Annotated in this window: 102 protein-coding genes, 3 tRNA genes, 1 other RNA gene and 1 pseudogene (2 of these 107 running past the window's edge); 50 read left to right on the top strand and 57 right to left on the bottom strand. The window is 61.9% G+C overall.

All coding sequences use genetic code 11. The annotated features are described in order from the left end of the window. Together BM382_RS12775 and BM382_RS12770 are read right to left on the bottom strand one after the other, a co-directional pair. A protein-coding gene (locus BM382_RS12775; RefSeq protein WP_011059240.1) for a response regulator transcription factor crosses the window boundary here: on the bottom strand, positions 1-138 show its start. It extends 423 nt beyond the left edge of the window; the window shows 138 of its 561 coding nt (coding positions 1-138); its start codon is at positions 136-138; its stop codon lies off the left edge, out of view. Next, the gene (locus tag BM382_RS12770) at positions 131-1,393 is read right to left on the bottom strand and encodes an ATP-binding protein (RefSeq protein WP_011059239.1); all 1,263 of its coding nucleotides are present in this window, start codon (positions 1,391-1,393) and stop codon (positions 131-133) included. Before BM382_RS12770 ends, BM382_RS12775 begins: the two co-directional genes overlap by 8 nt. A 229-nt stretch (positions 1,394-1,622) precedes the next feature. Between BM382_RS12770 and BM382_RS12765 the strand changes: the two genes are divergently transcribed. From BM382_RS12765 to BM382_RS12715, 11 genes are all read left to right on the top strand, one after another. Further along, on the top strand, positions 1,623-2,339 hold the full coding sequence (locus tag BM382_RS12765; protein WP_072443012.1) for an SIMPL domain-containing protein: 717 nt from the start codon (positions 1,623-1,625) through the stop codon (positions 2,337-2,339). A gap of 195 nt (positions 2,340-2,534) precedes the next feature. After that, a complete protein-coding gene (locus BM382_RS12760; RefSeq protein WP_015634148.1) occupies positions 2,535-3,098 on the top strand; it encodes a helix-turn-helix domain-containing protein in 564 nt (187 codons plus the stop codon). 265 nt (positions 3,099-3,363) lie between these two features. Continuing rightward, on the top strand, positions 3,364-3,771 hold the full coding sequence (locus BM382_RS12755; protein ID WP_019096050.1) for a hypothetical protein: 408 nt from the start codon (positions 3,364-3,366) through the stop codon (positions 3,769-3,771). 113 nt (positions 3,772-3,884) lie between these two features. Next, on the top strand, positions 3,885-5,510 hold the full coding sequence (locus BM382_RS12750) for an ABC transporter substrate-binding protein (RefSeq protein WP_011059237.1): 1,626 nt from the start codon (positions 3,885-3,887) through the stop codon (positions 5,508-5,510). 309 nt (positions 5,511-5,819) lie between these two features. Continuing rightward, a complete protein-coding gene (locus tag BM382_RS12745; protein WP_072443010.1) occupies positions 5,820-7,421 on the top strand; it encodes an ABC transporter substrate-binding protein in 1,602 nt (533 codons plus the stop codon). Between the two features lie 166 nt (positions 7,422-7,587). Then, positions 7,588-8,994, top strand: a complete 1,407-nt coding sequence (locus BM382_RS12740) for an OprD family porin (RefSeq protein WP_011059235.1) — start codon at positions 7,588-7,590, stop codon at positions 8,992-8,994. A gap of 78 nt (positions 8,995-9,072) precedes the next feature. Next, entirely contained in the window at positions 9,073-10,668 is a 1,596-nt protein-coding gene (locus tag BM382_RS12735) for an ABC transporter substrate-binding protein (protein ID WP_011059234.1), read from the top strand. A gap of 73 nt (positions 10,669-10,741) precedes the next feature. Further along, positions 10,742-11,752 carry an ABC transporter permease subunit gene (locus BM382_RS12730; RefSeq protein WP_011059233.1) on the top strand — a complete coding sequence of 337 codons (1,011 nt, stop codon included), beginning with the start codon at positions 10,742-10,744 and terminating at the stop codon, positions 11,750-11,752. 11 nt (positions 11,753-11,763) lie between these two features. After that, complete coding sequence (locus BM382_RS12725) at positions 11,764-12,675, top strand: ABC transporter permease subunit (RefSeq protein WP_011059232.1); 912 nt, start codon at positions 11,764-11,766, stop codon at positions 12,673-12,675. Positions 12,676-12,685: 10 nt separating this feature from the next. After that, complete coding sequence (locus BM382_RS12720; RefSeq protein ID WP_011059231.1) at positions 12,686-13,654, top strand: ABC transporter ATP-binding protein; 969 nt, start codon at positions 12,686-12,688, stop codon at positions 13,652-13,654. After that, complete coding sequence (locus BM382_RS12715) at positions 13,654-14,625, top strand: peptide ABC transporter ATP-binding protein (protein WP_011059230.1); 972 nt, start codon at positions 13,654-13,656, stop codon at positions 14,623-14,625. The genes BM382_RS12720 and BM382_RS12715 overlap by 1 nt, the downstream gene beginning before the upstream one ends. 104 nt (positions 14,626-14,729) lie before the next feature. Here BM382_RS12715 and BM382_RS12710 read toward each other — a convergent pair whose 3' ends face one another. Then, positions 14,730-14,972 carry a hypothetical protein gene (locus BM382_RS12710; RefSeq protein ID WP_015634142.1) on the bottom strand — a complete coding sequence of 81 codons (243 nt, stop codon included), beginning with the start codon at positions 14,970-14,972 and terminating at the stop codon, positions 14,730-14,732. Between the two features lie 339 nt (positions 14,973-15,311). Continuing rightward, positions 15,312-16,895, bottom strand: a complete 1,584-nt coding sequence (locus BM382_RS12705) for a peptide chain release factor 3 (RefSeq protein ID WP_011059228.1) — start codon at positions 16,893-16,895, stop codon at positions 15,312-15,314. A 350-nt stretch (positions 16,896-17,245) separates the two neighbouring features. Here BM382_RS12705 and BM382_RS12700 point away from each other — a divergent pair, with 350 nt between their 5' ends. The 5 genes from BM382_RS12700 (at position 17,246) to BM382_RS12680 (ending at position 22,542) form a co-directional block, all read left to right on the top strand. After that, positions 17,246-17,962: an ABC transporter permease gene (locus tag BM382_RS12700; RefSeq protein WP_011059227.1), complete on the top strand. Its 717-nt coding sequence runs from the start codon at positions 17,246-17,248 to the stop codon at positions 17,960-17,962. A gap of 24 nt (positions 17,963-17,986) precedes the next feature. Continuing rightward, the gene (locus BM382_RS12695) at positions 17,987-18,880 is read left to right on the top strand and encodes a glycine betaine ABC transporter substrate-binding protein (RefSeq protein WP_072443008.1); all 894 of its coding nucleotides are present in this window, start codon (positions 17,987-17,989) and stop codon (positions 18,878-18,880) included. A 12-nt stretch (positions 18,881-18,892) separates the two neighbouring features. Then, positions 18,893-19,546, top strand: a complete 654-nt coding sequence (locus BM382_RS12690; protein WP_011059225.1) for an ABC transporter permease — start codon at positions 18,893-18,895, stop codon at positions 19,544-19,546. Next, positions 19,543-20,700: an osmoprotectant ABC transporter ATP-binding protein OsmV gene (locus tag BM382_RS12685; RefSeq protein ID WP_015634138.1), complete on the top strand. Its 1,158-nt coding sequence runs from the start codon at positions 19,543-19,545 to the stop codon at positions 20,698-20,700. The genes BM382_RS12690 and BM382_RS12685 overlap by 4 nt, the downstream gene beginning before the upstream one ends. A gap of 678 nt (positions 20,701-21,378) precedes the next feature. Next, entirely contained in the window at positions 21,379-22,542 is a 1,164-nt protein-coding gene (locus tag BM382_RS12680) for a type III PLP-dependent enzyme (RefSeq protein WP_015634137.1), read from the top strand. A 70-nt stretch (positions 22,543-22,612) separates the two neighbouring features. On the opposite strand, the gene BM382_RS12675 is transcribed toward BM382_RS12680, so the two are convergent. Genes BM382_RS12675 through BM382_RS12660 form a run of 4 tightly spaced genes read right to left on the bottom strand, consistent with a single transcriptional unit; the run spans position 22,613 to position 24,676 of the window. Next, on the bottom strand, positions 22,613-22,891 hold the full coding sequence (locus BM382_RS12675; RefSeq protein ID WP_072443006.1) for a type II toxin-antitoxin system RelE/ParE family toxin: 279 nt from the start codon (positions 22,889-22,891) through the stop codon (positions 22,613-22,615). Then, on the bottom strand, positions 22,888-23,151 hold the full coding sequence (locus tag BM382_RS12670; RefSeq protein WP_047283908.1) for a CopG family ribbon-helix-helix protein: 264 nt from the start codon (positions 23,149-23,151) through the stop codon (positions 22,888-22,890). The genes BM382_RS12675 and BM382_RS12670 overlap by 4 nt, the downstream gene beginning before the upstream one ends. A 55-nt stretch (positions 23,152-23,206) precedes the next feature. Then, positions 23,207-23,992: a tetratricopeptide repeat protein gene (locus tag BM382_RS12665; RefSeq protein ID WP_065364618.1), complete on the bottom strand. Its 786-nt coding sequence runs from the start codon at positions 23,990-23,992 to the stop codon at positions 23,207-23,209. A gap of 3 nt (positions 23,993-23,995) precedes the next feature. Then, the gene (locus BM382_RS12660) at positions 23,996-24,676 is read right to left on the bottom strand and encodes a Fe2+-dependent dioxygenase (protein ID WP_072443003.1); all 681 of its coding nucleotides are present in this window, start codon (positions 24,674-24,676) and stop codon (positions 23,996-23,998) included. A 208-nt stretch (positions 24,677-24,884) separates the two neighbouring features. Between BM382_RS12660 and BM382_RS12655 the strand changes: the two genes are divergently transcribed. Next, positions 24,885-27,191 carry a TonB-dependent receptor gene (locus BM382_RS12655; protein ID WP_072443001.1) on the top strand — a complete coding sequence of 769 codons (2,307 nt, stop codon included), beginning with the start codon at positions 24,885-24,887 and terminating at the stop codon, positions 27,189-27,191. A gap of 155 nt (positions 27,192-27,346) precedes the next feature. Further along, positions 27,347-29,878, top strand: a complete 2,532-nt coding sequence (locus tag BM382_RS12650; RefSeq protein ID WP_072442999.1) for a PepSY domain-containing protein — start codon at positions 27,347-27,349, stop codon at positions 29,876-29,878. 162 nt (positions 29,879-30,040) lie between these two features. On the opposite strand, the gene BM382_RS12645 is transcribed toward BM382_RS12650, so the two are convergent. From BM382_RS12645 to ptsP, 4 genes are all read right to left on the bottom strand, one after another. Further along, the gene (locus tag BM382_RS12645) at positions 30,041-31,582 is read right to left on the bottom strand and encodes an alkaline phosphatase D family protein (protein WP_072442997.1); all 1,542 of its coding nucleotides are present in this window, start codon (positions 31,580-31,582) and stop codon (positions 30,041-30,043) included. A gap of 332 nt (positions 31,583-31,914) precedes the next feature. After that, positions 31,915-33,660 (bottom strand): PTS fructose-like transporter subunit IIB, encoded by a 1,746-nt coding sequence (locus BM382_RS12640; RefSeq protein ID WP_083541076.1) that lies wholly within the window; start codon positions 33,658-33,660, stop codon positions 31,915-31,917. 11 nt (positions 33,661-33,671) lie between these two features. Next, on the bottom strand, positions 33,672-34,613 hold the full coding sequence (pfkB, locus tag BM382_RS12635) for a 1-phosphofructokinase (protein WP_011059216.1): 942 nt from the start codon (positions 34,611-34,613) through the stop codon (positions 33,672-33,674). Next, entirely contained in the window at positions 34,613-37,474 is a 2,862-nt protein-coding gene (gene ptsP, locus BM382_RS12630) for a phosphoenolpyruvate--protein phosphotransferase (protein ID WP_072442995.1), read from the bottom strand. The genes pfkB and ptsP overlap by 1 nt, the downstream gene beginning before the upstream one ends. A gap of 301 nt (positions 37,475-37,775) precedes the next feature. Between ptsP and cra the strand changes: the two genes are divergently transcribed. Beyond that, positions 37,776-38,771 (top strand): catabolite repressor/activator, encoded by a 996-nt coding sequence (gene cra / locus BM382_RS12625; RefSeq protein WP_011059214.1) that lies wholly within the window; start codon positions 37,776-37,778, stop codon positions 38,769-38,771. Positions 38,772-38,774: 3 nt separating this feature from the next. Further along, positions 38,775-39,566 (top strand): TatD family hydrolase, encoded by a 792-nt coding sequence (locus tag BM382_RS12620; protein WP_011059213.1) that lies wholly within the window; start codon positions 38,775-38,777, stop codon positions 39,564-39,566. Here BM382_RS12620 and BM382_RS12615 read toward each other — a convergent pair. The 5 genes from BM382_RS12615 to BM382_RS12595 all read right to left on the bottom strand — a co-directional run bounded on the left by BM382_RS12615 (position 39,552) and on the right by BM382_RS12595 (position 46,097). Further along, positions 39,552-39,923, bottom strand: coding sequence for a hypothetical protein (locus tag BM382_RS12615; protein WP_019095647.1), 372 nt, complete (start codon positions 39,921-39,923; stop codon positions 39,552-39,554). The two genes, BM382_RS12620 and BM382_RS12615, sit on opposite strands and share 15 nt — an antisense overlap. A gap of 196 nt (positions 39,924-40,119) precedes the next feature. Continuing rightward, complete coding sequence (locus tag BM382_RS12610) at positions 40,120-42,150, bottom strand: methyl-accepting chemotaxis protein (RefSeq protein WP_011059212.1); 2,031 nt, start codon at positions 42,148-42,150, stop codon at positions 40,120-40,122. A 261-nt stretch (positions 42,151-42,411) separates the two neighbouring features. Continuing rightward, positions 42,412-43,248, bottom strand: coding sequence for a regulatory signaling modulator protein AmpE (gene ampE, locus BM382_RS12605; protein WP_072442993.1), 837 nt, complete (start codon positions 43,246-43,248; stop codon positions 42,412-42,414). Next, positions 43,245-43,805 (bottom strand): 1,6-anhydro-N-acetylmuramyl-L-alanine amidase AmpD, encoded by a 561-nt coding sequence (gene ampD / locus BM382_RS12600; protein ID WP_011059210.1) that lies wholly within the window; start codon positions 43,803-43,805, stop codon positions 43,245-43,247. The genes ampE and ampD overlap by 4 nt, the downstream gene beginning before the upstream one ends. Before the next feature lie 63 nt (positions 43,806-43,868). Continuing rightward, the gene (locus BM382_RS12595; protein ID WP_011059209.1) at positions 43,869-46,097 is read right to left on the bottom strand and encodes a DUF1631 domain-containing protein; all 2,229 of its coding nucleotides are present in this window, start codon (positions 46,095-46,097) and stop codon (positions 43,869-43,871) included. Positions 46,098-46,460: 363 nt separating this feature from the next. Here BM382_RS12595 and nadC point away from each other — a divergent pair, with 363 nt between their 5' ends. Beyond that, positions 46,461-47,309 (top strand): carboxylating nicotinate-nucleotide diphosphorylase, encoded by an 849-nt coding sequence (gene nadC / locus BM382_RS12590; RefSeq protein ID WP_015634124.1) that lies wholly within the window; start codon positions 46,461-46,463, stop codon positions 47,307-47,309. Between the two features lie 40 nt (positions 47,310-47,349). Here the strand turns inward: nadC and BM382_RS12585 are convergent, their stop codons facing one another. From BM382_RS12585 to rlmE, 18 genes are all read right to left on the bottom strand, one after another. Further along, positions 47,350-47,646: a DUF6388 family protein gene (locus BM382_RS12585; protein WP_015634123.1), complete on the bottom strand. Its 297-nt coding sequence runs from the start codon at positions 47,644-47,646 to the stop codon at positions 47,350-47,352. A 321-nt stretch (positions 47,647-47,967) separates the two neighbouring features. Further along, positions 47,968-48,498 (bottom strand): hypothetical protein, encoded by a 531-nt coding sequence (locus BM382_RS12580; RefSeq protein ID WP_041751950.1) that lies wholly within the window; start codon positions 48,496-48,498, stop codon positions 47,968-47,970. 424 nt (positions 48,499-48,922) lie between these two features. Then, positions 48,923-48,998: transfer RNA gene (locus BM382_RS12575), tRNA-Thr, on the bottom strand. Positions 48,999-49,117: 119 nt separating this feature from the next. Beyond that, positions 49,118-51,223 carry a polyribonucleotide nucleotidyltransferase gene (gene pnp / locus BM382_RS12570; RefSeq protein WP_015634122.1) on the bottom strand — a complete coding sequence of 702 codons (2,106 nt, stop codon included), beginning with the start codon at positions 51,221-51,223 and terminating at the stop codon, positions 49,118-49,120. A gap of 197 nt (positions 51,224-51,420) precedes the next feature. Beyond that, positions 51,421-51,690, bottom strand: coding sequence for a 30S ribosomal protein S15 (gene rpsO / locus BM382_RS12565; RefSeq protein WP_011059205.1), 270 nt, complete (start codon positions 51,688-51,690; stop codon positions 51,421-51,423). Between the two features lie 115 nt (positions 51,691-51,805). Continuing rightward, positions 51,806-52,723, bottom strand: coding sequence for a tRNA pseudouridine(55) synthase TruB (gene truB / locus BM382_RS12560; protein ID WP_011059204.1), 918 nt, complete (start codon positions 52,721-52,723; stop codon positions 51,806-51,808). Between the two features lie 3 nt (positions 52,724-52,726). Beyond that, entirely contained in the window at positions 52,727-53,128 is a 402-nt protein-coding gene (gene rbfA / locus BM382_RS12555) for a 30S ribosome-binding factor RbfA (RefSeq protein ID WP_011059203.1), read from the bottom strand. A 159-nt stretch (positions 53,129-53,287) separates the two neighbouring features. Then, the gene (infB, locus tag BM382_RS12550) at positions 53,288-55,804 is read right to left on the bottom strand and encodes a translation initiation factor IF-2 (RefSeq protein ID WP_011059202.1); all 2,517 of its coding nucleotides are present in this window, start codon (positions 55,802-55,804) and stop codon (positions 53,288-53,290) included. 27 nt (positions 55,805-55,831) lie between these two features. Continuing rightward, positions 55,832-57,313, bottom strand: a complete 1,482-nt coding sequence (gene nusA / locus BM382_RS12545; RefSeq protein ID WP_011059201.1) for a transcription termination factor NusA — start codon at positions 57,311-57,313, stop codon at positions 55,832-55,834. Between the two features lie 47 nt (positions 57,314-57,360). Further along, the gene (gene rimP / locus BM382_RS12540; protein ID WP_041120545.1) at positions 57,361-57,819 is read right to left on the bottom strand and encodes a ribosome maturation factor RimP; all 459 of its coding nucleotides are present in this window, start codon (positions 57,817-57,819) and stop codon (positions 57,361-57,363) included. A 130-nt stretch (positions 57,820-57,949) separates the two neighbouring features. Then, positions 57,950-58,026 (bottom strand) — tRNA-Met (locus BM382_RS12535). A gap of 96 nt (positions 58,027-58,122) precedes the next feature. Continuing rightward, positions 58,123-58,208, bottom strand: a tRNA-Leu gene (locus tag BM382_RS12530). 29 nt (positions 58,209-58,237) lie between these two features. Next, the gene (gene secG / locus BM382_RS12525; protein ID WP_015634120.1) at positions 58,238-58,621 is read right to left on the bottom strand and encodes a preprotein translocase subunit SecG; all 384 of its coding nucleotides are present in this window, start codon (positions 58,619-58,621) and stop codon (positions 58,238-58,240) included. Positions 58,622-58,625: 4 nt separating this feature from the next. Further along, positions 58,626-59,381, bottom strand: coding sequence for a triose-phosphate isomerase (tpiA, locus tag BM382_RS12520; protein WP_015634119.1), 756 nt, complete (start codon positions 59,379-59,381; stop codon positions 58,626-58,628). A 66-nt stretch (positions 59,382-59,447) separates the two neighbouring features. Continuing rightward, positions 59,448-60,785: a phosphoglucosamine mutase gene (gene glmM, locus BM382_RS12515; protein ID WP_019095644.1), complete on the bottom strand. Its 1,338-nt coding sequence runs from the start codon at positions 60,783-60,785 to the stop codon at positions 59,448-59,450. A gap of 16 nt (positions 60,786-60,801) precedes the next feature. Then, positions 60,802-61,653, bottom strand: coding sequence for a dihydropteroate synthase (gene folP / locus BM382_RS12510; protein WP_011059198.1), 852 nt, complete (start codon positions 61,651-61,653; stop codon positions 60,802-60,804). A gap of 8 nt (positions 61,654-61,661) precedes the next feature. Continuing rightward, complete coding sequence (gene ftsH, locus BM382_RS12505; protein ID WP_011059197.1) at positions 61,662-63,566, bottom strand: ATP-dependent zinc metalloprotease FtsH; 1,905 nt, start codon at positions 63,564-63,566, stop codon at positions 61,662-61,664. 201 nt (positions 63,567-63,767) lie between these two features. Then, positions 63,768-64,397 (bottom strand): 23S rRNA (uridine(2552)-2'-O)-methyltransferase RlmE, encoded by a 630-nt coding sequence (gene rlmE, locus BM382_RS12500; protein WP_011059196.1) that lies wholly within the window; start codon positions 64,395-64,397, stop codon positions 63,768-63,770. 104 nt (positions 64,398-64,501) lie between these two features. On the opposite strand from rlmE, the gene BM382_RS12495 reads away from it, so the two are divergent. Further along, on the top strand, positions 64,502-64,810 hold the full coding sequence (locus BM382_RS12495) for a YhbY family RNA-binding protein (protein ID WP_015634115.1): 309 nt from the start codon (positions 64,502-64,504) through the stop codon (positions 64,808-64,810). A gap of 12 nt (positions 64,811-64,822) precedes the next feature. Here BM382_RS12495 and BM382_RS12490 read toward each other — a convergent pair whose 3' ends face one another. The 8 genes from BM382_RS12490 to grpE all read right to left on the bottom strand — a co-directional run bounded on the left by BM382_RS12490 (position 64,823) and on the right by grpE (position 75,324). Next, the gene (locus BM382_RS12490) at positions 64,823-65,227 is read right to left on the bottom strand and encodes an MFS transporter (protein ID WP_072442991.1); all 405 of its coding nucleotides are present in this window, start codon (positions 65,225-65,227) and stop codon (positions 64,823-64,825) included. Positions 65,228-65,255: 28 nt separating this feature from the next. Beyond that, positions 65,256-65,732, bottom strand: a complete 477-nt coding sequence (gene greA, locus BM382_RS12485; RefSeq protein WP_011059193.1) for a transcription elongation factor GreA — start codon at positions 65,730-65,732, stop codon at positions 65,256-65,258. Further along, positions 65,729-68,950: a carbamoyl-phosphate synthase large subunit gene (gene carB, locus BM382_RS12480; RefSeq protein ID WP_011059192.1), complete on the bottom strand. Its 3,222-nt coding sequence runs from the start codon at positions 68,948-68,950 to the stop codon at positions 65,729-65,731. The genes greA and carB overlap by 4 nt, the downstream gene beginning before the upstream one ends. Before the next feature lie 129 nt (positions 68,951-69,079). Next, positions 69,080-70,216 (bottom strand): glutamine-hydrolyzing carbamoyl-phosphate synthase small subunit, encoded by a 1,137-nt coding sequence (gene carA / locus BM382_RS12475; protein ID WP_019095643.1) that lies wholly within the window; start codon positions 70,214-70,216, stop codon positions 69,080-69,082. Positions 70,217-70,474: 258 nt separating this feature from the next. Next, positions 70,475-71,281, bottom strand: coding sequence for a 4-hydroxy-tetrahydrodipicolinate reductase (gene dapB, locus BM382_RS12470; protein WP_011059190.1), 807 nt, complete (start codon positions 71,279-71,281; stop codon positions 70,475-70,477). A 10-nt stretch (positions 71,282-71,291) separates the two neighbouring features. Further along, on the bottom strand, positions 71,292-72,416 hold the full coding sequence (gene dnaJ, locus BM382_RS12465) for a molecular chaperone DnaJ (RefSeq protein ID WP_015634112.1): 1,125 nt from the start codon (positions 72,414-72,416) through the stop codon (positions 71,292-71,294). A 322-nt stretch (positions 72,417-72,738) separates the two neighbouring features. Further along, a complete protein-coding gene (gene dnaK, locus BM382_RS12460; protein WP_011059188.1) occupies positions 72,739-74,655 on the bottom strand; it encodes a molecular chaperone DnaK in 1,917 nt (638 codons plus the stop codon). Positions 74,656-74,757: 102 nt separating this feature from the next. Further along, complete coding sequence (gene grpE / locus BM382_RS12455) at positions 74,758-75,324, bottom strand: nucleotide exchange factor GrpE (RefSeq protein WP_011059187.1); 567 nt, start codon at positions 75,322-75,324, stop codon at positions 74,758-74,760. Between the two features lie 250 nt (positions 75,325-75,574). Here grpE and recN point away from each other — a divergent pair, with 250 nt between their 5' ends. After that, positions 75,575-77,248: a DNA repair protein RecN gene (gene recN / locus BM382_RS12450; RefSeq protein ID WP_011059186.1), complete on the top strand. Its 1,674-nt coding sequence runs from the start codon at positions 75,575-75,577 to the stop codon at positions 77,246-77,248. A 94-nt stretch (positions 77,249-77,342) separates the two neighbouring features. Here the strand turns inward: recN and fur are convergent, their stop codons facing one another. Continuing rightward, the gene (gene fur / locus BM382_RS12445) at positions 77,343-77,747 is read right to left on the bottom strand and encodes a ferric iron uptake transcriptional regulator (protein ID WP_011059185.1); all 405 of its coding nucleotides are present in this window, start codon (positions 77,745-77,747) and stop codon (positions 77,343-77,345) included. Between the two features lie 98 nt (positions 77,748-77,845). Here fur and BM382_RS12440 point away from each other — a divergent pair, with 98 nt between their 5' ends. Further along, positions 77,846-78,373 (top strand): outer membrane protein assembly factor BamE, encoded by a 528-nt coding sequence (locus tag BM382_RS12440; RefSeq protein WP_011059184.1) that lies wholly within the window; start codon positions 77,846-77,848, stop codon positions 78,371-78,373. Between the two features lie 60 nt (positions 78,374-78,433). Here BM382_RS12440 and BM382_RS12435 read toward each other — a convergent pair whose 3' ends face one another. The 3 genes from BM382_RS12435 to BM382_RS12425 are packed head-to-tail and all read right to left on the bottom strand — an operon-like array spanning position 78,434 to position 80,586. After that, a complete protein-coding gene (locus tag BM382_RS12435) occupies positions 78,434-78,748 on the bottom strand; it encodes an RnfH family protein (protein WP_019096044.1) in 315 nt (104 codons plus the stop codon). Then, on the bottom strand, positions 78,741-79,175 hold the full coding sequence (locus BM382_RS12430; RefSeq protein ID WP_011059182.1) for a type II toxin-antitoxin system RatA family toxin: 435 nt from the start codon (positions 79,173-79,175) through the stop codon (positions 78,741-78,743). The genes BM382_RS12435 and BM382_RS12430 overlap by 8 nt, the downstream gene beginning before the upstream one ends. Positions 79,176-79,182: 7 nt before the next feature. Then, entirely contained in the window at positions 79,183-80,586 is a 1,404-nt protein-coding gene (locus BM382_RS12425; protein ID WP_011059181.1) for a sodium-dependent transporter, read from the bottom strand. Between the two features lie 117 nt (positions 80,587-80,703). On the opposite strand from BM382_RS12425, the gene smpB reads away from it, so the two are divergent. Then, positions 80,704-81,186: an SsrA-binding protein SmpB gene (smpB, locus tag BM382_RS12420; protein WP_011059180.1), complete on the top strand. Its 483-nt coding sequence runs from the start codon at positions 80,704-80,706 to the stop codon at positions 81,184-81,186. A gap of 81 nt (positions 81,187-81,267) precedes the next feature. Here the strand turns inward: smpB and BM382_RS12415 are convergent, their stop codons facing one another. Then, positions 81,268-82,035 (bottom strand): FCD domain-containing protein, encoded by a 768-nt coding sequence (locus tag BM382_RS12415; protein ID WP_011059179.1) that lies wholly within the window; start codon positions 82,033-82,035, stop codon positions 81,268-81,270. Positions 82,036-82,296: 261 nt separating this feature from the next. On the opposite strand from BM382_RS12415, the gene BM382_RS12410 reads away from it, so the two are divergent. The 7 genes from BM382_RS12410 to ssrA all read left to right on the top strand — a co-directional run bounded on the left by BM382_RS12410 (position 82,297) and on the right by ssrA (position 90,874). Continuing rightward, positions 82,297-83,991 carry a lactate permease LctP family transporter gene (locus BM382_RS12410; RefSeq protein WP_072442989.1) on the top strand — a complete coding sequence of 565 codons (1,695 nt, stop codon included), beginning with the start codon at positions 82,297-82,299 and terminating at the stop codon, positions 83,989-83,991. Between the two features lie 151 nt (positions 83,992-84,142). Next, a complete protein-coding gene (locus BM382_RS12405) occupies positions 84,143-84,967 on the top strand; it encodes a (Fe-S)-binding protein (protein WP_015634106.1) in 825 nt (274 codons plus the stop codon). After that, positions 84,964-86,418 carry a LutB/LldF family L-lactate oxidation iron-sulfur protein gene (locus tag BM382_RS12400; RefSeq protein WP_072442987.1) on the top strand — a complete coding sequence of 485 codons (1,455 nt, stop codon included), beginning with the start codon at positions 84,964-84,966 and terminating at the stop codon, positions 86,416-86,418. The genes BM382_RS12405 and BM382_RS12400 overlap by 4 nt, the downstream gene beginning before the upstream one ends. Further along, entirely contained in the window at positions 86,418-87,089 is a 672-nt protein-coding gene (locus BM382_RS12395; RefSeq protein WP_072442985.1) for a LutC/YkgG family protein, read from the top strand. The genes BM382_RS12400 and BM382_RS12395 overlap by 1 nt, the downstream gene beginning before the upstream one ends. Continuing rightward, positions 87,086-89,896 carry an FAD-binding and (Fe-S)-binding domain-containing protein gene (locus tag BM382_RS12390; RefSeq protein ID WP_072442983.1) on the top strand — a complete coding sequence of 937 codons (2,811 nt, stop codon included), beginning with the start codon at positions 87,086-87,088 and terminating at the stop codon, positions 89,894-89,896. The genes BM382_RS12395 and BM382_RS12390 overlap by 4 nt, the downstream gene beginning before the upstream one ends. A 208-nt stretch (positions 89,897-90,104) precedes the next feature. After that, a complete protein-coding gene (locus tag BM382_RS12385; protein ID WP_072442981.1) occupies positions 90,105-90,392 on the top strand; it encodes a hypothetical protein in 288 nt (95 codons plus the stop codon). 88 nt (positions 90,393-90,480) lie between these two features. Next, positions 90,481-90,874, top strand: a transfer-messenger RNA (tmRNA) gene (gene ssrA, locus BM382_RS12380). Between the two features lie 152 nt (positions 90,875-91,026). Here ssrA and BM382_RS12375 read toward each other — a convergent pair. After that, positions 91,027-91,908, bottom strand: a complete 882-nt coding sequence (locus BM382_RS12375) for a LysR family transcriptional regulator (RefSeq protein ID WP_015634101.1) — start codon at positions 91,906-91,908, stop codon at positions 91,027-91,029. Between the two features lie 116 nt (positions 91,909-92,024). On the opposite strand from BM382_RS12375, the gene BM382_RS12370 reads away from it, so the two are divergent. The 4 genes from BM382_RS12370 to BM382_RS12355 all read left to right on the top strand — a co-directional run bounded on the left by BM382_RS12370 (position 92,025) and on the right by BM382_RS12355 (position 94,689). Then, on the top strand, positions 92,025-92,444 hold the full coding sequence (locus tag BM382_RS12370; RefSeq protein ID WP_041751943.1) for an ester cyclase: 420 nt from the start codon (positions 92,025-92,027) through the stop codon (positions 92,442-92,444). A gap of 3 nt (positions 92,445-92,447) precedes the next feature. Continuing rightward, positions 92,448-93,485, top strand: coding sequence for an SDR family oxidoreductase (locus tag BM382_RS12365; RefSeq protein WP_072442979.1), 1,038 nt, complete (start codon positions 92,448-92,450; stop codon positions 93,483-93,485). 17 nt (positions 93,486-93,502) lie between these two features. Beyond that, positions 93,503-94,045, top strand: a complete 543-nt coding sequence (locus BM382_RS12360; RefSeq protein WP_083541077.1) for a histidine phosphatase family protein — start codon at positions 93,503-93,505, stop codon at positions 94,043-94,045. 257 nt (positions 94,046-94,302) lie between these two features. After that, positions 94,303-94,689: a DUF6124 family protein gene (locus BM382_RS12355; protein WP_072442975.1), complete on the top strand. Its 387-nt coding sequence runs from the start codon at positions 94,303-94,305 to the stop codon at positions 94,687-94,689. A 66-nt stretch (positions 94,690-94,755) separates the two neighbouring features. Here BM382_RS12355 and BM382_RS12350 read toward each other — a convergent pair. After that, positions 94,756-95,278 (bottom strand): annotated as a pseudogene (locus BM382_RS12350) (XRE family transcriptional regulator). Between the two features lie 100 nt (positions 95,279-95,378). After that, entirely contained in the window at positions 95,379-96,233 is an 855-nt protein-coding gene (locus tag BM382_RS12345) for a helix-turn-helix domain-containing protein (protein WP_041774062.1), read from the bottom strand. Positions 96,234-96,389: 156 nt separating this feature from the next. Between BM382_RS12345 and BM382_RS12340 the strand changes: the two genes are divergently transcribed. Continuing rightward, complete coding sequence (locus tag BM382_RS12340) at positions 96,390-96,938, top strand: GNAT family N-acetyltransferase (RefSeq protein ID WP_011059171.1); 549 nt, start codon at positions 96,390-96,392, stop codon at positions 96,936-96,938. Positions 96,939-97,231: 293 nt separating this feature from the next. Beyond that, positions 97,232-97,669 (top strand): GNAT family N-acetyltransferase, encoded by a 438-nt coding sequence (locus BM382_RS12335; RefSeq protein ID WP_041774060.1) that lies wholly within the window; start codon positions 97,232-97,234, stop codon positions 97,667-97,669. Between the two features lie 169 nt (positions 97,670-97,838). On the opposite strand, the gene BM382_RS12330 is transcribed toward BM382_RS12335, so the two are convergent. Then, positions 97,839-98,468: a helix-turn-helix domain-containing protein gene (locus BM382_RS12330; protein ID WP_011059170.1), complete on the bottom strand. Its 630-nt coding sequence runs from the start codon at positions 98,466-98,468 to the stop codon at positions 97,839-97,841. A gap of 165 nt (positions 98,469-98,633) precedes the next feature. On the opposite strand from BM382_RS12330, the gene BM382_RS12325 reads away from it, so the two are divergent. From BM382_RS12325 to BM382_RS12315, 3 genes are all read left to right on the top strand, one after another. Further along, entirely contained in the window at positions 98,634-99,770 is a 1,137-nt protein-coding gene (locus BM382_RS12325) for an NAD(P)/FAD-dependent oxidoreductase (protein ID WP_072442973.1), read from the top strand. A gap of 26 nt (positions 99,771-99,796) precedes the next feature. Further along, the gene (locus BM382_RS12320; protein ID WP_015634090.1) at positions 99,797-100,174 is read left to right on the top strand and encodes a RidA family protein; all 378 of its coding nucleotides are present in this window, start codon (positions 99,797-99,799) and stop codon (positions 100,172-100,174) included. Positions 100,175-100,276: 102 nt separating this feature from the next. Beyond that, entirely contained in the window at positions 100,277-101,332 is a 1,056-nt protein-coding gene (locus BM382_RS12315; RefSeq protein WP_011059167.1) for a YkvI family membrane protein, read from the top strand. Positions 101,333-101,410: 78 nt separating this feature from the next. On the opposite strand, the gene BM382_RS12310 is transcribed toward BM382_RS12315, so the two are convergent. Then, a complete protein-coding gene (locus BM382_RS12310) occupies positions 101,411-102,286 on the bottom strand; it encodes a LysR family transcriptional regulator (RefSeq protein WP_011059166.1) in 876 nt (291 codons plus the stop codon). A gap of 151 nt (positions 102,287-102,437) precedes the next feature. On the opposite strand from BM382_RS12310, the gene BM382_RS12305 reads away from it, so the two are divergent. From BM382_RS12305 to BM382_RS12280, 6 genes are all read left to right on the top strand, one after another. Beyond that, entirely contained in the window at positions 102,438-103,889 is a 1,452-nt protein-coding gene (locus BM382_RS12305; RefSeq protein ID WP_072442971.1) for an aldehyde dehydrogenase family protein, read from the top strand. Then, complete coding sequence (locus tag BM382_RS12300; protein ID WP_011059164.1) at positions 103,886-104,935, top strand: membrane dipeptidase; 1,050 nt, start codon at positions 103,886-103,888, stop codon at positions 104,933-104,935. Before BM382_RS12305 ends, BM382_RS12300 begins: the two co-directional genes overlap by 4 nt. Positions 104,936-105,057: 122 nt before the next feature. Next, positions 105,058-106,617, top strand: a complete 1,560-nt coding sequence (locus tag BM382_RS12295; RefSeq protein WP_072442969.1) for a BCCT family transporter — start codon at positions 105,058-105,060, stop codon at positions 106,615-106,617. Further along, positions 106,618-108,312: a hypothetical protein gene (locus BM382_RS12290; protein WP_019092819.1), complete on the top strand. Its 1,695-nt coding sequence runs from the start codon at positions 106,618-106,620 to the stop codon at positions 108,310-108,312. After that, the gene (locus BM382_RS12285) at positions 108,293-108,946 is read left to right on the top strand and encodes a DUF3726 domain-containing protein (RefSeq protein WP_011059161.1); all 654 of its coding nucleotides are present in this window, start codon (positions 108,293-108,295) and stop codon (positions 108,944-108,946) included. The genes BM382_RS12290 and BM382_RS12285 overlap by 20 nt, the downstream gene beginning before the upstream one ends. Before the next feature lie 43 nt (positions 108,947-108,989). Continuing rightward, positions 108,990-109,349, top strand: coding sequence for a RidA family protein (locus BM382_RS12280; protein WP_175456899.1), 360 nt, complete (start codon positions 108,990-108,992; stop codon positions 109,347-109,349). 1 nt (position 109,350) lies between these two features. On the opposite strand, the gene BM382_RS12275 is transcribed toward BM382_RS12280, so the two are convergent. The 3 genes from BM382_RS12275 to BM382_RS12265 all read right to left on the bottom strand — a co-directional run bounded on the left by BM382_RS12275 (position 109,351) and on the right by BM382_RS12265 (position 112,694). Further along, on the bottom strand, positions 109,351-109,830 hold the full coding sequence (locus tag BM382_RS12275; protein ID WP_053148985.1) for a GNAT family N-acetyltransferase: 480 nt from the start codon (positions 109,828-109,830) through the stop codon (positions 109,351-109,353). 69 nt (positions 109,831-109,899) lie between these two features. Beyond that, positions 109,900-111,540 carry an ArnT family glycosyltransferase gene (locus BM382_RS12270; protein WP_072442967.1) on the bottom strand — a complete coding sequence of 547 codons (1,641 nt, stop codon included), beginning with the start codon at positions 111,538-111,540 and terminating at the stop codon, positions 109,900-109,902. Between the two features lie 269 nt (positions 111,541-111,809). Next, positions 111,810-112,694, bottom strand: a complete 885-nt coding sequence (locus BM382_RS12265) for an EamA family transporter (protein WP_072442965.1) — start codon at positions 112,692-112,694, stop codon at positions 111,810-111,812. A 115-nt stretch (positions 112,695-112,809) separates the two neighbouring features. Between BM382_RS12265 and BM382_RS12260 the strand changes: the two genes are divergently transcribed. Further along, complete coding sequence (locus BM382_RS12260; RefSeq protein WP_011059156.1) at positions 112,810-113,592, top strand: AraC family transcriptional regulator; 783 nt, start codon at positions 112,810-112,812, stop codon at positions 113,590-113,592. Positions 113,593-113,642: 50 nt separating this feature from the next. Here BM382_RS12260 and BM382_RS12255 read toward each other — a convergent pair whose 3' ends face one another. After that, complete coding sequence (locus BM382_RS12255; RefSeq protein ID WP_011059155.1) at positions 113,643-113,960, bottom strand: hypothetical protein; 318 nt, start codon at positions 113,958-113,960, stop codon at positions 113,643-113,645. A 356-nt stretch (positions 113,961-114,316) separates the two neighbouring features. Here BM382_RS12255 and BM382_RS12250 point away from each other — a divergent pair, with 356 nt between their 5' ends. Beyond that, positions 114,317-114,796: a hypothetical protein gene (locus BM382_RS12250; RefSeq protein ID WP_019092813.1), complete on the top strand. Its 480-nt coding sequence runs from the start codon at positions 114,317-114,319 to the stop codon at positions 114,794-114,796. An 88-nt stretch (positions 114,797-114,884) separates the two neighbouring features. Then, positions 114,885-115,343, top strand: partial view of a hypothetical protein gene (locus BM382_RS12245; protein WP_036995595.1) — the 5' portion only. 60 nt of this gene lie beyond the right edge of the window; the window shows 459 of its 519 coding nt (coding positions 1-459); its start codon is at positions 114,885-114,887; its stop codon lies off the right edge, out of view.

Below are 115,343 nucleotides of genomic sequence, written 5' to 3'. Positions count from 1 at the left end.
CTCGGCGGAACCGGCGGTGCTCACGCGAAAACCGCGGCGGCTCATGGCACGGGCCATCACGCGGGTAAAGGTGGCGTCATCATCCACCAGCAACAGGTGCGGCAGTTCCTCGCCTTCGACTTGGATCTCTTCACTCATGGTCGTCTCCTCGGGCGGCACGGGGCAGGCGCAGCTCGGTGAGCGTTCCGCCTTCCTCATGACTGTAGAGTTTCACTGAGCCTCCAGCGCGGGTCACGCTGGCCTTGCTCAAAAACAGGCCCAGGCCGAAGCCTTTGCCCTTGGTGGTAAAAAACGGTTTGCCGATCTGTTCGGCGATGGCCAAGGGTACTCCGGCACCGTGGTCACGAATACTGATGGTGAGGTTTTCCGCGTCCCAGTCCAGGCGTACTTCCAGGCCTTCGGGGCAGGCATCGGCGGCATTGTTCAGCAGGTTGAGCAGGGCCTGGGTCAGGTCCGGCGGCGGCGCCAGGCGCGGCACCGGCCCCTCGCCCAACAGATGGAAACGGTAGCTGGCTTCCGGGCGCATCAGGTGCCAACGGTTCAAGGCTTCGTCCAGCCACTGGGTGACTTCCTGCATGTCCACCGCCAGGCGGCGATTGGCCTCGGCCGCGCGCACCAGTTGCTGCAGGGTTTCCTTGCACAGCTTGACCTGGTCCTGGAGCACGCCGAGGTCATCCTGCAGCAGCGGGTCGGGATGGTCCTGGCGCATTTCCTTGAGCAGCACGCTCATGGTCGCCAGGGGCGTGCCCAATTCGTGGGCGGCGCCGGCGGCCTGGGTCGCCACTGCCAGCAATTGCTGGTCGCGCAGCCCCTCTTCGCGCCGGATCGCCCGCAGTTCTTCCTGGCGGCGCAGCTCTTCTGCCATGCGTGCAGCGAAGAAGGTGATCACCGCCGCAGCCAGGGCAAAGCTCAGCCACATGCCGTAGACCTGGAGGTTCTCCCGGGCGATGGGGAAGGTCTGCAACGGGTAGAAACGCGCCAGCAACAGGGTATAGAGCGTCAGGGCGATACCCGACAGGACCACCGAGTAGCGCCACGGCAAGGTCACCGCGGCAATGGTCAGGGGCACCAGGTAATAGGAGACGAAGGGGTTGGTGGAACCACCGGAGAAGTACAGCAGGACACTGTGGATAAACAGGTCACAGGCCAGTTGCAGGGCGTATTCCAGCTCCGTCACCGGCCACGAGGTGCGCAGGCGGATCGCGGTGAAAGCGCACAACACCATGGAAAACATCAGGGTCACGCCCAGTTGCAACCAGGGCAGCGGCAGCAGGTCCAGCCAGTAGGCGAGCCCCACCGAACCGGCCTGAGCGGCCAGCACCAGGGTACGGATAAAGGTCAGGCGCCAGAGGTTCTGACGGGTTGCGGACAGCAATTTTACGGGGGCGAGCATGAGCTCTCCTGATGAGCGCTCCAGGGCAATCGCCGGGAGTATAACCAAGCAGCCCCCGGCACAGGCAAAACTGCGGCAAAGCGCCACACTGGCTTGAGCGGCCGCGGACGATCCATGGCGATCATGTGTATCAAAGTTGTAATTGGCCGCAACGAGGAATAAAAACCACAGTCTGAAGGTTTCACCCAGGCTCTGACCTTATCCTGCGGACCGCACTCAAGGAGTTTTCATGCAGCATTTCAGTCGCAGCGTCGCCCTTCTCGCACTCAGCGCCGGCACCCTCACCAGCCTGCCCGCCCTGGCCGCCGATGAACTGCACTACAACCAGATTTCCCTGCGCGCCGAAGTCAGCCAGGAAGTGGCTCGGGATCTGATGATCGTGACCCTCTACAGCGAATCGCAGAACACCGACCCGGCCAAGCTCGCCGCAGAAATCACCACCACCATGAACAAGGCCCTGGACCAGGCGCGCCAGGTCAAGGACGTGACCCTGCGCCAGGGCAGCCGCAACAGCTACCCGATCTACGACGGCAAGGGCCAGAAGATCACAGGCTGGCGTGAGCGCGCCGAACTGCGCCTGGAAAGCTCCGACTTTGCCGCGCTGTCCAAGCTCACCGGTGAACTGCTGGGCGACCTGAAGATGGGTGGCATGGACTTCGTCATCGCCGACCCGACCCGCAAGGCCAGCGAAGACGCGTTGCTCAAGGATGCGGTCAAGGCCTTCAAGGCCCGTGCCCAACTGGCCACCGAGGCCCTGGGCGGCAAGGGCTACAAGATCGTCAACCTGAACCTCAACAGCAATGGCTATCCACAGCCTTACATGCGTGCGCCGATGATGATGAAGGCCGCCAGCATGGATTCGGCCCCAGTGACACCAGAAGTCGAGGCCGGCACCAGCCAGGTCAGCATGACCGCCGACGGCGCCATCGAAGTGCTGATGCCCTGACCTTATCCCTGCGTCTTCCAACGGCGATAACCTTCGGCATCAAGGTTATCGCCGTTTTTCGTTACCGGCTATTTCAACCCGGACCCGGGGGAACCCGGCTCTGTGGTGTTAGAGTTATGCCCCGCGGTACGCAGCGGCTCAGATGTTGCTGACGTCCGCCGGGTATACTGCTTCTTTCCTATAAGAGTCTCTTCAATGACCGCAGATCGCATCGGCGAACGCCTGCGTCGCTATCGCCGCGCCGCCAAGAAAACCCTGCGCCAGATCGCCAGCGAATCCGGTCTGACCGCCAGCTTCCTCTCCCAGGCAGAGCGTAATCTCACGGGTGTATCGATCTCTTCCCTGGTCAATATCGCCAAGTCTCTGAACGTTCCGCTGAACGCCCTGTTCGACCAGCCGATCCAGGCGCAACCCGACTCCCACGACGGCAAGCGGGTGCGCTACACCATCGAAGGCCAGCCACTGGCCTACGAGCGCCTGTCCAGCTCCTTTCCCGGAAACCTGATCAACGCGGTCAAGATGAACATACCGGTGGGCTACCAGTCCGAGCTGATTTCCCATGACGGCTCGGAGTTCTCCTACGTGCTTTCAGGACAGATCGTCTACACCATCGAGGGCAGTCAATATCCCCTGAGTGCCGGTGACTCGGTGCACTTCGACGCCACCAAGACTCATTGCCTGGCCAACGTCGGCAATGGCCCGGCAGAAGTCCTGACCGTCACCACCATGGGCCTGTTCGACGACCATTCCGCGGCCTGAGCCCAGCGCACGGCCGTCAGTCGAACCCCTGGGACAAACCTGTGCACAAGGAGAAATGTTAGTCACGCTTAATTTTCGTTGACCACGATTTCAGCATGACTTAATTTCGGCATCGGCGAATCGACTATCAACAACACAACAAAGCGATCGCCGTCGCCGCACAGGGTCCATGGGGCTGCATCCACTCCCCATAAGAAGGCGAGTTTCCATGGCCCACAAGGCCAATCCTCAGATATGCCCTAGAAAAAGAAAAAATGAGGTTTGCATGGATAAGACCTTTCCGCTCCAGGTTTGGCAGACAACTGGTCTGATCCGCGGCACTACGCCGTCACAAACCCGCAGCGACCTCCACAGTGACAACCTCACTGCGAGCCCCGAATTCAGCACCTGCGACGATGTGCCGAGCACGCGCCATCGCCAGCAAAATTGCGGGCATCCGTTCTCCACGGCCTCCCTCACCCAGCCGCCCATCTCCATCCGGTCAGACAAGGCCGGGCGCCTGGGCCAAGCATCACCCGGCACACCAGCCAGCACCGCACCAAGAGTGGGCGCGATGGGCTTCGATTGCCCCGTGAAAAGGCAGCGCATGCACCACAAAACACCGGCGCAAACGATCAAATGCGTCAAGATTTATACAAATGCGTCATTCCTGTACGTTCGTTCCACTCTTTGAGACTTGTGGCAGCCCTGCATCTTGCATTGGGTATGAGGGCTGCATAAGTATCGGCGGGTCGACTCACAAGGTCGCCCTCTACACCAAAAATGACAACAAATCATGAGGCCACCATGTTCAAGAAAGCAGTCCTTCCGTTATTAGTCAGCGCCGGCTTGCTCGCCAGCGCACCCTTCGCCCAAGCGGCGACTAACCTGGTGTTCTGCTCTGAAGGGAGCCCGGCCGGTTTCGACCCTGGCCAGTACACCACCGGAACCGACTTCGACGCCTCAGCCGAAACCCTCTACAACCGCCTCAGCCAGTTCGAACGCGGCGGCACCGCGGTCATTCCGGGCCTGGCCACCAGTTGGGACATCTCGGACGACGGTCTGACCTACACCTTCCACCTGCGCGAAGGCGTCAAGTTCCACACCACGCCGTACTTCACCCCGACCCGTACTTTCAACGCCGACGACGTGCTGTTCACCTTCAACCGCATGATCGACAAGGACATGCCGTTCCGTAAGGCCTACCCCACCGAATTCCCGTATTTCACCGACATGGGGATGGACACCAACATCACCAAGGTCGAGAAAGTCGACGACAAGACCGTCAAGTTCACCCTCAAGACCGTGGACGCAGCCTTCATCCAGAACCTGGCCATGAGCTTCGCCTCGATCCAGTCCGCCGAATACGCCGACAAGCTGCTCAAGGAAGGCAAGGCCAGCGACATCAACCAGAAGCCGATCGGCACTGGCCCCTTCGTGTTCAAGAGCTACCAGAAAGACTCGAACATCCGCTACACCGGCAACAAGGACTACTGGAAGCCTGAAGACGTGAAGATCGACAACCTGATCTTTGCCATCACCACCGACCCCTCGGTGCGTATCCAGAAGCTGAAGAAGAACGAATGCCAGGTCACCCTCTTCCCGCGTCCGGCCGACCTCAAGGCCCTCAAGGAAGACAAGACCCTGAAGATGCCTGAGCAGGCAGGCTTCAACCTCGGCTACATCGCCTACAACGTGATGCCGGTCCTCAAGGGCCGTACCGATGCCAACCCGCTGGCCGACCTCAAGGTGCGCCAGGCGCTGGACATGGCGGTGAACAAGCCGCAGATCATCGATTCGGTGTACCAGGGCGCCGGCCAGCTGGCGGTCAACGCCATGCCTCCAACCCAGTGGTCCTATGACACCACCATCAAGGACGCCAAGTACGACCCCGAGAAAGCCAAGGAGCTGCTCAAGGAAGCCGGCATCAAGGAAGGCACCCAGATCACCCTGTGGGCCATGCCGGTACAGCGTCCCTACAACCCCAACGCCAAGCTGATGGCCGAAATGCTGCAGTCGGACTGGGCGAAGATCGGCCTGAAAGTGAACATCGTCAGCTACGAGTGGGGCGAGTACATCAAGCGCTCCAAGGGCGGCGAGAACCAGGCGATGATCATCGGCTGGAGCGGCGACAATGGTGACCCCGACAACTGGCTCGGCACCCTGTTCGGTTGCGATGCAATGAACGGCAACAACTTCTCGAAATGGTGCGACAAGCCTTACGACGCCCTGATCAAGCAAGCCAAGGCTACCTCTGATGTAGCCAAGCGCACCGAGCTGTACAAGCAGGCGCAACACATCCTCAAAGATGCAGTACCGATGACACCTATCGCTCACTCGACGGTGTTCCAACCCATGCGCGCCAACGTGCAGGATTTCAAAATCAGCCCCTTTGGCTTGAACTCCTTCTACGGCGTCAGCATCGGCAAATAAGGTTCTGCAACGGCGACGTCCATGATGTCGCCGTTGCTTTACCAGCCCGGCCCGCTGGAGCTCGGTCTCTACTGCGCAACGACCCGCCACTGGCGCACTGTCTTGCGAATTCAGAGCCGATTCCTACAGGCATTTCAGGTTCGACGCAGTTACCGCCCGGCCCTCGACCCTCAAGGTCGGTGCAAGGCGAAGCTGCGTCTGCCAACGGGCACCTGCCGCACGTAGTGGTTTGGCATCAATGGCCTGTACAGGCTCCAGGAAGGAGTCATGGCCCATTGTTCATCACAACAAAAATGGAGAAGTACGGTCATGCGTCATTCCTGGATTTTCCCGGCCCTGCTGGGCAGCGGCCTGTTGGCCGCCAGTTCGTTCGGCACCGCTGCCGAACGCAGCCTGGTGTTCTGTTCCGAAGGCAGCCCGGCGGGCTTTGACACCGCCCAATACACCACTGCTACCGACAACGATGCCGCCGAGCCGCTGTACAACCGCCTGGTGGAGTTCGAAAGAGGCGCCACCAACGTGCTGCCAGCGCTGGCCAAGAGCTGGGACATTTCCGAGGACGGTCTCACCTACAGCTTTCACCTGCGCGAAGGGGTGAAGTTCCATAGCACGCCCTATTTCAAGCCGAGCCGAGACCTCAACGCCGACGACGTACTGTTCACCTTCAACCGCATGCTCGACGCCGAACATCCGTTCCGCAAGGCTTACCCGACGGAGTTTCCCTACTTCAACGGCATGAGCCTGAACAAGAACATCGCCCGGGTCGAAAAGACCGACCCGCTGACCGTAGTCATGACCCTCAATACCGTGGACGCGGCCTTCATCCAGAACCTGGCCATGAGCTTCGCCGCGATCCTTTCCGCCGAATACGCCGAGCAACTGCTCCAGGCCGGCACCCCGAGCCAGATCAACCAGAAACCCATCGGCACCGGGCCCTTCGTGTTCCAGCGTTACCAGAAAGACTCACAGATCCGCTACAGCGCCAACCCGCACTACTGGGACCCAAGCCGGGTCAAGCTCGACCGGCTGATCTTCGCCATCAACACCGACGCCTCGGTACGGGTACAAAAGCTGCGGGCCGGCGAATGCCAGGTGACCCTGCACCCGCGCCCCGCCGATATCGACACGCTGAAAAACGACCCGAAACTGCAAGTCATCGAAAAGCCCGGGTTCAATCTGGGCTACATCGCCTACAACGTGCAGCACAAACCCTTCGACCAGCTCGAAGTGCGCCAGGCGCTGGACATGGCGGTGAACAAGCCAAGCATCCTCAACGCCGTGTACCAGGGTGCCGGGCAGCTGGCAGTCAACGCCATGCCACCGACCCAGTGGTCCTACGACGAAACCATCAAGGACGCCGCCTACAACCCGGAAAAAGCCCGGGAGCTGCTCAAGGCCGCCGGGGTCAAGGAAGGCACGCAAATCACCCTCTGGGCCATGCCGGTACAACGCCCCTACAACCCCAACGCCAAGCTGATGGCCGAGATGCTGCAGTCCGACTGGGCGAAGATCGGCCTCAAGGTGAAGATCGTCAGCTACGAGTGGGGCGAGTACATCAAGCGCACCAAGAACGGCGAACACGACATCAGCCTGATCGGCTGGACCGGCGACAACGGTGACCCGGACAACTGGCTGGGCACGCTGTACAGCTGCGACGCCATTGGCGGCAACAACTACTCCATGTGGTGCAACCCGCAGTACGACAAGCTGATCAAGCAGGCCAAGGTCGTCACCAACCGTGAACAGCGCAGCCTGCTGTACAAACAGGCCCAGCAACTGCTCAAGCAACAGGTCCCTATCACACCGGTGGCCCACTCGACGATCAACCAGCCGCTGAGCGCGAAAGTCGAAGGTTTCAAGGTCAGTCCTTTCGGCCGCAACTCCTTTTCGGGTGTCAGCCTAGCCCCATAACCGATGAGCCAAAACCCTGGGGGCGATTTTCGCCCTCACGCAGACGCTTTGCCTGAATTCGGCGATCAAGCCACATGCAAACGTTTGCGATGCCTTGAATGAGTTCCAAAAACCAGCCGGCCCAAAAAAACCGGCATTTAAAAAAGAAAACAAAGGAGCTTCACCCATGAAACTGAGCAGCAGCGCATTGTTAGCCTTGGCTATCAGTAGCATCACCGCCTCGGCCTATGCGGAGAACGTCAGCCAGGACTTCGTCCCGACTGAACTGAACGCCACCAGTGCCCAGGCTGAGACCAAGGGTTTTATCGAAGGGCAGAGCCTGTCGGGTACCACGCGCAACTGGTACGCCAACGAGCTGAAACGTCGTAACGACCGTTTTTCGTACAACCACAATGGTGTAGAGACCTCGACCCCGCGCCGTATCAACTGGGTCCAGGGCACCATCCTCAACTACACCTCGGGTTTCACTGAAGGCACCGTTGGCGTCAGCACGGAAGTCGCCGCCTACAACGCTATTGCTCTGGATCGTGACCGCAAGGACATCGCCGGCAAGAACAACCGCACCCTGACCCACTCCGACGGTGACGCCGTGGGCCAGTGGAGCAAGCTGGGCCTGGCCAACGTCAAGTTCCGCGTGTCCAACACCACCCTGACCGCCGGCCGGCAGAACTTCAGCACGCCGATCGTCGACGTCATCGGCAACCGTCCGCTGCCTTCGAGCTTTGAAGGGGTGAGTATCCACAGCGAAGAGTTCAACAACCTGTCGTTCGACGCCGGCAGCTTCGACCGGGTATCGCCACGGACCGAACAGAGCCTGTCCAAGTTCAGCTCCGAGTACAACAGCAACGGTGCCGAGACCGATCGCGTAAGCCTGGTCGGCGCCAACTACCAGCCGCTGAAAAGCCTGAAGACCAGCCTCTACGCCTCCAAGGTGGAAGACTTCTGGAACCAGTACTACTTCGGCGCCACCCACGAGCTGGGCGACAGCTCGGTGCTGAGCCTGACCACCGGCCTGAACTATTACAAGACCGTCGATACCGGCAAGAAGAAGATGGGCGAAATCGACAACGACACCTACTCGCTGTCGCTCGGCCTGACCCACCAGGCCCACAGCCTGACCTTCTCGTACCAGGAAATTAACGGTAACGAGTACTTCGACTACCTGCACGAAACCAACGGCATCTACCTGGCCAACTCCCTGCTCTCGGACTTCAACGGCCCGAACGAGAAATCCTTCCAGATCGCCTACGGCCTGAACATGGCCGAGTACGGCGTGCCCGGCCTCAAGTTCAACATCTACCAGGCCCGTGGCTGGGGCATCGACGGTACCCACTACAACGGCACCGCCTACAGCGGCGTCAAGGCAGACGGTACGGTCTATGGCGTACGCACCATGGACGGCGAGCACCACTACGAATACGGCATCGGTGCTTCCTACGCCGTACAGAGCGGCCCGCTGAAAGCCACCGCGATCCGTGCCACCTACACCACGCACCGCGCCAGCGAGAACCAGGCCGACGGCAACATCAATGAATTCCGACTGGTTACCACCATCCCATTCAATATTCTCTAACCCACCAGTTGAAGGGCGGATTCATGACGAATCCGCCATTCAAGCTAATCTGGTTCAATCGATTGCAGAGGGTTCCTGATGAAAATGCTTCCCCTGAAAGCGGCCGTTGGCGCCGCCCTGCTGAGCGTCGCCCTGGGCGCCACAGCCAAACCCTTGGTGGTCTGTACCGAAGCCAGCCCGGAAGGCTTCGATATGGTCCAGTACACGACTGCAGTCACGGCCGACGCAGTGGCGGAAACCATCTTCAACCGCCTGGTGGACTTCAAGCCCGGCACCACTGACATCGAGCCGGCCCTGGCCGAATCCTGGGACATCAGCCCCGACGGCCTGCAATACACCTTTCATCTGCGCAAGGGCGTCAAATTCCACAGCACCGACTACTTCACCCCGACGCGCGAGATGAACGCCGACGACGTGCTCTGGAGCTTCCAGCGCCAGCTTGACCCGAAGCACCCCTGGCATGACAAGTCCAGCGTGGGCTTCCCCTATTTCGAAAGCATGGGCTTCAAGGAACTGCTGAAAAGCGTCGAGAAGATCGACGACCACACCGTGGTCTTCACCCTGACCCGCCGCGAAGCCCCTTTCCTCGCCGACGTGGCCATGGCCTTCTCGTCGATCTTCCCGGCCGAATACGCCGACAAGCTGCTCAAGGAAGGCAAGACCTCTGAGCTCAACAGCAAGCCCATCGGCACCGGCCCGTTCATCTTCACCCGCTATGCCAAGGACGCCCAGGTACGCTTCAAGGCCAACCCGGACTACTTCCGCGGCAAGCCGCCGGCCGACCCGCTGGTGCTGGCGATCACCACCGATAACAACGTGCGCCTGCAGAAACTCAAGGCCAACGAATGCCAGATCGCCCTCTACCCCAAGCCCGATGACATCCCCAGCATCAAGGCCGACGCCAATCTCAAGGTCGACGAGCTAGCCGCGATGACCACCGGCTACATCGCCATGAACACCACGCGCAAGTACATGAGCGACGTGCGAGTGCGCAAGGCCATCGACATCGCCTTCGACAAGGAAGCCTACGTCAACAGCCTGTACGGCAAGGGCAACGCCCTGGTGGCCACCGGCCCGTATCCGCCGACCCTGCTGGGCTTCAACAACAGCCTGAAGAACCCGCCCCGGGATCTGGACAAGGCCCGCGCGCTGCTCAAGGAAGCCGGCGTACCGGAGGGTACGGTTATCACCCTGTTCACCCGCAACGGCGGCGGCCCGACCAACCCCAACCCGATGCTCGGCGCACAGATGATGCAGGCCGACCTGGCCAAGGTGGGCCTCAAGCTCGACATCCGCGTGATGGAGTGGGGCGAGATGCTCAAGCGTGCGAAAAACGGCGAACACGATATGGTGTCGGCGGGCTGGGCCGGGGACAACGGCGATCCGGACAACTTCCTGACCCCGAACCTGAGTTGTGACGCGGCGAAAAACGGCGAAAACTACGCCCGCTGGTGCAACAAGACGTTCCAGGATCTGATCGACGAAGCACGCTCCGACGCTGAACCCGCCAAACGCGCCGAGCTCTATGAAAAGGCCATGCTGGTTTTCGAACAGGATCAACCGTGGATCCCCATGGCCTATCCGAAAATGTTCACCGCCATGCGCAAGAACGTCGAGGGTTATCACATTAGCCCCCTGACCACTAACAACTTCGCTACCACCCAAGTGAAGTAATAAGAAACGCCCGCCGTCCTTGACCCCAAGGATGGCGGGAACGCCTAACCGGCTGATTGAGGTACTTCAGAAGATGTTTAGTTTTATTGCCCGCCGTGTGGGGTTGCTGATACCCACATTCTTCGGCATCACCTTGCTGACCTTCGCCTTGATACGCATGATTCCCGGCGACCCCGTGGAAGTCATGATGGGCGAGCGTCGGGTCGACCCTGAGATGCATGCCCAGGCAATGGAACGCCTTGGATTGAACAAGCCGCTGTACGCCCAGTACCTGGACTACATCGGCAAGCTGGCCCACGGCGACCTGGGCGAGTCCCTGCGCACCCGCACCAGCGTCTGGAGCGAATTCACCTCGCTGTTCCCCGCGACCCTGGAACTGTCCATGGCCGCCCTGCTGTTCGCCGGCGTGCTCGGCCTGCTGGCCGGGGTGATCGCCGCCTTGAAGCGAGGGTCGCTGTTCGACCATGGGGTAATGGGGATCTCGCTGGCGGGGTATTCGATGCCGATCTTCTGGTGGGGCCTGATCCTGATCATGTTCTTCTCGGTAAGCCTGGGCTGGACCCCGGTTTCCGGGCGTATCGACCTGCTCTACGACATCGAGCCGAAAACCGGCTTCATGCTCATCGACACCCTGCTGGCCAAAGACACCGACGCCTTCTTCGACGCCCTGCAGCACCTGATCCTGCCCGCCATCGTGCTGGGCACCATTCCGCTGGCGGTGATCGCGCGGATGACCCGCTCCTCGATGCTCGAAGTGCTGCGTGAGGACTACATCCGTACCGCCAAGGCCAAGGGCCTGTCGCCGGCTCGGGTGGTGTTCGTCCACGGCCTGCGCAACGCGTTGATTCCGGTGCTGACCGTGGTCGGCCTGCAAGTCGGCACCCTGCTGGCCGGTGCGGTCCTGACCGAAACCATCTTTTCCTGGCCGGGCATCGGCAAGTGGCTGATCGAAGCCATCGGCGCCCGGGACTATCCCGTGGTGCAGAACGGCATCCTGCTGATCGCCTGCCTGGTGATCATGGTCAACTTCGTGGTGGACATCCTCTACGGCTTTGCCAACCCACGCATCCGTCATCAGCGCTGAGATCAAGACTAATGAGCACTCCAACTTCCTCAGTAGCAGTCGATCAAAGCCTGCTCTATCCGTCCGTCTACAAAGAATTCTGGCAGCACTTCTCCCGCAACAAGGGCGCGGTGGCCGGCCTGCTGTTCATGCTGCTGATCGTGTTCTGCGCACTGTTCGCGCCCTGGGTGGCGCCGCACAACCCCAGCGAGCAGTACCGCGACTTCCTGCTGACCCCTCCGGCCTGGCTCGAAGGCGGCCAGATGCAGTTCCTGCTGGGCACCGATGAACTGGGCCGCGACCTGCTCTCGCGCCTGATCCAGGGTTCGCGCCTGTCGCTGCTGATCGGCCTGTCGTCGGTGGTGATGTCGCTGATCCCGGGGATCCTCCTCGGGCTGTTCGCCGGCTTCTTCCCGCGTTTGCTGGGCCCGACCATCATGCGCCTGATGGACATCATGCTGGCCCTGCCCTCGCTGCTGCTGGCCGTGGCCATCGTCGCCATCCTCGGCCCAGGCCTGATCAATACCGTGATCGCCATTGCCGTGGTGTCCCTGCCGTCCTATGTACGCCTGACCCGCGCCGCAGTGATGGGCGAACTCAACCGCGACTACGTGACCGCCGCGCGCCTGGCCGGTGCCGGCCTGCCACGCCTGATGTTCATCACCGTGCTGCCCAACTGCATGGCACCGCTGATCGTCCAGGCCACCCTGAGCTTCTCCTCGGCGATCCTCGACGCCGCCGCCCTGGGCTTCCTCGGCCTGGGCGTGCAACCGCCGACTCCGGAGTGGGGCACCATGCTGGCCTCGGCCCGGGACTACATCGAACGCGCCTGGTGGGTCGTGAGCCTGCCGGGCCTGACCATTTTGCTCAGCGTGCTGGCAATCAACCTGATGGGCGACGGCCTGCGCGATGCGCTGGATCCGAAACTCAAGAACGCCGCCTGAGGAGATTCCCATGTCACTGCTAGAAATCAAGAATCTCAATGTCCGTTTCGGCGACGCCACTGCGGTGCCGGTGGTCGATGGCCTCGACCTCAAGGTCGACAAGGGCGAAGTGCTGGCCATCGTCGGCGAGTCCGGCTCCGGCAAATCGGTGACCATGATGGCCCTGATGGGCCTGATCGAGCACCCGGGCATCGTCACCGCCGATGCCCTAAGCTTCGACGGCCGCGACATGCTCAAGCTCAGCGCGCGCCAGCGCCGGCAGATCGTCGGCAAGGACCTGGCCATGGTCTTCCAGGACCCGATGACCGCGTTGAACCCCAGCTACACCGTGGGCTTCCAGATCGAGGAAGTGCTGCGCCTGCACCTGAAGATGTCCAGCAAGGCCGCACGCAAGCGCGCCATCGAACTGCTGGAAAAGGTCGAGATCCCCGGCGCCGCCAGCCGCATGGACGCCTACCCGCACCAACTGTCCGGCGGCATGAGCCAGCGGGTGGCAATCGCCATGGCGATCGCCGGCGAGCCCAAGCTGCTGATCGCCGACGAACCCACCACCGCCCTGGACGTGACCATCCAGGCGCAGATCATGGACCTGCTGCTGAACCTGCAGAAAGAGCAGAACATGGGCCTGGTGCTGATCACCCACGACCTCGCCGTGGTCGCCGAAACCGCCCAGCGGGTGTGCGTGATGTACGCCGGCCAGGCGGTTGAGGTGGGCCAGGTACCGGAGCTGTTCGACATTCCCGCGCACCCCTACAGCGAAGCGCTGCTGGCGGCGATTCCCGAGCACAGCCTCGGCGCCACTCGCTTGTCGACCCTGCCGGGCATCGTCCCCGGGCGCTACGACCGGCCTCAAGGCTGCCTGCTGTCGCCGCGCTGCCCCTACGTGCAAGACAACTGCCGCGCCCAGCGCCCCAGCCTCGACCCGAAAGCCGCCAGCCTGGTGCGCTGCTTCTACCCGCTGAATCAGGAGGTGGCGTAATGGCCGTCGTTCTTACCGCCCGCGACCTCACCCGTCACTACGAAGTGTCCCGTGGCCTGTTCAAGGGCCACGCCACCGTGCGCGCACTCAACGGCGTGTCCTTCGAGCTGGAAGCCGGCAAGACCCTGGCAGTGGTGGGTGAATCCGGCTGTGGCAAATCCACCCTGGCGCGGGCCCTGACCCTGATCGAGGAACCGTCTTCCGGCTCGCTGAAGATCGCCGGCCAGGAAGTCGCCGGTGCCGACAAGGCCCAGCGCAAGCAACTGCGCAAAGACGTGCAGATGGTGTTCCAGAGCCCTTATGCCTCGCTCAACCCGCGGCAGAAGATCGGTGACCAGCTGGCCGAGCCGCTGCTGATCAACACCAAGCTGTCGGCCGCCGAACGCCGGGAAAAAGTCCAGGCGATGATGAAGCAGGTAGGCCTGCGCCCCGAACATTACCAGCGCTACCCGCACATGTTCTCCGGGGGGCAGCGCCAGCGTATCGCCCTGGCCCGGGCAATGATGCTGCAGCCCAAGGTGCTGGTGGCGGACGAACCGACCTCGGCCCTGGACGTATCGATCCAGGCCCAGGTATTGAACCTGTTCATGGACCTGCAGCAGGAATTCAACACCGCCTACGTGTTCATTTCCCACAACCTGGCAGTGGTGCGCCACGTGGCCGACCAGGTGCTGGTGATGTACCTCGGCCGGCCGGTGGAAATGGGCCCCAAGGAGGACATCTACACCCGCCCCCTGCACCCCTACACCCAGGCCCTGCTGTCGGCGACACCAACCATCCACCCGGACCCGGACAAGCCGAAGATCAAGATCGTCGGCGAGCTGCCCAACCCGCTGAACCCACCACCGGGCTGCGCCTTCCACAAGCGCTGCCCTTATGCCACCGAGCGCTGCAGCACTGAAGAGCCGGCCCTGCGCCAGCTCGACAGCCGCCAGGTGGCCTGCCACTACGCCGAGCAATTCGTGCTGTAGCGGCCATGAAAAAGGCGCTCCCGGATGCCTCCGGGAGCGCCTGAACCTTGTTCGACCCGCCCCCGGCGACGGATTGCGCATCAGTCCGTCGTCGGGGGTTTCTTTTAGCCCTGGCTGTCGCCGTCATCCTCGTCGGTGGTCTGGTCGTCATCGCCGGAACTGCCACCCTGGCCCTCATCGCCCGGCTCCGATTCGGACTTGGCAAGCATCTGCACCGGTGCGCTCTGGCTCGAGGAGTAACCCGGCTCGCTCACCTGCATCAGGTTGTGGGCCCAGGCCGCCGAGGTTCCGAGCGACAGCATCACCAGCACTTTGATCAACAGCACAACGCGTTGGAAAATTCTCATAGCCGATTCCATCCTTTCATAGGTGAATCATCGATGGCTGCGCGCCAGCCTTGCGGCGGCCACAGCACTGTCTGAAACCTAGTCGTGATATCCCGGCTTTTCCAGATAGCTCCCTATCGATTCCCGAGCCGCCAAAGCCCTTCCGACTAACGGCGCTCCCTTGAAAACACCACACCCCGCAGGAGCCGGCTTGCCGGCGAAGAAACCCGCAAGCCAGGCACAACAGCGTCCGCCGCCTTCGCTGGCAAGCCGGCGCCTACGGGGCGGCGGCAGGCCAATCCTGCGCGCAAAAAAAAGCCCCGCTGTCTGCACAGCGGGGCTCGGGGGTGACCGGCGAACTTAGTGGTGTTCGCGGGTGGCGCGGAATTTCACGTCCGGCCAGCGCTCTTCCATCAGCGCCAGGTTGACCCGGGTCGGCGCCAGGTAGGTCAGGTGGCCGCCGCCGTCCAGGGCCAGGTTTTCCACCGCCTTGTTGGAAAACTCTTCGAGCTTCTTCTTGTCGCTGCATTCGATCCAGCGGGCTGACCACACGGTGATCGGCTCGTAGGAGCACTCAACCTTGTATTCCTCCTTCAGGCGGCTGGCCACCACGTCGAACTGCAGCACACCCACGGCGCCGAGGATGATGTCGTTGCTGCGCTCGGGGAAGAACACCTGGGTCGCGCCTTCTTCGGCCAGCTGTTGCAGGCCCTGGCGCAGTTGCTTGGACTTGAGCGGGTCCTTCAGACGCACACGGCGGAACAGCTCCGGGGCGAAGTGCGGGATACCGGTGAAGCCCAGCGCCTCGCCTTCGGTGAAGGTGTCGCCGATCTGGATGGTGCCGTGGTTGTGCAGGCCGATGATGTCGCCGGCATAGGCCTCTTCCAGTTGCTCACGCTCGGAGGAGAAGAAGGTCAGGGCGTCGCCGATGCGCACGTCCTTGCCAGTGCGCACGTGGCGCATCTTCATGCCTTTCTCGTACTTGCCCGAGCAGATGCGCATGAAGGCGATGCGGTCGCGGTGCTTGGGGTCCATGTTCGCCTGGATCTTGAAGATGAAGCCCGAGAACTTCTCTTCCTGGGGGGCCACGCTGCGCTCGTTGGCAACGCGGGCCAGCGGCAGCGGCGCCCAGTCCACCACGGCGTCGAGCACGTGGTCGACACCGAAGTTGCCCAGCGCGGTCCCGAAGAACACCGGCGTCAGCTGGCCGTCGAGGAACTCCTGCTGGTTGAACTCGTGGCAGGCGCCCTGCACCAGTTCCAGCTGCTCGATGAAGCGCTCGTACTCGTCACCCAGGTGGGCCCTGGCTTCGGCGGAGTCGAGCTTTTCGATGATCTTGGTTTCGGTGCGCTCGTGGCCGTGGCCCGGGGTGTAGACGATGATGTAGTCGCCCGCCAGGTGGTACACACCCTTGAAGTCGCGGTAGCAACCGATCGGCCAGGTGATAGGCGCGGCCTTAATCTTCAGGACCGCTTCGATTTCGTCCAGCAGTTCGATCGGGTCGCGAATGTCGCGGTCGAGTTTGTTGATGAAACTGACGATGGGCGTGTCGCGCAGGCGGCAGACGTCCATCAGGGCGATGGTCCGTGGCTCTACGCCCTTACCGCCGTCGAGCACCATCAGCGCCGAGTCCACGGCAGTCAGGGTGCGGTAGGTGTCTTCCGAGAAGTCTTCGTGGCCGGGGGTGTCCAGCAGGTTGATCATGTGTTCGCGATAGGGGAACTGCATGACCGACGTGGTAATGGAAATACCCCGCTGCTTCTCCATCTCCATCCAGTCGGAAGTGGCGTGGCGGTCGGACTTGCGCGATTTGACGGTACCCGCCACCGCAATGGCCTTGCCCATCAGCAACAGCTTCTCGGTGATGGTGGTCTTACCCGCATCCGGGTGGGAAATAATGGCGAAAGTGCGGCGTTTCGCGACTTCGGCGGCCTGTTGGGTCATGGGAAATCGCCTGGCGGTGATCAAAAAAGGGCGCAGATTATAGCCCAGACATAGCCTTGCGGGCCACAGCTCACCCCGTCGCCCGGGCGACCGGACGGCAGATTAGCGGTGGCTAAATGCTGCCAATTATGGAACCTTTTAAAACGTGGAGACGTCCACTCCCCTGTCACGCACTGTCGTCAGGGGCTGAAATATCAGCAAGTTAGCTTGACGAAGCTGCGCTCATGGCCCGTTCACCCGCCGCTCTGCCGGCGCTCGACGAGCTGCTTTTCGCGCGTATTTTCCCGGCAGCCAGGAATGGCCCTGCCACACGGGAAAGTGCCCGCCGACCGACAAAAAGGAGTCCGCCTGTGGCTATTCGCTATGGCAAAGGGCTGATAGGAGGCGCTGCGGTAATCGCCCTCCTGGCCCTGCTGGTCCACTGGATCGGCATCACTACGATCGAACACTACCGCGACGATCTGTTGTTCTACCTGCAAGCCCATCTGTTCCTGGTCCTGGCTTCAATGCTAGCCGCGCTGGTGGTGGGGATCCCCGCCGGCATCGTCCTCAGCCGCCCGAGCATGGTCGGACGCGCCGAACGCTTCATGCAAGTGTTCAACATCGGTAACACCGTCCCTCCCCTGGCCGTCCTGGCCATCGCCCTGGGGATCCTCGGCATCGGCAGTGGCCCGGCCATTTTCGCGCTGTTCCTCGCCTCCCTGCTGCCCATCGTGCGCAACACCTATGAAGGCCTGAAGAACGTCCAGGGCTCCCTCAAGGAGGCCGCGGTCGGCATCGGCATGACGCCACGCCAGGTGCTGTGGAAAGTCGAATTGCCCAATGCCGTGCCGATCATCATCGGCGGCGTGCGGGTGGCCCTGGCGATCAATGTCGGCACCGCGCCCCTGGCCTTCCTGATCGGCGCCAACAGCCTGGGCAGCCTGATTTTCCCCGGCATCGCCCTGAACAATCAGCCGCAACTGCTGCTCGGCGCCGCCTGCACCGCGCTGCTGGCCTTGCTCCTCGATGGCCTGGTGACCCTGGCCAGCCGACTTTGGCTGGAACGTGGTCTGCGCCCGTCTTAAGCCCGTCAGAGCCAAGGAACCGACATGAAGAAATTAAGCCTGATACTCGGCTGCGCCCTGCTTTTCAGCACATTGGCCCACGCCGTGGAAAAACCGCTGATCCGCATCGGCGCCCGGGTCTTCACCGAACAGACCCTGCTGGCGGAGATCACCTCCCAGTACTTGCGCAGCAAGGGCTACGACACCCGCGTCACCGGGGGCCTGGGCAGCAACCTGGCCCGCAGTGCCCAGGAAAGTGGCCAGTTGGACCTGATCTGGGAATACACCGGAGTCTCGCTGGTGGCCTACAACCACATCGACGAGAAACTCGACAGCGAACAGTCCTACGCCCGGGTGAAAGAACTCGATGCGAAAAAAGGCCTGGTCTGGCTGTCACCGTCCAAGTTCAGCAATACCTATGCCCTGGCGCTGCCAGAGAACGTGGCCAAGGAACATCCGCAGATCAATAGCATCAGCGACCTGACCCTGGCCCTGGCCGAAAACACCAAGGAAAACCGCCTGGTGGCCCTGGACACCGAGTTCGCCAACCGCTCCGACGGCATGGCCGGGATGGTCAAGCTCTATGACATGGCCCTGACCCGCAAGAACACCCGGCAGATGGACGCCGGCCTGGTCTACACCGCCCTGCGCAATGGCCAGGTGTTTGCCGGTCTGGTGTACACCACCGACGGGCGCCTCAACGCCTTCAAGCTCAAACTGCTGGAAGACGACAAGCACTACTTCCCGGACTACACCGCAGCGCCCGTGGTGCGCCAGGTCTATCTCGACGCCCACCCGCAACTGGCCACCGACCTCAAGCCACTGGCAGCCCTGTTCGACGACGAAACCATGCGCCAGTTGAATGCGCGGGTCGATGTCGACCATGAAAGCCCATCCGCCGTGGCCGCAGATTTCCTGCGCCAGCACCCGATCAATTAAAGAGGAGAAGACATGGAATTCCTGAACGCCTTTTCCCATCTCGATTGGGCCCAGGTCCTGCACCTGACCTGGCAGCACATCACCCTGGTGGGCATCGCCGTCACCCTGGCCATCGTCTTCGGTGTGCCCCTGGGCGTGCTGATGACCCGCTTCCCGACCCTTGCCGGCCCACTGCAGGCCAGCGCCACCGTGCTGCTGACCATTCCGTCCATCGCCCTGTTCGGCCTGCTGCTGCCGTTCTACTCCAAGTTCGGCCAGGGCCTGGGCCCGCTGCCGGCTATCACCGCGGTGTTCCTCTATTCTCTGCTGCCGATCATGCGCAACACCTACCTGGCGCTGACCGGCGTCGAACCGGGCATTCGTGAAGCCGCCCGCGGCATCGGCATGACCTTCGGCCAGCGCCTGCGCATGGTCGAGTTGCCGATCGCGGTGCCGGTGATCCTCGCCGGGGTACGCACCGCCGTGGTGATGAACATCGGCGTCATGACCATCGCCGCCACCATCGGCGCGGGCGGCCTGGGCGTACTCATTCTTGCTTCCATCAGCCGCAGCGACATGTCGATGCTGATCGTCGGCGCCGTGCTGGTCAGTCTCCTGGCCATCTTCGCCGACCTGCTTCTGCAATGGCTGCAACGCTCGCTGACTCCAAAAGGACTCCTGAAATGATCGAACTTCAAAACCTGACCAAGACCTTTCGCAGCAACGGCAAGGATGTCAAAGCCGTCGACTCGGTAAGCCTGACCGTCAATGAAGGCGAGATCTGCGTGTTCCTCGGGCCCTCCGGCTGCGGCAAGAGCACCACGCTGAAAATGATCAACCGCCTGATCATGCCCACCTCGGGCAAGGTGCTGATCAATGGCGAGGACACCACCGATCTCGACGAAGTGACCCTGCGCCGCAACATCGGCTACGTGATCCAGCAGATCGGCCTGTTCCCCAACATGACCATCGAGGAAAACATCGTGGTAGTGCCACGCCTGCTGGGCTGGGACAAGCAGAAATGCCACGACCGGGCCCGCGAGCTGATGAGCATGATCAAGCTCGAACCCAAGCAGTACCTGCATCGCTACCCACGGGAACTGTCCGGTGGCCAGCAACAGCGCATCGGGGTGATCCGCGCCCTGGCGGCGGACGCCCCGCTGCTGCTGATGGACGAACCCTTCGGCGCGGTGGACCCGATCAACCGCGAGATGATCCAGAACGAATTCTTCGAGATGCAGCGGGCGCTGAACAAGACCGTGATCATGGTCAGCCATGACATCGACGAAGCCATCAAGCTGGGGGACAAGATCGCCATCTTCCGTGCCGGCAAGTTGCTGCAGATCGATCACCCCGACACCCTGCTGGCGCACCCGGCGGACGACTTCGTCAGCAACTTCGTCGGCCAGGACAGCACCTTGAAACGCCTGTTGCTGGTCAAGGCCGAAGACGCCGCGGACAACGCCCCGTCGGTCAGCCCGGAAACCCCGGTAGCCGACGCCCTGGAACTGATGGACGAACACGACCGGCGCTATGTGGTGGTGACCTGTGCCGAGAACAAGGCTCTGGGTTATGTACGTCGTCGCGACCTGCACCGTCAGACCGGCACCTGCGCCCAGTTCCTGCGAGAGTTCAACGCTACAGCCGCCTACGACGAACACCTGCGGATTCTTCTGTCGCGCATGTACGAGTTCAACCGCTCGTGGCTGCCGGTGATGGATGCCGAGCGGGTGTTCCTGGGCGAGGTGACTCAGGAATCCATCGCCGCCTACCTGAGCTCCGGGCGTTCGCGGGGGATGAAGACCAATATCGTCTCGCCGGCTGAAACAGTGGTCGCCTGATCAATAAATAGCCAATAACCAACCTGTGGCGAGGGCGCTTGCTCCCGCGGGACCGTGAAGCGGCCCCTCTTTGCAAAAAGAATGGGGCTGCTGCGCATCCGGCGCGAGCAAGCGCCCTCGCCACCAGGTGTTTTTGGCCCACCCACACGCCGGAAAAAAATATCAACAGCCGCCCCGGTCAGAGCTGTCCGGCGCCCTCCTCCGAAACAGCCAAAATCCCCCTCAAACCGCCCTCTCGCCGCTAACGTCGCCGATGTTGACGCTTTCATACTTCCCAGCTACTTGGCACGCAAAAGCGTCGAACGTGCAGGTATTTTTAACACTCGAGAATTCTTCGGGAACATCTGTCCGTCATCTGTGTCGGCTACAAAGAGAGGTGTCGATAACGCACGTCAGACAAGTGCAAAAACGCGACATTTTTTGTTGATCTCAGCCCCCTCACCGCCTAAAGTTCGCGCCGAACGTCCATGCTGGAAACGATCCATCCGGCTCAAGTACTGACGACGAGACAGCAAGGCCAAGGGCAGATTTCCCATGGCCTTTTTGCTTTCGGCGACATGCCTTGGGAAGTAGGCGAACCAAAGTGGGGATACGGAGGACGTTCACAAGGCACTGTCATCAATGACATGTCCTTAAACCCATTGATTACCAACGTTTGCCAGTAGGAGTTCCCAACGCATGTCGATTAACGTCGAAGACTATTTCGCGCGCGAAACCTTTCAGAAAATGAAGTCTTTCGCCGACCAGCAAGAAACCCCGTTCGTGGTCATCGACACCCAGATGATCTCCCAGGCCTACGACGACCTGCGCGCCGGTTTCGAATTCGCCAAGGTCTACTACGCGGTCAAGGCCAACCCGGCCGTCGAGATCATCGACCTGCTGCACGAAAAAGGCTCCAGCTTCGACATCGCTTCGATCTACGAGCTGGACAAGGTGCTGGGCCGCGGCGTCAACCCGGCCAACATCAGCTACGGCAACACCATCAAGAAGTCCAAGGACATCCGCTACTTCTATGACAAGGGCGTGCGCTTGTACGCCACCGACTCCGAGGCCGACCTGCGCAACATCGCCAAGGCCGCACCGGGTTCGAAAGTCTACGTGCGCATTCTCACCGAAGGCTCCACCACCGCCGACTGGCCGCTGTCGCGCAAGTTCGGCTGCCAGACCGACATGGCCATGGACCTGCTGATCCTCGCTCGCGACCTGGGCCTGGTGCCTTACGGTGTGTCGTTCCACGTGGGTTCGCAACAGCGCGACATCAGCGTCTGGGACGCCGCCATTGCCAAGGTCAAGGTGATCTTCGAGCGCCTCAAGGAAGAAGACGGTATCGAGCTGAAGCTGATCAACATGGGTGGCGGCTTCCCGGCCAACTACATCACCCGCACCAACAGCCTGGAAACCTATGCCGAGGAAATCATCCGCTTCCTCAAGGAAGACTTCGGCGACGACCTGCCGGAAATCATCCTCGAGCCAGGCCGTTCGCTGATCGCCAACGCCGGCATCCTGGTCAGCGAAGTAGTACTGGTGGCGCGCAAATCCCGCACCGCCGTCGAGCGCTGGGTGTACACCGACGTGGGCAAGTTCTCCGGCCTGATCGAAACCATGGACGAGTCCATCAAGTTCCCGATCTGGACCGAGAAGAAAGGTGAAGTGGAAGAAGTGGTGATCGCCGGCCCGACCTGCGACAGCGCCGACATCATGTACGAGAACTACAAGTACGGCCTGCCACTGAACCTGGCCATCGGCGACCGCCTGTACTGGCTGTCCACCGGCGCCTACACCACCAGCTACAGCGCGGTGGAATTCAACGGCTTCCCGCCGCTGAAGGCCTTCTACGTTTAAAGACGGCAGCTAGCTGCAAGAAAAAGCCCATGACTTGTCATGGGCTTTTTTGTGCGCGCGGTTCAGTGATTCAACGATCTTCCCGGACATGCCAAATACGCAGGATGGACAAGGCCATGCCTTGAATCTCATAACGCATCTCGTAATGCCCCACCAGCAATCGTCGAACATCCCTCGGCTTGAATTCCTCCAACTGCTCTCCCAATCGAGGGTTAGATAGAAGAGCATCTGGAGCCTGCACCAGCGATTGCACGGTCCGAGCAGCAGTAGAACGATTGGCCTGGGCGAGAAACTCAAAAAGCCGAGCCAGATCGGATAGGGCCTTGCTCGTCCATTTCAGCTGTCTCATTTTGGTAAGGGCAGAGGGTTGTCGCCAGACAGACTCTGCGCCCAAGCCAACACTGACTGATGATCGACAACCCTTCCAGCATCGACATCTGCCAAGGCCTCAAGCGTCAGTCGACGGCGCTCTTCTTCCTGGTCAACCCAGGCCACCAACGCCTGCTTCACGACCCAGGCCCGGGAGCGTTCCAGGCGAGAAGCAAGTTGATCGACCTTGTCAGCCAGGTCCAAGGGAATGTGAGCGGTCAGTACTTTTGTCGCGGGCATGAGGCAAGACCTGCATCAGAATGATTAAAAGCGATTAGCTTTGAATCATAGTGATTTAAGACAACACAGCAAGCCGCTCTCCATCCCGTTCGTCACCCAATTGCGCTGCGCGCCGCTGATAGGCCTGGGCCAGGTCGCGAATCTCGGGGTGCGTGGCCTTGAGCAGCGCGGCGCATGCCACCCGGAGGAAATTCAGGTTGCCACCGGCCAGAGCCCGTTGCAGCCACGCCACGGCTTCGTCGATACGCCCGGCATCGGCCAGCACTGCCGCATGGCTGAACTGCCCGCGAAAATCCCCGCCTTCGGCCGAGCGCCGGTACCAGTCCCGCGCCGCTTCAAGGTCGGCCTGGCACACCAGCCCCTCCTCCAGGTAGCGCCCCAGCAGGTTCATCGATTTGGCATGGCCAAGGTCCGCCGCACGACGGTAACAGGCCAGGGCCAAGGCATGGTTCTGCACCACGCCGCGACCGGTGGCCAACAGGTTGGCGTAGTTGTACAGCCCCCAGTCCAGCCCCGCTTCGGCAGCCAGGCGATAGTGCCCGGCCGCGCTGGCGGCATCCGCCGGGCAACCCCAGCCGTGCTCATGGCAGCGCCCGAGCATGTTGCGCGCCATCAGGTGCCCACGTTGTGCGGCGATCTCGAACCAGCGCACCGCCAGGGGTTGATCCTGCTGGATGCCGCGACCGTCGAGGAGGATCTGCCCCAGCAGCGCCTGGGCGTCCAGCAGCCCCTCGGAAGCAGCGGCCAGCACCGCCTGGGCGGCGCGGGCCGGGCTCTCCTCAAGCATGGCGCTCAGTTGCGCGCCGTCGAGGAGCTCCTCGCGACGAAGTTGAAAAGTCACGGCTTACACCTCGACCCAGCGACGCAAAAGGTTGTGGTAGGTGCCGGTCAGGCGGACCAGCGAAGGATGCTCGGGCACATCCCGGGTCAGCTCCTGGATCGCGCCGTCCATCTCGAACAGCAAGGCGCGCTGGCTATCTTCGCGCACCAGGCTCTGGGTCCAGAAGAATGAGGCGTAGCGAGCGCCCCGGGTCACCGGGTTGACCTTGTGCAGGCTGGTGCCTGGATACAGCACCATGTCCCCCGCCGGCAGCTTGACCCGCTGCAGGCCGAAGGTGTCCTGGATCTCCAGCTCGCCGCCTTCGTAATCCTCGGGGTCGCTGAAGAACAGGGTCGACGACAGGTCCGTACGCACCCGCTCCGGACTGCCCTTGGGCTGGCGCACCGCGTTGTCGATATGAAAATCGAAACTGCCGCCGGCGGTGTAGCAGTTGATCAGCGGCGGAAACACCTTGTGCGGCAAGGCGGCGGACATGAACAGCGGGTTCTGCCACAGGCGATCGAGCATCGCCGCGCCGATCTCCTGGGCCAGCGGGTGGCCTTCCGGCAATTGCAGGTTGTGCTTGGCCTTGGCCGACTGGTAACCGGCGGTGATCTTGCCGTCCGCCCAGTCCGCCTGTTCCAGGGCTTCACGGATGCGCCCGACCTCGTCACGGGTGAACACGCCAGGGATGTGCAGCAACATGGCCAGGTACCTGCAGAGCGAAAGGCCGTCAATGATATTGATTCTTATTGACTGTGTAAAACCCGACAGACGAATGAGAACGCAAAAACCGTAAGGATAAATTGTAAAGAATGTAAATTCAGTGCGAATAGTAATGTTTCGCAATTGATAACAATTGTTTCTTTCCCCTATATTCCGCGGCCTCAAATCCTTGGGGAGGGGAATCACCATGTCACGCCAACAACCACCATCCGCTGTCAGTTCACCACGCCTGCTGGCGTCTGCGATTGGCGTGGCGATTACCGCCGGCTCCGCGGGCCATATGGTCCAGGCCGCGCAAGACACCAACCAGAAGACCTCGGGCAAAGCCATTGCCCTGGATGCCACCAGCATTACCGGTGAGGCCCAGGACAACACCTCTTATCAAGTGGAAAAAGCTTCCTCGCAGAAATACACCGCGCCACTGGTGGATACACCGCGCTCGGTCACTGTGGTTCCCCAGCAAGTCCTCAAGGACACCGCTGCTACCTCCCTGCAAGATGCACTGCGCACGGTACCGGGCATCACCTTCGGCGCCGGCGAAGGTGGCAACCCTCAAGGTGACCGTCCGTTCATTCGTGGTTTCGACGCCCAGGGCGACACCTATCTCGACGGTGTGCGTGACACCGGTGGCCAGAGCCGCGAGATCTTCGACATCGAAACCATTGAAGTGAGCAAAGGTCCGAACTCGGCCTTTGGTGGACGTGGTTCCGCGGGCGGCAGCCTGAACCTGACCAGCAAGATGCCCAAGCAGCAAGACTTCCTCAACGGTGGATTCACCTACGGTTCCGACCAGACCCGGCGCTACACCCTGGACGTCAACCGGCAGTTCCTCGAGGGTGCCGCGTTCCGTCTGAACCTGATGAGCCACGAACAGAATGTGGCTGGCCGCGACGCCGTCAATTACGACCGCTGGGGCGTGGCACCATCGCTGACCTTCGGCCTGGGCACCCCGACCCGGGTCAACCTCAGCTACTACCACATGGAAAGCGACGACCTGCCGGATTCGGGCATTCCCTACGGCTACAGCTCGGCGAGCGCCACGGCCCATGGTCACGACAAGCCCACCGACGGCGGTGACAGCAACAACTTCTACGGCCTGAAGGACCGTGACTTCCGCAAGACCCGCGCGGACATCAGCACCTTCTCCATCGAGCATGACTTGAGCGACACCATGACGCTCAAGAACACTCTGCGTCACGGCAGCACCGGGCAGGACTATGTCCTCACCCAGCCGGACGACAGCAAGTTCAACGTCAACCGCTACGGCACCGTATGGCGTCGCGCCAACAGCCGCGTCTCGACCACGGAAACCACCACCAACCAGACCGATCTGTTTGGCGAATTCCACGCACTGGGCTTCAAGCACAATTACTCCACCGGACTTGAGTTCACGGGCGAAGAAACCCGTGTCAGCAGCTATACCGTCAGCCCCAACAGCAACCCGACCTGTACCGCGAACAAAGTGGGCAACAGCGGCGGCAGTTGCACCTCGCTGGGCAATCCGAACCCGGACGACGCCTGGACCGGCAGCGTTGCACGCAACTACAACGGCACCAACACCAAGGCCACCAGCCGTGCCGCCTACGTCTTCGACACCATCGAGCTGGACCCGCAATGGCTGCTGAACGTCGGCTTGCGCTACGACACCTTCGACACCGTTGCCAACACCAACGCGGTCCCCACTGCCACGGTCAAGGCCAGAAGCAAGCTCAAAGACGACAGCCAGTTCTGGAACTGGCAGGCCGGCCTGGTCTGGAAACCGACCGACAACGGCAGTGTCTACGCCTCCTACGCCACCTCGGCCACCCCGGCCGGCGCCCTGGTGGGTGAAGGTGCCGAGGGCAACCCCCTGGCTGCCGGCGCCAGTACCAGCGACCTGCAACCTGAAGAGACGGTCAACTATGAACTGGGGACCAAGTGGAACGTGCTCAACGACCGCCTGTCCCTCACCGCTGCGGTATTTCGCACCGAGAAGAAAAACACCCGAGTCCTCGTGGACGCACTGACCTACCAGAACGCCGGTGAATCCCGTGTCGACGGCCTGGAACTGGGCGCCAGCGGCAAGATCACCGACAAATGGCAAGTCTTCGCTGGCTACAGCTACCTCAAGAGCGAGCTGGTTGATCCAGGCTTGACCGGTCGTAACGGCGTGATCACCGCAGGTGCGGCCTCGGCCAAAGGCAATGAAATGCCCAACACGCCGAAGAACAGCTTCAGCCTGTGGAGCACCTACGCCATCACCTCGAAACTCACCGTCGGTGGCGGTGCGTTCTACGTCGACGATGTCTACGGCGACACCGGCAACACCGTGTACGTACCGTCCTACACCCGCTACGACGCCATGGCCAGCTACAAGCTGACCAAGAACGTCGACCTGCAGTTGAACGTACAGAACCTGACCGACAAGACCTACTACGACAAGGCTTACGCGTCGCACTTCGCCAACCAGGCGGCCGGCCGTACCGCCCTGATGAGTGCCAACTTCCACTTCTGATCCAACGCAGCCCCTCCTGTGGCCCCGGCCACAGGCAGCCAAGCCCCGCGCATTTCAATGCCTGGGGCTTTTGCGTGTAAGAAAGAATGCTTCTCGACAACCCACGGCATAATGCGCGCCGTGTTTCACCTCTCTGGACGTACAAGGCGGTCGATGTGTTGAAGAAAACCCTGTTTCAGCTGCACTGGTTCTTCGGCATCAGCGCGGGGCTGATCCTGGCCCTGATGGGCATCACCGGGGCGACGGTGTCGTTCCAGGACGAGATCCTGCGCGCCCTCAACCCATCGGTGCTGCAAGTCGACAAGCTCCCCGCCGGGGTGCTGCCGCCCGCCGAACTGGTGGAAAAAATCCAGGCCGCCGAAGGCAAGACGGTGTCCATGCTCTGGGTCGAGACCGACAGCAGCAACGCCGCGCGGGTGTTCTTTACCCCGCCGCCGGGGGAACGCCGTGGCCAGATGCGCTACTTCGACCCCTATACCGGCGAGTTCATGGGCGACGCCGTCGGCCAGGACTTCTTCGGCTTCATGCTGCAACTGCACCGCTTCCTGGCCATCGGCGACACCGGCCGCCAGATCACCGGCGCCTGCACCCTGATCCTGATCTTCTTCTGCCTGTCCGGCCTGTACCTGCGCTGGCCGCGCCAGGTCGGCAACTGGCGCGTGTGGCTGACCCTGGACTGGGCCAAGAAAGGCCGCGGCTTCAACTGGGACCTGCACGCGGTGTTCGGCACCTGGTGCCTGCTGTTCTATCTGCTGTTCGCCCTCACCGGCCTGTACTGGTCCTACGATTGGTACAGAGAGGGCCTGACCAAACTGCTCTCCGACGCGCCACACAGTGAACGCCAGCGAGGTGGTCGCGGCGCCCCGCCGCCCAAGGGCCCCGCCCCCGTGGCGGACTACAATGCCATGTGGAGCAGTATCTACAGCGCTGCCGGCAAGGACCTCAGCGGCTACAACATCCGCATGCCCGCCGTGGCCGGCCAGCCGGCGACGGTGTTCTACCTGCTGAAGGATTCGCCCCACGATCGAGCGCTGAACCAACTGACCCTGGACCCCGCCACCGGGGTCATCAGCCGTCATGATCGCTACGCCGACAAGAGCTTCAAGTCGCAGTTGCTCACTAGCGTCTACGCACTGCACGTGGGCAGCTACTTCGGCCTGGTGGGGCGCATCCTGCTGACCCTGGCCTCCTTGACCATGCCGCTGTTCTTCGTCACCGGCTGGCTGCTGTACCTGGACCGGCGCCGCAAAAAGCGCCAGATCAAGAACGCTCGCCAAGGCCTGGAAAGCGCCGCCGACGATGGCTCGGCGTGGCTGATCGGTTTCGCCAGCCAAAGCGGCTTTGCCGAACAATTGGCCTGGCAGACTGCCGGGCAATTGCAAGCTGCCGGGGTCAGCGCCAGGGTCCAGTCGCTGGCCAGCCTCAGCGAGCAGGATCTGCGCAGCGCCCAACGCGCGCTGTTCGTAGTCAGCACCTTCGGCGACGGTGAAGCCCCGGACAGCGCGCGGGGCTTCGAACGCAAACTGCTGGGCCGCGAGCTGCCGCTCGCAGGTTTGCAGTACGCCGTGCTCGGCCTCGGCGACCGCCAGTATCAGCACTTCTGCGGCTTTGCCCGGCGCCTGCATGACTGGTTGTCGAGCCAGGGCGGCAACACCCTGTTCGCCCCCATCGAAGTGGACAGCGGCGACACCTACGCCCTGCGCCACTGGCAACAGCAACTGGGCCAACTGACCGGACAGGCTCCCGTGGACCTGTGGCAAGCCCCGGCCTTCGACAACTGGACCTTGAACACCCGCACCCTGCTCAACCCTGAAAGCAGCGGTTCAGGGGTCTACCTGCTGCAGTTGCTGGCCCCCAGCACCAGTAGCTGGCTGGCCGGGGATCTGGTGGAAGTCATGCCGCGCAACAGCCCATGGATGGTCGACTACTTCCTCAACGGCCTGGGCCTTTGCGGCGAGAGCAAGGTGCAGCTCGACGGCCTGGAAGAAAGCCTCGAACAGGCCCTGGGCAGCCGCCAGCTACCAGAAAACCGCACCCACCTGGTGGGCCTGCACGCCCAGGCCCTGGTGGATGCCCTGGTGCCCCTGAGCATGCGCGAATACTCCATTGCCTCGATTGCCGCCGACGGTTGCCTGGAGCTGCTGGTACGCCAGGAGCGCCACGCCGACGGCAGCCTGGGGATCGGTTCCGGCTGGCTCACCGAGCATGCTGCGGTGGGTTCGAGCATCAGCCTGCGGGTACGGCGCAACAGCGGCTTCCACCTGCCGGCCGAACCTTGCCCGCTGATTCTGCTGGGCAACGGCACCGGGCTGGCGGGCTTGCGCAGCCTGCTCAAGGCGCGGATCGCCGAGGGCCAGCAACGCAACTGGCTGATCTTTGGCGAGCGCAATGCCGAGCATGATTTCTACTTCAAGGATGAACTGCAGGAATGGCGCACCCGGGGCGACCTGAGCCGCCTGGACCTGGCGTTCTCCCGGGACCAGGCCGAGAAGATCTACGTCCAGGACCGCCTGCGCCAGGCGGCGGACGAACTGAAAAAATGGCTGGACGATGGCGCCGCGCTCTACATCTGCGGCAGCTTGCAGGGCATGGCGTCGGGGGTGGATCAGGTGCTCATCGAGGTACTGGGCGCAGACCACGTCGAACGCCTGATTGAGCAGGGTTGCTACCGCCGCGACGTTTACTGAGGCGTCAGACGCTTCGCCGGCAAGCCGGCTCCTACATCAATCGTGCTGCACCTTCCGTAGGAGCTGGCTTGCCAGCGAAGGCGCCCGCCAGGACAGCGCAAGGCTCAAGGGCCTCTTCGCCGGCAAGCCGGCTCCTACGGGACGGGGCGTTGGCGGGGATGGTTACGCCGGTTGCAGGTTGTGCTCGTACACCGCCACGCCATCCAGGTCCCGCAGGATCACCTTCAGCTCCGCCGTTTGCCCATCGATCTGCACTTCGCCAAAGAACTGGAAGCCGGCAAAGGGTGAAGTGTTCTGCGCTGGCGGCGCCTTCTGGAACACCACTTCCGGGCCGAAGGTCTTGTCCAGCACATTGGGCCCGAAACTCCCCGCGTTCAGGGGGCCGGCGACAAACTCCCAGAACGGCTCGAAATCCTGGAACGCCGCCCGATCCGGGTGGTAGTGGTGGGCCGCGCAGTAGTGCACGTCCGCCGTCAGCCACACATGGTTGCGCACCTGATGCTTGCGCAAATACGCCAGCAGCTCGGCAATCTCCAGCTCGCGGCCCTGGGCCGGGCCCGGGTCGCCGTTGGCGATCGCCTCCCAGCGCGCCACCCCGGGGCTGACTTCGCCATCGGGCACGCCCAGGCCAATGGGCATGTCCGCCGCCACCACTTTCCACTGAGCCGAGGAGTCCTTGAGCTCACGCTTCAGCCAATCCAGTTGCTCGCGGCCGAGGAAAGGTTTCTCGCCGCCGAGGTTGTCATCGTTGGGGCCGCGATAGCTGCGCATGTCCAGCACGAACACATCCAGCAACGGCCCATAGCTGAGCTTGCGATAGATGCGCCCGCCGCCATCGGCGCTCTGCCGGCGCATGGGCGAATACTCCAGCCAGGCCTGGCGCGCGCGGCCCACCAGGGTCTGGATGTCCTTGACCACGTAACGTTCGTCCAGCTGCTTGCTCGGCGACCAGTTATTGACCACCTCGTGGTCGTCCCACTGCCAGATCTGCGGCACCTCGGCGTTGAAGCGGCGCAGGCTTTCGTCCATCAGGTTGTAGCGGTAGTTGCCCCGGTATTCGTCGAGGGTCTCGGCCACTTTGCTCTTGGCCTCGGTGGTGAGGTTGCGCCAGATGCGCCCGTCTTCCACGGTCAACTGCGCCGGCACCGGGCCGTCGGCGTAGATGGTGTCGCCGCTGTGGATAAAGAAGTCCGGCAGGCGCAGGCGCATTGCCTCGTAGATGCGCATGCCGCCGATATCCGGGTTGATGCCGAAGCCCTGCCCTACCGTGTCGCCGCTCCAGACAAAACGGATGTCCCGGCGTTGCGAAGGCGCACTGCGCAAGTGGCCGAACCAGGGTTCGCTGGCCACGCCGGACTGGGCATCCTCGAAGGTCACCCGATAGAAGATCGCCTGGTTGGCCGGCAGCCCGGTCAACTCCACCCGCGCCGTGAAGTCGGTCCGCGCATCGGCCAGGGGCGAGATGAAACGCCGAGGGTTGCTGAACATGCTTCGCGTGTCCCACTCCACCACCATCCGCGCCGGACGATCGCTGCGGCTCCAGATCATCGCCTTATCCCCCAGCAGATCCCCGGACTGCACCCCGTCGGTGAGCTGCGGCCGATCCTTGACCGAAGCGATCACCGCCGGCGCCAGGCTCGGCAGCAACAGCCCCGCCCCGGCGATTTGCATGATCCGACGACGGCCGAGGTTGAACTCGCTCATGGTGACTCCCTGACAATGGTCAAAAAGCACACCTTAGACAGTGGGGATGAAGGGGGTGTGACAAGGAGCTGAAGGCCGTAATGCAGATAGGTCGTTCTCAACCTGCGGCAGCGGCTACACGAAGCTAGGTAATCCCTGTAGCCGCTGCTGAGCCTGCGAAGCTGCGAAAAGGACCGAAGGGCCTTGCTTGGCGATTTCCCGACGAACCTCGGGCAGGTTTGGAATCGCTGCGTCTCCTGCGACGGAGTGCCGCCCAGAGCGTTCGCAGCCTGCGGCAGCGGCTACAACGGGTGCCGTTGCGGGATTGCGCCGCAACGGATGTGCCGTGGAGGTCAGGCCGCCTTGGCCGGTTCCAGGGCCAGTTCGACGGTCTCTGGTCGTTTCACCAGCGCATAGACCACCGCCGTCAGCAGGCTGCCCGCGACAATCGCCAGCAGGTACAGCAGGGCGTGGTTGATGGCATTCGGGATCAGCATGACGAACAGGCCGCCGTGGGGCGCCATCAGTTTGCAGCCGAAGTACATCGACAAAGCCCCGGTCAGGGCGCCGCCGGCGATGCTCGCCGGGATCACTCGCAACGGGTCCTTGGCGGCAAACGGAATCGCGCCTTCGGAGATAAAGCACAGGCCCAATACCAGGGCGGCCTTGCCGGCTTCGCGTTCGGTCTGGGCAAATTTGCGTCGGGCAATGAAGGTAGCAATGCCCAGGCCAATGGGCGGTACCATGCCCGCCGCCATGGTCGCGGCCATCGGTGCATAGCTCTGGGACGCCAGCAGCCCTACCGAGAACGCATAGGCCGCCTTGTTGATCGGCCCGCCCAGGTCGACGCACATCATCCCGCCCAGCAGTACTCCCAGCAGAATCGCGTTGGTGGTACCCATGCTGTCGAGGAAGTGGGTCAGGGCTTCGAGCATGCCCGCTACGGGTTTGCCCACCACGTAGATCATCACCAGCCCGGTGAAGAGGCTGGCCAGCAGCGGGATGATCAGGATAGGTTTCAGCGCCTCCAGGCTTTGCGGCAAGCGCGCATATTTATTGATCGCCTTGGCCGCATAACCGGCGAGGAAGCCGGCGACGATGCCGCCGATAAAACCCGCACCCAGGGTGCTGGCGAGCATGCCACCGATCATTCCCGGCGCCAGGCCTGGGCGGTCGGCGATGGAGTAGGCGATGTAACCCGCCAGCAGCGGCACCATCAGCTTGAAGGCGGTCTCGCCGCCGATCTGCATCAAGGCCGCGGCCAGGGTGCCCTCCTCCTTGAAGGCGGTGATGCCGAAGACGAAGGACAGGGCAATCATCAAACCGCCCGCCACCACCATCGGCAGCATGAACGACACCCCGGTCAGCAGGTGTTTGTAGACCCCGGTCTTTTCCTGTTTGGCCGGTGCCTGGGCGCCTCCTGCGGAGGACTCCAGCCGGCCCTCGGCCAGGGCCTTGTTCAGGGTCGCCTCGGACTGTTTCAGGGCCACGCCGGTGCCGCAGCGATAAATGCGCTTGCCGGCAAAACGCTCGGTGGGCACTTCGATGTCCGCCGCCAGCAGCACCACGTCGGCCTCGGCAATCGCTTGGGCGCTCAGCGGATTGCGCGCGCCCACCGAGCCCTGGGTTTCCACTTGCAGGTCGTAGCCCAGGCGCTTGGCGGTTTGCTGCAGGGCCTCGGCGGCCATGAAGGTGTGAGCCACGCCAGTCGGGCAGGCAGTGATCGCTACCAGCCGCGGGGCGCGTTTGCCTGTTTCGAGCACCGGCTCGGCACTGGCCTCGGTGGCGACATGGACCTGGGCCTCTTCAGCGCCGCGACGCAGCACTGCATCGACATCCTGCAGGGCCTGGGACGGGCTGCTGCGGTACACCCGCTTGCCGACAAAACGCGACATATCCACAGGCCCGGTGCTGACCACCAGCACCCACTCGGCGGCCTCAATGGTGGCCGCCGAGAGTTGGCGTTCCGGGTGCGTTTCATCGTGCACTTCGACGCTGGTGCTCCAGCCCTGGCGCTGCGCCGCGGCGTCCAGCAGGCGGGCGCAGAGCACGCTGGTGACCATGCCGTTGGGGCAGGCGGTAACTATGGCTAACTTCATGGGCAACCCTCTTATTGTTCTAGGAGGGGATGCACGCGCACCCCCTGCTCCAGCCGGGCCAGTTGCACCCTGTCGCTGATGCCGAAACCGATCTGGGTCACGGCCATGGCGGCAATCGCCGTTGCGGTGCGCAGGGTCTGTTCAAACGGCTGGGCGCTGAGCAGGCCGTGGAGCATGCCCGCCAGCAGCGAGTCGCCGGCGCCTACGGTGCTGACCACGCGGACCTTGGGCGGCAAGGCCTGCAAGGACGGTGCAGCACTGAACCAGTTGACCCCCTCGGCGCCGTGGGAAATCACCACATGCTCGACGCCCTGGGCGTGCAACTGGCGCGCAGCCTCGGCCTGCCCGGCCACTGAAACCACCGGGCTGCCCAGGGCGTCCGCCAGCTCTTCGGTGTTGGGCTTGACCAGCCAGGGGCCTGCCGCCAGGCCGGCGCGCAAGGCGGCGCCGCTGGTGTCGAGGGCGACTTTAAGACCGAGGTTTTTCAAACGCAGCAGCAGGGCCTGGAACCATTCGGGGCTGACCCCACGCGGCAGGCTGCCGGCCACCACCACCGCGTCATGCCCGGGAGCGATCTGTTCCAGGCGTTCAAGCAGGGCCTGTTGCGCAGCTTCGCTAACCTCGGGCCCAGGGCCGTTGATGTCGGTAATGCGCCCGTCGCTTTCGGCCAGCTTGATGTTGCTGCGGGTGTCCCCGGGCACACGGATAAAGGCGTCGACAAACCCGCGCTGGGCAAACAACGCGTCAAACGCCTGTGGATTGTTTTCCCCGAGAAAGCCGCTGACGGTCAGTTGATGGCCGAGGTCAGCCAGCACCTGGGCCACATTCACGCCCTTGCCGGCGGCGTGGGTGTACATGGCGTCGCTGCGGTTGACCTGCCCTGTGTCCAGGCGCGCCAGCTGCACCGTCAGGTCCAGCGCCGGGTTGAGGGTCAGGGTAAGAATCTTCGCCATTACATGGCCTCCACTAGGGCGCGCACTTCGTTGGCGCTGCCGACGGCCAGGGCCTGTTGAGCAAGGGTTTGTGCCTGGGCCAGGCGCAGTTCGCGGATCCGCGCCTTGACCTCGGCGATGCTGCGTCCGGAGACGCTGAGTTCATCCACCCCCAGGCCCACCAGCACCGGCACCGCCAGCGGGTCGGCCGCCAGCTCGCCGCAGACCCCGACCCACTTGCCGTGGGCGTGGGCGGCACGCACGGTGATGTCGATCAGTTGCAGCACCGCCGGGTGCAGGCCGTCGGCCTGGGCGGAAAGGGTCGGGTGGCCACGATCGATGGCCAGGGTGTATTGGGTCAGGTCGTTGGTGCCGATGCTGAAGAAGTCCACTTCCTTGGCCAGCACCGGCGCCAGCAGGGCGGCGGACGGCACTTCGATCATGATCCCCAGTTGCAGGTCGGCGACAGGGATTTCCCGGCGCAGGCGCTCGGTCATGTCCCGGGCCTGGCGCCACTCTTCGACGCTGCCGACCATGGGGAACATGATCCGCAGCGGGCGGTTGTCCGCCGAGCGCAGCAAGGCGCGCAATTGCGCTTCCATGATCAGTGGCCGCTGCAGGGTCAGGCGGATGCCGCGCACGCCGAGGAAGGGGTTTTCTTCTTTGGCGATGGGCCAGTAAGGCAGCGGTTTGTCGCCGCCCACATCCAGGGTGCGCACCACCAGCGGACGCCCGGCGAGGCCGTCGAGTACACGGCGGTATTCGGCTTCCTGGGTGGCTTCGTCCGGGGCCTGGGGATGGGCCATGAAGATCAGTTCGGTGCGCAGCAGGCCGATGCCCTCGGCGCCGTTTTCCACGGCGGCGGCGACACCGGCGCTTTCACCGATATTGGCGAACACCTCGACCGCGTGACCATCGGCGGTATGGGCCAGTTGATGGCGTTGTTCGGCGGCCGCCTTGAGCCGTTGCTCGCGGTTGTCGCGCTCCTCGGCGGCCCGCTGCAGGGTGTGGCTATCGGCGTCGACATGCAGGCGCCCGCGTTGGCCGTCCAGCAACAAGGGCGTACCGGACTTGATCAGCAGCACGCTGGCCCCCGCGCCCACCAGGGCCGGAATCCCCAGGGCCCGGGCGACGATGGCGCTGTGGGCGGTGGCGCCGCCGCGGGCGGTGAGAATGCCGGCGACCCGGGTCGGATCGAGGCGCGCGACGTCCGAAGGGCCGACTTCGTCCATCACCAGGATGTAGGGCTGGTCCGGCTCGGCCGGGGTTTCAATGCCGCACAGTTGCGCCAGCACCCGGCGGCCGATGTCCCGCAGGTCGGCGGCGCGCTCGGCGAGCAGGGCATCCTGCAGGGCTTCCTGCTGTTTGGCGGCGCTTTCGATCACGGTCATCCACGCCGCTTCGGCGCTTTCGCCCTGCTTGAGGCGGGTGTCCACTTCATCGCTCAGTTCGGGGTCGTCGAGCATTTCCTGGTGGGTGATGAAGATTTCGCGGATGGCCTTGGCCTGGCTGCGCTGGATCAGCCTCTGGATGTCCTCGCGGACCTCGGCCAGGGCCTGCTGCAAGCGCTGGCGCTCGATGGCGGTGGACTCGCCCCGCAGTGGGTAATCGATACTTTGCTGGACCTGGATATGGGCCGGGCCGATGGCGATGCCGGGCGCAGCGGCGATGGCCTGGATCAGGCTGCCGGAGGCCGGGGCGCTGAGCGGCTCGACGACCTCTTGTGGCTCTTGCCGAGGCGTGCTGACAGCCGGCAATGGCTCGACCTCTTCGCCCAGGCCCTCTTCGATGGCTGCCAGTAACGCGGGCAAGGCATCGGCGGCAATGCTGGGTTCAGCGATCAGTTCCAGTACCTGGCCACGCCGGGCCCCGAGGCTCAGCAGCTTGCTCAGGCTTTTGACCGAGACCGCAGAATCCTTGCCATCGACGATGCGGATGCGGATCTCGCCTTCAAAGTTTTTTGCCAGTTGCGCCAGCACCTTGGCCGGGCGCGCATGCAGGCCGTGGGCGTTGGCCAGGGCGATACGGGCGCTGGGCCAGTCCGCCGGCAACTCACCGCCGAGCACTTCCAGCACCGCGCGGCTGCTGGTGGCGCGGCCCAATTCCTGGCCACGGCCTTCGATCAGCAGCGCACACAGGCGCTCCAGCAGGGCCTGGTGGGCTTCCCCCAGGCTGGCCAGGCAGAACAGGCCACTGAGGGGCTGGCCCAGGTAGCGGATGGGCTTGTCCGGGGTGACGAACGCCAGCCCCGGGCGCAGCACGGTCTGCTCGCTGTGCAGCCACCACAGGCCGTCACCCAGGGGCAGCGCCTCCACCTGTTGCAGCACCGCGGCAAAGCCGTTGCTCACGCACTCGGCCTGGCGCAGCAGGCGAGCGCCGCGCCAGACCAGCTCTTCGAAATCTTCCGCCGCCACACCGAGGCCGATCATCTGTGCGTCCAGCGCCAGTTCCTGGGGTGCGCCCTGCAACAGCTTGAGCAGGGCCTGGGGGGAGCTGGCGCGACGCAGGGCCTGACCCAGGTCGGTTTCACCCAGGGCGCGGGTCAGGAGTTGCAGGAGTCGCAAGTGCTCGTCGGATTTGGCCGCGATGCCGATGGCCAGGTAGACGATCTGCCCGTCGCCCCAATCCACGCCGTCGGGAAACTGCAGCAGGCGCACGCCGGTGGCAAAGACCTGGTCGCGGGTTTCCGGGGTGCCGTGGGGAATGGCGATGCCTTGGCCAAGAAAGGTCGAGCCCTGGGTTTCGCGGGCCTGGAGGCCAGCCAGGTAACCCTCGGCCACCAGGCCGTCCGCCACCAGTTTGTCGGCCAGCAAGTGCAGCGCCGCGGACTTATCCACAGCCGACTGGCCCATGGATATCTGCTCTACAGTGAGCTCGAGCATGGCTTCTCCTATTTAGCGCGGCAGGGGGCGGCGCTAGGTATTGTTTTAAGTAAGCAGCGTAGGCGTCTTTACTGCCACAAACGGGACTCGGTGCCTGGCAGGGGCGTTTTCCGTTCGGGCTTGGGCCTAGAAAATACGCTTGCTGAAACGTTTAATCTAGCAAGTTTGGTACGTTACTCCATAATCTCGAGCGCTTGAAGTCCTTCTGGTCGATTGCCGGTTCCGACGTTGGTCGCCTGCCCAGATCAGGTAGGATTGGCGAAAATATCGGGGCAAGCACCAAAAACAAGGAAATCCCGGGTTGAAACTCAGTGATATCGCTCGCCTGGCCGGTGTGTCTGTGACCACCGCCAGTTACGTCATCAACGGCAAGGCCGAACAACAACGCATCAGCAACGCCACCGTGGAACGGGTGCGGGCGGTGGTGGAAGAACACGGCTTTACGCCCAACCCCCAGGCGGCCGGCTTGCGCAGCCGGCACACCCGTACCTTGGGTTTCATTCTCCCGGACCTGGAGAACCCCAGCTACGCACGCATCGCCAAGCTGCTGGAGCAAGGCGCCCGGGCCCGAGGGTATCAGCTGCTGATCGCCAGTTCCGACGACGCTCCGGACAGCGAGCGGCAATTGCTCCAGCTGTTCCGCGCCCGGCGTTGCGACGCGCTGTTCGTCGCCAGCTGCCTGCCGCCGGAAGACGACAGCTACCAGCAGTTGCAGGCCCAGGGCCTGCCGATCATCGCCATCGACCGGGTGATGCCGCCCGAGCTGTTCTGCTCGGTGATCAGCGATGACCTGCAAGCCAGCCTGCACCTGACCCAGAGCCTGCTTGAGCCTGAGCCCAAGCAGATCGTGCTGATCGGTGCGCGCCCGGAACTGAGCATCAGCCAGGAGCGCGCCGCCGGTTTCCGCCAGGCCCTCGAGGGTTTCGGCGGCGAGGTGCTGATCGAGCACGGCGAAGCCTTCAGTCGTGATTGCGGCCGCCAGCTGATGGAGGAATTGCTGCAGCGCCTGGGCCATCTGCCAGACGCCTTGGTGACCACCTCCTATGTCCTGCTGCAAGGGGTATTCGATGCCTTGCACGACTTCCCGCTGAAATCCCGGCCGCTGCGCCTGGGCACCTTTGGCGATACCCAGTTGCTGGATTTCCTGCCGCTGCCGGTCAATGCCATGGCCCAGCAGCATCAACTGATCGCCGAAAAAGCCCTGCAACTGGCCCTGGCTGCCATTGAAGAGGCGCATTACCAGCCCGGCGTGCAGGCCATCGCGCGGACCTTCAAACAGCGCATCCAACAGGGCTGAACCGTGGAGCTGATCGACAGCCACACCCACCTGGATTTCGCGGATTTCGATGCCGATCGCGGGGCGCTGCTGGCAGACAGCCGCGCCCTGGGCGTCTCGCGAATGGTGGTGCTGGGGGTCTATCAGGCCAATTGGCAGCGGCTCTGGGATCTGGTGCAAAGCGACTCGCAGCTGTACGCGGCCTTTGGCCTGCACCCGGTGTACCTGGACGATCACCGCCCGGAACATCTCCAGCAACTGGGTGACTGGCTGACCCGGCTGGCAGGGCACCCGCAAGTGTGCGCGGTGGGCGAGATCGGCCTGGACTACTTTCTTGCGCACCTGGATCGCGAGCGCCAACAGGCACTCTTCGAAGCGCAATTGCAGCTGGCGGCAGATTTCCAGTTGCCCGCCCTGCTTCATGTCCGGCGCAGCCACGCGGCGGTGATCGCCAGCCTGAAGCGCTTCAAGCTCAAGCGTGGCGGCATTATCCACGCCTTCGCCGGCAGCCGCGAGGAAGCCCGGGAATACCTCAAGCTGGGGTTCAAGCTGGGTCTGGGGGGCGCCGCGACCTGGCCCCAGGCCCTGCGCCTGCGCAAGGTGATCGCCGAGCTGCCGCTGCACGCCCTGGTGCTGGAAACCGACTCGCCGGACATGGCGCCTGCCATGTTTCCCGGCCAGCGCAACAGCCCGCAGCACCTGCCGGCCATCTGCGCCGCCCTGGCGCAGATCATCGGCATCACGCCCGAGCAACTGGCCAGCGCCAGCACCCGCAACGCCTGCGAGCTGTTCGGCTGGCCTTCAGCCGGCCTGTAGCTGCAACGGTCGGCGCTGGCGCCGGCGGGCAGCCATCATCACCAACAGGTAGCTCACCAGCATCAATGCCGAAACGCTCAGTTGCTGAGCCAGGCTTACCAGCCCGACCCACTCCAGCACCAGTGTCACCAATATCACCGTGGCACACAGCACGATCATGGTCGCGCGCAGGGTGGCCAGCGAACCCAGGGACCTGAGGCGCTTGATCTGTTCGGGGCAACTGAGCTTCAGCGGTTTGTGGCAATGGTTGCAGTTGAAGGCTTCCTGCAACGCCATGGCATTGAGTTGCCAGGGTTCGAGTTCAAGGAGGGTCTGGCAATGGGCGCAACGGCCCTGGATTCCAGAAGTGGCAGTCATCAACGTATTTCCTCAGGGCCATGCAAGGCACATGGCCAACTGGTCGAACAGCCTGCGGGATCACCGGGGCTGAAAAATCAGACGCGCAGGAAAACAGGAAACACGCGACAAACAAAGCATTCATTTACTACCGATTGTATGCAAAGCAGCGAAGCCCCTGGTTTCCGGGGCCTCGCCGAGAGCCGGTGCACGTTGCTCAGACGCGGAAAGCGCCGATCAATTGCTTCAGTTGCACCACCTGGGCCGACAACTGCCGGCTGGCATCTTCGGTCTGGTGCGCGCCCTCGGCAGTGCGCTCACCGGCACGATTGATCTCGACGATGTTCTGGTCGATGTCGTGGGCCACCGCGGTCTGCTGCTCCACGGCCGCGGCGATTTGCTGGTTCTGATCGACGATCATGCCTACCGCCCCAAGGATATTTTCCAGCGCCTGCTGGACCTTTTCCGACTGGTCCACCGTACCGTTGGCCATGGCGTGGCTGCTGCCCATGGCCTTGACCGCCGCGCTGACGCCACCGTGGAGCTTGCCGATCATGTCCTCGATCTCCTCGGTGGACTGCTGGGTGCGTTTGGCCAGGGTCCGCACTTCATCGGCGACCACCGCAAAGCCCCGGCCCTGCTCACCGGCGCGCGCCGCCTCGATGGCCGCGTTGAGGGCCAGCAGGTTGGTCTGCTCGGCGATGCTCTTGATCACCTCCAGGACCCGGCTGATGGACTGGCTGTCGCTGGCCAGCTGGTTGATCACCAGCACCGACTGGTCGATCTCGCTGGCCAGCCGGGCGATGCTGCCCTGCTGGGATTCCACCAGCCCGCGGCCGCTGATGGTTTCGTCATTCACGCTGTGGGCGCTGCTGACCGCCGCCGCGGCGCTGCGAGCCACTTCCTGGGAGGTGGCGGACATCTGGTTCATCGCCGTGGCCACTTGCTCGATCTGGGTGCGCTGGCCAGCCACGGCCTGATTGCTCTGGGCCGATACACTCTGCACTTGCCCGGCCTGGCGCTCCACCTCACTGACGGTGTGGCCAACCCGCTCGATCAGGTCGTGGATTTTCAGCACGGTGCCGTTGAACACACTGCCCAGTTCCCCCAGTTCGTCGCGGCTGTGGGCGGTGAAGCTGACGGTCATGTCCCCCGCCGCTACCTTGTCCATCATCGCGCCCAGGCGCCGCAGAGTGGTGCGGGTGGAAGCGTAGAAACCGCCGTACAGGTAGACGATGGAGAGAAACACCAGGGCCAGGGCCGCCACCAGCAGCACCATGTGGCGACGGTTCTGCTCCAGGCGCTTTTGCAACTCGACATCCAGGAATTTCAAGGTGCCTTCATTGAGCTGGTAGGTCTGCGCCATCAGCCCGCTGACCTGGTCGTAGAAGGCCTGCCAGGGCGCATCCAGGGTATCGGCCATCACCACCTGCTCCTCGAACAGCTCGCTGGCCTGCTTGAGGCTGCCCTTGCTGGTCGTGGCCAGCGTGTCGAGAGCATCGTGGGCAGCGCGGCTGGAACCCAGGGCATCCTGCAACTTGAGCCCGTATTCGGCCTGGAGCTTTTCGATTTGCACCAGCAATTCGTCGAAACGCGTGCTGGACGAGGAATTGAGGAACCCCTGGCCCAGGGAGTAGGCGCCCATGGCCCGGCCTTCACCGAGGAGCTGGGTAACCTGCGGGGTGACGCTGGTGATCAGCTCGCTGAGCTGGCGAATGTCACCCTGGCCATCGCGGCTCAGGCCCGACTGGCTGGCGATGATCTGGCTGAACAACTGCGCGCTGCCCAGCAACTTGCCGATCAGGCCGCTTTTGTTCAGCAGCGAGCTTTCCACTTGCTGGGTCTTGAAGGCGGCAATCAGCTCATCGCGCTTGGCGTTGAAGACCTCCACCTGCTGTGGGTCCGTGGTCACCGCCTGCAAGGCCTGCAGGCGTTCCAGTACGGATTTCTCCAGGGCCACGATCTTGCCTTCCAGGTCCCCTGCCTTGCCGGACTGACCGAGGCTGGCGTTGATCTGCACCAGGTTATTGAGGGTTTCCAGGTCTCGGCGCAGGGCCAGGCTGCTGCCCAGCAGGTCGAGGCTTTGCAGTTCGACCCGGGTGCCCTGGAATTCGCGGTAAGAGTCGCGCACCAGATAGAAGTTGGTCACCAGCATGGGTAGAAAGAACAGCACGCTGATCAGGCTGAACTTCATGCCGAAGCTCAAGCGGTTCATCAGCGCGACAGCGGGATAGAGCAAGCTCTTCACAAAGAAGTCTCCCTTTTCTTTTATTGTTATTGGCAGGCAGGCGAAGGCAGCAGATAGCCACTATTCGGCGCTCCGTCTGTATAGCTCAATTTCGTGGGAGGTTTTGTAACTTAAAGTTAACCGCCAGCGCGGCATCCAGGGGACGCTCGCGGGCTGTGGCGAGGGAGCTTGCTGCCGATCGACGGCGCAGCCGTCGCACTCTCTGCGATGCGCTGCGCCAGAAAACCCTCGGTGGGCGGTTGGGGCCAGCCCTTGCTCACCTCAGGCCAGGACGGTCCACAGGGCAAAGCCGGCGTACCAGAGCACCGCCGCCCGCAACAACAGCTCCCAGATACGATCCAGGCTGTTGATACCTTCGGGCCCGACTTCCGGCGGCGGGATTTCCGCGGCCACCAGGCCGACCTTTTCCACCAACTGCGCGGCACCGATATGCCAGTTGAGCAACTCGTGGAGCATCACCCGGCCGACTGCGACAAAGTTGCCCACCAGGGCAAAACTCGCCGCCAGCAGGCGCACCGGCAACCAGTCGAAGGCGTGTCGCAACTGCCCCGCGCGTTCGACCAGGACGGGGTTCTTGCCATGTTCGGCGGCGAGAGCCAACAGGCGATAGCTCAGGGCCGCTACCGGCCCCAGCAGGAAGTACCAGAAGATCACCGCGAAGAAACTCTGGAAGGCCTGCCACAGCAGGTGGCCCTGCACTCGCTCCAGCAGTTGTTCGCCATTTTCGGCACAGATGCCCAGGTCACGTTCTGCGACATGGGCTGCCGCTTGCAGATCCTCACGCCGCCAGGCGTCACGGAACGGGCCCAGCTCACCCAGCAGGTCGCCGCGACCCAGGGCGTAGATCACCACCAGCAGGTGCACCGGCAGCGCCAGCAAGCCATAGGCGATGGGCTCCAGCACCAGCAGCAACAGCCCGAGCAGCGCCACCGGCAGCAACACCATGACGATCAGCAGCCACCACGGATGCCCGGCCATACGCGGGCTCGACTCCAGACGCGCCAGTTCCCCCAGCCACCAGCCATCACGCTGTACCCGCTGGCGCAGGGCCGAGAACTTCTCGATCCACACCGCCAACAGCAACACCAGAAAACTCATTGTCCTTCCCCCTTCTCCAAGGCGGCACGAAAGCGTGCCCAGTCGAATCCCGGGCCCGGGTCGGTCTTGCGCCCGGGCGCGATGTCGCTATGCCCGCAGATCCTTTGTGGCGTGATGTCGCTGAAGGCCCGCCGCAGTTGCCTGCTCAGGCTGATCAACGAGTGATATTGAGCATCGCTGAAAGGCTGATCATCGGTGCCTTCCAGTTCGATGCCCAGGGAAAAGTCGTTGCACGTCTCACGCCCCTGGAAACTCGAGACACCGGCATGCCAGGCCCGATCCAGGCAGGAAACGAATTGGGTGACGGCGCCGTCACGCTCGATCAGAAAATGCGCAGAAACACGCAGATCGGCGATCCCGGCAAAATAGGGATGCTCTGTGACATCAAGGCGATTCTGGAAGAATTCCTGCACCTTGCCGGTGCCGAACTGCCCCGGCGGCAGGCTGATGTTGTGAATCACCAGCAGGGAAATCTCGCCCGCCGGACGTTCATTGAAATTGGGTGACGGGCAATGCCGTACGCCATGACACCACCCCGTGGCAGGGTCCAGCCGCATACCGATTCCTTCAACTAAAGCCTTGGGTGGCCCAGTATGCCGCGTTATCCCCTCGGGTTGCGATCACTTGCCGTGATTGAGTCGCTGCAGGTTGCCGATCACCGATTCCAGGGCGCGGTCGAACAGCAGGGTGTCATCCAGGGCGCGCACTGCGCCGCGCTGGAACTCCAGGGCCAGGCCCATGCGCGTACGCTCCAGCACCTTCATGCCGGTGCGGTTGACGAACACGTATTTGGCCACCGGATGGGGAACAATCGCCGCCAGTTTGCAGCGCAGGGTGTTGTCCTCGTCCTCCAGGAATTCGACCCAGGCCCCAAGCCGCAGTTGGTCCACCCATTGCACGCTGGGGTCGTTGGCCGGCAACGCCAGCGGCGCGACTTCCAGCGGGCCCTCTTCAGCACTGGGCAGGACAATCTCTTCGGCCACCACGATCATGTGTGCAGGGTCTGCTTCCAGGACGGCACCCTGCAGTTGCGGGGCCTGAGCCTCGCGCTCGAATGCCTGCAAATGCAGGAGCTCCAGCTGGCTGAAGAACTCGCTGGTAGCGAAAGGATCGAAAGCCGCCGCGCTCAAACCCTCGCGCAGGCCCTTGAGCAACCCCGGCACCAGCGCCAGCAAGCGCATGGCAGTATCCGGCTGTTCATGGCGCTGCACGCTCCAGATCAGCTCCAGCAGGGTCTGCTCCGCAGTTTGCCACTCTGGCGAGTCGTCGCCGTGCTTGAGGCAACTGAGCAGCATCACCTGGCTCCAGGCTTCGCGGACAAAATCCACCACCTTCTGCGGCAACACCTTGCCCAGCAGGGCGTCATTCAGGGCCTGCTCTACCCGGCGCCGGGCCAGCTCGGCCCTGGCCCGCCCTTCCTCGGCGTCACGGGTACGCTGCTCCAGCAACTCGGCGCGACGCCGCTCGTCGGCAGTGAAGGCCAGGAAGTCCGCCAGCAGCTCGGAGAAGATCGCCGGGTCATCGCTGAACTCGCTGAGCAGGCGTTGCACCACTTGCTCGATCCGCAGGTACAGACTGTCACGCTGGTGGTCATCGCAACCGCCCCAGCCCATGGCTGCAGCGGCGATCTCATTGAGCAGGCGCCGGGCCGGGTGATTGCCGCGGCTGAAGAAACTCTTGTCCAGCACCGCCACCTTGAGCATGGGAATCTGCAGGCGGCCAATCAGCGCCTTGAGCGAGTCGGGCAGGTTGCGGTCATCGAGAATGCATTCGAAGAGCATGGCGATCAGGTTGATCACGTCTTCATCGGCCACATCCACCACCCGGGATTTGCCGCTCTTGACGCTGACCCGGGTGAGCAATTGTTCCAACTGGTTGCGCAGGTCGAAATCGTCCTGGGCGCTGGGCGCCGGCACGTATTGCTGCAGGTGCGACAGCAGGCGCATGAGGTCGCGGGTGGAAATCGGCTGGGTTTCGGCGCTGGCCTCCAGGGTCGGCGCCACGCTGCCACGCACATGAAACAGCAGGGTCTGCAGGGCGGCGAAAACTTCCTGCACGCTCTCGTCGAGCTGCGACTGGCTGGATTTCGCCGTGCCCCCCTCGGTCGCTGCCGCACGGGCCTCGGCCTGGGCTCGATCGGCCGCCCGGCGGGCCGGAGCAGGCATCAGTTCCGGCAGGATCCCGGTGGCGATCAACAGTTGGTTGGCTTCGGCATAGAGTTGTTCGGCATCGCTGAGCACATAACGCTCGAACAACTTGAGGATGATCAGCTTGACCTTGATTTCCACCCCCAGGCTGCGCCCGGCCTGGAGGAAATACTCGCAGAGCAGCGCCGGCCCCAGGGGGTTGTCCCCATCCACCAGGCGCCGTCCCAGCAGCACACTCAGGCGCTCCGTCAACTGCCCCAGGGCGAAGCCATCACGGTTGAGCACCTTGGCCACCATGGCATCCACCGCGACGGTCTTTTCCAGGTCATCGTGGGACGGATCCAGTGATGGGTCGTAGACCACGGCATGGGGAATGGCCAGGGCCGGGTCATACTGCACCAGGCAGGCAAAAGCCTGGAAGAACGCCTCCAAGAAACCGCGCTCGATGCTCTTGCGCTTCAGCCGCAGGTCGCGCATGGCTTCGAAGAGGGTGTTTTGCTCGACGTTGTTGCGGGCCCGATCGGCCATTTCGAACAGGGTGTCATCAGCGTTATCGAACAGTTCCTGCAAGCCGTGGCGCAATTGCTGGGCGGCCTTGTCTCGGACCTGAAGCAGAATCACAGGCAGGCGGGCAAGCGGCGAAGCGGTCGCCTGATCTGTAGCGGCCTTGTGCAAAGGCACTACATTCCCGTCGTTGTGCATCCAAGCCTCCTGGAAAGGTGTTTCTTCGGTTCGAGATCAAGATTCAGTCAAGCCGACGACGCTCACAGCCAGCTCTCAGCGGGGGCGCATGCACTCCACTGCACTTCATTTAGGGGGAAGCCAAAGACACGTCAAAGCTATGACGTCAATTACAAGTCATATTATCTTGTAAAAGTCCCCTCTTGCGCCAGCAGACTCTGTGGCCTCCTCCGAAATAACCCCTAGCGACTCAAGAAAAGTCACTCCTATTCATCAGACAAAGCCATCCAGGACAGGTTCGCCAATGCCTTGCAGGCATTTGCCACCTTGGGTTCGCTGATCCCCTGGCCCTATAATCGGCGCACTTTGTTTGTGGAGCCCGTTATGCCGAATCTACGCCTCGCCGACCTGACCGCCGAAATCGAAGCCAACGTGCGCCGTGCGTTGCTGGAAGACATCGGCAGCGGCGACATCACCGCGCAACTGATCCCGGCCGAACGTCTGGCCAAGGCCACCATCATTACCCGCGAAGCCGCAGTAGTCGCCGGCACCGCCTGGGTCGATGCGGTCTTTCGCCAGCTGGACCCGCGGGTCGCTGTGCACTGGCAAGTGGCCGACGGTGAGCGGGTGGTGCCCAACCAGGTGCTTTTCCACCTCGAAGGCCCAGCCCGCTCGCTGCTCACCGGCGAGCGCAGTGCCCTGAACTTTCTGCAACTGCTGTCCGGCGTGGCCACCCGCGCGCGGTACCTGGCGGACTTTGTCGCCGATACCCAGGTCAAGCTGCTGGATACCCGCAAGACCCTGCCGGGGCTGCGCCTGGCACAGAAGTACGCGGTCACCTGCGGCGGTTGCCACAACCACCGCATCGGCCTGTATGACGCCTTCCTGATCAAGGAAAACCATATCGCTGCCTGCGGCGGTATCGCCCAGGCCATCAGCGCCGCCCACAGGATCGCCCCGGGCAAGCCGGTGGAAGTGGAAGTGGAAAGCCTGGAGGAACTGAAGGAGGCCCTGGCCGCCGGGGCCGACATCATCATGCTCGACGAACTGAGCCTGGACGACATGCGCGAGGCCGTGCGCCTGAACGCCGGCAAGGCCAAGCTGGAAGCCAGTGGCGGGATCAACGAAAGCACCTTGCGCCCGATCGCCGAGACCGGGGTGGATTACATTTCCATCGGTGCCATGACCAAGGACGTGAAAGCGCTGGACCTGTCCATGCGCTTGAGCCTCTGAGCCATGAAAAACGCCAGCCTGGTTCAGGCTGGCGTCGTGCTCAACCGTCGATCTCGTTGAGCTGCAGATAGTCCTCCAGGTCCATGCCCAGCGCTTCAGCAACTTCCTGATGCACCTCCAGGCGCATGGCCTTCAGTTCCTCCGGTGTTTCTGCCACCAGATCGAGCACCAGTTCCCATGGCTCTATGCCGCGGGATTCCGCCTCGTCCTCAAACGCCCATTGCGCCTGCTGCTTCTGCTCTTCCGGGCTCAGGGCGCTGATTTCCTCTTGCAAGGAAGGCGTGGCAGCCAGGTACCTTTCAAGCGCTACGTCGATTCTTGCCTCTTTAGGAATCATCTCGTTCTCTCTGATCGTGGGAATGGAAGATGGATCTGGATCGTTGGGATCTCTCTGCCGCAAAAAACCGTTGTGAACTTCGATTTATCTGGCCTTCAGAACCATTCTGGATCATCTGAAAACAGCATGCTGGTACTCAGACAGGGACCGAATATAGGACCTTTGGTCCACGATTTATATGACCTGATGCACCCATTGGAGAAAAACTCCGGGTTTTCCAAGCCATCGGCAGACGCCAGCCCGGCAGAACCCTCAGAGAACGAGATTTCGCAAATGCAGCCGCAGCGATATTTCATGCCGGTGTTTCACCAGGTTACGGAGCTAGGACCCCACAGCCGTAGCTGTTCCTTTTCTCAAGCAAGCTCCTGTCTGCCCGACATCGATAAGCCTTCTTAGATTATCGAGAATATCGAACTCCTTTACTTCTCCATCCTTGGCTATGAGGATCCCGGCTCTAGTCAGCCATAGATACCCTTCCTTGCTTTGATTAGGGATGACAGTAACTACGAAATTCAATGTCGGACTCTCTGGACGACTCTCCGGCACCTTGGTCTCAGTGAAATTGAAAGTCAGTTCATTATCATCGCCTGGTGAAACGCTTTGCGCGCTGACAACAGGCAGCCGTGCCCTTGAAGCAGCAGGAAACTCAGCGGAATACAACACACTTCCACCCTGTACCTGCTTGGTTATTCTTAAGAAATATTGCTCCAGGTCTTTGGTATTCGTTGGTGTCGTGCAGTCTTCGCCTTCAGCGGCAAAATATTCCCCCTCAAACTCATAAGAGGGTCCTTTCTCACAGGCTGCAAGGGACAGCGACACTATGCCGGCCAAAGCCAGCTTCCACTTCTTCACACCGGTCACTCCATGATTTGCGGGCGTCATTATGCGCAATGCCCCTGGCTGCTACCACCCGGTTCATGACCCGCACAGGTGTGAACAATTGGGCACTAACCTCGTCCAGACACAAAAACACCGAAACCAGATAACCCCGAGCAAACCGCTTAAAACTCGGTACAGGATGCTGAGTACAGGCGTGGAAAGTCTTCGTTGATAGAAGTCTCTCTGGCTGCTAAATCCGCATAAACAATGAGGCGCACGTCCACAAACAACTATAGGAGCGCCAATTGAATAGCACCGGGAACCTCTGAAACTTCCACAGCACACTTTTGCGGGTGCCTCGTAGTTTCCCGCCTTTCAAGGGCGCTTATTCAAAGCCTGGCGAACTTTGTTGGGAGGGTGGGTTTAGACAGCCATAAACTGCTCTCAACCCGAAATGTGGTGCCGGAGACAGGAATCGAACCTGCGACCTTCGCGTTACGAGTGCGCTGCTCTACCGACTGAGCTACACCGGCGTGGGCTAAAACCTAGCACCAGCGCCCCGGGCCGGCAACCGAGCGGCTTTTATTGCAGATAGCAAAACGCCCCGAACCAGTCGGGGCGTCTGCTTGTTCAGCGTGAGGCTAAAGGGTGATTAAACGCCCGAAGCCTTGGCTGCTGCCACGTCTTTGATGGACAGCTTGATACGGCCGCGGTTGTCCACGTCCAGTACCAGCACTTCCACTTCCTGGCCTTCTTTCAGGATGTCGGTGACTTTCTCAACGCGAGCGTCGCTCAGCATGGAGATGTGCACCAGACCGTCCTTGCCCGGCAGGATGTTGACGAAGGCACCGAAGTCAACGATGCGCTCAACCTTGCCGACGTAGATCTTGCCGATCTCGGCTTCCGCGGTGATGCCCAGAACGCGCTGACGCGCGGCCTCTGCAGCTTCCTTGGTTTCGCCGAAGATCTTGATCGAGCCGTCGTCTTCGATGTCGATCGAAGCCTTGGTTTCTTCACAGATCGCGCGGATGGTGGCGCCGCCTTTACCGATGACGTCACGGATCTTGTCGGTGTCGATCTTCATCGCGATCATGGTCGGAGCGTTGGCCGACAGCTCGGTACGGGACTGACCGATGATCTGGTTCATCTGACCGAGGATGTTCAGGCGAGCTTCCAGGGCCTGGCCCAGAGCGATCTCCATGATCTCTTCGGTGATGCCCTTGATCTTGATGTCCATCTGCAGCGCGGTGACGCCTTTGGCGGTACCGGCGACCTTGAAGTCCATGTCGCCCAGGTGGTCTTCGTCACCCAGGATGTCGGTCAGGACTGCGAACTTCTCGCCTTCCTTGACCAGGCCCATGGCGATACCGGCAACCGGCGCCTTCATTGGTACACCAGCGTCCATCAGCGCCAGGGAAGCACCGCACACGGAAGCCATGGAGCTGGAACCGTTGGACTCGGTGATTTCCGATACTACGCGGATGGTGTAAGGGAACACGTCGGCGGCTGGCAGCATGGCCTGGACCGAGCGACGGGCCAGACGGCCGTGACCGATTTCACGACGACCAGCGCCGCCCATGCGACCACACTCGCCCACCGAGAACGGAGGGAAGTTGTAGTGCAGCATGAAGGGGTCTTTCTTCTCGCCTTCCAGGGTGTCCAGCAGCTGTGCGTCACGGGCAGTACCCAGGGTCGCAACCACCAGGGCCTGGGTTTCGCCACGGGTGAACAGGGCCGAACCGTGAGTCTTGGGCAGTACGCCGACTTCAATGTTCAGCGGACGTACAGTGCGAGTGTCGCGGCCGTCGATACGTGGCTTGCCGTTGACGATGTTTTCGCGAACGGTGCGGTATTCGATCTCGCCGAAAGCGGCTTTGACGTCGGACGCCGAAGGCTGGCCTTCTTCACCGGAGAGCTTGGCGACCACCTGGTCTTTCAGCTCGCCCAGGCGAGCGTAACGGTCGGCCTTGACGGTGATGGTGTAAGCCTGGGAGATGGCTTCGCCGAACTCGGCACGGATAGCGCCCAGCAGTTCGGTGGCTTCTGGGGCAGCAGCCCAGTCCCAGGTAGGCTTGGCAGCTTCGGCGGCCAGCTCTTTGACAGCCTTGATCACCGACTGGAATTCGTCGTGGGCGAACAGTACAGCGCCCAGCATCTGGTCTTCGGTCAGCTCTTTGGCTTCCGATTCAACCATCAGTACAGCTTCTTCGGTACCGGCCACGACCATGTCCAGGCTCGAAGCAGCCAGTTGCTCGTAGGTCGGGTTCAGCAGGTAGCCGGTGCTTTCGTGGAAAGCCACACGAGCGGCGCCGATCGGGCCGTCGAAAGGAATGCCGGAGATCGCCAGGGCAGCCGAGGTACCGATCATCGCAGCGATGTCCGGATCGGTCTTCTTGCTGGTGGAAACCACGGTGCAGACTACCTGCACTTCGTTCATGAAGCCTTCTGGGAACAGAGGGCGGATCGGACGGTCGATCAGACGCGAGGTCAGGGTTTCTTTCTCGGAAGGACGGCCTTCGCGCTTGAAGAAACCGCCAGGGATCTTACCGGCAGCGTAAGTCTTTTCCTGGTAGTGAACAGACAGAGGGAAGAAGCCCTTGCCTGGATCGGCTTGCTTGGCGCCAACCACGGTCACCAATACGCTGACGTCGTCGTCAACGGTGACCAATACTGCGCCGGAGGCCTGACGGGCGATACGGCCAGTCTCGAGGGTTACGGTCGACTGACCGAACTGGAATTTTTTGATTACCGGGTTCACGGTGTCCTACCTTCTTTGTGGCTCTTGGGGAAACTTGCTTCTTGCGAAATTCTTGGGCAATGCGGGGAATCGGCCCAGCCTTTATTGTCCAGGTAAAACAGTGCAGCAGATAAAACTTGAGGCTGGAAGCCTGCCATACGCCGGCGGAAAAACCGCTGACGCATGGCAAACAACCAACCTCATAGCGCAATCGCTGATTAGCGACGCAGACCCAGACGACCGATCAGGGTGCTGTAACGGCTCAGGTCCTTGCCTTTCAGGTAGTCCAGCAGCTTACGACGCTGGTTTACCATGCGGATCAGGCCACGACGGGAGTGGTGGTCTTTACCGTTGGCTTTGAAGTGACCTTGCAGTTTGTTGATGTTGGCGGTCAGCAGTGCAACTTGCACTTCTGGCGAACCAGTGTCACCAACAGCTTGCTGGTAGTCGGTTACGATCTGAGCTTTTTCTTCAACGCTGAGTGCCATGTGGGCAATCCTTATATCAGGAAACTGTTCAAGAACAGTTTCAACAGGCCAGGGACAAATCCCTGTATCTATAAATGAGTAGTGACCGTGCCTGTTAACAGCCACCCTCGTCCGGTCATTCTGACCGAATCAGTCGACGCGGCGCGATGCGCCCGTCTTCGCTCACTTCACCGATACCGATGAAGCGACCGTTGTGATCCTGTACCCGCACCATGCCGAACTTCGGTGCATCCGGGGCACGTACCGGCTGGCCGTTGAGCCAGTAGAACGCGCTGTGCTCCGAGAACTGCAGCAGCGGCCAATCCAGCAGCCCGCTGTCCGATGGCATCAGGAAGCGATCTACCGCTTCGTTGCCGCCTTCGGCGTGCACGGCTTCAAGCTCTTCCAGGGTGACCGTCTGCGCCAGGCTGAAAGGTCCGGCCTGGGTCCGTCGCAGTTCTGCAACGTAGGCACCACAGCCGAGCTTTTCACCGATATCTTCCACCAGGGTACGGATATAGGTGCCTTTGCTGCAGTCCACCGCCAGGCGAGCAGTGTCACCTTCGAAGGCGAGCAATTCCAAGCGCGCAATAGTAACAGAACGCGGTTCGCGCTCCACCACTTCCCCTGCACGAGCCAGTTTGTAGAGTGGCTGGCCATCGCGCTTGAGGGCCGAGTACATCGGCGGTATCTGCTTGATTTCGCCACGAAATTCCGGCAATACCGCCTCGATATCGGCACGACCAACGGTCACTTCGCGGGTCTGCAAAACTTCGCCTTCAGCGTCCGCGGTGGTGGTGGTCTTGCCCAACTGAGCCAGGGTTTCGTAACCCTTGTCGGAATCGAGCAGGTATTGCGAGAACTTGGTGGCCTCGCCAAAGCACAGCGGCAAAACGCCGGTGGCCAGGGGGTCGAGGCTACCGGTGTGGCCCGCCTTCTCGGCGTTGAGCAGCCAACGGACCTTCTGCAGCGCCGCGTTGGAGGTGAAGCCCAGCGGCTTGTCCAGGAGGATGATGCCGCTGACATTACGACGGATACGCTTGACCTGAGCCACCGCTTACTCCTTGGCGTCTTCAGGGGCAGGCGCGTCGCCATGCTGGCTGTCTTCAGCCACGGCACGCTCGATCAGGGCCGACAGGTGCGCCCCGCGGGCCACGCTCTCGTCGTAATGGAAGTGCAGTTGCGGCACGCTGCGCAGCTTCATTTCCTTGGCCAATTGCATGCGCAGGAAACCTGCCGCCGAGTTCAGCACCTTGATGCTCTGGGCGATTTGCTCGGCGTTCTCCTGGCCCATCACGGTGATGAAGATCTTCGCGTGGCCGACGTCGCGGCTGACTTCCACGGCGGTGATGGTCACCAGGCCGACGCGTGGATCCTTGACTTCACGACGGATCAGTTGCGCCAGTTCGCGCTGCATCTGATCACCGATACGTTGGGTACGGCTGTATTCTTTTGCCATGTCTTGTTACCTGTTACTGCCTCACGGTGAAACCCGTGTGGTCTGAAAGCGGCAAACGCCCGGCCTGGCAGAAGCCAGACCGGGCGTTGCGTTTAGAGGCCGCCGAGGGCGCCGTGCATTTGCATGCGAGCGGCCATCAGGGCTCTTGAAGTGCGCGAGTTAGAGGCTGCGAGCAACCTGGACCTTCTCGAAGACTTCGATCTTGTCGCCGACTTTGACGTCGTTGTAGCTCTTCACGCCGATACCGCATTCCATGCCGGCACGTACTTCAGAGGCGTCATCCTTGAAGCGGCGCAGGGATTCCAGCTCGCCCTCGAAGATAACGATGTCTTCACGCAGTACGCGGATTGGACGGTTACGGTGCACGACACCTTCGATGACCATGCAACCAGCGATCGCGCCAAACTTCGGCGAGCGGAACACGTCGCGAACTTCGGCAACACCCAGGATGTTCTCCCGAACGTCGCTGCCCAGCATACCGGTCAGGGCTTTCTTGACGTCTTCGATGATGTCGTAGATCACGTTGTAGTAACGCATATCCAGACCTTCCTGCTCGACGATCTTCCGTGCGCCGGCGTCGGCACGCACGTTGAAGCCGAACAGTACAGCGTTGGAGGCCAGTGCCAGGTTGGCGTCGCTTTCGGTGATACCACCGACGCCGCCGCCCACTACGCGCACTTGCACTTCGTCGTTGCCCAGGCCGTTCAGAGCGCCTTGCAGAGCTTCCAGCGAACCACGGACGTCGGATTTGAGGACGATGTTGAGCGTCTTCTTCTCTTCCTGGCCCATGCTTTCGAAGATGTTTTCCAGCTTGCCAGCGTGAGCACGGGCCAGCTTGACCTCGCGGAACTTGCCTTGACGGAACAGAGCCACTTCACGGGCTTTCTTCTCGTCGGCAACCACGCTCATCTCGTCGCCAGCGTCCGGAGTACCGTCCAGGCCGAGGATCTCGACCGGAATGGAAGGACCGGCTTCCTTGATTGGCTTGCCGTTCTCGTCGAGCATGGCGCGCACGCGGCCATAGTTCGAGCCGACCAGCACCATGTCGCCTTGACGCAGCGTACCGTCCTGAACCAGCACGGTAGCTACCGGGCCGCGGCCCTTGTCGAGGCGGGACTCGACCACGACACCACGGCCCGGGGCCGAAGGAGTCGCCTTGAGTTCCAGGACTTCGGCCTGCAGCAGAACAGCTTCCAGCAGGTCGTCGACACCGGTACCCATTTTTGCGGAGACCGGTACGAATGGAGTATCACCACCCCAGTCTTCCGACGTCACGCCGTGAACCGAAAGCTCACTGCGGATACGGTCCAGGTCGGCGCCCGGCTTGTCGATCTTGTTCACCGCAACCACCAGCGGAACGCCGGCAGCTTGTGCGTGCTGAACGGCTTCAACGGTCTGCGGCATCACGCCGTCGTCCGCTGCAACCACCAGGATCACGATATCGGTGGCCTTGGCACCACGGGCACGCATGGCGGTAAACGCGGCGTGACCTGGGGTGTCGAGGAAGGTGACCATGCCGCGCTCGGTTTCTACGTGGTAGGCACCGATGTGCTGGGTGATGCCGCCGGCCTCGCCCGCGGCCACTTTGGCGCGACGGATGTAGTCCAGCAACGAGGTCTTACCGTGGTCAACGTGGCCCATTACGGTCACGACCGGCGCACGGGCAACCGCTTCACCTTCGAACTTCAGGGACTCGGCCAGGGAATCTTCCAGGGCGGTGTCGCTGACCAGGGTCACTTTGTGGCCCAGTTCTTCAGCAACCAGCTGGGCAGTTTCCTGGTCCAGAACCTGGTTGATGGTGGCTGGAGTACCCAGCTTGAACATGAACTTGATGACTTCGGCAGCCTTGACCGACATCTGCTGGGCCAGTTCGCCCACAGTGATGGTCTCGCCGATCTGCACGTCACGTACCACTGGCCCGGTTGGGCTCTGGAAACCGTGAGCATTGCGTTTCTTCAGCTTGGCCTTGCCGCGACCACCACGACGGAAGCCATCGCTTTCTTCGTCGGTGGTACGTGGGGCAACGCGCGGAGCTGGCGCCTTTTCCTTGACCGAAGCACGATGCGGAGCATTTTTGCGCTCGCCATCGCCGCCACGACGGTTGTCGTCGTTGCGGGTCTTGTCCGGACGGCGCTGTTCGTCTTTCTTGCGCGCGTCAGCTGCTGGAGCCGCAGTGGCCACCGGAGCTTCCTGCACAGGCTCGACTACAGGCGCTGGAGCAGGAGCTGCTGCTTGCGCAGCAACCGGCTCGGCAACCGGAGCAGGCTGGCGACGCGCTTCTTCTTCGGCGCGACGCTTGGCTTCTTCTTCAGCCTTCTGACGAGCAGCATTTTCTACTGCGCGACGTTCTTCCAGTTCGCGTTGACGCTCGGCTTCGATTTCTTCCGGGCTGCGCTGTACGAAGACTTTCTTCTTGCGCACTTCAACGCTGATGCTCTTGCTGCCAGCAACCCGCAGGGTGCTGGTGGTCTTGCGCTGCAAAGTAATTTTGCGTGGTTCTTCCACTTTCGCCTTGTGGCTGCTTTTCAGGTGAGTCAGCAACGACTGCTTCTCACTGTCGCTCACATGTTCCTCGGCGGCGGTGTGCGGCAGACCTGCCTCACGCATCTGCTGCAGCAGGCGCTCTACCGGTGTTTTGACCTCATCGGCCAGTTGTTTCACCGTGACTTGCGTCATGCACTTCTCTCCTCAGGCCGCGCCTAATTACTCGAACCAGTGGGCTCGGGCGGCCATGATCAACTTGCCGGCACGATCATCGTCAATGCCGTCGATGTCGAGCAGGTCGTCAATAGACTGCTCGGCCAGGTCTTCGCGGGTAATTACGCCGCGCACCGCCAGTTCCATCGCCAAATCCTTGTCCATACCCTCAAGCGAGAGCAGGTCTTCGGCCGGATGGGCGTCTGCCAGCTTTTCCTCAGTAGCGATGGCTTTAGTCAACAAGCGATCCTTGGCCCGAGCGCGAAGCTCGTTGACGATATCTTCGTCAAAGCCGTCGATGTTGAGCATTTCTTCCAGCGGTACGTAGGCAATCTCTTCCAGGCTGGTGAAGCCTTCATCAACCAGAACCTGTGCCAGTTCTTCATCGACTTCCAGCTCGTCGATGAAATTGCGCAGGATGTCGCCGGTTTCTGCTTGCTGCTTGGCCTGGATGTCCGATTCGGTCATCACGTTCAGGGTCCAGCCAGTCAGTTGGCTGGCCAGACGCACGTTCTGACCACCACGACCGATGGCTTGAGCCAGATTGTCTGCGCCAACGGCGATGTCCATGGCATGGGCATCTTCGTCGACGATAATTGCCGCGACTTCGGCCGGCGACATGGCGTTGATCACGAACTGCGCCGGGTTCTCATCCCACAGGACGATATCCACACGCTCGCCACCCAACTCACCGGAAACGGCCTGGACGCGCGAACCGCGCATACCAATGCACGCGCCCTGCGGGTCGATGCGCTTGTCCTTGGAGCGAACTGCGATCTTGGCCCGCGAACCCGGATCACGGGAGGCGGCCATTACTTCGATCAGGCCTTCGGCAATTTCCGGCACCTCGATACGGAACAGCTCGATCAGCATTTCCGGCGCGGTACGCGACAGGATCAGCTGCGGGCCGCGGTTCTCGGTGCGGATTTCCTTGAGCAGCGCGCGCAGGCGCACGCCAACCCGGAAAGTCTCACGGGAGATGATGTCTTCACGGGCCAGCAACGCCTCGGCGTTGTTACCCAGGTCGACGATCACGTTGTCACGTGTCACTTTTTTCACGGTGCCGGAGATGATTTCCCCCAGGCGCTCGCGATAGGCATCAACTACCTGTGCGCGCTCGGCTTCGCGAACCTTCTGCACGATGACCTGCTTGGCGGTCTGGGCAGCGATACGGCCGAACTCGATGGATTCGATCTTTTCTTCGATCACATCACCGACTTTGGCGTCGGGATGGGTTTCGCGAGCCTTGCTCAACCAGGTCTCGACCGCTGGATCATCCAGGTCGGCTTCTTCGACCACCGTCCAGCGACGGAAAGTTTCGTAGGAACCGGTGTGGCGATTGATTTCCACACGCAGGTCTACTTCGTCCTCAAAACGCTTCTTGGTAGCAGTGGCCAGGGCCAGCTCCAGCGCTTCAAAAATTACGCTTGCCGGTACACCCTTTTCATTGGATACCGACTCAACAACCAGCAGTACTTCTTTGCTCATCGTACGCCTCGCCTTTCGCAAGCCATTGGATCCGCGGGATCCGCGTCTCAGTCAAAACTGGGAATTATGTTGGCCTTGTCGATCATATCGATCGGCAACAGGAACTCATGGTCATCCACTTGCACCACGACATCCTGTTCCTCCACCCCGCGGAGAAGGCCCTGAAAATTACGCCGACCTTCGAAGGGCGAGCGCAGTTTGATCTTCACTTGCTCACCGACATACTTGGCAAACTGTTCAAGAGTGAACAGTGGGCGTTCCATGCCAGGAGAGGAAACTTCAAGGGTGTATTCAACGGAAATCGGATCTTCTACGTCGAGAACACCACTGATCTGACGGCTGACGATGGCGCAATCGTCCACCAGCACGCCGCCTTCTTTATCGATATAAACGCGCAACAATGAGTGGCGACCCTGAGCCGAAAACTCAATACCCCAGCATTCATAGCCAAGGGCCACGACCACCGGGGCCAACAAGGCCTGCAACTGTTCTAGCTTGCTCGACACCTGAACCCCCTCGTGCATGCTTGTGCAAATAAAAAATGGGCGAAGCGCCCATCCCGGAAACGCCGTTGAATAGCGGCGTTGTAAAGTGTCCAGCTAACAAAAAGCCCCTGAAAAGGGGCTCCGCTAAAACTGGTTGCGGGGGCCGGATTTGAACCGACGACCTTCGGGTTATGAGCCCGACGAGCTACCAGACTGCTCCACCCCGCGACAAAGCTGGGGCGGAAGTATACGACTGATCCCTTTTTGGGTCAATGTAACCTTCCACCTACAAGAAAGCCCGCAACAGCGGGCTCTCCTGATAATTGGTACCGAGAAGGGGACTCGAACCCCTACACCCTATGGGCACAACCACCTCAAGGTTGCGTGTCTACCAATTCCACCACCTCGGCATAGACTACGTTACTGCGTGAAACTCTTCTTACTTCTGCTCTGGAGCTGGAGGTACGTCAGTCGCGCTGTTGGCCGACTTTTGCTCTTGGAGCACCGGGACATCATCAGAAGCCGGTTTTTGCTTTGGTACTTCAAGCACTGCTGGATCTGGCAAACCTACTTGAGTCAGCTGGTGAGCTTTCTCTTTAGCAAAGTAACCTAACCCCAAGCTGGTTATGAAGAAACCGGCGGCAAGTATAGCAGTAAACTTACTAAGAAAGGTAGAGGAACCTTGGCTTCCGAACACAGTATTTGAAGCACCTGCACCGAAAGACGCGCCAGCATCCGCACCTTTACCCTGCTGCAGCAAAACCAGAGCAACTACGCCCAGGGCACCCAGCAGATGAAAAACGACTACGACTGTTTCCAGCATTTTTTCAGTTTCCCGCGGCGCGACAGATCGCACCGAACTCATCTGCATTCAGGGAAGCTCCACCAATGAGCCCCCCATCGATATCCGGCATGCCGAACAGTTCGACCGCATTGGCCGCCTTCACGCTGCCGCCGTATAGAAGCCGCACACCTCGTGCCACTTCAGAATTTTCTGCCGCCAACTGCGCGCGGATAGCTGCGTGCACATCCTGCGCCTGTTGCGGTGTCGCAGTCAGCCCGGTACCAATGGCCCAGACCGGCTCGTAAGCGATAACAGCATTGGCGAACGCACCAACACCCAACTCTTCGATGATGCTGCCCAGCTGACGCCCGACAACCTCTAGAGTCTTCCCGGCTTCGCGCTGCTCGAGGGTCTCCCCTACACACAGAACCGGCTTCAAGCCACAGGCCTGCGCCGCTGCGAACTTGCGATTGAGAGTCGCATCACGCTCACCCATGATCAGGCGGCGCTCGGAGTGCCCAACCAGCACCAGGGAACAACCTGCATCCACCAACTGACTCGGGGCGATCTCGCCCGTCAATGCACCTTGCATGGATTCCACCGCGGAGTTCTGCGCGCCGACCTGAATCGACTTACCCTTCAAGCCATCAATCACTTGATTGATATGCAAGCAAGGCGGGAATACCGCGACATCAACACCGCTTGGCAAGGCCAGATGACGAAGGCCGTTGATCAGCTCAGCGACGCTGGCGCGGGTACCGTGCATCTTCCAGTTACCAGCTACCATAGGGCGACGCATGCTGTACCTCGTCGGTCAAAGTGGGCGCAGATGTTACCCAACCAAAACAACACTGGCAAGCCGAAATCAGGCAGAAACTTCAGCAACCAGTTTCGCCAGCTCTTCGGCGTAAGCGCGAACCTGAGCTTCGTCGTCGCCTTCAACCATCACGCGCACCAGAGGCTCGGTACCCGACTTGCGCAACAGAACCCGACCACGCCCAGCCATAGCGGCCGTGACACGCTCGCAAGCCTCTTTCACCGCAGGATGCTCGACCGGGTTCTCACCGCCGCCAAAGCGCACATTGACCAGCACCTGAGGACACTTGCGCAACCCCTGACGGGACTGGGCCAGGCTTTCACCACGAGCCTTGAGCGCCATCAGCACCTGCAACGCGGCAATGATCGCATCCCCGGTAGTAGCATGACGGAAGCACACGATGTGCCCGGAGTTTTCACCACCTACCAGCCAATTGCGCTCCAGCAGCTCGGCGATCACATAACGGTCACCGACGTTGGCCCGGACAAAGGGGATACCCAAGTCCGCCAGGGCCAGCTCCAGCCCCAGGTTGCTCATGAGCGTTCCGACCACGCCGCCTTGCAGCTTGTCACGCTCATGCAGGTCGCGAGCGATGATGAACAGCAACTCATCACCATCCACGATCGCGCCAGTCTGATCGACCATGAGCACCCGGTCACCGTCGCCATCAAAGGCGATCCCCAGGTCCGCATGCTCGGCCAGGACAGCCGCCTGCAATTGGCCCATGTGAGTCGAGCCGCAGTTCTCGTTGATGTTCAAGCCATTAGGCTGCGCAGACAGAACCGTGACTTGTGCGCCCAACTCGCGGAATACACTCGGCGCGACCTTGTAGGTGGCACCATGAGCGCAGTCCAGGACGACCTTCAAGCCGGCAAAACTGGTGCTCGATGGCACACTGCTCTTGCAGAACTCAATGTAGCGTCCTGATGCATCGTTGATCCGCGAAACCTTGCCGAGCTTGCTCGACTCGACCACGGTCATCGGCGCATCCAGCAACTCTTCGATCATCAACTCCACCTCGTCAGGCAGTTTGGTGCCCTCACCCGAGAAGAACTTGATGCCGTTGTCATCATGAGGATTGTGCGAGGCACTGATAACGATGCCCGCCTCCGCATGGAAGGTACGCGTCAGGTAAGCAATGGCCGGAGTCGGCATCGGCCCCAGGAGCATCACATCAGCACCGGCTGCAGACAACCCGGCCTCCAGTGCAGACTCGAACATGTACCCGGAGATACGCGTGTCCTTGCCCACCAGCACGCGGCAGGCGCCCATGCTGCGAAATGCCATGCCGGCGGCCCAGCCGAGCTTGAGCATGAAATCAGGAGTGATAGGGAATTCGCCTACACGGCCGCGTATACCGTCGGTGCCAAAGTATTTTTTAGTCATAAGTACTCCATCATTCTTATTCGGCGGATTCCACTGCCGCAATCATTCGCACCACATCCACGGTCTCGGCGACATCATGGACACGGATAATTTTCGCGCCCTTGGCCACTGCCAGGGCCGCTAGCGCCAGACTGCCGTGCAATCGCTCACCTACGGGACGATTCAAGGCCTGGCCAATCATGCTCTTGCGCGACACCCCAACCAACAACGGGCGCCCAAGTGCATGCAAGGCATCCATATGCTTGAACAGGCTCAGGTTGTGCTGCAGGGTCTTGGCAAAGCCAAAGCCCGGATCGAGCACAATCCGCTCTGGACCGATGCCCACTGACGCACACTGGGCCATGCGCTCAACCAGGAACTCGGCAACCTCTCGGGTCACGTCCTGATAATGCGGGTTGTCCTGCATATCACCGGGCTCACCCAGCATGTGCATCAGACACACCGGCAAGCCAGTGGCCGCCGCCGCATCCAGGGCACCCTCCCGGCGCAATGAACGAACGTCATTGATCAGCCCTGCGCCGAGGCGAGCGGTTTCACGCATCACCGCCGGTGTCGAGGTATCAACAGAAATGATCACATCCAACTCACGGTGGATGCGCTCGACCACAGGCGCGACTCGCTCCAACTCCTCCAGCGGCGATACCGCACGGGCACCCGGGCGAGTGGATTCGCCACCGACATCAATCAGCGTAGCACCGGCCGCAACCATGGCCTCGGCATGCCGCAAAGCCAGATCAAGCTGGCTGAAGCGGCCACCATCAGAGAAGGAGTCGGGAGTTACATTCAAGATGCCCATGACATGTGCATGGGCCAAATCAAGAACCCGGTTGCCGCAAGGCAACCGGGTGGAGGAAGGAACAGAAGTCATTTAAAACCTTAGTGGTCGGCTGCTGGGCCGCCAATGGGTGTTTCCGGACGCTCATTCTGCACTACTGGAGGAGGAGTACCCGAGCCGCCCTCCCAATCACGAGGTTCGCGTGGAGTACGCCCTGCCATGATGTCGTCGATCTGATCGGCGTCGATGGTTTCGTACTTCATCAGGGCGTCTGCCATGGCGTCCAGCTTGTCGCGGTTGTCCGTCAGGATCTGCTTGGCGGTGCCGTAGCACTGATCGATGATGCTGCGCACCTCGGAGTCGATCAGTTTCGCCGTTTCCGCAGACAGGCTCGCATGCTGGCTACCCGCGCTGCGCCCCAGGAACACCTCACCCTCTTCTTCGGCATACATCAGCGGACCAAGCTTCTCGGAAAGACCCCATTTGGTCACCATGTTCCGCGCGATCTGGCTGGCACGCATGATGTCGTTGGAGGCGCCGGTGGTCACGCCGTCGAAGCCAAGGGTCATTTCTTCGGCGATACGACCGCCGTAGAGCGAGCAGATCTGGCTGATCAAGGCACGCTTGGAGAGGCTGTAACGATCTTCTTCCGGCAGGAACATGGTGACACCCAAGGCCCGGCCGCGAGGAATGATCGACACCTTGTAGACCGGGTCATGCTCGGGCACGACACGACCAACAATGGCGTGGCCAGCTTCGTGATAAGCCGTGTTCTGCTTCTCTTTTTCGGACATGACCATGGATTTGCGCTCCGCGCCCATCATGATCTTGTCCTTGGCCAGTTCGAATTCCTTCATTTCAACAATGCGCTTGCCGGTACGCGCCGCAAACAGCGAGGCCTCGTTGACCAGGTTCGCCAGGTCGGCACCGGAGAAACCCGGGGTACCGCGGGCGATTACCGCAGGTGCGACGTCGTCGCCCATTGGCACTTTACGCATGTGCACCTTGAGAATCTGTTCGCGACCGCGAATGTCCGGCAGGCCAACCACGACCTGACGGTCGAAACGGCCCGGACGCAGCAAGGCCGGGTCCAGTACGTCAGGACGGTTGGTCGCGGCGATCACGATAATGCCGTCGTTCATTTCGAAGCCATCCATCTCAACCAGCAACTGGTTGAGGGTCTGCTCACGCTCATCATGACCGCCGCCCATGCCGGCGCCACGGTGACGACCGACGGCGTCGATCTCGTCGATGAAGATGATGCAAGGAGCATGCTTCTTGGCTTGCTCGAACATGTCACGGACGCGGCTGGCACCCACACCGACGAACATCTCGACGAAGTCGGAACCGGAAATGGTGAAGAACGGCACCTTGGCTTCACCAGCGATGGCTTTGGCCAGCAACGTCTTACCGGTACCTGGTGGGCCCACCATCAACACGCCGCGAGGAATACGACCGCCCAGACGCTGGAACTTGCCTGGGTCGCGGAGGAATTCAACCAACTCACCTACTTCCTCCTTGGCCTCGTCGCAACCGGCAACGTCAGCCAAGGTAGTTTTCACCTGATCTTCAGACAGCAAGCGCGCCTTGCTCTTGCCGAAACTCATCGGCCCGCCCTTGCCTCCGGCACCACCCTGCATCTGGCGCATGAAGAACATGAACACCGCGATGATCACCAGGATCGGGAAGCTGGCCACCAACAGTTGAGTCCAGATGCTTTGCTGTTCAGGCTGCTTGCCTTCGACCACCACGTGGTTGTCCACCAGGTCGCCGATCAGGCCATTGTCCTGAATGGCAGGACGAATGGTCTTGAAGCTGTCGCCATCGTTGCGCTTGCCGGTAATCACGTAGCCATCAACCGCTACGCGCTCGACCTTGCCATCCTTAACTTGCTGGATGAAGTCGGAATAGTTGAGGGTCTGCGGCTCGTTAGGGCTGGAGAAGTTGTTCATCACCGTCACCAAGACGGCGGCGATGATCAACCACAGGATCAGATTCTTTGCCATGTCGTTCAATTAACTACCCTCTGAAGCAAGCTCCGCTACTGGCGCGCGCTTCGCATGATATTCACCGGCCTAACTTACTACATTACCTACAGCTCTGGCAGGCGCTGTCTGTAACCCTATGTGAAACTTAGACTACACAATATGCGCTTAATCTGACGGGGCGAAATACGAAAATCCTATCACCCCAGTCAAAACTCTTACTTACTCACTACGACCACGGAAGCCGCGCCCCAGCAGGTATTGCTCCCGAGAACGGTCACGGGATGATGACGGTTTGCGCATCTGCACTTTCTCGAACATCTGCCGCACGCTCTTGTGGTACTCATCGAAGCCTTCCCCCTGGAAGATCTTGATCAGAAAATCACCACCTGGACGCAAGACCCGACCAGCAAGATCCAGCGCCAACTCGCACAGGAACATCGCTCGCGGCATATCCACGGCTGCTAACCCACTCATATTGGGGGCCATATCGGAAATCACAAGGTCAACTTCAGAATTTCCGACCGCCTCGAGGATCTGCGCCAGTACTGCATCCTCAGTGAAGTCCCCTTGAATAAAGGTCACATCGGGAATGCTGTCCATTTCCAGAATGTCCGAGGCAATCAGGCGCCCCTGGCCACCAATCAGACGACTGGTCACCTGCGACCAGCCACCCGGGGCGGCCCCCAGGTCGATCACACTCATGCCAGGACGGATAAGGCGGTCCTTTTCCTGGATCTCCAGCAGTTTGTAGCTGGCACGGGAACGGTACCCATCTTTTTGCGCCATTTTGACGAATGGGTCGTTGAAGTGCTCTTTCAGCCAGTTATGGCTAGTTTTGGAACGGGCCACGGGCCACCTCAAAATAAAACGGGTCGTGATTAACTGGGCGGTCCCGGACTCGCTCGGGTAAACTGGCCGCCGCTTTTTACAAGATCAGACGCAGGGGTCAGATTATGCCGCTCACTCAAGAGCAGAAGAAACAGTACAAATCCATTGGCCACCATCTGAAACCAGTATTGACTGTGGCTGACAACGGTTTGACCGAAGGTGTATTAGCCGAACTTGAACGCGCCTTGAGCGATCACGAGCTGATCAAGATCAAGCTCAACATCCTCGAGCGCGAGTCGCGCCTGGAAGCCATTGCCCAATTGTGCAAGGCCGGCAAAGCGGATCTGGTGCAGGTCATCGGCAAGATGGCGCTGATCTACCGCAAGAACGCCAAGGTAAACAAGCAATTGTCGAACGTCCATCGTTTCCACTGACGTCGACTCGGGTCAAGGGTGTGCCTGGCGCACCCTGCCACCCCATCCCGGCACTGGCTGCAACACCAGTACCAGCCCGGAAAAACCCAGGACCAGATAGCTGAATAACTGCCAGCGCTGAGCTTCCGGCAACAAGGTGCGTACGACGAAATACATCGCACACGCATACATCGCCATCAATAGCAGTTGCCCCCGAATATCCCGCCACAAGCTCCTCAGCCCTTCGGACTGGATCAATACCAGTATCTGCAGGACCAGGCACGCCGCCGAAAAACCTACCAGCAACGCACTGAGCAGTGACGAGATTTCTTCGATCAGTAAGGGGGCAAGGCCAATCTGCCCCAGGGCGGGCAGCAAGCCGAGATGCAACAACCACAAGCCGCCGACCCACAACATCTGGGCCAGCTGCCAAAGCATGGCGCCCGCGTGCAGCGGGCGCCTTCTTTCAGATGTGACGGACTTCGACAATCTCGTACTCGATAACGCCACCAGGCGTTTTGACCGCCACCACATCACCCTCTTCCTTGGCAATCAAGGCGCGAGCGATCGGCGAGCCGACGGAAATTTTACCGAGTTTGATGTCAGCCTCGTCCTCACCCACGATCTGGTAGGTGACGCTTTCGTCAGTTTCGACGTTGGCGATTTCTACCGTGGTGCCAAAGATCACCTTGCCGGTATGGGGAATGGTCGTGACATCGATGACCACCGAGTTCTGCAGGCGGCCTTCAATATCGCGGATCCGCGCCTCTACCATGCCCTGCTGTTCGCGAGCGGCATGGTATTCGGCGTTTTCCTTCAGGTCACCCAACTCGCGGGCCGTACCGATGTCCTGGCTGAGCTTCGGACGCACGACCTTGGTCAGGTGAGCATGCTCTTCTTCCAGGGCGCGCGCGCCCTGGACGGTCATTGGGTATTTATTCATGCCTTCAATCCTGCGTGTAGATCCTGCAAGCGACGCACGGTCTTTTCCGGACCGAACTTCAACGCTTCACAGATAGCTTCGCCAGCAGCAATGGTGGTGGTGCAGTAGATCTTGTGCTGCAAGGCGTTACGACGAATGGAATAAGAGTCAGCAATCGACTGACGGCCTTCGGTGGTGTTGATGATCAGAGTGACTTCGTCGTTCTTGATCATATCGACCACATGCGGACGACCTTCAGTCACCTTGTTCACACGACGCACCTTCAGGCCGGCCGCTTCGATCAGCTTGGCGGTGCCCGCAGTAGCGACCACTTCGAAGCCCAAGTTGATCAGATCACGGGCCACGCCTGCAACCAGAGGTTTGTCATCGTCACGCACGCTGATGAACGCAGTACCGCCGGTCGGCAGCACTTCGCTGGCACCCATCTGGGCCTTGGCAAAGGCTTCGCCGAAGGTGTCGCCCACGCCCATCACCTCGCCGGTGGACTTCATCTCTGGGCCGAGGATCGGGTCGACGCCCGGGAACTTGGCAAACGGGAATACCGCTTCCTTGACGCTGTAGAAGTTCGGAATGATTTCCTTGGTGAAGCCCAGCTCTTTCAGGGTCTTACCGGCCATCACACGAGCAGCGATCATCGCCAGGGAGACACCGATGCACTTGGAAACGAACGGCACGGTCCGGGAAGCGCGCGGGTTCACTTCGATGACGTAGATCTGATCGCCCTGCAGGGCCAACTGCACGTTCATCAGACCAACCACACCCAGTTCCAGAGCCATTTTCTTGACCTGTTCGCGCATCTCGTCCTGGATGTGCGCCGGCAGCGAGTACGGCGGCAGCGAGCACGCAGAGTCACCGGAGTGAACGCCAGCCTGCTCGATGTGCTGCATGATGGCGCCGATCACTACGTCGGTGCCGTCGCAGACCGCATCCACGTCCATTTCAATGGCGCAGTTGAGGAAGTGGTCCAGCAGCACCGGGCTGTCGTTGGACACTTGCACCGCTTCGCGCAAGTAGCGCTTGAGCTCATCTTCCTCGTAGACGATTTCCATCGCCCGGCCGCCCAGCACGTAGGACGGACGCACCACCAGCGGGTAACCGATCTTGGCGGCGGCACGAATTGCTTCGTCTTCGCTGCGCACGGTAGCGTTTGGTGGCTGACGCAGGTTCAGGCGTTCGACCATCTGCTGGAAGCGCTCACGGTCTTCGGCGCGGTCGATAGCGTCTGGGCTGGTGCCGATGATCGGCACGCCGGCGGCTTCCAGGGCACGAGCCAGTTTCAGCGGAGTCTGACCGCCGTACTGCACGATCACGCCTTTTGGCTTCTCGACACGGACGATTTCCAGCACGTCTTCCAGGGTCACTGGCTCGAAGTACAGGCGATCCGAAGTGTCGTAGTCGGTGGAAACGGTTTCCGGGTTGCAGTTGACCATGATGGTTTCGTAACCATCGTCGCGCAGCGCCAGGGCGGCGTGTACGCAGCAGTAGTCGAACTCGATGCCCTGGCCGATACGGTTTGGACCACCACCCAGGATCATGATCTTGTCACGGGTCGAAGGTGCGGCTTCGCACTCTTCTTCATAAGTCGAGTACAGGTACGCGGTGTCGGTGGCGAACTCGGCGGCGCAGGTGTCGACGCGCTTGTAGACCGGGAACACTTCCAGCTTCTGACGATGTGTGCGCAGGTTCTTCTCGGTCACGCCCAGCAACTTGGCCAGACGCTGATCGGAGAAGCCTTTGCGCTTGAGGCGGAACATCAGGTCGCGGTCGATGGCCGACAGGCCCAGGGTCTTGACCTTCTCCTCTTCCTTGATCAGGTCTTCGATCTGCACCAGGAACCAAGGATCGATCATGTTCATGCCGAAGATCTGCTCGACGGTCATGCCAGCACGGAAGGCATCAGCCACGTACCAGATACGCTCGGCGCCGGGCACGGTCAGTTCGCGCTTGAGCACGTTCATGCTTTCCGGATTGCTCAGGTCGAGCTTGGGATCCAGGCCGCAAACGCCCACTTCCAGACCACGCAGGGCTTTCTGCAGGGATTCCTGGAAGGTCCGACCGATGGCCATGACCTCACCCACCGACTTCATCTGGGTGGTCAGGCGCGCGTCGGCCTTGGAGAACTTCTCGAAGGCGAAGCGTGGCAGCTTGGTCACGACGTAGTCGATGGACGGCTCGAAGGACGCCGGGGTCTTGCCGCCGGTAATATCGTTGGACAGCTCGTCCAGGGTGTAGCCGACAGCCAGCTTGGCCGCGACCTTGGCGATCGGGAAACCGGTGGCTTTCGAAGCCAGCGCCGAGGAACGGGATACCCGCGGGTTCATCTCGATCACGACCATGCGGCCTGTGTTCGGGCAGATACCGAACTGCACGTTGGAACCGCCAGTTTCCACACCGATCTCGCGCAGCACCGCCAGGGAGGCATTACGCAGGATCTGGTATTCCTTGTCGGTCAGGGTCTGTGCCGGAGCCACGGTGATGGAGTCACCGGTGTGCACGCCCATCGGGTCGAAGTTCTCGATGGAGCAGACGATGATGCAGTTGTCCTTCTTATCGCGGACCACCTCCATCTCGTACTCTTTCCAGCCGATCAGGGATTCGTCGATCAGCAGTTCCTTGGTCGGCGACAGGTCCAGACCGCGGGCGCAGATCTCTTCGAACTCTTCGCGGTTGTAGGCGATGCCACCACCGGTCCCACCCATGGTGAAGGATGGACGGATGATGCAAGGGAAGCCCAGCTTGTCGAGGACCGCATTGGCCTCTTCCATGCTGTGGGCAATACCGGAACGCGGGCACGCCAGGCCGATGGACTTCATGGCAGCGTCGAAGCGCGAACGGTCTTCAGCCTTGTCGATGGTGTCGGCGTTGGCGCCGATCATCTCTACGCCGAACTTCTCCAGGACGCCTTCACGCTCCAGGTCCAGGGCGCAGTTCAGCGCAGTCTGGCCGCCCATGGTCGGCAGCAGCGCGTCCGGACGCTCTTTCTCGATGATCTTGGCAACGGTCTGCCACTTGATCGGCTCGATGTAGGTGGCGTCGGCCATGGCCGGGTCGGTCATGATGGTGGCCGGGTTGGAGTTCACCAGGATGACCCGGTAGCCCTCTTCGCGCAGGGCCTTGCAAGCCTGGGCGCCGGAGTAGTCGAATTCGCAAGCCTGGCCGATCACGATCGGGCCAGCGCCAAGAATCAGGATGCTTTTAATGTCTGTACGTTTTGGCATGGGTTGTCACTCAAATCCGCAGGTCAGTCGGCAAGCCGTCTTGAACATTCTCTGAGGCGCCTGAGGGGTTCCGCCGGATTTGCCGGGGCCGCCCTCAAGCGCTGCTCGCTACACTTTCAAGGCGAGCGTTTAGCGTCGCTTGGCCATCTCGTTGATGAAGCGGTCGAACAGCGGCGCCACATCGTTCGGGCCCGGGCTGGCTTCCGGGTGGCCCTGGAAGCTGAACGCGCTCTTGTCGGTACGTTCGATACCCTGCAGGGTGCCGTCGAACAGCGACTTGTGGATCGCCCGGACGTTGCCCGGCAGCGTGGCTTCATCCACCGCAAAACCGTGGTTCTGGCTGGTGATCATGACCACGCCGCTGTCCAGGTCCTGCACCGGGTGGTTGGCGCCGTGGTGGCCGTGGCCCATTTTCAGGGTCTTGGCACCAGAGGCCAGGGCCAGCAGTTGGTGACCCAGGCAGATGCCGAACACCGGAATCTCGGTTTCGAGGATTTCCTTGATCGCCTTGATGGCATAGTCGCAAGGCTCGGGGTCACCTGGGCCGTTGGACAGGAACACACCGTCAGGCTTGAGAGCCAGCACATCGCTCGCTGGGGTCTGGGCAGGCACCACGGTGACGCGGCAACCGCGCTCCACCAGCATGCGCAGGATATTCAGCTTGACCCCGTAGTCGTAGGCAACCACGTGATACGGCAGCTCGGAAGCCTCGATGGTGGCGTGGCTGTCGGTCTTCAGATCCCAGACAGTCGAACGCCACTCGTAGCTTTCCTTGGTGCTGACGACTTTCGCCAGGTCCATGCCTTTGAGGCCAGGGAAGCCGCGCGCTGCAGCGATCGCCGCTTCTTCGGAAATTTTGTCACCGGCCATGATGCAGCCGTTCTGTGCACCTTTCTCACGCAGGATGCGGGTCAGGCGACGGGTGTCGATACCAGCGATCGCCACCACGTTGTTGGCTTTCAGGTAATCGGACAGGGACAGAGTGTTACGCCAGTTGCTGGCTACCAGCGGCAGGTCACGGATGACCAGGCCGGCCGACCACACACGGTCGGACTCGGCATCTTCCGGCGTGGTGCCGGTGTTGCCGATGTGAGGGTAAGTCAGGGTAACGATCTGTTGGGCGTAGGAAGGATCGGTAAGGATTTCCTGATAGCCGGTCATTGCGGTGTTGAACACCACCTCACCAACGGTTTGACCGTCGGCTCCAATGGCTTCGCCGCGAAAAATGCTGCCATCAGCAAGGGCGAGTATGGCTGGCTTAGTCAAGAAGACCTCCCGTAAATAGAGCCTGAAAGGGCGATCGCAGGTTGCAAAAAAGCGGAATGACGTATAGACACGTCACCCCGCTTCTTCGTCGAATTATCTGCGCGCTTTTAGTGGACACACTAAAGCTGTAGCTTACAGAAAAAGGCTTTTTTGGTCCACCGCTAATGAGCCTTAAAGGCAGAGGAATGCGACAGGACATCGCTTGGCGGTTTGAAGCAGGGTCCAAGCATCGCGCTTCGACCCTGCTTCAGATGCATCTCAACGCAGATCCAGCACATCCTGCATGTCGTAAAGACCAGCCTCGCGCCCGTCCAGCCACAGCGCGGCACGCACCGCTCCCTTGGCGAAGGTCATGCGACTGGAGGCCTTGTGGGTAATCTCCAGGCGCTCGCCCTCAGTGGCAAACAGCACAGTGTGATCCCCCACCACATCGCCACCACGAACCGTGGCGAAGCCGATGGTTTCACGCTCACGGGCGCCGGTATGGCCTTCACGACCATAAACCGCGACCTGCTGCAGATCGCGCCCCAAGGCGCTGGCGATCACCTCACCCATGCGCAGGGCGGTGCCCGATGGCGCATCGATCTTGTGTCGGTGATGCGCCTCGATGATCTCGATATCCGCATCATCACCCAGCACCCGAGCCGCCATATCCAGCAGCTTTAGCGACAGGTTGACCCCAACACTGAAGTTGGCAGCGAAGACGATCGGAATCTCCTTGCCCGCCTCGGCCAGCAATTGCTTTTCCCTGGCACCCAGGCCGGTGGTACCGATCACCATGGCCTTGCCTGCCTTGCGGCAGAACGCCAGGTTCTTGAGCATCACTTCCGGCAAGGTAAAATCGATCAGCACATCGAACTCATCAACCACCTTCTCCAGGCTGTCGGACATCGGCACGCCAAGACGCCCCAGGGATGCCAGCTCACCCGCATCCGCCCCCACCAGAGAACTGCCCGGACGGACGATCGCCGCGGTCAGCCCGGAGAGCGGCGAACGCAGCTGCACGGCCTCGACCAGGGTCTTGCCCATGCGCCCGGCGGCGCCCATCACTGCTATACGTCGCATGCGTTACTCCTTACAGGTCACCGAAGAAGCGCTTGACGCCCTCGAACCAGCCGGTGGTTTTCGGCGAGTGAGAGTTGTCGTCATCCAGCGAACCACGCAACTCTTCCAGCAGCTCGCGCTGACGACGACTCAGGTTCACTGGCGTCTCCACCGCAACCCGGCACATCAGGTCGCCAGCACCGCCGCCACGCACGGGAGCAACGCCCTTGCCACGAATCCGGAACTGCTTGCCGGTCTGAGTTCCTTCGGGAATCTTCAGCTTGACCCGACCATCCAGGGTCGGAATCTCCAGCTCGCCACCCAACGCCGCATCTACGAAGCTGATGGGCACTTCACAGAACAGGTGCTTGCCGTCGCGCTGGAAGATCGCGTGCTCACGCACATTGATCACCACATACAGGTCGCCAGTCGGGCCACCCTGGGTCCCCGCCTCGCCTTCGCCGGACAGGCGAATACGGTCGCCGGTATCGACACCTGCCGGCACTTTCACCGACAGCGTCTTGTACTCTTCGACCCGACCTTCGCCGTGGCACGAATCGCACGGATCGGAAATGATCTTGCCCTGGCCATGGCAGCGCGGGCAGGTCTGCTGCACCGAGAAGAAGCCCTGCTGCATGCGCACCTGACCAATACCGCCACAGGTCGGACAAGTGACAGGGGAAGACCCCTTCTTGGCGCCCGAACCATCGCATGGCTTGCAGTTGACCAGTGTCGGCACACGGATATTCACCGTGGTGCCACGCACCGCCTCTTCCAGGTTCAACTCCAGGGTGTAACGCAGGTCGCTGCCGCGTTGCGCACCGCCACGGGAACCGCCGCGACCGCCACCGAAGAAATCACTGAACACGTCACCGAAGATATCGGAGAAGTTCTGCCCGCCGAAGCCGGCACCCCCGCCACCCATGCTCGGGTCGACACCAGCGTGGCCGTACTGGTCATACGCGGCACGCTTGCTGGAATCGGACAGTACTTCGTAGGCCTCGTTGGCCTCCTTGAACATGTCTTCCGACGCTTTGTCGCCGGGATTACGGTCCGGGTGATGCTTCATCGCCAAGCGACGGTAAGCCTTTTTCAGCTCCGCATCGCTGGAGCCACGCTCCACACCCAACACTTCGTAATAGTCACGCTTTGCCATAAGTCTTTGCACTCTTAAGGACGTCCGGCAAACCCTCCTGAGCTCTGCCAAACTCGCTGAGCCCCAATACAGGCCCGGACCCAACTCACGTCAATTCAACGATCCTGGTCTTGGAAAGCCAACCCGGTTGCGGGCCGACCATTGCGGTCATCACAGCCGGAAAGCAGGAGCTTCTCCGACCCGACCGCCAGCGCACAAACGGAGCTTGTACGCCGTCAAAATTTCGCTGACTCCAGACACGCCAACGCGGGAGCAAGCTCCCGCGCGGCGACATCCTACCAGTCACCGCCCAAAGGCAGTCAACCGGCCGACCAACAAGCCATTACTTGTGGTCTTTTACTTCTTCGAACTCGGCGTCGACGACATCGTCGGCTTTTTCAGCGGACTCGGCGTGCGGTGCCGCGCCTTCTGCAGGCTGGGCCTGTTCGGCGTACATCTTCTGGGCAACCGGGGCCGAGACTTTCGACAGCTCTTCGACCTTGGCGTCGATGGCGGCCTTGTCGTCGCCTTTGACGGCAGCTTCCAGGGCAACCACGGCGGCTTCGATTGCGGTTTTCTCTTCCGCGGTCACTTTGTCACCGGCGTCAGCCACCATCTTGCGAGTCGAGTGCACCAGCGCATCACCCTGGTTACGGGCGGTGGCCAGCTCTTCGAACTTGCGATCCTCTTCCGAGTTGGCTTCAGCGTCACGGATCATCTGCTGGATCTCTTCATCCGACAGACCCGAGTTGGCCTTGATCACGATCGACTGAGTCTTGCCGGTAGCCTTGTCCTTCGCACCTACGTGCAGGATGCCGTTGGCGTCGATGTCGAAGGTCACTTCGATCTGCGGCACGCCACGTGGAGCTGGTGGAATGTCGGCCAGGTCGAACTTGCCCAGGGACTTGTTCTGCGCGGCCTGCTTGCGCTCGCCCTGCAGTACGTGAATGGTCACTGCGCCCTGGTTGTCGTCGGCAGTCGAGAACACTTGGGATTTCTTGGTAGGAATCGTGGTGTTTTTCTCGATCAGCGCGGTCATCACGCCACCCATGGTTTCGATACCCAGGGTCAGCGGGCTGACGTCCAGCAGCAGTACGTCTTTCACGTCGCCGGCCAGTACCGCACCCTGGATGGCAGCACCCATGGCAACAGCTTCGTCCGGGTTGACGTCCTTGCGGGCTTCCTTACCGAAGAAGTCGGTTACGGTCTTCTGTACCAGCGGCATACGGGTCTGGCCGCCGACCAGGATCACGTCGTTGATCGAACCCACGTCGATACCGGCGTCTTTGAGCGCGATACGGCAAGGCTCGATGGTGCGCTGAACCAGGTCTTCAACCAGCGACTCCAGCTTGGCGCGGGAAATCTTCACGTTCAGGTGCTTAGGACCGGTGGCATCTGCAGTGATGTACGGCAGGTTGACGTCGGTCTGCTGGCTCGAGGACAGCTCGATCTTGGCTTTCTCGGCAGCTTCTTTCAGGCGCTGCATGGCCAGCGGGTCACCCTTGAGGTTCATGCCGCTTTCTTTCTTGAACTCATCAACCAGGTAGTCGATCAAGCGGATGTCGAAGTCTTCACCACCGAGGAAGGTGTCACCGTTGGTGGCCAGCACTTCGAACTGGTGCTCGCCATCGACTTCAGCGATTTCGATCACCGAAACGTCGAAAGTACCACCGCCCAGGTCGTAAACGATCACGGTGTGATCGCCCTTGGCCTTGTCCATACCGTAGGCCAGAGCGGCTGCGGTTGGTTCGTTGATGATACGTTTGACGTCCAGGCCTGCGATGCGGCCGGCGTCTTTGGTCGCCTGGCGCTGGCTGTCGTTGAAGTAGGCCGGAACAGTGATGACCGCTTCGGTCACGGCTTCGCCGAGGTAGTCTTCGGCGGTCTTCTTCATTTTCTTGAGGATTTCAGCCGAGATCTGTGGCGGAGCCATTTTCTGGCCGTTCACTTCAACCCAGGCGTCGTTGTTGTCAGCCTTGACGATCTTGTAAGGGACCATCTGGATGTCTTTCTGCACAACTTCTTCGTCGAAGCGACGACCGATCAGACGCTTTACTGCGTACAGGGTGTTGTGCGGGTTGGTGACAGCCTGACGCTTGGCCGACTGACCTACCAGGATTTCGCCATCGTTGGCGTACGCGATGATCGACGGCGTGGTACGCGCGCCTTCAGCGTTTTCGATAACTTTTACGTTGCCGTTTTCAAGAATGGAGACGCACGAGTTGGTGGTCCCCAAGTCAATACCGATAATCTTGCCCATGTTAACTCTCCCGAAACTTTGGATTTGGATGCCGCAGCTGTGGTGGCAAACTGCGGTAGCACTTAAACGCTTGACTGATAAATGGGGGCTCTACAGCCGTTTTCAAGCCTTTTCGTCAATCGAAGGCGAAACCGGTGCAGGAGCCTTGCTGACCACGACCATGGCCGGGCGCAGCAGGCGACCGTTGAGCTGGTAGCCCTTCTGGAACACTTTCAGAACACTGTTCGGCTCGACATCCGCGCTTTCCTGCATGGCCATGGCCTGATGCTGTTCAGCGTTGAAGGGTTCGCCGTGTGGATCGATGGCTTCCAGCTGATAACGCTTGAGGGTGTCGTGGAACATCTTCAAGGTCAGCTCGATGCCTTCACGCATCGGGCGGATGCTTTCGTCGTCCGGGTTGGACAGCTCCAGGCCACGCTCCAGGCTGTCGATCACCGGCAGCAGGTCGCCGGCAAACTTCTCCAGCGCGAATTTGTGAGCTTTCTCCACATCCTGCTCGGCGCGGCGGCGGACGTTCTGCAGATCGGCAGCAACACGCAAAGCCTGATCCTGCGCGCCAGCCAGTTGCTCTTCGAGCACTTGTACACGAGCCGCCAGGTCATCACCCGATGCCTCGGGAGCCTGATTGGCGTCTAGATTTTGCGTATCCAGCGTCTGTTCGTCAGCCATGAAATTCTCCTTTCAATATCGTCTGTGAGCCGGGCTCACTCTTCTGCCCAGCTATATGGGGTCGCATTTTCAAGGTTCAAGTCCGCAGCCACAGCAAAAGTCGTTCCGACCCGATAAATCCTGTATGTGGACATTACCGAGCGCACTAAAAAGCCAGAACGACCAAGCAAATCGAGCTAAGGGAAAGCATTGTCAGCCCGAAACAAAACACTGTATAAATAACCAGACATCTAGTTTGGGAGCGGCCTTAATGCTGGTGCACCTGTCCGTACACAATTACGCCATCGTCGAACACCTGGATCTGGAACTCGATCGCGGGATGAGCGTCATTACCGGCGAGACCGGTGCCGGCAAGTCGATCATGCTCGACGCGCTCGGCCTGACCCTGGGTGATCGTGCCGACAGCGGCGTGGTACGCCCCGGAGCCGACAAGGCCGATATCCTCGCCACCTTCGATCTGGCGGATATCCCCGAGGCCCACGCCTGGCTGGCCGAGCGTGACCTGGACACCGACGGCCCGTGCATCCTGCGTCGGGTCATCACGGCAGAAGGACGTTCCCGCGGCTATATCAACGGTACGCCCTGCCCGCTCGGAGACTTGAAAGCCCTGGGCGAACTGCTGATCGATATCCACAGCCAGCATGAACACCAGTCGCTGCTCAAGACCGATACCCATAGGCGCCTGCTGGACGAGTACGCCGGCGCAACCGACCTGGCGCGCCAGGTGCAACTGGCTGCGCAGCGCTGGCGCCAGACCCGCCTGGAGCTGGAGCGCCTGTCCAACTCCGGCGACGAGCAGCGCGCTCGCCATCAACTGCTCAGTTACCAGCTCGAAGAACTGGAAAACCTGGGGCTCGGGGAAAATGAACTCGAACAGCTGGAGCAGGAGCACAAGAACCTGACCAATGCCGAAACCCTGCTGGGCATCTGCCGCCAGGTGGTGGAGCAATGCAGCGAAAGTGATTCAGGCAATGTCCTGAACGCCCTGACTGTCAGCCTCAACCGCCTGTCGAGCATCGGCAACTCCTCGGGCTCCCTGGGCGAGGCCACCAACCTGCTGGCCAGCGCGCAGATCCAGGTCGAAGAAGCCGTGGGCGAGTTGAATCGCTTCCTTGACCACTTCGACGCTGATCCGGCACGCCTGCAACAACTCGAAGAACGCCTCGACGCCATCTATACCCTGGCGCGCAAGCATCGCATCCAGCCCTTCGAACTCGCCGCCATGCAGCAAACCCTGCTGGATGAAATAGAGACTCTGGACGCCAATGACGAATCCATCGAACGGCTGGGCGAAGAGCTGCAATCCTTCGCTCGTCATTATCAGGAGAAAGCCCAGGAACTGAGCCAGTTGCGCCAGCAGGCCGCGACCAGCCTGGCCAGCGCAGTGGAGCAGGAGATCCAGCGCCTGGGCATGCCCGGAGGGCGCTTCACCATCGAGCTGCGCGCCAACAGCAGCGATGAACTGCTGCCCAACGGCCTGGAGCAGGTGGAACTGCTGGTCAGTGCCAACCCCGGGCAACCCCTCAAGGCCCTGGCGAAAGTCGCGTCCGGCGGTGAGCTGTCACGTATCAGCCTGGCGATCCAGGTCATCACCGCGCAGACCTCGCGGGTTCCCACATTGGTATTCGACGAAGTCGACGTGGGGATTGGCGGGCCGACAGCCGAGATCGTCGGCCAGCTGCTGCGCCGCCTCGGCGAGCGCGGCCAGGTATTGACCGTGACACACCTGCCGCAAGTCGCCGCCCAGGGGCATCAGCATCTGTTCGTGCACAAGGTGCGCGGCAGCGATGCCACTCATACCGCAGTATCCAAGCTGGGCAAGAATGAGAGGGTCGAGGAGGTGGCGCGGATGCTCGGCGGCATCGACCTGACCAAGGAGTCTCTGGCCCACGCCAAGAAAATGGTGGTGACCGCCAAGGCCTGAACCTTCAGCGCTTCTTTTATATAGGCACAAAACACGAAGGCGACCCTAGGGTCGCCTTCGATCGTTTCACGACGATAAACGCCGCGTGAGGGGCTTACTTCTTCTTGCGCACGTACAGCACAAGATTGTGATCCACCAACTCGAAACCGTGCTTTTCGACAATCGCCTTCTGAAGCTTTTCGATTTCTTCGTCGAAGAATTCGATCACTTCACCAGACTCCACGTTGACCATATGGTCGTGGTGACCGCCATCCGCCAGCTCGAATACAGCGTGACCGCCATCAAAATTATGGCGTACCACCAGTCCGGCTGCTTCGAATTGAGTCAGTACACGGTAAACCGTGGCCAGACCCACATCCTCACCAGCTTCCATCAGCGCCTTGTAGACATCCTCAGCGCTCATGTGCCGCTGCTCGGTGGAATCAAGCATTTGTAGAATTTTGACTCGTGGCAGAGTCACTTTGAGGCCGGCTTTACGTAGTTCGCTATTTTCAACCATGGTCAGCTTTCTCGCCGATGCTGCTTCGCAGCTTCTCTTAATGCGGGTATGATCGGGGTTTACGTTGTCCCAGCCAAGATAGTGGAAGTCGCCCACCGATGCAAAACACCAAGCTCTTGCTAACCAGTTTCACCTTCGTGGGACTGCTCGCACTCGCCGGTTGTTCATTCCCCGGGGTTTACAAAATCGACATCCAGCAGGGCAATGTCGTCACGCAGGACATGATAGACCAGTTGCGCCCCGGAATGACCCGACGGCAAGTACGGTTTATCATGGGCAACCCTCTGTTGACCGACACGTTCCATGCCGATCGCTGGGATTATCTCTACAGCCTGCAGCCTGGTGGTGGTGAACGCCAACAGGAACGCGTGAGCCTGATCTTCAACGGCAACGACCAACTGGTCAGCTTGGCCGGTGACTTCATGCCAGGCGTAAGCCGCGACGAAGCCCTGCTGGGCAAGGACAGCGCCAACACCGTGACAGCGCCTGCCGAGAACGTCGAGAAACCAAAAGCCGAGAAACCAGCCAAGCCTGGCTCGCTGCTCGACCAGATCCAGAAGGACGTGGATGGCGTGAAAACCGTGCCAGTTCCTACGCCTGAACCACTGGATACTTCGCCGGAATAATTTGTGGCGAAATAAAAAAGCCCGGGCATGCCCGGGCTTTTTATTGCCTGCCACCTTCAATCACGATTCGCGCTTGCGTGCCTCGGCCGCTTTCGCCGCCCGCAGACGCCGAACCTCTTTCGGATCGGCCAGCAATGGGCGATAGACCTCAATCCGATCCCCCGCCTGAATCACATGCTGTTCAGGGTCACTGACCTGCTTGCCGAAGATCCCCACCGGACAAGCCGCCAGATCCAGTTCGGGAAATTGCTGCCCGATGGCTGAAGCCTGCAAGGCTGCACGCAGCGTCGACCCCTGGGGCACCTGCACTCTGATCAACGCCTGGCGATCGACAGCCGCGTAGGCCACCTCAATCGAAATCATCGGCTCAGCCATGCAACTGCTTGGCCCGCTGGCAGAAAGCGTCCACCAGGGTATTCGCCGCCTGGTTGAACAGCGGCCCCAAGGTCGCTCGAACCAAAGGCCCCGCATAATCGAAAGACAGATCAAGGCTGATCTTGCAGGCCTTCTCGCCCAGCGGCTTGAACACCCACACGCCATGCAACTGATTGAATGGCCCCTCCTCCAGATTCATCTCGATCGACTGCCCCGGTACCAGATTGTTGCAGGTAACGAAGCGCTGGCTCATGCCGCCCTTGGCCACCGCCAGGCTCGCGCGCATCCGCTCTTCGCTGCTTTCCAGCACCTCGGCCGACGAGCACCAGGGCAGAAACTCCGGGTACCGGGCCACGTCATTGACCAGGTCGTAAAGGAACTGCGCCGGATAGGGCAGAAGGGCCGAACGTTGAATATGGGTCGTCATGTGAGCTTCATTTCCACAACTGGGCGGCAAACACCACAAGAATGCCGACGGGCGCCACATAGCGCATCAAAAACAAGGCCAGAGCGAACAACAGCGGGCTACGTAACGACAGCTCATCACGAACTGCCTCACGGCCCATCACCCAACCTGCAAATACCACGAAGCACAAACCGCCAAGAGGCAACATGATCCGCGAGGTGAAAAAGTCGATCACACCAAAGAAGTCCAGACCGCCGGCCGCGCCCCATTGGTAGAGATGAAAAACGCCGCCTTCGTTCACGAAAAATTTGGCCTGTTGCCAGATGTTGAAAGAGAACACCGTTCCCAATCCCACAAACCAGCAACTGAATGCCAGCCAGAATGTCACCCAGCCGCGGCGGATTTTAGTCCTCTCGACGAGATAAGCCACCATCGGCTCCAACAAGGAAATGGCCGAACTCCAGGCAGCGATCGCCACCAGGATAAAGAACACTACGCCCATAAGCTGGCCGAACGCCACATTCCCGAAGGCAAACGGCAGGCTGATGAACATCAGCCCCGGCCCTTCGCTGGGGTTCAGCCCGGCGGCAAATACAATGGGGAACAGGGCCATCCCAGCCACCAGCGAAACGAAGGTATCCAGCAGCGCCACCCCGACCACGGTGCCGGCCAGGGACGAATGCTTGGGCATGTAGGCGCCGTAGATCATGATCGAGCCCACTCCCACGCTGAGGGAAAAGAACGCGTGCCCCATGGCTGGCAACAGCCCGTCGAGCAAACGCTCCAGGCTGAAGTCGAACATGAAGTGCAGGCCCTGCATGAAATGCCCGGTGGTCATGCTGTAGCCCAGCAGCACCAGCAACATCACGAACAGCAGTGGCATCATGACCCGCAGGCTGCGCTCAAGCCCGGCCACCACACCCTTGGCAATCACCAGCGCCGACAACAGCATGAACAGCGTGTGCCACAGGGTCAGGCGCCAGGGGTCGGCCGTCACCGCGGAAAAATAGGCGCCGACCTGATCCGCCGTGACACCCTGAAAATCGCCGCGCCCCATGTCGATGATGTAGTCCAGGGACCAACCACCCACCACGCTATAGAAGGAGAGGATCAGCAGCGCCGTGATCATTCCGGCAAAGGCGCCCCAGGACCACCTGGCCGAATGCCCGGCCTCCAGGGCCAGCACCTTCAGGGCATTCGCCGGGCTTTGCCGCGCGCGGCGGCCAATCAGGGTTTCCGCCAGCATCACCGGCAACCCGATCAGCGCAATACACGCCAGAAACACCAGGACAAAGGCACCACCACCATAGACGCCGACCATGTAGGGGAATTTCCAGATACTCCCCAGGCCCACGGCCGAACCAGTTGCAGCGAGTATAAAGACCCAGCGGCTTGCCCAGCCGCCGTGGACAGAGACCCTGTCTGTCGACATCGTTAACGCGCCCAACCGAAAAAAAAGAGGCCGTATTGTCCGGGATTCAATCAACCTGCTCAAGCACGCTGCGTCACCGTAGCCGACGCGCGCGCAACTCCCTATAATGCCGCCCCTATGGCTAAACAGAAGAAACACCCAACAGGGACCATCGCGCAAAATAAAAAGGCGCGTCACGATTACTTCATCGAACATCGGTTCGAGGCTGGCATGGTCCTGGCCGGCTGGGAAGTAAAGAGTCTGCGTGCAGGCAAGGCACAGCTGGTGGACAGTTATGTGCTGCTCAAGGATGGTGAAGCCTGGTTGCTCGGCAGCCACTTCACGCCATTGACCACCGCCAGCACCCACGTCATCGCCGACCCGACGCGCTCGCGCAAGCTGCTGCTCAACCAGCGAGAGCTGGAAAAGCTGTTTGCCGCCGTGCAGCAGAAGGGTTACGCCTGCGTGTGCCTTTCGCTCTACTGGAGCAAGCACCTGGTCAAGTGTGAAATCGCACTGGGCAAGGGCAAGAAGGAATACGACAAGCGTCATACCGAACGCGAGCGCGATTCCGATCGTGAGCTGCAGCGCGCGGTGCGGACCAAGGGCAAGGAAGACTGATCTTCCTGCCTTGAGGTCGTTTTCGCCGGCAAGCCGGCTCCTACAGAACCCAGGTAGGAGCCGACTTGCCGGCGATTTGCGTTACATGCCCTTGCGCCGCTCGGCCCGGGCCACTCGCTGTACTTCCTGACGCACTTCCTCGAGCACCTCCTGCACATAGAGAATGTGCCGGCTGGAGATTTCCCGCGCCTCTTCGGCCCGCCCTTCGATAATCGCCTGGTACAGGTCGCGGTGCTGGCTGATCAGCATGTCGCGGGTTTCCGTACGCTGCTTGTACATGCCGCCAATGTTGGTCACCACGTTGCGTTTGAGCAGGTCGAACAGCCCGCGAATGGTGTGCAGCAGCACGGCGTTGTGGCTGGCCTCGGCAATCGCCAAGTGGAACTTGGCATCCGCCGCACCCTCCTCGATACGACTGACATCGTCGGAACGGGAATAACAATCCTGCAACTCCTCGAAGGCTTGAGTCAGTCGCTCACGATCCACTGCCGTCGCCCGCAGCGCCGCGTAATAGGCGCAGGACGCTTCCAGCGTATGCCGGAACTCCAGCAGGTCGCGCTGGGCATCGGTGTTGTTTTCCAGCAGGTGCAGCAGAGGATCGCTGAAGGTCGAGCCCAGGGATTCCACCACATAGTTGCCACCGCCCTGACGACTGATCAGCAACCCCTTGGCCGTCAATTTCTGGATCGCCTCGCGCAGTGAGGGCCGGGAGACACCAAACTGCTCGGCCAGGGCGCGCTCGGCGGGCAGCCGCTCGCCAGCCTTCAAGGTGCCTTCAAGAATCATCCCTTCCAGACGCTCGACGATATCGTCGGACAAACGGCGCTGGCGTATCTGATCAAACCCCATAACTCACTCTCCCCCCTCCCGACCCTTCGCCGGGGGGCTCTATTCTGGCCTATTCATGGCGCGCCAACACCTGTCAGAACACGGCCATTTGCACCGATCAGATGCCCGCGCCATAGCGCATTCGACAAAAGTTTTAGGGCGGCAAATTGACACACCGAGCACAAGGCTTTTACCCTAGCCAACAGCGATTGTAAATTGGTCTTACCAATTAACCAAGACGCTAGCAGTGCCTGACCAACAACAATTAGGGGCCACCCCATTATGCAAACCTGGCAACAGCTCTATAGCCCGCTTGGCAGCCTCGGCCTGTCCGCCCTCGCCGCCGTCATCCCGATCGTGTTCTTCTTCCTGGCTCTGGCCGTGTTCCGTCTCAAAGGACACGTCGCCGGGAGTATCACCCTGGCCTTGTCGATCCTGGTGGCGATCTTCGCCTTCCAGATGCCCGCCGACATGGCCCTCGCTGCCGCTGGCTATGGATTTGCCTACGGTCTGTGGCCCATCGCCTGGATCATTGTCGCCGCCGTTTTCCTCTACAAGCTGACCGTGAAGAGCGGCCAGTTCGAAATCATCCGCAGCTCGGTGCTGTCGATCACCGACGACCAGCGCCTGCAGGTGCTGCTGATCGGTTTCTGCTTCGGTGCCTTCCTTGAAGGGGCTGCCGGCTTTGGCGCGCCGGTGGCGATCACCGCGGCCCTGCTGGTGGGCCTGGGCTTCAACCCGCTGTACGCCGCCGGCCTGTGCCTGATCGCCAACACCGCGCCCGTGGCCTTCGGCGCCCTGGGGATTCCGATCATCGTCGCCGGCCAGGTGACCGGCATCGACGCCTTCAAGATCGGCGCCATGACCGGCCGCCAACTGCCGCTGCTGTCGCTGTTCGTGCCGTTCTGGCTGGTGTTCATGATGGACGGCATGCGTGGCGTCAAAGAGACCTGGCCGGCCGCGCTGGTGGCAGGCCTGAGCTTCGCCGTCACCCAGTACTTCACCTCGAACTTCATCGGCCCGGAACTGCCGGACATCACCTCGGCCCTGGCCAGCCTGATCTCCCTGACCCTGTTCCTGAAAATCTGGCAGCCCAAGCGCACTGCCGGTGCACAGATTGCCGGTGCCACCTCCAGCGCAGCCGTGACCGCCAGCGTCGGCGGCTTCGGTCAGCCACGCAACACCGTCGCTTCGCCCTACAGCCTGGGCCAGATCTTCAAGGCCTGGTCGCCGTTCCTGATCCTCACCGTGCTGGTGACCATCTGGACCCTCAAGCCCTTCAAGGCCATGTTCGCTGCCGGCGGCTCGATGTACGGCTGGGTGTTCAACTTCGCCATCCCGCACCTGGATCAGCTGGTGATCAAGATGGCACCGATCGTGACCACGCCAACGGCCATCCCGGCGGTGTTCAAGCTCGACCCGATCTCGGCCACCGGCACGGCGATCTTCTTCTCCGCGCTGATCTCCATGCTGGTACTGAAGATCGACTTCAAAACTGGTCTGACCACTTTGAAAGAGACCTTCTACGAGCTGCGCTGGCCGATCCTGTCCATCGGCATGGTGCTGGCGTTCGCCTTCGTCACCAACTACTCGGGCATGTCTTCGACCATGGCCCTGGTCCTGGCGGCGACGGGCGCAGCGTTTCCGTTCTTCTCGCCGTTCCTGGGCTGGCTCGGAGTGTTCCTCACTGGTTCCGATACCTCGTCCAACGCCCTGTTCAGTTCGCTGCAGGCCACCACCGCACACCAGATTGGGGTCAATGACACCCTGCTGGTCGCGGCCAACACCAGTGGCGGCGTAACCGGCAAGATGATCTCGCCGCAATCGATCGCCGTGGCCTGCGCCGCCACCGGCCTGGTGGGCAAGGAATCGGACCTGTTCCGCTTCACCCTCAAGCACAGTCTGTTCTTTGCCACTATTGTCGGTCTGATCACCCTGGCCCAGGCCTACTGGTTCACCGGCATGCTGGTGCACTAAGCAACACCTGCGACACCGATGGAACCGACGCCGCCCTCACCCGCGGCGTCAGTCATTCACCACCCGGTCTGCAAGGCTGCTGAAAGCTTGCTGGTTTATCTTTCAGCCGCCGCAACGGACGAATAACCGGGACCACCCGGAGACACGCCTGATGAGCGAGCTTTTCTACAACGCCGTGCCCAATGCGACCCGTGTCGCACCGCCGCTGGCCGAACCCCGGCAGTACCCCAGCGCGAAGCCGTCGCGGGTCTACCTGTTCGGCACTTGTGTGGTCGACCTGTTCTATCCCGAAGCCGGGATGGACGCGATTCACCTGCTGGAGCGCGAAGGCATTCGCGTGGAGTACCCGCAAGGGCAAAGCTGCTGCGGACAACCGGCCTACACCTCGGGTTACACCGAGCAGGCGCGCACCGTGGCCCGCTCGCAACTGGCGCTGTTTGCCGGCGACTATCCGGTGGTGGTGCCGTCGGGTTCCTGCGCAGGCATGCTGCGCGAGCATTACGCGGACTTGTTCAAGGACGAGCCCGAGACGTTGCAACAAGTGCAGGCCCTGGCCGCCCGCACCTATGAACTGGCCGAGTTCCTCCTGCACGTGTGCAAGGTGCAGCTCAAGGACAGTGGCGCTCCAGTCAAGGTGGCCTTGCACACCTCCTGCTCGGCACGCCGGGAAATGAACACCCACCTGCACGGCCGTGAGTTGTTGTCACAGCTGAGCAATGTGGAACGGGTAGAACACAGCCACGAAAGCGAATGCTGTGGCTTTGGCGGGACTTTCAGCGTCCGAATGCCGGACATCTCCGGCGCCATGGTCGCGGACAAGACCCGGGCGCTGAAGGAATCCGGCGCGCATCAGGTACTGAGTGCCGATTGCGGCTGCTTGATGAACATCAACGGCGCGCTGGAGAAACAACAAGAGGCATTGCGCGGCCAACACCTGGCGAGCTTCCTCTGGCAACGTACTGGAGGTGCGCAATGAGCACCCCAGAGCTGATTCCGACCACCAACGTGGCGGACGATTTTCGCACCCGGGCCCACCAGGCCCTAGGTGACCAACAACTGCGAAACAACTTTCGCAGTGCCATGGATTCACTCATGGCCAAGCGTGCGGCCTCGTTCAGCGATGCCCACGAAAGAGAACACTTGCGCGCCCTGGGCAACGCGATTCGCGCCAGGGCGTTGTCCAAGCTGCCCGACCTGCTCGAGCGCCTGGAACAGAACCTGACCCGCAACGGTGTGACAGTGCACTGGGCGGAAACGGTGGACGAAGCCAATGGCATCGTCCTCTCGATCATCCGCGCTCACGAGGCGCGGCAAGTGATCAAGGGCAAATCGATGGTCAGCGAAGAGATGGAAATGAACCATGTCCTCGCTGAACAAGGCATTGAATGCCTTGAGTCGGACATGGGCGAGTTCATCGTCCAGCTCGATCACGAGAAGCCTTCACACATCATTATGCCGGCGATCCACAAGAATGCCGGTCAGGTCGCGTCCTTGTTCCACGACAAACTCGGCGTGGAGTACACCAAGGACGTTGACCAACTCATTCAGATCGGTCGCAAGGTCTTGCGGCAGAAATTCTTCGAAGCCGATATCGGCGTCTCCGGCGTCAACTTCGCCGTGGCCGAGACCGGCACCCTGCTGCTGGTGGAAAACGAAGGCAACGGGCGCATGTCCACCACCGTGCCGCCAGTGCACATCGCCGTCACCGGGATCGAGAAAGTCGTCGAGAACCTGCGGGACGTGGTGCCCCTGCTGTCTCTGCTGACCCGCTCGGCCCTGGGCCAGCCCATCACCACCTACGTCAACATGATCTCCGGCCCGCGCAAAGCGCATGAGCTGGACGGCCCCCAGGAAGTGCACCTGGTGCTGCTGGACAACGGCCGCAGCCAGGCGTTTGCCGACAGCGAACTGCGCCAGACCCTGAACTGCATCCGCTGCGGCGCCTGCATGAACCACTGCCCGGTCTACACCCGGGTCGGCGGCCACACCTACGGCGAGGTCTACCCGGGGCCGATCGGCAAGATCATCACCCCGCACATGGTGGGTCTGGCCAAGGTACCGGACCACCCCAGCGCCTCGTCGCTGTGCGGCGCCTGTGGCGAAGTCTGCCCGGTGAAGATCCCGATCCCGGCGCTGCTGCGCCGACTGCGGGAAGAAAACGTCAAGGCCCCGGACAGCCCCCATCAAGTGATGCGCGGCCAGGGCAGCAAGTACTCGCGCAAGGAACGCTTCATCTGGAACGCCTGGGCCCGCCTCAACAGCTCGCCGACCCTGTATCGCCTGTTCACCCTGGCCGCCACCCGCCTGCGCGCTCTTGCCCCGAGCAAGGTCGGCCCCTGGACGCAGAACCACAGTGCGCCAAAACCCGCCGCCCGGTCGCTGCACGACCTGGCCCGTGAGCACCTGGACCAGCAGGGAGACCGCTGATGAGCGCGAAACACAACATCCTCGCCAAGCTGCGCAACAGCCTGACCGGCACCACGCCGATTGTGGATAACTTCGACGAGGCGCTGGTCACCGAGCCTTACAGCTACAGCGCGGAACAACGCATCCCGCAGTTGCGCAAACAGATGGAAGCAGTGCACACCGAGATCCACCTGAGCACCGCCGCCGGCTGGCCAGAACTGCTGGCCCGGCTGCTGCAGGAGCGCCAGCTGCCCAGCCTGCTGATCGCCCCCGGCACGCCCCACGGCCAGCGGGTCACCCAGTACTGGGCCGAGCACCCGCAACTGCCGGCGCTCAAGGCCTACGACCGCCCGGTGGAAGAATGGAAAGCCGAGCTGTTCAACGACACCCCGGCCAGCCTCACGACCACCCTGGGCGCGATCGCCGCCACCGGCAGCCTTATCCTCTGGCCAACCCGGGAAGAACCGCGGCTGATGAGCCTGGTGCCCCCGGTGCATTTCGCCCTGCTCAAGGCCAGCGAGATCCGCGACAACTTCTATCAGGTGCAGCAACAGATGAACTGGGCCGCCGGCATGCCGACCAACGCGCTGCTGGTGTCCGGCCCATCGAAGACCGCTGATATCGAGCAAGTCCTGGCTTACGGCGCCCACGGCCCGAAAGACCTGGTGGTGCTGATCCTGGAGGACCAATGAGCCTACCGGCCGCTTTTCTGCGTGATGCCCAGCAACTGATTCCCCAGGAGCGGCGCTTCGACGACCCGCTCTCGACCCTGGCCTTCGGCACCGACGCCAGCTTCTACCGGCTGATCCCCAAGCTGGTGATCCGCGTCGAGTCCGAAGATGAAGTGGTGACCCTGCTCCAGCTGGCCCAGCGCGACCGGGTGCCGGTGACCTTCCGCGCGGCGGGCACCAGCCTTTCCGGGCAGGCCATCAGCGACTCGGTGCTGATCGTTCTGGGGGATAACTGGAACGGCAAGGAGATTCGCCACCAGGGTACGCAGATTCGTCTGCAGCCTGGTGTGATCGGCGCCCAGGCCAATGCCTGGCTGGCACCTTTCGGGCGCAAGATCGGCCCCGATCCGGCCTCGATCAACGCCTGCAAGATCGGTGGCATCGTCGCCAACAATGCCAGCGGCATGTGCTGCGGTACCGCGCAGAACACCTATCACACCCTGGCCGGCATTCGCCTGGTACTGGCCGATGGCACGCGTCTGGATACCGAGGATGAGGCCAGCATCGCCGCCTTCCGCGCCAGCCATGGTCCGCTGCTGGAGCGCCTGGCCGAGCTGGGCCGCGGCACCCGCGCCAACAGTGAACTGGCCGCGAAGATCCGCCACAAATACCGGCTGAAAAACACCACCGGCCTGTCCCTCAATGCCCTGGTGGATTTCGACGAGCCACTGGACATCCTCAGCCACCTGCTGGTGGGCTCCGAGGGCACCCTGGGCTTTATCAGCGCGGTGACCTACGACACGGTGATCGACCACCCGAACAAGGCGTCGGCGCTAATCGTCTTTCCCGATGTGGACACCTGCTGCAACGCGGTGACCGTGCTCAAGAGCCAGCCGGTGTCGGCGGTGGAACTGCTGGACCGCCGCAGCCTGCGCTCGGTGCAGGACAAGCCCGGCATGCCGGCCTTCGTCCAGCAACTCTCGGCCAATGCCTGCGCGCTGCTGATCGAGTCCCGCGCCGCATCCTCGTCTCTGCTGCACGAGCAACTGGCGCAGATCATGAGTTCCCTGGCCGCCTTCCCGGTGGAAAAGCAGGTGGACTTCACTGAAGACCCGCAGGAAAACGCCAAGCTCTGGGCGATCCGCAAGGACACCTTCCCGGCGGTGGGCGCGGTGCGCAAGACCGGCACCACGGTGATCATCGAAGACGTGACCTTCCCCGTGGAACAGCTGGCCATCGGCGTCAACCGCCTGATCGAGCTGTTCGACAAGCACCACTACGACGAAGCGATCCTGTTCGGCCATGCCCTGGAGGGCAACCTGCACTTCGTCTTCACCCAGGGCTTCAACAGTAGCGAGGAAGTGAACCGCTACCAGGCGTTCATGGACGACGTGGCGCAACTGGTGGCGGTGGAATTCGGCGGTTCGCTGAAGGCCGAGCACGGCACCGGGCGCAACATGGCACCCTTCGTCGAGCTGGAATGGGGCAGCGATGCCTACCAGCTGATGTGGCAGCTCAAGCGCCTGCTGGACCCCAACAACATCCTCAACCCGGACGTGGTGCTCAGCGAAGACCCGCAGATCCACCTCAAGCACCTCAAGCCACTGCCGGCGGCCGACGAGATTGTGGATAAGTGCATCGAGTGCGGCTTCTGCGAACCGGTGTGCCCGTCCAAGGGGCTGACCCTGAGCCCGCGCCAGCGCATCGTCATCTGGCGTGATATCCAGGCGCGTAAACGGGCCGGCATCGATACGTCCGAGCTGGAGGCGGCCTATCAGTACCAGGGCATCGACACCTGCGCCGCCACCGGCCTGTGCGCCCAGCGCTGCCCAGTGGGCATCAACACCGGCGAGCTGGTGAAGAAACTGCGCAGTGAACACGCCACCCATAACGGCACCGCCGACTGGCTCGGCTCACACTTCGCCACCACCTTGCAGGGCGCCCGCTTCACCCTGCACGTGGCCAACGGCGCGCGCATGCTCCTGGGCGCGCCGCGCCTGAGCAAGCTGTCGGCGAGCCTGACGCGCCTGTCCAAAGGCCAGGTGCCGCAGTGGAGCAGCGCCATGCCACAGCCGGAAAAGGCCATTCGCTTCAGCCCGAGCGTCAGCGACGCGCGTCCGCGGGTGGTGTACCTGGCAGCCTGTGTGTCCCGGGTCATGGGGCCAGCGGCGGGCGACAAGGAGCAAAGCTCTCTCTACGAGAAAACCCGCGGCCTGCTGGAGAAGGCCGGTTATCAAGTAGTGCTGCCGGACAACCTGGACAACCTGTGCTGCGGCCAGCCGTTCGCCTCCAAGGGCTACGCCACCCAGGCCGAGGACAAGCGCCAGGAACTGATCGGCGCCCTGCTCCACGCCAGCCGGGGCGGCCTCGACCCGATCTACTGCGACACCAGCCCTTGCACCCTGCGCCTGGTGCAGGACCTGGGGGACGTGCGCCTGGACCTCTACGACCCAGTACGCTTCATCCGCACCCACCTGCTGGAGCGCCTGGAGTTCACGCCGCAAGAAGCGCCCATCGCGGTGCACGTCACCTGCAGCACCCAGCACCTGGGCGAGAGCCAGGCGCTGATCGAACTGGCCCGGCGTTGCAGCAACAACGTGGTGATCCCCGAAGGCATCCATTGCTGTGGTTTCGCCGGCGACAAGGGTTTCACCACCCCGGAACTCAACGCCCACTCCCTGCGCAGCCTCAAGGACGCGGTGCAGTATTGCAGCGAAGGCATTTCCACCAGCCGCACCTGTGAAATCGGCCTCAGCCAGCATGGCGGGATCGACTATCACGGGCTGGTCTACCTGGTGGATCGGGTAACCCGGGCCAAGGCGCTCTGAGCCATCGAGCCGGAAAAAAGGGGCGTTTTCGCCCCTTTTTTGTGCCTGGCGGAAAACGCCCCTGGCTTTTTCATTCCTTCGAAAAAAAAACAGAACCCCAGCGCGCGGCTACAGTCCATTTTCTAGGCCCGCAAAAAAGGGCTTAGCCCACTCGGCCGCCGGCCCTGTTGACCGGCAACACCGAGCCCCTGCGATCAAGGAGATAACCATGAAGCGTTCCGCACTGGCTGGACTGTTCATTACCGCCGCGATGCTGGCCTCCCCGGTGTTTGCCGCCGGGCAAGAGGACCTGTGCCAGATCAACCTGCAAAAGATCAAGGATGCCAAAGTCAGCACCGAAGCCATGAGCTCGGACCTGAGCAGCGACATCGACGCCAAGGTCCAGCAAGCCACCGCCGAACAGGCCAAGGGCACCGAGCAAGGCACCAAGAATTGCATCTCCCTGACCACCCAGGCCATCCAGAAATTGCAGAACAACACCAAGGGCGATCAGTAGGCCGATGCACTGGGCCAACCTTCGGGTTGGCCTTCTGGCCTCGGTTAGCGTAGAATCCGTCCACCTGTTGGTAATGCACAACAGGTTCGGGGCCGTTTAGGATTCGACGCCGGTTGCGAAACTTTAGGTGCATGCCGAGTTGGTAACAGAACTCGTAAATCCACTGTTGCAACTTCCTATAGTTGCCAATGACGAAACCTACGGGGATTACGCTCTCGCTGCGTAAGCAGCCTTAGCCCTTCCCCCCTGGTACCTTCGGGTCCAGCAATCATCAGGGGATGTCTGTAAACCCAAAATGATTGTCATATAGAACAGAATCGCCGTGCAGTACGTTGTGGACGAAGCGGCTAAAACTTACACAACTCGCCCAAAGCACCCTGCCCGTCGGGTCGCTGAGGGTTAACTCAATAGACACGGCTAAGCATGTAGTACCGACAGCGGAGTACTGGCGGACGGGGGTTCAAATCCCCCCGGCTCCACCAACTCAACAAAAAAAGACGTCCATGGACGTCTTTTTTTGTGCCTGAAATTCAGTGAATGCCATGATCGGGCGCTTATTGAAACCCACAGGCGCCCAGCACACTCCACGCCACCTGACGCCATACGCTCGTTCAAGAGCGCGCACTCCCAGCATTCAATCGTCGCCCCTTTCAACCTCCAGAACGTCGAGCATGACCTGCTCCAATATCTCAAAGAAGCCTCGGATGTGCGCCTGCTTCAACGCCTGAGGCCGGGTGACCAGGTAGACCTCCATATCTGGAAGTTCAAGCTCCGGGAACACCTCGGTCAGGTCCTTCGCCAGAATGCGCGGCAGTACCGCCACGCCCAGGCCTCGCCTCACCGACTCCAGTTGCACGGCGAACGAGTCCACGCTGATTTGCCCACGGTCCAGGCCTGCTGCCTTGGCGGCACGCATTTGCGGCAACATATCCAGCGGCGGAAGCAAGGCGATGTTGGCCGCCGTCGCCAAGGTCACCTCCGGGAACCGCTGCAGATAGCCAGCCTGGGCGAAGACGCCGTAGGCGAGCTTGCCCAGGGGCCGATAGATCAGCGAGGGCTCGCCCAGGTGCGCGGTGCGTACTGCAATATCGGCCACGCCGCGGACGATCTTGTGAAAGTCGGCGGTGACCAGCAACTCCACGGAACAACGCGGATGCAGGGCCGTAAAACGACTCGCGGCCTCCAGCACACAAGGAGAAAACCCCTCTCCGGCACTCACCAGGACACTGCCACAGAGCTCCGTCTGCACCCCGGACAGATCCGTCGCCGCTTGGCGCCGCAAGCCGGCTTCCGCCGCCAGTGCCACTTCCACCAGGGACTGGCCCCGTGCGGTCAGCCAACAGCCTTCAACGCCTCGTTCAACCAGCGGCTCACCCAAGGCCACTTCCAGTTGGGTCAGGCGACGGGACACAGTAGACGCCGCGATACCCAACAGCTGGCCCGCCTGAAGAAAACTGCCACGCCGCGAGACGGCCAGCAGCAACCGAAGATCGTCCCAATTTGCCTGCAACGCCATACCTCCCATCCCCCCTGGTTTGCATTAATGCAAAGCCATTATGCAGTAGTCGCTGTTTTTCAAGCACGGTCTCGCCGGTATATCTACAGGCCTTCGAAACCACTGGAATGCACTGTATGACGACGGGCCCCCACGACTACGCAGAACGCGCCGCTCGTGCCTTCAACCACCGTGACCTGGAGTCGATGCTCGCGCTGGTGTGCGAAGACTTCATCTACCTCGACGGCATGGGCATGCAAAGCGGCCGTGAATCCATGCGCAAACGGGAGACCGCCCTGTTCGAGGCGTTCCCTGATGCCCACGTGACCATGACGCCCTTTATCGTCACTGAAGACCGACTGGCGCTGACCGCCCTACTGACCGGTACCTTCACCGCCCCTCTGGTGCTGGCGGGCCGGCTGATCCCGCCTCATGGCCGCCCGATTGCCGTGCACTACAGCGCGCACTTCACCTTCAGAGACGGATTGGCCTGCCGCGAAGAAGTGTTCTTCGACAGCGCGGCGTTGATGCCCTCAGCCGAACAGCAGGAGAGTTGAGCCATGGGTAACGCATTCGTGACGGGCGCAACCGGCCTGCTGGGTAACAACCTGGTGCGCGAGCTGGTCGCCCGTGGCTACACCGTCAAAGCCCTGGTCCGCTCAAGAGCCAAAGGTGAAGAGCAGTTCAACGATCTGCCCAGTGTGGAACTGGTCGTGGGCGACATGGCCGATATCGACGCCTTCGCACCTTCGCTGCAAGGCTGCGATACGGTGTTTCATACCGCGGCGTTCTTTCGCGATAACTACAAGGGCGGCAGCCATTGGGCAGCCCTGGAAAAGATCAATGTCACCGGTACGCGAGACCTGCTGCACCACGCCTACCGCGCAGGCATACGCCGCTTTGTCCACACCTCTTCGATTGCCGTGCTCGACGGCGCCCCCGGCACCTCCATCGATGAGAGCTGCCTGCGCGCCGAAGCCGATGCGGATGACTACTACCGCAGCAAGATCCTCGCCGACCGCGAGGTCTTGAGCTTCCTCGACATCCACCCGCAGATGCATGCCTGCATGGTGCTGCCCGGCTGGATGTGGGGCCCGGGCGACAGGGGTCCGACCTCCTCGGGGCAATTGGTCAAGGATGTGGTCAACGGCAAGCTGCCCGGGCTGATTCCTGGCACCTTCTCCGTGGTCGATGCCCGTGATGTGGCCTGGGCTCAGATCTCTGCCGCGAAAAATGGCCGCCGTGGCGAGCGCTACCTCGCCGCCGGTCAGAGCTTGAACATGCGCCAGTTGGTGCCGCTCCTGGGGCGAATAGCGGGCGTCAAAACCCCTGCCCGGCAACTGCCAGTGCCCGCGCTGTACCTGTTGGCGGCGGTGCAGGAGGTGTACGCGCGCCTGACCGGCAAGCCGATTTTGCTGAGCATGGCGACGGTGCGCCTGTTGATACGCGAAGAGAACCGGACCAGCTTTAACCACCGCAAGAGCGAACAAGAGCTTGGCGTGAATTTTCGAGCGCTGGAGCAGACTATTTCTGACACCGTGTCCTGGTATCGGCAACATGGCGGGTTCACGAAAACCAAGGACGACAACCAACGGTGAGCAGGACAATCATCCTGATGCGTCACGGCCAGCCAAAGATCGCCGCGGCGGAAAAGATCTCAATGCTTGAGATGAAGGACTGGATCGCGCAATACAACCGCTCCGAAATCATCCGCGATCCTGCGCCGCAGGCCAGCCTGCAACTTGCCGCAACCGCCAGCACCGTTGTTTCAAGCAGCGCGCCTCGGGCCCTGACCTCCGTCGAGGTACTCGGGCTGAAACCTGCCGTGGTTGACGCGACGTTCTGCGAAGCTCAACTGCCCCATGGTGGCTGGCGATTTCCCCGGTTATCGCCGTTTACCTGGGCTTTCATCTTTCGCGTCCTGTGGCTGTGCGGCTATTCGAGCGGCGTCGAATCCTTCGGTGCGGCGAAGCAACGTGCCAGTGCCGCCGCTCAGCGGCTGCAGGCCCTTGCCGGCGAAGAGCCGGTGCTGCTGCTCGGTCATGGCGTCATGAATCGGATGATTGCCAAGCAACTGCTGGCAAGCGGGTGGACTCGCCAACAGCGGAATGGCAGCCGCTATTGGAGCGCGTCGGTGTATCACCACGCAGGTGTCTAAACGGTGGTCGGCGCAGAGTACGCATGCGGTTGGGCAGCGACACGTCAATCGCCGATGTCACTGGCGATAACACTAAAGCCCATGCCCCATCGCTTGTGACTCGAAGAGGTACAGAGTCTCTTTCTTTTGTGCGAAACGTCCTAGTTACACCGAACCACTTGAATCGGGAGTTCCTGCTAACTAGCCTCGACCTGTCACCGAACATTCGATGGCCGGGTTTAGCAGCTCGATGTTGACTAGGCGCACGGAGTTACGCCATGAAAAAGCTCGTTCCCGATCAGCCCAAAGCCCCCCAGCGCCACGGTAGAAACCCTGAACTAGACCAGGCCAACAAACAGATCCTTCAGAAACTGGCACTTCGACCTACCGGTGCGCCTCTGGCCAAGTCCATCAAACACACCTCAGGCGTCCCGGTTAGCAGCGACTCATTGTTTTCCATCCGAGAGGGCATCAACGCTGAAAAAGCCCTGCTCCACGTCTCTCTGCTGCTGAAAAGCGCCGAAGAAGTCTCCGATGAAATCACCGAGCGCGGCAGCGGCATTGAACGCGGCCTGATCTGGTCCCTGGTGCACTCGGTGGAGATGGCCCGGGCCGTGGTGGATGCCTTGCTCGACGGCAGTCGCCACAGGCTATCGTTGAAGTAGAACGCCCTAGGAAAGCACGGCGCGGCAGCACGATCCGCCGCGCTGCTGCTTGATGAGTAGAGCGCTTCAGCGCTCCGACATCACCACCATCACTTCCTCATCCTCCTCCCCTTCCGCCAGGTAGATATGGCCGACACTGCTGTTGAAGTAGGCCGTCTCCTACGGGCCGATGTTCACGGCTTTCCCGGTCTCGAACTGAATCCGCACGCGGCCGGAGAGCACCAGGGCGAATTCCTGCCCCGGGTGGCGGATGTAATCCTCGAACTGCTGCAGCTCGCGGGCAAAGATCCGCGTACATGGGGGTCATGCTGCGCTCGGGAAAGTCCGCGGCCATGGGGTGGTAGTCGTAGTTGCCGGTGCTGTAGCCGGGGGCGTCGGCGATGGTGGTGCTGACCACGGTCGGTTGCACCTGGGCGCTGCAGGTCTGGATCAGGTTCGGCGCCGGGCTAAACAGTTGGGCAATGTCGACGCCCAGGGCGCGGGCCGCGGCGGCGAGTTTTTCGTAGCTGACCGAGACCTGGGCCAGCTCCATTTTCGACAGGGTCGACAGTGCGACGCCGGAGCGTTCCGAGAGCTGTTTTAGGGTCAGCTCGTCCTATGGACAACCGATCGCGCGCTGGAATCAGTGTTGTATCCAGGAGGGAAACCTTTTCCATAGTGCGCCTTCCCTCCTCCATTTCGACCGCAGGTCAGTCCTGCCCCCCCTCCTCTCTCTTGTGCTTACGATAACGGGAAAGCGAAATTCCCGTTTGGCGCTTGAAGTAGCGACACAAGTAAGACGCGTCGACGAAGTTCAATTCGTCGGCCACACGGCCAATAGCCAAGTCACTGTATGAAAGAAGAGCCTTGATCTCCAAGGTTACCTGCCGATCGATCAGGCCCTTGGGTGTGTCGTTGAAAAACGCTTTGGTCAACTGCGACAGGTAGAACGGCGTGATATTCAGTGCGTCGGCGTAGAACTTCACATCTCTATGCCGCACGCAATGTTTGCCTATCAATTCCCAGAAGCGCCAACTGAGCATTTCCTTCCGGCTGAATCCCCTGTTTTCTATCTGGTTGGCTGGAAGTTGCTCGGCTATTTTCAAAAAGAGGTTCTGCAGCTGATTGCGCAACATAATGCGTTGGTAGGTGGGACAGGTCTGCGCAATATTCCGCATCTGCGTCACCCAGTCCTCTATCAGCGGCATGTCATCCTTGGATGGAACGCAATGAGGATGGTCATGCAGAAATACGAACAAGGTATTGGGTAGCGGGTAGGCAACCTCCGCGGCAAAACTTTTCGGCATAAGGCAGAAAAACACCTTGAAGCGGCGCGAGCGACGTTTGAGCAAGGCAATAGTGTCCTCAGCCAGCAGCATCACAGCACCGCGCCTAACCGCATGCTCTTTGAAGTTAAGTGTGAAGTGGGCACTACCGCAGAGGCATACCAGCAGCGTCAAGTAAGCGTGACCGAAGGAGAGCGGTAAACCGAGCCCTTCCGCTAGCGTGGTTTCTCCCATCCGCATCGAGTCGTCAGGAGCGGAAAGTTTCGGAATGTGATGCATAGTGACCCAGCGCTACAACAAACAAGAGCCAAAATCCTATCACCGCTTGGCGCAGCTGTTTCGAAAAGTACCGAAAAAGCCGAGGTACTGGCGTGTACCGATGATCTTTCTCCCAATACTCTGTCCCGAACGAACCAATCCATTCGGGTACAGGACATGACACTTGAAACAGAACGACTCTTGCTTCGCCCCTGGCAGGCCACAGACGCCGCCGATCTATACGAATATGCCAAAGACGCCCGAGTCGGCCCCATCGCTGGCTGGCCCCCCCATACCAGTGTGGAGAACAGTGCCGACATCATCCGTACGGTCTTCAATCACCCCGAGGTGTACGCGGTCGAACTGAAGGAAAATCGCCGTGCTGTTGGTTGTGTGGGCATTCTCATAGGCAGCAACAGCAATTTTGAAATCAGTGAGCAGGAAGGGGAAATCGCCTACTGGATCGGCGTGCCGTACTGGGGCAAAGGCCTGATTCCGGAAGCAGTACGTGAAGTGATGCGACACGCCTTTGAAAACCTGAATCTCAAAGCACTTTGGTGTGGTTACTTCGCCAACAACATCCAGTCCTATGCTGCTCAATCCAAGTGTGGCTTTCGCTTTCATCACACGGAAGAAAACAAATACAACCAGTTCCTCCAAGACTATCGGACAGAACACATTAGCCGTATCACCTACCAAGAATGGCTGGACCATACGAAAGAGTAAGGGCACAAACCGAAGATCCCGGTGTACGGCGGCCACGACCGACGGACGCAGCCTGGTGACGACGTATACCGCACGAACGCCGCAGAGGAGTTCAAACCTTACTTGGAGCTGCACGGAGAGCTAAGCGGAATCCCCCGCCGCCCCAGCACTGCCGTGAACTGCAACAGCTAGAGTGCGAAGCCTGCCGCAGGACAGCGCCGAACTGTTCGTCGCGCTGCTGGCGAAGGCGCAGGAGGAACTGAATGCCCGTGAAAGTTAATTGAGCCTTATCCACACCCCAGTTCAGGAGACTTATGAAAATCTCGCTTACCCAAGTAACGCAAAAAAACTATGAAGCGATTTGTGAACTGGAGGTCACTGAAGAGCAGGAAGACTACGTGGCAAGTAATACCTGGTCGCTCGTTGAGGCTGCGTACAACCCAGGTTACTTCACACGCGCCATCATCGCGGATGGAGAGCCCGTAGGCTTCTTTATGTGGGTGCAAGAGTCAAAAGGCAAAGTTTCTATCTGGCGCTTTATGGTGGACAAAGAACATCAGCGAAAATCCATCGGTAGAGTAGCGCTGGGCCTCGCCCTACATGAAATAAAACAGATCGCGGATTTGAAAGAAATTGAAATTTGCTACAACCCCAACAACATCGTAGCTAAAGGGTTCTACTCCAGTTTCGGATTTGTCGAGGTTGGTATGGATGCAGACGGCGAAGATATGCTGGCGAGGATCAGGATTTGAACTGCGCCAAATACAATTCGAGCGTTGCACAACAGTTCTAATTACCTTCAACTCCAACCGCTTATGGCTCAGGAGGGCGCAGAGTCTGTTTCTATTGTGCGAAACGTCCTGGTTGAACCTAACCACTTGTATCGGGAGTTGTGGATGACTTGCTCGATGGTGAGGGGCCTCAACGCTCCGACATCACCACCATCACTTCCGCATCCTCATCCCCTTCCGCCAGGTAGATATGGCCAATGCTGCTGTTGAAGTAGGCAGTCTCCTGCGGGCCGATGCTCACGGCCTCCCCGGTCTCGAACTGAATTCGCACACGCCCCGACAGCACCAGGGCAAATTCCTGCCCGGGGTGGCGGATGTAATCCTCGAACTGCTGCAGCTCGCGGGCAAAGATCCGCGCGTACATGGGGGTCATGCTGCGCCCGGGAAAGTCGCCGGCCATGGGGTGATAGTCGTAATTGCCGGTGCTGTAGCCGGGGGCGTCGGCGATGGTGGTGCTGACCACGGTCGGTTGCACCTGGGCGCCGCCGGTCTGGATCAGGTTCGGCGCGGGGGTGAACAGCCGGGCGATGTCGACGCCCAGGGCGCGGGCTGCTGCGGCGAGTTTTTCGTAGCTGACCGAGACCTGGGCCAGCTCCATTTTCGACAGGGTCGACAGCGCCACGCCGGAGCGTTCCGAGAGCTGTTTGAGGGTCAGCTTCTGGTTTTTACGAATGGTCCGCAGGCGTGCGCCGACCTGGGTCCGGTCGATCAGTGGATGGGCGTGGGAGCTCGAGGCGGGCTGGGCTCGGTCGGAACTCATTGAGGCTCTCTGTCTGGCAAATAAGGGCAACCGCGACGCTAGCCGGGGCACGTGGCGAAATATTAACCCATGACCCCGGGTTGACTGGAAAATTCTCATATCTTACATTTCTCGTATGTGAGAATTTTGACCCCTGTCATTTCCCAGCGATTCAGGAACCCCGGCATGCACGCGAACCAATGCTTCGACTTCGTCATCATCGGCGCCGGTATTGCCGGTGCTTCCCTGGCCTATCGCCTGGCCGGGCAGGCCAGCGTGCTGGTGCTGGAACGTGAATCGCAGCCGGGCTACCACTCCACCGGGCGCTCGGCGGCGATGTTCATGGAGGCCTACGGCACCCCGCAGATCCAGGCCCTGACCCGCGCCAGCCGGTCTTTCTACCAGCGGCCGCCGCAGGGTTTCTGCGATCACCCGTTGATGGAACCCCGTGGCTGCCTGTACGTGGCCAGCGAGGAACAGCTGGAACAGTTGCAGCAGACCTACGATGAAACCCGCGCCCGTTCCGCCAATGTGCGCCTGATCACGGCGGAGCAGGCCCGGGCCCTGGTGCCCTGCCTGCGCCCCGAGGCCGTCGCCGGGGCGATGCTGGAAACCGCCGCCCAGGACCTGGACGTGCACGCGCTGCACCAGGGCTTCCTGCGGGCCATGCGCCGCGCCGGTGGGCTGCTGGAGTGCGACATACAGATCGTCGAGGCCAGCCGCGAAGACCGCCACTGGAACCTCACACTCAGTGATGGCCGTGTACTGCAGGCGCGCAATCTGGTGAACGCTGCCGGCGCCTGGGTCGATGACGTGGCCCAGCTGTGCGGCGTGGCCCCCATCGGCCTGCAACCCTGCCGGCGCAGCGCCTTCACCTTCGATGGCCCACCGGATGAAGACTTCAGCCGCTGGCCGGCGGTGATCGGCATCGACGAAAGCTTCTACTTCAAGCCCGACGCCGGCCAGTTGCTCGGCTCCCCGGCCAATGCCGACCCGGTGCCGCCCCAAGACGTGATGCCTGAAGAACTGGACATCGCCACCGGCATCTACCACATCGAGAACGTCACCTCCCTGAGCATCCGCCGCCCGCGCCACAGCTGGGCCGGCCTGCGCTCCTTCGTCGCCGACGGCGATCTGGTGGTGGGCTGGGACGACAGCTGCGAAGGCTTTTTCTGGCTCGCCGCCCAGGGCGGCTACGGCATCCAGTCGGCGGCCGGCGTCTCGCAACTGGCCTGCGCCCTGCTGCTGGGGCAACCGGTCCCCGAAGAACTGCTGAGCCAGGGCGTCGATGCCCAGGCCCTGGCCCCCGCTCGCTTGCGTTAACCCACCCAGCCCACGAGGCCCTTGCCATGTCCAATGACATCCAGCGTTATCCCAGCCACCTGCCCTACCCCTTTTCCCGGGCGATCCGGGTCGGCGGCTTTCTGTTCCTCTCCGGCCAGGTGCCCATGAGCGCCGAAGGCGAAGTGGTGCACGGCGACATCCGCGTGCAGACCGAAGCCGCCCTGGCGCGCATCGGCGAGACCCTGGCCGAATGCGGTGCCAGCTTCGACCAGGTGGTGAAGAGCACTGTCTGGCTCACCGACATGCAGCACTTCGCCGGCTTCAACGAGGTCTACCAGCGCCACTTCAAGAACGGTTTCCCGGTGCGTTCCACCGTCAGCGCCCAACTGGCGCTGGGGGTCGATGTCGAGATCGAAGTCCAGGCCTGGGTCGGCGAAAACTGAGTCACCCGCCCCAGCCCTCAAGTGCGATGCCCAGGACCACCAAGGCCATGAATGCCGGGGTGGTCCACCCCACATAACAACAAAAAATCGAGGCTAATCGTCATGAAAGAAAGTCTGAAGATCGCCGGCGCCTTCGTCGGTGTGATTGTCGGCGCGGGGTTCGCCTCCGGTCGTGAACTACTGTTGATGTTCGTCGACTTCGGCGCCTGGGGCCTGGCGGGTGCGGTGGTCAGCGCGGCGCTGTTCACCTTCCTCGGCATGGCCCTGGCCAGCATGGGCAGCCGCCTGCGAGCGGCGTCGCACAAAGACGTGGTGCAGGCCCTGTGCGGCAAGCACCTGGGGGCCCTGGTGGACCTGATGATCACCTTCTTCATGTTCGCCGTGACCGTGGTGATGCTGGCCGGCGGCGGTGCCCTGCTGGAGCAGCAGTTCGGTATTCCGGCCATCGCCGGCAGCGTGCTGGTGACGCTGATCGTGGTCGCCATCGTGTGCCTGGACGTGCACAAGGTCATCGGCATGATCGGCGCGGTGACGCCCTTCCTGATCATCACCGCGGTCGGCGTGGCACTGTATGGCGCCGCGACCCGCGACCTGAGCTTCGGCGAACTCAACCAACTGGCGGCCAAACAAGAAGCCGGTGCCAGCCACTGGCTGCTGGGCGCCTTGCTCTACGTGTCCTACAACATCGTGGCCGGGGTGCCGATCCTGGCGATAATGGGCGGCGCGGCCAAGGGTGAAAAACAGGCGATGTGGGGCGGCATCCTCGGCGGCGCGCTGCTGGGCGTGCTGATGCTGGTGATGAGCCTCGGCCTGCTGTCGCGCCTGGACAGCGTGGCGGACCTGCCGATGCCCATGCTGTCGATCGCCAGCGAAGTCTCACCGGCCCTGGGGCTGCTGATGGCGCTGATCATCTTCTGCATGATCCTCAACACCGCCGTGGGCACCCTGTACTCCTTCTCCGCGCGGCTGTTGCCGGCGGGCACCCGACAGTTCCGCCTCGGTTCGATAGCCGCCGGCGCCCTGGCGTTTGTCGGCAGTCTGGTGGGCTTTATCAGCCTGGTGGGGCAGGTCTATCCGTTCTTCGGCTACCTGGGGTTCCTGCTGATTGCCGCGGTGGTGATCGGCTGGCTGCGACCACGGCGGGTGGTGGTGGCGTAGGCATCGCTCGATGGGGCAGGCACCCGGGAGTTATCCCAGGTGCCTTGAGTCAAGCCCGGTGCCGTAGGAGCGGCCCGCTCAAGCAAACCGACTGCCCTTGAGCGCCTTCAAGAAGGTATAGGACGCATGGTTCAACGTCTCTCGCGGGGCGGTGATCACGCTCACCGAGCGCACGATGCGCTGGTCTTCCAGGCGCAGGAAATTCAGCTGATCCCCCGCCGCCGAACGGCTGAGCAGTTCCGGTAGCAAGGTCACGCCCATGCCCTGGGCCACCAGTGCCAGCAAGGAGGTGGTGTTTCTGACGCTGAGGGTCGAGTGGTCGCGGATGTGCCGGAACTCGGCGGCGTTGATCTCGGCGCCCAGGCCGCTGTTGATGAAGTTCTGCCCGTCCAGGTCGCTCCAGCGCAGCGGGCGCGCCAGGCGGTTGAGGGGGTTGTCGCTGGCGCAGACCACGCAGAAGGCATCGGAGAACAGGAAGTCCTGGTCGATGTTGGGGATGCTCGCCGGTACGGTGCCGATGCCGATATCCACGTCGCCGCTGAGCACCGCTTGCACCACTCGCTCGGAATCCATGTCGCGGATATCCAGGTGGAACTGCGGGTGCTGTTCATGGAATTGCTTGAGCAGCGGCGGCAGCAGGGTGATGGCGAAGGACGGCACCGCCGCCACCCGCACCAGGCCGGTCTCGGCCTTGGCGTAGGTCTTGATGGTGCTGATGGTGCGGTCGAAATGCGCCAGTTCGCGCTGGGCTTCCAGCAGCACGAAACGCCCCAGGGGGCTGAGCTGGTTCTTGCGCTCGCCTTCGAACAAGGCGCCGCCCAGTTCCTCTTCCAGTTGCTTGAGCGAGAGCGACACCGCTGCCGGTGTGCGGTGCAGGCGCTGGGCAGCCTGGGTCAGGCTCTGGCTGGTGGCCACCGCGACGAAAAACTGCAAATTGGAGATCTTGATGCTCATGGCGGCGCGTCCTGCTGGCAAAGGCATAGCTTAAATTTTACTTAAACAACCTTAAAATTTATTAGATTTACTTAATACAAGGCCGACTCATAATCCTCCCAGAACCGCACAAAGGCAACGCCCCGCCTGGCGTGCCGCCCTGGAGGATTTCATGAGCGACAACCATCACAACTACATCGCCGGCCAATGGCTCAAGGGCGCCAGCGAGATCGAGAACCGCAACCCGTCCGACACCCGCGACCTGATCGGCCTCTACGCCCAGGCCTCCCGGGCGCAGTTGGACAGTGCCCTTGCCGCCGCCAGCGAGGCCCAGCGAATCTGGGCCCGCAGCGGCCTCGAGCAACGCTACAAGGTGCTGATGGCCATCGGTCAGGAGCTGATGCAGCGTTCTGCGGAAATCGGCAGGACCCTGTCCCGGGAAGAAGGCAAGCCCATGGCCGAAGGTGCTGGCGAGGTGTACCGCGCCGGGCAGTTCTTCACCTACTACGCTGCGGAAACCCTGCGCCAGTTGGGGCAGACCGCCGACTCGGTGCGCGACGGCATCGAGATCGATATCCGCCGTGAACCCATCGGCGTGGTGGCGATCATTTCGCCGTGGAATTTCCCCATGGCCACCGCCTGCTGGAAGATCGCCCCGGCCCTGGCCTTCGGCAACGCCGTGGTGTGGAAGCCGGCCAACCTGACCCCGGCCAGCGCGGTGATTCTCAGCGAGATCATCGCCCGCCAGGACTTGCCCGCGGGCCTGTTCAACCTGGTGATGGGCGCCGGTTCCGAGATCGGCCAGGCGCTGATCGAGCACCCGGGCATCAACGCCATTTCCTTCACCGGCTCGGTGGACGTGGGCAAGGGCATCGCCGCCTCGGCCGCCGCCAACCTGACCAAGGTGCAACTGGAAATGGGCTCGAAAAACGCCCTGGCAGTGATGGACGACGCCGACCTCGACCTGGCGGTGAGCTGCGCGGTGAATGGCGCCTTTGGCGGCACCGGGCAGAAGTGCACCGCCTCCTCGCGGTTGATCGTGCATGCAGGCATCCACGATGCCTTCGTGGAAAAACTGCTGGCGGCAACCCAGGCGCTCAAGGTCGGCCATGCCCTGGAAGCCGGTACCCAGATCGGCCCGGTGGCCAGCGCCGCACAGCTGGAGGCCAACCTGGCGAACCTACAACTGGGCCAGCAGGAAGGCGCCGAACTGCTCACCGGCGGCCAGCGCCTGGAGCTGGAAAGCCCCGGTTACTACCAGGCACCGGCGCTGTTCATTGGCGGCAGCAATGCCATGCGCATCAACCGCGAAGAGCTGTTCGCGCCCATCGCCTGCGTGATCAAGGCCGGCAGCTACGAAGAGGCCCTGAGCCTGGTCAATGACACCCGCTTCGGCCTCACCGCCGGCATCATGACCCGCTCCCTGGCCCGCGCCAGCCACTTTCGCCGCCATGCCCGGGTCGGCTGCGTGATGGTCAACCTGCCCACCGCCGGCACCGACTACCACGTGCCTTTCGGCGGCCGTGGCGAGTCCAGCTACGGCCCGCGCGAGCAGGGGCGCTCGGCGGTGGAGTTCTACACCCACGTGAAGACCGGCTACATCGCCGCGGGGGCGCCACTATGAGCCTGCCCCAGACCTTCGCCAGCCGCGGCCCGCGCATCGATGCCATGCAGTACGACAACTGGTCGGAAAAGATCTTCCAGCAGATGCGCGAAGGCGGCGTCGATGCGGTCCACGTGACCATCGCCTACCACGAGACCTTCCGCGAAATGGTGGCCAATATCGAAGCCTGGAACCGCAGGTTCCAGCGCTACTCGCACCTGATCCTGCACGGCAAGTGGGCCAGCGACATCGCCCTGGCACGGCAGACCGGGCGCACGGCGATCTTCTTCGGTTTCCAGAACCCCTCGCCCATCGAGGACGACATCGGCCTGGTGGAAGTGGTGCACAGCCTCGGCGCACGCTTCATGCAGCTGACCTACAACAACCAGTCGCTGCTGGCCACCGGTTGCTATGAACAGGAAGACCCGGGGCTGACCCGCATGGGCAAGCAGGTGGTACGGGAGATGAACCGGGTCGGCCTGGTGGTGGACATGTCCCACTCCGCCGAACGCTCGACCCTGCAAGCCATCGAGCACTCCGAGCGCCCGATCGCCATCACCCACGCCAACCCGGCGTTCTGGCACGCGGCGCTGCGCAACAAGTCCGACACCGTGCTCAAGGCCCTGGGCCAGAGCGGTGGCATGTTCGGTTTCTCGTTGTACCCGCACCACCTCAAGGACAAGAGCGCCTGCAGCGTGCAGAGCTTCTGCGAAATGATCGCGCGCACCGCCGAGCTGATGGGCGTCGAACACCTGGGCCTGGGTTCCGACCTGTGCCAGGACCAGCCCAACAGCGTGGTGGACTGGATGCGCGTCGGCCGCTGGACCCTGGATGTCGACTACGGCGAAGGCTCCAAGGCGCAACCGGGCTTCCCCGACCAGCCGGCCTGGTTCCGCGACAACCGCGACTTCTCCAACATCGAGGCGGGCCTGCACGGCGTGGGTTTCAGCGCCCAGGAGGTCGCCGCGATCATGGGCGGCAACTGGCTGCGCTTCTTCGAGAACAATTTTGTTCCGGCCAAGGCCCAGGCAGGTGCCGCCGTCCACCCTCACGAGATCGCGGTCTGAGGCCCCCGACTGTTTCCCGATTGTCCTGACGTCCGGCCTGAACAGGGTCATCGCCAAGCACTAACAACAACAAATGCGCCCATAACAATTATTAGCGATCGACAACGCAACACGGAGGCACCATGGAAATTCCAGGCGAAATCAAAGCGGGGATCGACACCCGCTCGCTGCACAGCCGCGCCGCTGGAACCCTCGACTGGTCGATTTTCTGGATCAGCGGAGGTTTCTTCCTGCTGTTCCTGGTCATTGCCCTGATAGACCTGAACACCCTTTCCAGCCTGATCGGCCACGCCTTCACCTGGAGCACCCACTACTTCGGCCTGTACTGGCAGGTGCTGATGCTGGCGACCTTCGGCGCCAGCCTGTACATCGGCTTCACCCGCCTGGGCCGGGTGCGCCTGGGCGGCGTCGGGCACACGCCCAGCATCAGCACCTTCAACTGGGTGTCGATGATCATGTGCGCCCTGCTGGCCGGCGGCGGCGCCTTCTGGGCCGCTGCCGAACCCATGATGCATTTCATCGCCCCACCGCCGTACTTCGGCGCCGTGGCCAAGAGCGACGCCGCCGGCGTAGCCGCGCTATCCCAGTCGTTCCTGCACTGGGGTTTCATGGCCTGGGCGGTGCTCGGCAGCCTGCTGACCGTGGTCTACATGTACCTGCACCACGAAAAGAACCTGCCGCTGATGCCGCGCACCCTGCTCTACCCGCTGCTGGGCGAGCGAGCCCTGAAGGGCCCGATCGCCGTGTTCGCCGATGCCTCGGCGATCATCGCGGTGGTGGCCGGCACCATCGGCCCGGTGGGTTTTCTCGGCCTGCAGATCGCCTTCGTCCTGCACTCGGTGTGGGGCGTGCCGAACACCATCATGGTCCAGGCCATGGTGATTCTCTCGGTGACGGTGATCTACACCCTGTCCTGTGTGGTGGGCCTGGGCGGCCTGCGGCTGGTGAGCAAGGTCCACGTGTGGCTGATGCTGGGCCTGGCGGCGTTCCTGTTCATCTTCGGCCCCACCCTGTTCCTCAGCGAAACCCTGGCCCAGAGCCTGGCGGTGCACGTCACCAGCTTCTTCCAGACCGCCCTGTACCGCGATGACAACGCCTGGCTCAACAGCTGGACCCTGTTCTACTGGGGCTGGTTCATCGGCTACGCGCCGATGATGGGTATCTACGTGGCCAAGGTCTCCCGCGGGCGCAGCATCCGTGAGGTGATCACCCTGATGTCGGTGGCCGCCCCGCTGATCACCATGCTCTGGTTCACCCTGGTGGGCGGCACCGGGATCGGTATCGAACTGCAGTCGCCGGGCCGCGTGATCAGCCACGGCGTGCAACCTGAGGCGCTGCTGCTCGGGGTGGCCCAGTCGATGCCGCTGCCCAACCTGATTTCGGCGCTGTTCCTGTTCCTCAGTTTCTTCTCGGTGGTCACCAGCGCCGGCTCCATGTCCTATACCGTGGCCATGGCCATCAGCAGCAACCACGCCGAATCCCCGGCCTGGCTGCGGGTGTTCTGGGGCGCCGGCATGGGCCTGGTGGGGGCGACCCTGATCACCCTCGGTGAGGGCGGCATCAGTGCCTTGCAGTCGTTCATCGTGATCACTGCGGTGCCGGTGTCGCTGCTGATCCTCCCGGCGGTCTGGGACGCGATCCGCATTGCCCGGCAAATGGCCCGTGAACAGGGGGTGCTCTGAATGAACCTGCGACCACCCGCCAGCGTCATGAAGGCGGCGCGCCTGGGGGCCTTCCACCAGTCCCGGCTGTCGTTCATGCGCCAGTTGCTGCGCCGCCTCAAGGCTGAAAACTGGCAGTTCCAGCGCCCGCTGTGGACCCTCGACAGCCAGGGCGTGGGCCGCGCGGTGTACACCGCCACCGGCCCGCAGCGCAGCTACAGCCTGGTGGCCTTCGCCCATGACCTGGACCCGGCACTGCGCTCGGACCGGGTCATCGCCACCGCCTGGGATGCCACCTTCGCCCTGTTCGACGGCATCCCCGATGCCGCCGACCTGGACCGCCTGGAGGCCAATGTGCCGAAGCAGGAAGCCGGGCGTATTTCCTCCCGCGAGCTGTGCATGGCCCGGGCCAACCGTTCGGTGCGGCTGTTCGACCATGTGATCGAGGCCCTGGCTGCCGGTCGCCAGCCGCAGCGCGAGTTCATCGATGAAGTCGGCTACCTGATGCGCACCACCGCGGTCTATGGCAGCGGCAAGTTCGGCGCCGCCGACCGTGAACGCATCGCCCAGCGGCCGGAGCTGGCGGCACCCTTCCAGGCGGAAATGCTCACCGTGTTCCTGATCCGCGCCTTCACCCTGGACCTGGTGGAGCACCTGGCCCAGGCCCGGGCGCCCCGGCAGGCGGTGCCCCTGGAGCCGCAACTGCGCCGGCGCCTGGGCATCGGCAACTCCACGGGGCTGGGCATGGCGCCGTTCCTGCTGAACCATCCAGTGCTCTTGAACAACTGGGTACAGGCCCGGGAAACCGCCCTGCAACGGGTACGCGCCGTGCGCCAGCCATCGGCTGCGGAGCGCCAGCGGTTCGTCGAGTTTCTCACCCGGGCCCAGGCCGGCATCGGCCACTGGCACTCCGAGCACGAACTGCAACACGGCCGCATCCTGCAACTGCAAGGTGACCTGCAGCGCCTGGAGCACCATCTCGCCAGCGGCATCCTGGAGCAGGATTCCCCCTGGGACGAACTCTATCGCTGGGCCGAAGGCGCGCTGTCGCTGGAAGCCCAGGAATGCCTGGTGTCGCTGCTGCTGGAGCCCTACGGCCACCTGGTGGATGAGCTGGGCGCCGGTATGCAGGCCGATGAGCAGGCCAGCTTCAGCGTCGACGGCAGCATGAGCATCGGCCGCCTGCGGCAGATACTCGACGAGCATTATTCCTGGGTCGCGGCCATCGACTTTTCCAGCCAAGCCAGCCGCGCGCTGTTCTGGTACGTCTCCGAGGAAAAACTCGAACCGCGGATCGGCCAGCGCTTTGCCGAGCCCGGGCAAGACCTGGAGCAGCCCCTGGCAGTGGCCCGGGACATCGCCCAGTTGCAAGCCGCCCTGCCCGGCTGGAGCGACGCGCAAAGCGTCGCCAGCTTCCTGCTGCGGCACCCGGAACATCGCCACAGCCTGCGCCGGGTGCAACTGGCGCCAGCGTTCCCCTACGCCGACATCCAGGACAACCTGATCGACCAGGCGCTGCTGCCCATCGACCTGCTGCGCTGCAAGCTGTCGTTCTTCGGCGCCACCCACTTCGACCCGCGCTCGGATCGCTGGGTACGCATCACCCTCTACCAGAACGCGCCCTTCCCCCATGAGCTGGGGCAGATGGCCGCGGACGACTGGTCCTACCCCAACCTCGACAGCCAGGAGCAGCGCCGTGCATGCCTCGTTGAATGAAATCGAAAGCCTGTGCAAGAAAGCCGCCCGCGGTGCCGGGCTGTCCTGGGGCCTGGCGGAGGAAGCCGGCAAGGCCGCGCGCTGGCTCTCGGCCCACGGCCTCGACGGGCCCGGCGTGCTGGCCACGCAACTGCGACAGAATGACGGCTGTGCCTACCAGCAACTGGCCCCGGATGTCAGCGCCGAGCCCTGGCAGGTGCCAGGGCATGCCCTGTGCCCGCTGATTGCCGGGGCGACCCTGAGCGACCACGCCTACCTGCTGCGCAGCAACGGCCGCATCGAGCTCCGGCAGGTGGCGCACCCGCAACTGCTGCTGCCCTTTGCCAGCGCCACCGCGCGCCAGCTCGGCCTGTGGCTGGAGCTGTCCTGGAACGGCTGCTGCCTGAAGTTTTCCCCCTCGGGCGAAGCCTGGCTGGTACGTGCGCAGAACCTGGGCGCCGCCACAGCCGCCCAGGTGCGCTGCGCTTGCACAGATCCTGCCGGCACCCTCGGCAAGCCTCTGGCGGGCAGCATTCCGGACCTGGGCGACAGCCCCCAGCACGACCTCGATCACCTGGCCGCCCGCACCTACGTGCCGGCCTCCGAAGCCTCGCGCCTGCTGGGCGCCGGGGCCGGCCTGAGCGACAACAACTGACCTTTCCACCCTTGAACCAATGGACGAACCAATGGACCTCGACATGACCTCATCCCTCCAGCGAATCGGCACCACCGCGCGCTTCAGCCAGGCCGTGATCCACAACCGGACCGTCTACCTGGCAGGCCAGGTTTCGCAATTGACCGAAGGGGACATCCGCGCCCAGACGCAGGATGTGCTGCAACAGATCGACGCCCTGCTGGCCAGGGCCGGCACCGACAAGGGCCACCTGCTCAGCGCGCAGATCTGGCTCAAGGACATGGCCGACTACCCGGCCATGAACCTGCTCTGGGATGCCTGGCTCGAAGGTGTGCAGGCACCGGTGCGGGCTTGCGTGCAGGCGCCCATGGCCAAGCCGCACTACCGTATCGAAGTGTTGGTGATTGCTGCGCAACCGGCCTGAATCAGCCCAGCCCTGGCCCGGTCTCAGTGGCCACCAGGGCCCGCTCCATGATCAGCGTCAGCTCCTCGCCCTCATAATGCTCGCGTACCCGGACAAAGCCCAGGCGGGCATAAAAGCCTTCAGCGGTGACCGACGAGGGCACCACCAGCGAGGTCTGGCCCGAATCCAGCGCCGCCTGCTCGACCGCGGCCATCAGTTGCCGCCCCAGGCCCTGGCCGTGGTAGGCCGGGTCGACAAACACCGAACGCACCGCACGCCCGTCGAGGCTGGCGGTGCCCCGCAATTCCCCGTGCACCAGGGCGACAAACATCTGCCGGCGCTGCATCAGTTGGCGCACTGCATCGGGGGTGAAGCTGGCCTGGACCCGCTCGATCACACTGGCGGGGTAGTCCTGGGCATTGCTGGCGAGCAAGGCCGCCAGGATCACCTGGCTGACCTGTGGAGCATCGGCCGGCACGGCCGGACGAACCTGATATTGCATGACCACTCCCTGGTTATCCCGCGGATGACAGTGGCCAAAATACGGCCCGCCCCAGGCCCTGCCAAGCACTTATTGCAACTGGAACACCAGGCAGGGGTTGTCGTTGAGCCGCCCCTCGAACACCGGCAATTGATTCTCCAGGGAGGTGTTATCCAGCAGCCCCCGGTCCTTGCGCGCGATGATCACCCAGGAGTCATGGGGCAGCGAGTCCAGGTGCCCGGGGTCGTCGCCGCTGACGAACAGCGGCTGTTCGTCGTGGTCCAGGTTCATCATGTAGCGCACCGCCCAGGTGTCCTGGCCCAGGTTGAAGAACACCAGCGGCCCGGGGCTGGCCTGGCGCAACTGCTCCACCTGGGAAACGAAGGCCTTAGTGTCGAACTGCAGGTCCTTGGCCGGGTCCACCACCGCCACCAGCAACGTCCATTGCGCCGCCAGCGCCAAGCCGCTGAGCAGCACCAGACGCCGCCCGAAACTGCCCAGGGTCCTGCGCCAGCCATACAGCGCCAGCAGCTGCAACACGACGAAGATCGCGATCAGCAGCGGCATGGACACCGGCGGCCAGTAACCGTGCTTGTGCCAGCTGTGGCGCAAGACGAACAGCACCAGGATGCACAGCCCCGGCAGCAGCCCCACCAGCCACAGGTAGCCGCTGCGCACCTTGCCCAGCCAGCCCCGGGCCGTGAGCAGGCCGTAGGCCGCCACCGCAGCGAACATCGGCACCATGGGCAGGATGTAATAGGCGCGCTTGAAGTGCGGCACCGACAGGCCCAGCAGGATCATCAGGCCACAGGCCCCCAGCCGAAGTACCAGGCGCAGCTGCGGGTTCACATGGCGCTGCGACCATTGCCGGCGCAATACCCAGAGCGTCGCCAGGGCCAGGGGCACCACCGGGAAGTAGCGGTACAGCGCCAGCTGGAAGTAGAAGTAGAACGGCTCGCCACTTTCATCCAGGCGCCCGACCACCTGCATGTTGTAGACCTGACGGACGAAATCTTCGCCACCAGCGAGATAGGCCAGTTGCATCAGCAGCCACCAGCAGCCGGCCAGCAACAGGAGGCCACTGACGCCATAGGCGAGCACCCGTTTGATCAGCGTCAGGCGCGCCTCGCGGGTGCGGCTCTCCCCCAGCAGCCAGTAGGTGCAGGCCACCCCGCAGACTTCCACCAGCCCCAGGGGCCCGCGAATGGCAAAGGCCAGCACCAGCAGCGACAGCACCGCCCACAACCGCAGCCGGGAGCCCAGTTGCTCGCCGCTGTGCAGCAGGTAGAAGGTGCCCAGGCACAGCAGGGAAACCATCTGGTCCAGGCACACCGAGCGGGACTTGTCCAACAGCTGGCTGGTCAGCGCCGTGAGCAGCACCGCGAGCAGTGCCCAGGTGCGCCCCGAAGGCGCCAGCAAGCGATACAGCAGCGCCAGCACCCCGGCCGAGGCCAGCGCGGTGGGCAGGATATTGGCCAGGTGGTTGGGGGCGCCGAAAGCCTGGGCGAACAGGTAGCTGAAGAAGGTCGCAGTGCCCGGGTAGTCCGGGTATGGCTGGCCGTAGGTGGTGGGGAACAGGCTGGCGCCGTGGCGGAACATTTCCTGCAGGAACAGCGCCCAACGGCCGTCGAAACCCTGGGGCTGCTGGTCCCAGATGCCAAAGGTGAACAGCAGCAGGGCCACCAGGTAAATACCCCAGGCCTCAATACTCAAACGCGTTTCTCGAACCATCTTCGCCCCACCAGAAAGCGCCGCACCCAAAGCGAGGCATTAAGGCTGGACATGTTGCTCGCGCAGCCCCTGAACGGTGCCTGAACAAGGATAAAAAACCCGCTCCGCACAGCCGACTGTCACCGACTGTAGCCGCTGCCGAGCCCGCGAGGCTGCGAAAAGGCCCGTAGGGCCTTGCCTGGCGATCTTCAGGCAAACCTCTGATGGCCTCAGGGTCCCTGCGCTTCCTGCGACAGTGCCCCCAGAGCGTTCGCAGCCTGCGGCAGCGGCTACAGGGAACGGCGACCCAGGGTGATAAGCCGGCGCCAGTCGAACTGCCCCACCGCCAGCGCCAGCAGGATCAGGCCCATGGAAATGCCCTCCTCGGCCCCGAGCCGCTGCCCCAGGATCAACACCGAACCGGCCATGCCGAACACCGGGATCAGCAGCGACAAGGGCGCCACCCGGGAGACCGGATACTCGCGCAGCAACAGGTTCCAGCCCCAGTAACAAAAGTGCGTTGCAGCATAGACCTGAAACATCAGCGACAAGGCCGCGCCGGCGGACACTTGCCCGGCCAGTTGCAGAAACGGCGCCGCACCATGGCTTATCCAGGTCAATGCCAGCAGCGGCAATGGCGCAAACAGGCTCGCCCAGACCACGAAAGCGAACACCTCGCGCACCCCGCAGCGCTTGATGATGACGTTGCCCACGCTCCAGCTGAATGCACTCACCAGCAGCAGGGCATAACCCAGGCTGGTGGCATGCCCGGGGCTGTCGCCAATGATCCGCAGCAGCCCCCACAGGGCAATGGCCGTGGCCAGCACCTGTTGCAGGCGCAGGCGCTCGCCGAACAGCAGCACGCCCCAGCCCAGGGAGAAAAAGGCACTGAACTGGATCAACAGTGCAGCCGTGCCCGGCGCCACGCCGTGATCGATCCCCAGGTTGATCAGCGCCCACATGGCGACGCCGAAAATCAGCCCGTAGGCCGCCAGCCAGGCGAATGCCACCGGCGGGCGCGGCACCAGGAACACCCAGGGCAGCGCCGCCAGGGTGAAACGCAGGGCGGTGAGCAGCAACGGATCGATACTGGCCAGGCCCAATTTGGTGATGGGAAAGTTCAGGCCCCACAAGGCCGTCACCAACAGGGCCAGGAACAGGTGTTTTTTCTGCATGTCGCGCGATCCACAAAAGGCGGCCCCGAGCACATCCCGGGACAGGGCCGCACTATCGCTGCGTGAAGCCATGGCCCGCTTGCAGTATCAGGTCAACTATCAGTAAATTCGGGCCATGCACCCTATCGATATCGACCCCTACGAAAACATCCCCCGAGATGCGCTGGTCACGGCCATCGACTATGCGGACGGCCAGCACTTCGCCGAACACCAGCATCGACGCGGGCAGTTCGCCTACGCCGCCACCGGGGTAATCAGCGTCTACACCGAGCAGGGCAACTGGGTGGTGCCGCCACAGCGGGCCATTTGGGTGCCGGCCGGGGTGACCCATGCCATGCACATGAGCGGGCCGGTGACCATGCTCAACACCTATGTGCGTCCCCAGGCCATCAAGAACCTGGGCTTGCCCGGACATTGCCAGGTACTGGAGGTGTCGGAACTGCTGCGCCAGTTGCTGCTGCGAGCCGTGGACATCCCCGCTCTCTACGCCGAGGACAGCGCGCAGGGCCAGCTCATGAACCTGCTGCTGCATGAAATCGCCGCCATGCCGGCGCTGTGCCTCAACGCCCCATTACCGTCCGAGCCGCGCCTGGCCAGGGTCTGCCGGGAAATGCTGGAGCAACCGTCGCTGGAGCTGGGGATCGATGCCATGGCCGAGCGCGCCGGGATGAGCCGCCGTACCTTCACCCGCCTGTTCCGGCAACACAGCGGCATCAGTTTCGTCGAATGGCGTCAGCAGGCCTGCCTGTTGGCTGCAGTGGTACGCCTGGGCCAGGGACAACCCATCACCCGGGTTGCCACCGACCTGGGCTACAGCAGCCCAAGCGCGTTCAGCGGTGTGTTTCGCAAGGTATTGGGCGAGCCGCCCAGTCGCTACTTTGCCCAGGGCCGGGTCTGAACGACCCGGGCCCGGCAGCTTGCCTGCCAGGCCGGACCTGCGCGCCTGTGCTACAGGAACACGGCGGACAACATCCCCAGCGCACCGAGGCAGAAGCCGATCAAGGCGCCGCGCCCGGGCGCCTGCTGGAACAGCGCCCAGATCACCAGCGGCTCCAGGAGCAGCAGCGACGTTACCGAGACCACGGTGATGATCCAGATGTCGCCCACCGCCACGTAACCCAGCCAGTAGGCCGCCAGCAGGCAGATACCGCCCAGGCACATGATCAGCACCGGCAACGCCAGTTCGGCACCGGAGGTGTTGCCGGAATGGGCCAGCCGCGCCACCACCACTTCACTGTAGATGGCACAGAACTCGCCCAGCACCATCAGCCCTACAGCAGAAACTCCGAGTAATTCTTTGGACATGTAACAAACCCCTTCGTATTGAGAGCCCGATTTTTCAGCTCCCAGGCATTGATCGCTCCGCTGACGGAGCCTGTATCTCGATGCGCAGGGGTACGAGGCAACTCGGTAATATCCAGGAACTTGAACATGTCCATCTCCTTCTGGGTGGGGGTGCAAACCGGGCCCGTGCACGACCGACGGGCCGCTGCCTGTATAAGGGATTTTCTGCCCCGGCGTCATCCACCAGAGCGCGTCGACCGCGAAAAAACCACGCAAACTCCACAATCAAAAGGCCTGCCTGCCGATAGCCTGGGTCCGGTCATCCTCAGCCGAAGCCCATGCCCACCATGTCCCAAGCGCCCCACTCCGTTCGCCCCCTGAACCGCGGTCACTGGATCGCCACCTACTTCATCGGCGTCGCCGGGCTGTCCCTGGCCCTGATGCTGGTGCTCAACCTGATACTGCTGACCACCAGCCAGAACCCAGGGAAGGCGCTGCTCGACTCCCTGTCGTTCAGCGTGGCGGTGCTGATGGTGAGCCTGGTGCTGATTACCCTGATCGCCGCCTTGCCGTGCATCCTGTTCTTCTGGCTGGCCCAGCGCTTTACCTGGCGCCACCTGTGGATCTACCTGGTGAGCGGGGCCCTGGCGGCGCAGTTCGCCATTCCCGTGATGACGAAGCTGCTCCCCGAACTCTTCAACCTCCCGCACGGCGTCAGCGCTGCGCTGCACTATTTACAGCTGGCATCGATGTTCGGCGGCTGTGGAGTGTTCATGGGGGGGCTGTTCTGGTGGCGCAGCGGGCGTCACTTGCGCTGAACCGAGCCTTTACTTACGCCCGGCCCGACGCCAGGCAACCCGCCCCTTGAGCAGGGCCAAAGCAGCCACCCACAGAGCGATCTTTTCCATGCCCGTAACAACTCCACCCCAACGCAGCGTGCAGCCGGAAGACTGGTTCGCCGCTTACTTCATCGGCGTCACGGCCCTGGCCACGGTGCTGGCCTTGCTGCTGATGCTGACGATGCTGGCCAGCGCCGGCTCGTTGAACACAGACATCATTCTCCAGACCCTGTTCGTGGGCCTGCTGACCCTGGTGTTGAGCGGTGTGCTGACCGGCATTCTCACGGCGTTGCCTTGCGCGCTGTTCTTCTGGCTGGCCCAGCGCTTTGCCTGGCGTAACGTGCTGATCTACCTGTTCAGTGGCGCTGTGGCCGCCATGCCGACCATCCCCGTGGTGGCGAGCCTGGCGCCTTCGAGCTTCTATACCGACCGCGACGAGGATGAACCGCTACCCGACGGTTTGCCACGCTACCTGCCGCTGGCGCCGCTGTTCGGCTGTTCTGGGGCCTTCCTCGGCGGCATCTTC

Source organism: Pseudomonas sp. NFPP25 (assembly GCF_900116505.1).
Classification (GTDB): Bacteria; Pseudomonadota; Gammaproteobacteria; order Pseudomonadales; family Pseudomonadaceae; genus Aquipseudomonas; species Aquipseudomonas protegens.
Note: the sequence above shows the minus strand (reverse complement) of the source record. Positions and strands in the feature narration are given on the sequence as shown.

Coding starts and splice junctions, on each gene's coding strand:
- recN (WP_011059186.1), top strand. CDS start 75,575: ATGCTGGTGCACCTGTCCGTACACAATTACGCCATCGTCGAACACCTG.
- BM382_RS12710 (WP_015634142.1), bottom strand. CDS start 14,972: ATGAGAATTTTCCAACGCGTTGTGCTGTTGATCAAAGTGCTGGTGATG.
- BM382_RS12435 (WP_019096044.1), bottom strand. CDS start 78,748: ATGGCTGAGCCGATGATTTCGATTGAGGTGGCCTACGCGGCTGTCGAT.
- BM382_RS12410 (WP_072442989.1), top strand. CDS start 82,297: ATGCAAACCTGGCAACAGCTCTATAGCCCGCTTGGCAGCCTCGGCCTG.
- BM382_RS12395 (WP_072442985.1), top strand. CDS start 86,418: ATGAGCGCGAAACACAACATCCTCGCCAAGCTGCGCAACAGCCTGACC.
- BM382_RS12595 (WP_011059209.1), bottom strand. CDS start 46,097: ATGCACAACGACGGGAATGTAGTGCCTTTGCACAAGGCCGCTACAGAT.
- BM382_RS12400 (WP_072442987.1), top strand. CDS start 84,964: ATGAGCACCCCAGAGCTGATTCCGACCACCAACGTGGCGGACGATTTT.
- tpiA (WP_015634119.1), bottom strand. CDS start 59,381: ATGCGTCGCCCTATGGTAGCTGGTAACTGGAAGATGCACGGTACCCGC.
- ampE (WP_072442993.1), bottom strand. CDS start 43,248: ATGAGTTTTCTGGTGTTGCTGTTGGCGGTGTGGATCGAGAAGTTCTCG.
- smpB (WP_011059180.1), top strand. CDS start 80,704: ATGGCTAAACAGAAGAAACACCCAACAGGGACCATCGCGCAAAATAAA.
- BM382_RS12615 (WP_019095647.1), bottom strand. CDS start 39,923: ATGACTGCCACTTCTGGAATCCAGGGCCGTTGCGCCCATTGCCAGACC.
- BM382_RS12415 (WP_011059179.1), bottom strand. CDS start 82,035: ATGGGGTTTGATCAGATACGCCAGCGCCGTTTGTCCGACGATATCGTC.
- BM382_RS12305 (WP_072442971.1), top strand. CDS start 102,438: ATGAGCGACAACCATCACAACTACATCGCCGGCCAATGGCTCAAGGGC.
- BM382_RS12685 (WP_015634138.1), top strand. CDS start 19,543: ATGATCGAACTTCAAAACCTGACCAAGACCTTTCGCAGCAACGGCAAG.
- BM382_RS12705 (WP_011059228.1), bottom strand. CDS start 16,895: ATGACCCAACAGGCCGCCGAAGTCGCGAAACGCCGCACTTTCGCCATT.
- BM382_RS12720 (WP_011059231.1), top strand. CDS start 12,686: ATGTCACTGCTAGAAATCAAGAATCTCAATGTCCGTTTCGGCGACGCC.
- BM382_RS12365 (WP_072442979.1), top strand. CDS start 92,448: ATGGGTAACGCATTCGTGACGGGCGCAACCGGCCTGCTGGGTAACAAC.
- BM382_RS12490 (WP_072442991.1), bottom strand. CDS start 65,227: ATGCTTTGGCAGCTGGCCCAGATGTTGTGGGTCGGCGGCTTGTGGTTG.
- BM382_RS12310 (WP_011059166.1), bottom strand. CDS start 102,286: ATGAGCATCAAGATCTCCAATTTGCAGTTTTTCGTCGCGGTGGCCACC.
- BM382_RS12300 (WP_011059164.1), top strand. CDS start 103,886: ATGAGCCTGCCCCAGACCTTCGCCAGCCGCGGCCCGCGCATCGATGCC.
- fur (WP_011059185.1), bottom strand. CDS start 77,747: ATGGTTGAAAATAGCGAACTACGTAAAGCCGGCCTCAAAGTGACTCTG.
- BM382_RS12330 (WP_011059170.1), bottom strand. CDS start 98,468: ATGAGTTCCGACCGAGCCCAGCCCGCCTCGAGCTCCCACGCCCATCCA.
- BM382_RS12670 (WP_047283908.1), bottom strand. CDS start 23,151: ATGCCCGCGACAAAAGTACTGACCGCTCACATTCCCTTGGACCTGGCT.
- BM382_RS12745 (WP_072443010.1), top strand. CDS start 5,820: ATGCGTCATTCCTGGATTTTCCCGGCCCTGCTGGGCAGCGGCCTGTTG.
- dnaJ (WP_015634112.1), bottom strand. CDS start 72,416: ATGGCAAAGCGTGACTATTACGAAGTGTTGGGTGTGGAGCGTGGCTCC.
- BM382_RS12765 (WP_072443012.1), top strand. CDS start 1,623: ATGCAGCATTTCAGTCGCAGCGTCGCCCTTCTCGCACTCAGCGCCGGC.
- dapB (WP_011059190.1), bottom strand. CDS start 71,281: ATGCGACGTATAGCAGTGATGGGCGCCGCCGGGCGCATGGGCAAGACC.
- glmM (WP_019095644.1), bottom strand. CDS start 60,785: ATGACTAAAAAATACTTTGGCACCGACGGTATACGCGGCCGTGTAGGC.
- grpE (WP_011059187.1), bottom strand. CDS start 75,324: ATGGCTGACGAACAGACGCTGGATACGCAAAATCTAGACGCCAATCAG.
- BM382_RS12355 (WP_072442975.1), top strand. CDS start 94,303: ATGAAAAAGCTCGTTCCCGATCAGCCCAAAGCCCCCCAGCGCCACGGT.
- BM382_RS12750 (WP_011059237.1), top strand. CDS start 3,885: ATGTTCAAGAAAGCAGTCCTTCCGTTATTAGTCAGCGCCGGCTTGCTC.
- BM382_RS12325 (WP_072442973.1), top strand. CDS start 98,634: ATGCACGCGAACCAATGCTTCGACTTCGTCATCATCGGCGCCGGTATT.
- BM382_RS12385 (WP_072442981.1), top strand. CDS start 90,105: ATGAAGCGTTCCGCACTGGCTGGACTGTTCATTACCGCCGCGATGCTG.
- BM382_RS12725 (WP_011059232.1), top strand. CDS start 11,764: ATGAGCACTCCAACTTCCTCAGTAGCAGTCGATCAAAGCCTGCTCTAT.
- BM382_RS12345 (WP_041774062.1), bottom strand. CDS start 96,233: ATGCATCACATTCCGAAACTTTCCGCTCCTGACGACTCGATGCGGATG.
- nusA (WP_011059201.1), bottom strand. CDS start 57,313: ATGAGCAAAGAAGTACTGCTGGTTGTTGAGTCGGTATCCAATGAAAAG.
- BM382_RS12735 (WP_011059234.1), top strand. CDS start 9,073: ATGAAAATGCTTCCCCTGAAAGCGGCCGTTGGCGCCGCCCTGCTGAGC.
- greA (WP_011059193.1), bottom strand. CDS start 65,732: ATGAATAAATACCCAATGACCGTCCAGGGCGCGCGCGCCCTGGAAGAA.
- BM382_RS12655 (WP_072443001.1), top strand. CDS start 24,885: ATGTCACGCCAACAACCACCATCCGCTGTCAGTTCACCACGCCTGCTG.
- BM382_RS12760 (WP_015634148.1), top strand. CDS start 2,535: ATGACCGCAGATCGCATCGGCGAACGCCTGCGTCGCTATCGCCGCGCC.
- BM382_RS12425 (WP_011059181.1), bottom strand. CDS start 80,586: ATGTCGACAGACAGGGTCTCTGTCCACGGCGGCTGGGCAAGCCGCTGG.
- BM382_RS12255 (WP_011059155.1), bottom strand. CDS start 113,960: ATGGTGCTGGGCGAGTTCTGTGCCATCTACAGTGAAGTGGTGGTGGCG.
- ptsP (WP_072442995.1), bottom strand. CDS start 37,474: ATGCTCGAGCTCACTGTAGAGCAGATATCCATGGGCCAGTCGGCTGTG.
- BM382_RS12730 (WP_011059233.1), top strand. CDS start 10,742: ATGTTTAGTTTTATTGCCCGCCGTGTGGGGTTGCTGATACCCACATTC.
- ampD (WP_011059210.1), bottom strand. CDS start 43,805: ATGCGGCTGGACCCTGCCACGGGGTGGTGTCATGGCGTACGGCATTGC.
- BM382_RS12340 (WP_011059171.1), top strand. CDS start 96,390: ATGACACTTGAAACAGAACGACTCTTGCTTCGCCCCTGGCAGGCCACA.
- secG (WP_015634120.1), bottom strand. CDS start 58,621: ATGCTGGAAACAGTCGTAGTCGTTTTTCATCTGCTGGGTGCCCTGGGC.
- BM382_RS12770 (WP_011059239.1), bottom strand. CDS start 1,393: ATGCTCGCCCCCGTAAAATTGCTGTCCGCAACCCGTCAGAACCTCTGG.
- BM382_RS12755 (WP_019096050.1), top strand. CDS start 3,364: ATGGATAAGACCTTTCCGCTCCAGGTTTGGCAGACAACTGGTCTGATC.
- BM382_RS12430 (WP_011059182.1), bottom strand. CDS start 79,175: ATGACGACCCATATTCAACGTTCGGCCCTTCTGCCCTATCCGGCGCAG.
- BM382_RS12335 (WP_041774060.1), top strand. CDS start 97,232: ATGAAAATCTCGCTTACCCAAGTAACGCAAAAAAACTATGAAGCGATT.
- dnaK (WP_011059188.1), bottom strand. CDS start 74,655: ATGGGCAAGATTATCGGTATTGACTTGGGGACCACCAACTCGTGCGTC.
- BM382_RS12290 (WP_019092819.1), top strand. CDS start 106,618: ATGAACCTGCGACCACCCGCCAGCGTCATGAAGGCGGCGCGCCTGGGG.
- BM382_RS12295 (WP_072442969.1), top strand. CDS start 105,058: ATGGAAATTCCAGGCGAAATCAAAGCGGGGATCGACACCCGCTCGCTG.
- BM382_RS12320 (WP_015634090.1), top strand. CDS start 99,797: ATGTCCAATGACATCCAGCGTTATCCCAGCCACCTGCCCTACCCCTTT.
- BM382_RS12390 (WP_072442983.1), top strand. CDS start 87,086: ATGAGCCTACCGGCCGCTTTTCTGCGTGATGCCCAGCAACTGATTCCC.
- BM382_RS12250 (WP_019092813.1), top strand. CDS start 114,317: ATGCCCACCATGTCCCAAGCGCCCCACTCCGTTCGCCCCCTGAACCGC.
- BM382_RS12585 (WP_015634123.1), bottom strand. CDS start 47,646: ATGATTCCTAAAGAGGCAAGAATCGACGTAGCGCTTGAAAGGTACCTG.
- BM382_RS12660 (WP_072443003.1), bottom strand. CDS start 24,676: ATGTTGCTGCACATCCCTGGCGTGTTCACCCGTGACGAGGTCGGGCGC.
- rbfA (WP_011059203.1), bottom strand. CDS start 53,128: ATGGCAAAAGAATACAGCCGTACCCAACGTATCGGTGATCAGATGCAG.
- BM382_RS12280 (WP_175456899.1), top strand. CDS start 108,990: ATGACCTCATCCCTCCAGCGAATCGGCACCACCGCGCGCTTCAGCCAG.
- nadC (WP_015634124.1), top strand. CDS start 46,461: ATGCCGAATCTACGCCTCGCCGACCTGACCGCCGAAATCGAAGCCAAC.
- BM382_RS12675 (WP_072443006.1), bottom strand. CDS start 22,891: ATGAGACAGCTGAAATGGACGAGCAAGGCCCTATCCGATCTGGCTCGG.
- ftsH (WP_011059197.1), bottom strand. CDS start 63,566: ATGGCAAAGAATCTGATCCTGTGGTTGATCATCGCCGCCGTCTTGGTG.
- BM382_RS12370 (WP_041751943.1), top strand. CDS start 92,025: ATGACGACGGGCCCCCACGACTACGCAGAACGCGCCGCTCGTGCCTTC.
- infB (WP_011059202.1), bottom strand. CDS start 55,804: ATGACGCAAGTCACGGTGAAACAACTGGCCGATGAGGTCAAAACACCG.
- BM382_RS12440 (WP_011059184.1), top strand. CDS start 77,846: ATGCAAAACACCAAGCTCTTGCTAACCAGTTTCACCTTCGTGGGACTG.
- folP (WP_011059198.1), bottom strand. CDS start 61,653: ATGACTTCTGTTCCTTCCTCCACCCGGTTGCCTTGCGGCAACCGGGTT.
- BM382_RS12690 (WP_011059225.1), top strand. CDS start 18,893: ATGGAATTCCTGAACGCCTTTTCCCATCTCGATTGGGCCCAGGTCCTG.
- BM382_RS12640 (WP_083541076.1), bottom strand. CDS start 33,660: ATGAAGTTAGCCATAGTTACCGCCTGCCCCAACGGCATGGTCACCAGC.
- BM382_RS12275 (WP_053148985.1), bottom strand. CDS start 109,830: ATGCAATATCAGGTTCGTCCGGCCGTGCCGGCCGATGCTCCACAGGTC.
- BM382_RS12495 (WP_015634115.1), top strand. CDS start 64,502: ATGCCGCTCACTCAAGAGCAGAAGAAACAGTACAAATCCATTGGCCAC.
- BM382_RS12260 (WP_011059156.1), top strand. CDS start 112,810: ATGCACCCTATCGATATCGACCCCTACGAAAACATCCCCCGAGATGCG.
- BM382_RS12740 (WP_011059235.1), top strand. CDS start 7,588: ATGAAACTGAGCAGCAGCGCATTGTTAGCCTTGGCTATCAGTAGCATC.
- BM382_RS12375 (WP_015634101.1), bottom strand. CDS start 91,908: ATGGCGTTGCAGGCAAATTGGGACGATCTTCGGTTGCTGCTGGCCGTC.
- BM382_RS12265 (WP_072442965.1), bottom strand. CDS start 112,694: ATGCAGAAAAAACACCTGTTCCTGGCCCTGTTGGTGACGGCCTTGTGG.
- BM382_RS12645 (WP_072442997.1), bottom strand. CDS start 31,582: ATGAGCGAGTTCAACCTCGGCCGTCGTCGGATCATGCAAATCGCCGGG.
- BM382_RS12315 (WP_011059167.1), top strand. CDS start 100,277: ATGAAAGAAAGTCTGAAGATCGCCGGCGCCTTCGTCGGTGTGATTGTC.
- BM382_RS12680 (WP_015634137.1), top strand. CDS start 21,379: ATGTCGATTAACGTCGAAGACTATTTCGCGCGCGAAACCTTTCAGAAA.
- rpsO (WP_011059205.1), bottom strand. CDS start 51,690: ATGGCACTCAGCGTTGAAGAAAAAGCTCAGATCGTAACCGACTACCAG.
- BM382_RS12405 (WP_015634106.1), top strand. CDS start 84,143: ATGAGCGAGCTTTTCTACAACGCCGTGCCCAATGCGACCCGTGTCGCA.
- BM382_RS12695 (WP_072443008.1), top strand. CDS start 17,987: ATGAAGAAATTAAGCCTGATACTCGGCTGCGCCCTGCTTTTCAGCACA.
- BM382_RS12715 (WP_011059230.1), top strand. CDS start 13,654: ATGGCCGTCGTTCTTACCGCCCGCGACCTCACCCGTCACTACGAAGTG.
- pfkB (WP_011059216.1), bottom strand. CDS start 34,613: ATGGCGAAGATTCTTACCCTGACCCTCAACCCGGCGCTGGACCTGACG.
- carB (WP_011059192.1), bottom strand. CDS start 68,950: ATGCCAAAACGTACAGACATTAAAAGCATCCTGATTCTTGGCGCTGGC.
- BM382_RS12270 (WP_072442967.1), bottom strand. CDS start 111,540: ATGGTTCGAGAAACGCGTTTGAGTATTGAGGCCTGGGGTATTTACCTG.
- BM382_RS12360 (WP_083541077.1), top strand. CDS start 93,503: ATGCGTCACGGCCAGCCAAAGATCGCCGCGGCGGAAAAGATCTCAATG.